92 protein-coding genes and 2 pseudogenes (1 of these 94 cut by a window edge) are annotated in these 108237 nt (G+C 71.5%); 29 read left to right on the top strand and 65 right to left on the bottom strand.

All coding sequences use genetic code 11. The features are described 5' to 3' along the window. Both GIS00_RS27035 and GIS00_RS23375 read right to left on the bottom strand, forming a co-directional pair. Positions 1–905, bottom strand: a pseudogene (locus GIS00_RS27035) (IS110 family RNA-guided transposase); the annotation flags it as partial. 204 nt (positions 906–1109) lie between these two features. Next, positions 1110–1526, bottom strand: coding sequence for a VOC family protein (locus GIS00_RS23375; RefSeq protein ID WP_154770839.1), 417 nt, complete (start codon positions 1524–1526; stop codon positions 1110–1112). Between the two features lie 131 nt (positions 1527–1657). On the opposite strand from GIS00_RS23375, the gene GIS00_RS23370 reads away from it, so the two are divergent. Then, a complete protein-coding gene (locus GIS00_RS23370) occupies positions 1658–2041 on the top strand; it encodes a MarR family winged helix-turn-helix transcriptional regulator (protein WP_322098357.1) in 384 nt (127 codons plus the stop codon). Positions 2042–2181: 140 nt separating this feature from the next. On the opposite strand, the gene GIS00_RS23365 is transcribed toward GIS00_RS23370, so the two are convergent. Next, entirely contained in the window at positions 2182–2667 is a 486-nt protein-coding gene (locus GIS00_RS23365) for a DUF1453 domain-containing protein (protein ID WP_154770837.1), read from the bottom strand. 182 nt (positions 2668–2849) lie between these two features. On the opposite strand from GIS00_RS23365, the gene GIS00_RS23360 reads away from it, so the two are divergent. Then, positions 2850–3407: a dihydrofolate reductase family protein gene (locus GIS00_RS23360; protein WP_154770836.1), complete on the top strand. Its 558-nt coding sequence runs from the start codon at positions 2850–2852 to the stop codon at positions 3405–3407. An 8-nt stretch (positions 3408–3415) separates the two neighbouring features. Here the strand turns inward: GIS00_RS23360 and GIS00_RS23355 are convergent, their stop codons facing one another. Continuing rightward, the gene (locus tag GIS00_RS23355; RefSeq protein ID WP_154770835.1) at positions 3416–3994 is read right to left on the bottom strand and encodes a dihydrofolate reductase family protein; all 579 of its coding nucleotides are present in this window, start codon (positions 3992–3994) and stop codon (positions 3416–3418) included. Between the two features lie 107 nt (positions 3995–4101). On the opposite strand from GIS00_RS23355, the gene GIS00_RS23350 reads away from it, so the two are divergent. Next, positions 4102–4659 carry a dihydrofolate reductase family protein gene (locus tag GIS00_RS23350; RefSeq protein WP_154770834.1) on the top strand — a complete coding sequence of 186 codons (558 nt, stop codon included), beginning with the start codon at positions 4102–4104 and terminating at the stop codon, positions 4657–4659. On the opposite strand, the gene GIS00_RS23345 is transcribed toward GIS00_RS23350, so the two are convergent. After that, positions 4660–5475, bottom strand: a complete 816-nt coding sequence (locus GIS00_RS23345) for an LLM class flavin-dependent oxidoreductase (protein WP_154770833.1) — start codon at positions 5473–5475, stop codon at positions 4660–4662. It lies immediately after the preceding gene. 464 nt (positions 5476–5939) lie between these two features. On the opposite strand from GIS00_RS23345, the gene GIS00_RS23340 reads away from it, so the two are divergent. The 4 genes and pseudogenes from GIS00_RS23340 to GIS00_RS28705 all read left to right on the top strand — a co-directional run. After that, positions 5940–6821, top strand: coding sequence for a patatin-like phospholipase family protein (locus tag GIS00_RS23340; protein WP_154770832.1), 882 nt, complete (start codon positions 5940–5942; stop codon positions 6819–6821). 240 nt (positions 6822–7061) lie between these two features. Continuing rightward, positions 7062–8216 (top strand): glycine-rich domain-containing protein, encoded by a 1155-nt coding sequence (locus tag GIS00_RS29570; protein WP_456094178.1) that lies wholly within the window; start codon positions 7062–7064, stop codon positions 8214–8216. A 174-nt stretch (positions 8217–8390) separates the two neighbouring features. Further along, complete coding sequence (locus GIS00_RS23335; RefSeq protein ID WP_154770831.1) at positions 8391–9950, top strand: alpha/beta hydrolase; 1560 nt, start codon at positions 8391–8393, stop codon at positions 9948–9950. Positions 9951–11239: 1289 nt separating this feature from the next. Then, positions 11240–11431: pseudogene (locus GIS00_RS28705) on the top strand (ATP-binding protein); the annotation flags it as partial. Between the two features lie 44 nt (positions 11432–11475). Here the strand turns inward: GIS00_RS28705 and GIS00_RS23330 are convergent. The 3 genes from GIS00_RS23330 to GIS00_RS23320 are packed head-to-tail and all read right to left on the bottom strand — an operon-like array spanning position 11476 to position 12337. Then, positions 11476–11694 carry a hypothetical protein gene (locus GIS00_RS23330; RefSeq protein WP_154770830.1) on the bottom strand — a complete coding sequence of 73 codons (219 nt, stop codon included), beginning with the start codon at positions 11692–11694 and terminating at the stop codon, positions 11476–11478. Between the two features lie 11 nt (positions 11695–11705). Then, positions 11706–12074: a type II toxin-antitoxin system PemK/MazF family toxin gene (locus tag GIS00_RS23325; RefSeq protein ID WP_154770829.1), complete on the bottom strand. Its 369-nt coding sequence runs from the start codon at positions 12072–12074 to the stop codon at positions 11706–11708. Beyond that, positions 12071–12337, bottom strand: a complete 267-nt coding sequence (locus GIS00_RS23320; protein WP_154770828.1) for an antitoxin — start codon at positions 12335–12337, stop codon at positions 12071–12073. The genes GIS00_RS23325 and GIS00_RS23320 overlap by 4 nt, the downstream gene beginning before the upstream one ends. A 258-nt stretch (positions 12338–12595) precedes the next feature. On the opposite strand from GIS00_RS23320, the gene GIS00_RS23315 reads away from it, so the two are divergent. Further along, the gene (locus tag GIS00_RS23315; RefSeq protein ID WP_154770827.1) at positions 12596–12799 is read left to right on the top strand and encodes a hypothetical protein; all 204 of its coding nucleotides are present in this window, start codon (positions 12596–12598) and stop codon (positions 12797–12799) included. A 28-nt stretch (positions 12800–12827) separates the two neighbouring features. Here GIS00_RS23315 and GIS00_RS23310 read toward each other — a convergent pair whose 3' ends face one another. The 3 genes from GIS00_RS23310 to GIS00_RS23300 all read right to left on the bottom strand — a co-directional run bounded on the left by GIS00_RS23310 (position 12828) and on the right by GIS00_RS23300 (position 16545). Next, entirely contained in the window at positions 12828–15221 is a 2394-nt protein-coding gene (locus tag GIS00_RS23310; RefSeq protein ID WP_154770826.1) for an ATP-binding cassette domain-containing protein, read from the bottom strand. Positions 15222–15682: 461 nt separating this feature from the next. Next, entirely contained in the window at positions 15683–16093 is a 411-nt protein-coding gene (locus GIS00_RS23305) for a VOC family protein (RefSeq protein WP_154770825.1), read from the bottom strand. 5 nt (positions 16094–16098) lie between these two features. Continuing rightward, complete coding sequence (locus GIS00_RS23300) at positions 16099–16545, bottom strand: helix-turn-helix transcriptional regulator (RefSeq protein WP_322098355.1); 447 nt, start codon at positions 16543–16545, stop codon at positions 16099–16101. Positions 16546–17011: 466 nt separating this feature from the next. On the opposite strand from GIS00_RS23300, the gene GIS00_RS23295 reads away from it, so the two are divergent. Beyond that, entirely contained in the window at positions 17012–18532 is a 1521-nt protein-coding gene (locus GIS00_RS23295; RefSeq protein WP_154770823.1) for a VOC family protein, read from the top strand. An 81-nt stretch (positions 18533–18613) separates the two neighbouring features. Here the strand turns inward: GIS00_RS23295 and GIS00_RS23290 are convergent, their stop codons facing one another. From GIS00_RS23290 to GIS00_RS23255, 8 genes are all read right to left on the bottom strand, one after another. After that, positions 18614–19744, bottom strand: a complete 1131-nt coding sequence (locus GIS00_RS23290) for a hypothetical protein (RefSeq protein WP_154770822.1) — start codon at positions 19742–19744, stop codon at positions 18614–18616. Between the two features lie 83 nt (positions 19745–19827). Further along, positions 19828–21042, bottom strand: coding sequence for an alpha/beta hydrolase (locus GIS00_RS23285; RefSeq protein ID WP_154770821.1), 1215 nt, complete (start codon positions 21040–21042; stop codon positions 19828–19830). Positions 21043–21290: 248 nt separating this feature from the next. Continuing rightward, on the bottom strand, positions 21291–22406 hold the full coding sequence (locus tag GIS00_RS28530) for an alpha/beta hydrolase (RefSeq protein ID WP_154770820.1): 1116 nt from the start codon (positions 22404–22406) through the stop codon (positions 21291–21293). Between the two features lie 5 nt (positions 22407–22411). Further along, on the bottom strand, positions 22412–23437 hold the full coding sequence (locus tag GIS00_RS23275; RefSeq protein WP_154770819.1) for an ABC transporter permease: 1026 nt from the start codon (positions 23435–23437) through the stop codon (positions 22412–22414). Then, complete coding sequence (locus GIS00_RS23270) at positions 23434–24216, bottom strand: ATP-binding cassette domain-containing protein (protein ID WP_154770818.1); 783 nt, start codon at positions 24214–24216, stop codon at positions 23434–23436. The genes GIS00_RS23275 and GIS00_RS23270 overlap by 4 nt, the downstream gene beginning before the upstream one ends. Next, positions 24213–25316, bottom strand: coding sequence for a sugar ABC transporter substrate-binding protein (locus GIS00_RS23265; RefSeq protein WP_154770817.1), 1104 nt, complete (start codon positions 25314–25316; stop codon positions 24213–24215). The genes GIS00_RS23270 and GIS00_RS23265 overlap by 4 nt, the downstream gene beginning before the upstream one ends. Before the next feature lie 364 nt (positions 25317–25680). Continuing rightward, complete coding sequence (locus GIS00_RS23260) at positions 25681–26781, bottom strand: helix-turn-helix domain-containing protein (RefSeq protein WP_154770816.1); 1101 nt, start codon at positions 26779–26781, stop codon at positions 25681–25683. Positions 26782–26925: 144 nt separating this feature from the next. Then, positions 26926–27633, bottom strand: a complete 708-nt coding sequence (locus GIS00_RS23255) for an SDR family oxidoreductase (protein WP_154770815.1) — start codon at positions 27631–27633, stop codon at positions 26926–26928. A gap of 629 nt (positions 27634–28262) precedes the next feature. On the opposite strand from GIS00_RS23255, the gene GIS00_RS23250 reads away from it, so the two are divergent. After that, entirely contained in the window at positions 28263–31235 is a 2973-nt protein-coding gene (locus GIS00_RS23250; protein WP_196073417.1) for an AfsR/SARP family transcriptional regulator, read from the top strand. Positions 31236–31896: 661 nt separating this feature from the next. On the opposite strand, the gene GIS00_RS23245 is transcribed toward GIS00_RS23250, so the two are convergent. Then, positions 31897–32082, bottom strand: a complete 186-nt coding sequence (locus GIS00_RS23245) for a CsbD family protein (protein ID WP_154770813.1) — start codon at positions 32080–32082, stop codon at positions 31897–31899. A 278-nt stretch (positions 32083–32360) separates the two neighbouring features. Between GIS00_RS23245 and GIS00_RS23240 the strand changes: the two genes are divergently transcribed. Further along, on the top strand, positions 32361–34220 hold the full coding sequence (locus tag GIS00_RS23240; RefSeq protein ID WP_230314014.1) for a glycoside hydrolase domain-containing protein: 1860 nt from the start codon (positions 32361–32363) through the stop codon (positions 34218–34220). Positions 34221–34277: 57 nt separating this feature from the next. Then, on the top strand, positions 34278–35249 hold the full coding sequence (locus tag GIS00_RS23235) for a ribose-phosphate diphosphokinase (protein WP_322098354.1): 972 nt from the start codon (positions 34278–34280) through the stop codon (positions 35247–35249). A 158-nt stretch (positions 35250–35407) separates the two neighbouring features. Here GIS00_RS23235 and GIS00_RS23230 read toward each other — a convergent pair whose 3' ends face one another. From GIS00_RS23230 to GIS00_RS23220, 3 genes are read right to left on the bottom strand one after another with little or no spacing between them, the layout of a single operon-like run. After that, the gene (locus GIS00_RS23230; protein WP_154770811.1) at positions 35408–38107 is read right to left on the bottom strand and encodes an ATP-binding cassette domain-containing protein; all 2700 of its coding nucleotides are present in this window, start codon (positions 38105–38107) and stop codon (positions 35408–35410) included. After that, the gene (locus tag GIS00_RS23225) at positions 38104–40323 is read right to left on the bottom strand and encodes an NHLP family bacteriocin export ABC transporter peptidase/permease/ATPase subunit (protein ID WP_154770810.1); all 2220 of its coding nucleotides are present in this window, start codon (positions 40321–40323) and stop codon (positions 38104–38106) included. The genes GIS00_RS23230 and GIS00_RS23225 overlap by 4 nt, the downstream gene beginning before the upstream one ends. 4 nt (positions 40324–40327) lie before the next feature. After that, a complete protein-coding gene (locus GIS00_RS23220; protein WP_154770809.1) occupies positions 40328–41182 on the bottom strand; it encodes a hypothetical protein in 855 nt (284 codons plus the stop codon). A 245-nt stretch (positions 41183–41427) separates the two neighbouring features. Here GIS00_RS23220 and GIS00_RS23215 point away from each other — a divergent pair, with 245 nt between their 5' ends. Further along, positions 41428–43962, top strand: a complete 2535-nt coding sequence (locus tag GIS00_RS23215) for a DUF4135 domain-containing protein (RefSeq protein WP_154770808.1) — start codon at positions 41428–41430, stop codon at positions 43960–43962. Between the two features lie 20 nt (positions 43963–43982). Here the strand turns inward: GIS00_RS23215 and GIS00_RS23210 are convergent, their stop codons facing one another. From GIS00_RS23210 to GIS00_RS23155, 12 genes are all read right to left on the bottom strand, one after another. Then, positions 43983–44330 carry a nitrile hydratase subunit alpha gene (locus tag GIS00_RS23210; protein ID WP_154770807.1) on the bottom strand — a complete coding sequence of 116 codons (348 nt, stop codon included), beginning with the start codon at positions 44328–44330 and terminating at the stop codon, positions 43983–43985. Positions 44331–44415: 85 nt separating this feature from the next. Beyond that, on the bottom strand, positions 44416–44775 hold the full coding sequence (locus tag GIS00_RS23205) for a hypothetical protein (RefSeq protein ID WP_154770806.1): 360 nt from the start codon (positions 44773–44775) through the stop codon (positions 44416–44418). A gap of 88 nt (positions 44776–44863) precedes the next feature. Continuing rightward, the gene (locus tag GIS00_RS23200) at positions 44864–45217 is read right to left on the bottom strand and encodes an NHLP leader peptide family RiPP precursor (RefSeq protein ID WP_154770805.1); all 354 of its coding nucleotides are present in this window, start codon (positions 45215–45217) and stop codon (positions 44864–44866) included. A gap of 101 nt (positions 45218–45318) precedes the next feature. Beyond that, on the bottom strand, positions 45319–45498 hold the full coding sequence (locus GIS00_RS23195; RefSeq protein WP_154770804.1) for a hypothetical protein: 180 nt from the start codon (positions 45496–45498) through the stop codon (positions 45319–45321). Between the two features lie 67 nt (positions 45499–45565). Further along, positions 45566–45751: a hypothetical protein gene (locus GIS00_RS23190; RefSeq protein WP_154770803.1), complete on the bottom strand. Its 186-nt coding sequence runs from the start codon at positions 45749–45751 to the stop codon at positions 45566–45568. Beyond that, complete coding sequence (locus GIS00_RS23185; RefSeq protein ID WP_154770802.1) at positions 45748–45951, bottom strand: hypothetical protein; 204 nt, start codon at positions 45949–45951, stop codon at positions 45748–45750. Before GIS00_RS23185 ends, GIS00_RS23190 begins: the two co-directional genes overlap by 4 nt. 41 nt (positions 45952–45992) lie before the next feature. Further along, positions 45993–46193 (bottom strand): hypothetical protein, encoded by a 201-nt coding sequence (locus GIS00_RS23180; RefSeq protein ID WP_154770801.1) that lies wholly within the window; start codon positions 46191–46193, stop codon positions 45993–45995. Beyond that, the gene (locus GIS00_RS23175) at positions 46177–46563 is read right to left on the bottom strand and encodes a hypothetical protein (RefSeq protein ID WP_154770800.1); all 387 of its coding nucleotides are present in this window, start codon (positions 46561–46563) and stop codon (positions 46177–46179) included. Before GIS00_RS23175 ends, GIS00_RS23180 begins: the two co-directional genes overlap by 17 nt. 123 nt (positions 46564–46686) lie before the next feature. Beyond that, a complete protein-coding gene (locus GIS00_RS23170) occupies positions 46687–46926 on the bottom strand; it encodes a hypothetical protein (protein WP_154770799.1) in 240 nt (79 codons plus the stop codon). After that, positions 46923–47333, bottom strand: coding sequence for a hypothetical protein (locus GIS00_RS23165; protein ID WP_154770798.1), 411 nt, complete (start codon positions 47331–47333; stop codon positions 46923–46925). Before GIS00_RS23165 ends, GIS00_RS23170 begins: the two co-directional genes overlap by 4 nt. Before the next feature lie 16 nt (positions 47334–47349). After that, complete coding sequence (locus GIS00_RS23160; protein WP_196073415.1) at positions 47350–47715, bottom strand: NHLP leader peptide family RiPP precursor; 366 nt, start codon at positions 47713–47715, stop codon at positions 47350–47352. 119 nt (positions 47716–47834) lie between these two features. Then, positions 47835–48227 (bottom strand): nitrile hydratase subunit alpha, encoded by a 393-nt coding sequence (locus GIS00_RS23155; protein ID WP_154770797.1) that lies wholly within the window; start codon positions 48225–48227, stop codon positions 47835–47837. Positions 48228–48566: 339 nt separating this feature from the next. Here GIS00_RS23155 and GIS00_RS23150 point away from each other — a divergent pair, with 339 nt between their 5' ends. Together GIS00_RS23150 and GIS00_RS23145 are read left to right on the top strand one after the other, a co-directional pair. Then, a complete protein-coding gene (locus GIS00_RS23150; RefSeq protein ID WP_322098353.1) occupies positions 48567–49706 on the top strand; it encodes a metallophosphoesterase in 1140 nt (379 codons plus the stop codon). Positions 49707–49822: 116 nt separating this feature from the next. Beyond that, entirely contained in the window at positions 49823–50014 is a 192-nt protein-coding gene (locus tag GIS00_RS23145) for a hypothetical protein (RefSeq protein ID WP_154770796.1), read from the top strand. Positions 50015–50194: 180 nt separating this feature from the next. On the opposite strand, the gene GIS00_RS29155 is transcribed toward GIS00_RS23145, so the two are convergent. Together GIS00_RS29155 and GIS00_RS23135 are read right to left on the bottom strand one after the other, a co-directional pair. Then, the gene (locus GIS00_RS29155) at positions 50195–51718 is read right to left on the bottom strand and encodes an ankyrin repeat domain-containing protein (protein WP_322098352.1); all 1524 of its coding nucleotides are present in this window, start codon (positions 51716–51718) and stop codon (positions 50195–50197) included. A gap of 296 nt (positions 51719–52014) precedes the next feature. Continuing rightward, positions 52015–52413: a COMM domain-containing protein gene (locus GIS00_RS23135; protein ID WP_230314013.1), complete on the bottom strand. Its 399-nt coding sequence runs from the start codon at positions 52411–52413 to the stop codon at positions 52015–52017. Positions 52414–52493: 80 nt separating this feature from the next. On the opposite strand from GIS00_RS23135, the gene GIS00_RS23130 reads away from it, so the two are divergent. Continuing rightward, complete coding sequence (locus tag GIS00_RS23130) at positions 52494–53288, top strand: glycerophosphodiester phosphodiesterase family protein (protein WP_322098351.1); 795 nt, start codon at positions 52494–52496, stop codon at positions 53286–53288. A 104-nt stretch (positions 53289–53392) separates the two neighbouring features. Here the strand turns inward: GIS00_RS23130 and GIS00_RS23125 are convergent, their stop codons facing one another. Together GIS00_RS23125 and GIS00_RS23120 are read right to left on the bottom strand one after the other, a co-directional pair. Further along, positions 53393–54199: an alpha/beta hydrolase gene (locus GIS00_RS23125; RefSeq protein WP_154770795.1), complete on the bottom strand. Its 807-nt coding sequence runs from the start codon at positions 54197–54199 to the stop codon at positions 53393–53395. Positions 54200–54353: 154 nt separating this feature from the next. Next, positions 54354–54650: a DUF1905 domain-containing protein gene (locus tag GIS00_RS23120; protein WP_154770794.1), complete on the bottom strand. Its 297-nt coding sequence runs from the start codon at positions 54648–54650 to the stop codon at positions 54354–54356. An 84-nt stretch (positions 54651–54734) separates the two neighbouring features. Here GIS00_RS23120 and GIS00_RS23115 point away from each other — a divergent pair, with 84 nt between their 5' ends. The 4 genes from GIS00_RS23115 to GIS00_RS23100 all read left to right on the top strand — a co-directional run bounded on the left by GIS00_RS23115 (position 54735) and on the right by GIS00_RS23100 (position 58373). Further along, positions 54735–55379 (top strand): TetR/AcrR family transcriptional regulator, encoded by a 645-nt coding sequence (locus GIS00_RS23115; RefSeq protein WP_154770793.1) that lies wholly within the window; start codon positions 54735–54737, stop codon positions 55377–55379. A 562-nt stretch (positions 55380–55941) separates the two neighbouring features. Next, positions 55942–56691: a thymidine kinase gene (locus GIS00_RS23110; protein WP_322098350.1), complete on the top strand. Its 750-nt coding sequence runs from the start codon at positions 55942–55944 to the stop codon at positions 56689–56691. A gap of 176 nt (positions 56692–56867) precedes the next feature. After that, positions 56868–57269 (top strand): DUF2255 family protein, encoded by a 402-nt coding sequence (locus GIS00_RS23105; RefSeq protein WP_154770791.1) that lies wholly within the window; start codon positions 56868–56870, stop codon positions 57267–57269. 156 nt (positions 57270–57425) lie between these two features. Beyond that, positions 57426–58373 (top strand): NAD(P)H-dependent flavin oxidoreductase, encoded by a 948-nt coding sequence (locus GIS00_RS23100; RefSeq protein ID WP_322098349.1) that lies wholly within the window; start codon positions 57426–57428, stop codon positions 58371–58373. Positions 58374–58457: 84 nt separating this feature from the next. On the opposite strand, the gene GIS00_RS23095 is transcribed toward GIS00_RS23100, so the two are convergent. Next, complete coding sequence (locus GIS00_RS23095; protein ID WP_154770790.1) at positions 58458–59090, bottom strand: LysE family translocator; 633 nt, start codon at positions 59088–59090, stop codon at positions 58458–58460. A 393-nt stretch (positions 59091–59483) separates the two neighbouring features. Between GIS00_RS23095 and GIS00_RS23090 the strand changes: the two genes are divergently transcribed. Continuing rightward, positions 59484–59825, top strand: coding sequence for an RNA polymerase-binding protein RbpA (locus GIS00_RS23090; RefSeq protein WP_154770789.1), 342 nt, complete (start codon positions 59484–59486; stop codon positions 59823–59825). A 107-nt stretch (positions 59826–59932) separates the two neighbouring features. On the opposite strand, the gene GIS00_RS23085 is transcribed toward GIS00_RS23090, so the two are convergent. The 3 genes from GIS00_RS23085 to GIS00_RS23075 all read right to left on the bottom strand — a co-directional run bounded on the left by GIS00_RS23085 (position 59933) and on the right by GIS00_RS23075 (position 64401). Then, entirely contained in the window at positions 59933–60661 is a 729-nt protein-coding gene (locus tag GIS00_RS23085) for a polyprenol monophosphomannose synthase (protein WP_407666917.1), read from the bottom strand. A 56-nt stretch (positions 60662–60717) separates the two neighbouring features. Beyond that, positions 60718–62652 (bottom strand): apolipoprotein N-acyltransferase, encoded by a 1935-nt coding sequence (gene lnt, locus GIS00_RS23080; RefSeq protein WP_322098347.1) that lies wholly within the window; start codon positions 62650–62652, stop codon positions 60718–60720. Between the two features lie 135 nt (positions 62653–62787). Further along, on the bottom strand, positions 62788–64401 hold the full coding sequence (locus GIS00_RS23075; protein ID WP_322098346.1) for an amidohydrolase: 1614 nt from the start codon (positions 64399–64401) through the stop codon (positions 62788–62790). 211 nt (positions 64402–64612) lie between these two features. On the opposite strand from GIS00_RS23075, the gene GIS00_RS27025 reads away from it, so the two are divergent. From GIS00_RS27025 to GIS00_RS23060, 3 genes are all read left to right on the top strand, one after another. Next, positions 64613–65098: an RNA polymerase sigma factor gene (locus GIS00_RS27025; protein ID WP_196073414.1), complete on the top strand. Its 486-nt coding sequence runs from the start codon at positions 64613–64615 to the stop codon at positions 65096–65098. Beyond that, complete coding sequence (locus tag GIS00_RS23065) at positions 65098–66411, top strand: hypothetical protein (RefSeq protein WP_154770786.1); 1314 nt, start codon at positions 65098–65100, stop codon at positions 66409–66411. Before GIS00_RS27025 ends, GIS00_RS23065 begins: the two co-directional genes overlap by 1 nt. Positions 66412–66556: 145 nt before the next feature. Then, positions 66557–69022: an HAD-IC family P-type ATPase gene (locus tag GIS00_RS23060; RefSeq protein ID WP_322098345.1), complete on the top strand. Its 2466-nt coding sequence runs from the start codon at positions 66557–66559 to the stop codon at positions 69020–69022. 25 nt (positions 69023–69047) lie between these two features. On the opposite strand, the gene GIS00_RS23055 is transcribed toward GIS00_RS23060, so the two are convergent. Both GIS00_RS23055 and GIS00_RS23050 read right to left on the bottom strand, forming a co-directional pair. Next, positions 69048–69701: a dihydrofolate reductase family protein gene (locus tag GIS00_RS23055; protein ID WP_154770785.1), complete on the bottom strand. Its 654-nt coding sequence runs from the start codon at positions 69699–69701 to the stop codon at positions 69048–69050. 37 nt (positions 69702–69738) lie between these two features. Next, complete coding sequence (locus GIS00_RS23050) at positions 69739–71175, bottom strand: MDR family MFS transporter (protein WP_154770784.1); 1437 nt, start codon at positions 71173–71175, stop codon at positions 69739–69741. A 213-nt stretch (positions 71176–71388) separates the two neighbouring features. Between GIS00_RS23050 and GIS00_RS23045 the strand changes: the two genes are divergently transcribed. From GIS00_RS23045 to GIS00_RS23030, 4 genes are all read left to right on the top strand, one after another. Further along, complete coding sequence (locus GIS00_RS23045; protein WP_154770783.1) at positions 71389–73578, top strand: carboxypeptidase-like regulatory domain-containing protein; 2190 nt, start codon at positions 71389–71391, stop codon at positions 73576–73578. Continuing rightward, complete coding sequence (locus GIS00_RS23040) at positions 73575–74660, top strand: carboxypeptidase regulatory-like domain-containing protein (RefSeq protein ID WP_196073413.1); 1086 nt, start codon at positions 73575–73577, stop codon at positions 74658–74660. Before GIS00_RS23045 ends, GIS00_RS23040 begins: the two co-directional genes overlap by 4 nt. Positions 74661–74798: 138 nt before the next feature. Continuing rightward, a complete protein-coding gene (locus GIS00_RS23035; protein WP_154770781.1) occupies positions 74799–78197 on the top strand; it encodes a carboxypeptidase-like regulatory domain-containing protein in 3399 nt (1132 codons plus the stop codon). Between the two features lie 84 nt (positions 78198–78281). Then, positions 78282–78770 carry a DUF2867 domain-containing protein gene (locus GIS00_RS23030; RefSeq protein ID WP_154770780.1) on the top strand — a complete coding sequence of 163 codons (489 nt, stop codon included), beginning with the start codon at positions 78282–78284 and terminating at the stop codon, positions 78768–78770. Between the two features lie 48 nt (positions 78771–78818). Here GIS00_RS23030 and GIS00_RS23025 read toward each other — a convergent pair whose 3' ends face one another. The 4 genes from GIS00_RS23025 to GIS00_RS23010 all read right to left on the bottom strand — a co-directional run bounded on the left by GIS00_RS23025 (position 78819) and on the right by GIS00_RS23010 (position 83722). Beyond that, entirely contained in the window at positions 78819–80933 is a 2115-nt protein-coding gene (locus tag GIS00_RS23025) for a prolyl oligopeptidase family serine peptidase (protein WP_154770779.1), read from the bottom strand. A 37-nt stretch (positions 80934–80970) separates the two neighbouring features. Further along, a complete protein-coding gene (locus GIS00_RS23020) occupies positions 80971–81876 on the bottom strand; it encodes a hypothetical protein (RefSeq protein WP_154770778.1) in 906 nt (301 codons plus the stop codon). 225 nt (positions 81877–82101) lie between these two features. After that, positions 82102–82578, bottom strand: a complete 477-nt coding sequence (locus tag GIS00_RS29150; RefSeq protein ID WP_322098344.1) for an Lrp/AsnC family transcriptional regulator — start codon at positions 82576–82578, stop codon at positions 82102–82104. A gap of 1 nt (position 82579) precedes the next feature. Continuing rightward, on the bottom strand, positions 82580–83722 hold the full coding sequence (locus GIS00_RS23010) for a M24 family metallopeptidase (RefSeq protein ID WP_154770777.1): 1143 nt from the start codon (positions 83720–83722) through the stop codon (positions 82580–82582). A 99-nt stretch (positions 83723–83821) separates the two neighbouring features. On the opposite strand from GIS00_RS23010, the gene GIS00_RS23005 reads away from it, so the two are divergent. After that, the gene (locus GIS00_RS23005) at positions 83822–84775 is read left to right on the top strand and encodes a 5'-3' exonuclease (protein ID WP_154770776.1); all 954 of its coding nucleotides are present in this window, start codon (positions 83822–83824) and stop codon (positions 84773–84775) included. 313 nt (positions 84776–85088) lie between these two features. Here GIS00_RS23005 and GIS00_RS23000 read toward each other — a convergent pair whose 3' ends face one another. From GIS00_RS23000 to prcB, 16 genes are all read right to left on the bottom strand, one after another. Then, complete coding sequence (locus GIS00_RS23000; RefSeq protein ID WP_154770775.1) at positions 85089–85841, bottom strand: DUF4333 domain-containing protein; 753 nt, start codon at positions 85839–85841, stop codon at positions 85089–85091. A 415-nt stretch (positions 85842–86256) separates the two neighbouring features. After that, positions 86257–89061, bottom strand: a complete 2805-nt coding sequence (locus tag GIS00_RS22995; protein WP_407666916.1) for a DEAD/DEAH box helicase — start codon at positions 89059–89061, stop codon at positions 86257–86259. A gap of 111 nt (positions 89062–89172) precedes the next feature. After that, on the bottom strand, positions 89173–90150 hold the full coding sequence (gene tatC / locus GIS00_RS22990) for a twin-arginine translocase subunit TatC (RefSeq protein WP_230314052.1): 978 nt from the start codon (positions 90148–90150) through the stop codon (positions 89173–89175). A 231-nt stretch (positions 90151–90381) separates the two neighbouring features. Next, positions 90382–91329 (bottom strand): helix-turn-helix transcriptional regulator, encoded by a 948-nt coding sequence (locus tag GIS00_RS22985; RefSeq protein ID WP_154770774.1) that lies wholly within the window; start codon positions 91327–91329, stop codon positions 90382–90384. After that, the gene (locus GIS00_RS22980) at positions 91326–92324 is read right to left on the bottom strand and encodes a helix-turn-helix transcriptional regulator (protein ID WP_322098342.1); all 999 of its coding nucleotides are present in this window, start codon (positions 92322–92324) and stop codon (positions 91326–91328) included. The genes GIS00_RS22985 and GIS00_RS22980 overlap by 4 nt, the downstream gene beginning before the upstream one ends. Positions 92325–92528: 204 nt before the next feature. Next, the gene (gene pafA / locus GIS00_RS22975) at positions 92529–93887 is read right to left on the bottom strand and encodes a Pup--protein ligase (RefSeq protein ID WP_154770772.1); all 1359 of its coding nucleotides are present in this window, start codon (positions 93885–93887) and stop codon (positions 92529–92531) included. A gap of 358 nt (positions 93888–94245) precedes the next feature. Beyond that, entirely contained in the window at positions 94246–95325 is a 1080-nt protein-coding gene (locus GIS00_RS22970; protein WP_154770771.1) for a hemolysin family protein, read from the bottom strand. Continuing rightward, a complete protein-coding gene (locus tag GIS00_RS22965; protein ID WP_230314012.1) occupies positions 95322–96743 on the bottom strand; it encodes a hemolysin family protein in 1422 nt (473 codons plus the stop codon). The genes GIS00_RS22970 and GIS00_RS22965 overlap by 4 nt, the downstream gene beginning before the upstream one ends. A gap of 280 nt (positions 96744–97023) precedes the next feature. Continuing rightward, positions 97024–99747 (bottom strand): CHAT domain-containing protein, encoded by a 2724-nt coding sequence (locus GIS00_RS29145; protein WP_154770769.1) that lies wholly within the window; start codon positions 99745–99747, stop codon positions 97024–97026. A gap of 66 nt (positions 99748–99813) precedes the next feature. Beyond that, complete coding sequence (locus tag GIS00_RS22955; protein ID WP_154770768.1) at positions 99814–102372, bottom strand: CHAT domain-containing protein; 2559 nt, start codon at positions 102370–102372, stop codon at positions 99814–99816. Positions 102373–102382: 10 nt separating this feature from the next. After that, positions 102383–102994: a hypothetical protein gene (locus tag GIS00_RS22950; protein ID WP_154770767.1), complete on the bottom strand. Its 612-nt coding sequence runs from the start codon at positions 102992–102994 to the stop codon at positions 102383–102385. Next, positions 102991–103701, bottom strand: coding sequence for an RNA polymerase sigma factor (locus GIS00_RS22945; protein ID WP_154770766.1), 711 nt, complete (start codon positions 103699–103701; stop codon positions 102991–102993). Before GIS00_RS22945 ends, GIS00_RS22950 begins: the two co-directional genes overlap by 4 nt. Positions 103702–103772: 71 nt before the next feature. After that, positions 103773–105362, bottom strand: coding sequence for a S8 family serine peptidase (locus tag GIS00_RS22940; protein WP_154770765.1), 1590 nt, complete (start codon positions 105360–105362; stop codon positions 103773–103775). Between the two features lie 111 nt (positions 105363–105473). Beyond that, a complete protein-coding gene (locus tag GIS00_RS22935) occupies positions 105474–106916 on the bottom strand; it encodes a S8 family serine peptidase (protein WP_154770764.1) in 1443 nt (480 codons plus the stop codon). Positions 106917–107020: 104 nt separating this feature from the next. After that, a complete protein-coding gene (prcA, locus tag GIS00_RS22930; protein WP_407666910.1) occupies positions 107021–107854 on the bottom strand; it encodes a proteasome subunit alpha in 834 nt (277 codons plus the stop codon). Positions 107855–107924: 70 nt separating this feature from the next. Next, positions 107925–108237 carry the final stretch of a proteasome subunit beta gene (gene prcB, locus GIS00_RS22925; protein ID WP_154770879.1) on the bottom strand. The gene runs 530 nt beyond the window's last position, so 313 of the gene's 843 nt are visible here — the last part of the coding sequence; its start codon lies beyond the right edge, outside the window — the gene reads right to left on this strand; it ends in the stop codon at positions 107925–107927.

The raw sequence follows: 108237 nt of genomic DNA, 5'->3' as shown, positions 1-108237 counted from the left end.
AGAGGGCTTGGTGGTGCCACGCCGCTTCGATGAGAAGTCGACGGGCATGACTGTTCCCGGTCTTGATGATTCCACCCTGGACCCGGGACGTCCCGGACGAGGATTCCGACGGCACCAGACCCAGATAGGCACCGATCGAGGAACCGGTCAACCGGTGCCAGTCACCGATCTCCACGGTCAACGCGAACGCGGTCGTGGTCGCGATCCCACGCAGACATCCCAACCGCCGCGCCACCGCGGAGAACTCCGAATCCACCGCCATAACTGCGATCTCGGTATCGAGACGGTTCCGGCGGGCCAGGGCGTGGGCCACCGCGTCGTAGGCATCGTCGAAGGCGATCAACACGCCACCACCGGTGGGCAGAAGATGTTCTTTACGGACCCGCCGCAACCATGCGTCATGCCGTCCGGTCCAGGCGTCATTGTCGTAGATGTGTCCGTGTCGCAGCAGCAACTTCGACAACCGATGCCGCGCCGCCATCAACACCGTCCGGGTGTCTTCCCTGGCCCGGACCAGATCCCGCGCCGATTCCTGCGCCAGGGTCGGAATCGTGACCGCGACGATGTCGCCGTTGCGGGCCAGCCGGGCCAGCAACAACGCGTCCCTGCGGTCGGTCTTGACCCGGTCCCCGGACGGACGCAGCAACTTTCGACGGCGCCGCGATCTGGTACACGTGCCCCGCCGCTTGCAGCGCCCGTGCCAACCCGTATCCGGTCGGGCCGGCCTCAAAGGTCACCACCACCGGGCCGTGCCCGGCGGCGATCTCGTCCACGAAATCGACCACCCGCTCGGTCAACGGGGACACCACCCGCTCGATCAGCTCACCAGTCAGCGCGTCAATCACCGCCGCCCGCACCGACCGGGCATGAACATCCAGCCCGACACTCGTACGCTGTTCAATCACCGGGGCCTCCTATGCATGTCGGCACCAGCCAGCCACCCTGGCCGGTGATCCACGAATGCTGCATACGCGAGGCCCCGGCCTACACCGCCAAACGGCCCGCGTCCTACATAGGGTCTGAGTCGGCCGGTATTGCCGTCGACCACCCTCGTCCCGGCCGCGCGGACATGGTCCGCGGTCCGGTCAGCCGGACGGATCGCGGTCCGGTCAGGCGGGCGGATCGCGGTCCGGTCGGGCGGACGGGTCGGCGGAGATCATCAGGACGTTGCCGTCAGGGTCATCGACCAGAGCCGAGTAGATTCCGCCGTCCCGCCCCGGGGCCTTGCGTCCGTGATGCCCGGCCCCCGTGAGCGCGAACCACCGCTCGTCGACACCGGTCTCGTCGTCGGCCACGAACTCCAGCAGCATCTGGTAGCTGTTCGTGGTGGGCCGGCGCCACGTCGGATCGTTGGCCGCCGAGAAGTCCTCCAGCAGAACGATGCTGACACCGCTGGCCATCCGGAACAGACAGACCCTGCGGTCCGGGAAGGGATCCGGCAGGTCGAGCCCGAGTCGTCGGTAGAACTCGATCGAGGCGTCCAGGTCGCGGACGTCGAGGACAACCATCCCGAGTTGGATGTTCATGAGTACTCCTTGCCGGTATCAGTGATGTGCTGCCACCTACGATATGCGCCTGCCTACGATCTGTCGAACAGTAGTCTGCGCCCATGTCCGACAGGCCCGACCTCGCTGCGACCGTCGCGCGCCTCGGCCGCGTGCTGATCGCCGCCGAAGGGCCGGTCCTGGAGCGGCATGGTCTGACGATGTGGGCGTATGTGGTGCTGTCGGTGTTGGGCCGGGAGCCGCACACCAGCCAAGGCGCGCTCGCCGACGAGATCCGTGCCGACCGGACACGGATCATCGCCGTGTTGGACGATCTGCAGGAACGTGGTCTGATCACCCGGGAACCAGACCCTGCAGACCGCCGGGTGCGACTGGTCGCGATCACCGCGGCGGGGGAGCGGTCACGGAACGCGGCTCGGCGCGACATCCGGCGGGGGGAGCAGCGCCTCCTCGAATTGCTGCCCACCGAGGAGCGGCAACAGTTCCTCCGCACCGTCGAGTTCCTCGCCGATTCCGCCCCCGACGCCCTCCTCTGAAGGCCACGACGTCCTGTAGCCCGGGAGCTGTTCTTCCGGTTGTTGCAGGACGTCTCCGGGGGTGAAACACGTTGTGCGTCCGTGGAAGTGGTCGCTACTGCGGCCAGTTCCACGGACGCTACGGGCGGCGTCCGAGGATCTCAGAGGCTGTGGGCGAGCTGGCGGGCGTCGGTGTGCAAGGCCTGGGTGCGGGTGAAGACGATCTGGGCCTGGACGGCGATCATGATGGCGATCATGAAGAGGATCTCGCCGAAGCCGGCGCCGTCGTTGATGTGCAGGAAGTAGGCCAGGGTGCCGAGGGCGAACTTGGCGGCGACGAGGGCGAGGAACAGGGCGATGGTCAGGGCGGTGCCCTTGCGCATGGTGCGGCCGTCCTCGGTGATCCAGATTTTGGTGTAGTGGCCGCGAGCCAGTCCGATGACGGCGGAGAGCGCGAAGCCACCGATCAGCAGGGCGGCGGCGCCGGCGGTGTGGGGCATCGCGAAGCCTCCGACTGCGAGGCCGACGGCGGCGTAGATGATGGCCATCTTGAACCGGCCGGAGGCGGTGACCTCGGTGATGACGGTCTGCTTGTAGATGGCCCAGCCGGTGAGGGCGAGCAGGGCGATGAGTTCGATGGGGGACATGGTGTGCTCCTGGTGGGTGTCCGTCCGGGGGCGGTCCCTCGGGCTGTTGACACCTACTTTCCAACGGTTGCGCCTACGCAACATCCGCCAACATACGTAGATCCGGCGATGACTCATCGGCGCCCCTCCCGTCACATGGACGTGACCGGCAGCGGGCCGGAGCAACGACGAGGAGGACGACGATGGCGAAGTTGATCTACTCGATGATCACCTCGCTCGACGGGTACGCCGAGGCGGCGGAGGGCGGGCTGGGCAGGGGAGCGGAGGACGAGGAGGTTCACTCGTTCATCAACGAGGCGTTCCGGGACGTCGGCACGTACCTGTACGGCCGGCGGATGTACGAGACGATGGTGTTCTGGGAGACCGCCGACCAGGACCCGGAGGCACCGGAGTTCGTGAAGGAGTACGCCCGGATCTGGAAAGGCGCCGAGAAGGTCGTGTACTCCACCACTCTCGACACAGTGTCGAGCGGCCGCACCAGGATCGAGCGATCCTTCGATCCCGACGCGGTCGAGCAGCTGAAGGCGGAGTCGGAGCACGACCTCACCGTCGACGGCCCGCACCTTGCGGCCCAGGCGATCCGGGCCGGACTGGTCGATGAGTACCACCTGTTGATGACGACCAGCGTCGTCGGCAGCGGCAAGCGGTTCTTCCCCGACGACGTCCGGCTCGACCTCGAACTGGTCGATCACCGCGCGTTCGGCTCCGGCCTCATCTACACCCGGTACCGCACACCCTGACCGCGTGGTCAGCCGCGCAGGGTCGGGCGGTAGGTGAGCTCGAGGGTGCGGCCGTCGAAGGTGGTCGAGCCGATCAGCTCGAGATCGAAGTCGTCGGCGCCGCCGAAGATCGGAGCCTGCCCGGTGCGGCCGGTGATCACCGGGAACATCGTGACCTGGACGACGTCGACCAGCCCGGCCTTCAGCAACGCCATGTTGAGCTGCAGGCTGCCGTGCGATCGCAGAGGGACGTCCGACTCCTGCTTCATCCGGGTGACGATCTCGACCGCGTCGCCGGAGACGACCTCGGCGTCCGGCCAGTCCAGGGGCGCGCTGAGCGAGCCGGAGATGACGGTGGCGGGCAGCTGCCGCATGCGGGTCACCCACGGATCGAAGACATCGGCGTCGGCGGGCAGCGTGGCGATCATCTCGGCGAACTCGCGGTACGTGGTGGCGCCGAGCACCACGCGCTGATCCGGCGTGTAGAGCCCGAGCCGGTGGTCGAGCAGCTCCGGGCCCTGCTTGCCCCAGTAGCCGCCCCAGTCGCCGCTGGTGGCGCCGAAACCGTCGAGGCTGCTGAAGATGTCGAAGGTGTAGGTCGTGCTCATCGTGGTCTCCTCGTCGATGGTGGGTGTTCATGTCGGTGCTACGAACGGGAACTACCGGATACGACAGCTCCCCGGCGATCGTCTGCCGGTTCCGGCATGATCGGGCAATGGGACGACTGGTGCTTGTTGCAGCGATCACGGCGAACGGGGCTTTCGAGGCTCCGGCGCCGGCTCCGGACGGTTGGCTGGTGCTCGACGACGAGAGCCAACGCGCGTCGCTCGAGATGTGGCGCTCGGCGGCGGCCATGGTGCTCGGGCGGCCCACGTACGAAGGACTGGCGGCCGTCTGGCCCCAGTTGGCCTCCGTGCCCGGGTTCGAGGAGTACGCACACCAGATGAACTCGATGCCCAAGTACGTGGCGTCGCGGACGCTGAGCGCTCCGCTGGACTGGAACGCGACACTGCTGACCGGAGACGCGGTCGCCCGCCTGGCCGAGCTGAAGGCCGAGCACTCCGGCGACCTGATCGTCTCCGGGATGGGTTCCCTAGCAAGGGATCTGCTTACAGCCGGCGTGGTGGACCAGGTCTGGATGAACGTCAATCCGTCGCTCATCGGTGGCGGTCCGCAGGTGTTCGGCACCGGTCCCGACATCCGGATGACCCTGCTCTCGGCGACCACCTACGGCTCCGGCGTCGTCCAGCTGCGCTACCTGGTCGCGCACTGATCAGCTGCCGGCCAGCTGTGCGACCACCGGCGCCAGGGTCCGCGACGAGTTCAACCCGATCACCACGTAGCTGAAGCCGTTCTCGGCCCGCCGGCGCAGGATCTCCTCGGCAGCGGCCGCTGGATCGGACGGCAGGTACGAGAGGGAGTCGGCGGCCCGCAGCGCGGCCGTGTCGATGTCCGGGGGAGCCATGAAGGCGGCCACGGTGTCGCCGACCACGGAGACGTGCAGCGCCAGCTCGACGTCCTTGCCGCGGAACTCCTCCGCCAGGACCGCGACGTCGGCGCGACTGCCGTCCGGACTTCCGGCGAAGGTGACGACGTCGGCGACCTCCGCTGCCAGCGCTCGTGCCTTGGGTCCGCGCACTGCCATCACCACCGGGGTGTGCAGGTCGGTGCCGTCGAGCTCGCGCAGCGTCTTGACCGAGTCGCGCACCTGGGCGACGCGGCCGGTCGCGGCCGCCTCGGGGATACCGAGGGTCCGCAGCTCGTCGATGAGACCCGGACGACCGGTGCCGATGCCCATGTCGAACCTGCCCTCGGTGAGCACCGACAACGAGTGGGACTCCCACGCCAGGTTCCACGGCTGCCGGAACGGCGAGGCGTACACCCAGGTCCCGACCCTGACGTTTGCGATGCTCGCGGCCAGTGCCAGGGTCGGACCCGGGGCCGGCTGCCAACTCGGCACGTCCGGCATCAGGACGGTCGAGTACCCGCTGTCGGCGATCCTGCGCACCTCGTCGCGCCAGGTGTTCACGTCGGTCAGCACCGGGGTGACCACCCCGAATCGCAGGGGCCTGGTTGTCGGATCCGTCATCGTCGTTCCTCTCGCTGTCGATCGGGTCCGGATGGACTCCTGCCTACTCCACGAAGGTGTGGCCCCCGATACGACACCCGGCACGAACAATTTCCGCCCGGTGCGGCGACGGAGGTCCAGGCGCCCGTCCAGCAGTGGGCTCACACGACCTCGCACCTGTCCGGCAGGTATCGACGCCGAGCTGGACATCATCTGAGCCCCGGACGTCGACTCCCTCCCTGCTGTCTGACGATCTGTGTGTCTGACGACCTGGGTCCGACGAGTCGGAACGACGGTTGTACCTCGGAAATGTCCGTTGCGGGGCGTCCTGCCCATGTGCAACCGTGCCGATGACCGTCAACCGACCGAAGGAGGTGACACCCATGTCCGCACCGCCCGTCCTGGGTGCCACCCCGCAGTTGTCGGCCGTCGCCGGCTAGGAAGTCGTGGGTGCGCCCGATCCACAGCTCCGAGAGGCCCCCACCATGACCACTTTGCACTCCAACTCCGGATCAGCCAGCGAGCGCGCGCTCGTCCTGCACGGCGGCGGATCCGCCGGCAACGCCTGGGAGATCGGCGTCGTCGCCGGCTTCCTGGACGCCGGGATGGACGTCACCGCAGCCGATCTCATCGTCGGAACCTCCGCCGGCGCGACGGCGGCCGCGCAGATCACCCATGCACGCCCCGCAGACCTCTTACGCGACATCCTCGATGCGGCGCCGCCGGCGCACCCGCCGACCGGGCGGTCGACGGTCGATCATCTCGACCGCACCAACCGCATCATCGCGGCCTCGAAGGATGCCGCCGACATGCGCCACCGGATCGGCGCCGCTGCTGTCGATCTGGAATCCGCTGATCCCGGCTGGTCCGGTCGCTGGCGCGCGATCGTCGCCGGCAGGTTGCCGGGTGTGGACTGGCCGGACCAGCGGATCCTGATCACTGCCGTGGACGCCCGCAGCGGCGAGATGGTGGCGTTCGACCCGAGCAGCGGTGTCGACCTGGTGGACGCCGTCGCCGCCAGCACCTCGAGTGGCGCGGCCTACCGGATCGGCGACGACCTGTACATCGACGGCGGATACCGCCGGAACGAGAACGCGGACCTGGCCGCCGGATGCCGCCGGGTGCTGATCCTCTCGCCGTTCGGTGGGCGCACCAGGCACCCGCTGGAGTGGGGGATGCAGCTCGACAAGCAGGTTGCAGAACTCCGCGACGCAGGCAGCACCGTGGAGATCGTCGTTCCGGACGAGACGGCGCGAGATGCGTTCGGCAGCAACATGATGGACCCACGGACCCGACCGCCGGCCGCGCGGGCGGGGTATCACCAGGGTCGGGGAGCGGATCCGAAGGTCCAAGAGTTCTGGCGCTGACTGTTCGACGCACGGCCCATCCCCAGCCCGGACATCCGCCGGCCGCATCTGCCCGATCGATCGGATCGGAGGCCCAGCCGATCGGCCAGCGGCACCCCGTTCCCGAGGTCCGGCGGCGAGGACCGGCGACATACCCGGACGAGTGAACTCGGCTCGGACACCAGGAGAGCTGGGCATACCCCGCACTCGCCGTAATCGCTCAGCTACTCTCAGGCAACAGTTGCAGCGATAGGGGCGGTCATGACGGGGCGGTTGTCGGGTATCAGGCGGTCGGGGCGACGTAGCGGCTCGATACTCGCCGTTGCGGGCCTGATCGCGACCGGCCTGTTGGCTCCGGGTACACCGCACCCGGCAGTGGCGGCCGACGTGTGCAACGAGATGAACGCAGTCCGTGCGGTCGTCTTCGACTGTCAGATCCCGGGAAGCACGACAATTCCGGTGCCGGCCGGTTCCACCACGCTGGACATGGAGATAGCCGGCGGCGGTGGCGGAACCGGCCGGGCGGCCGATTGGGGCAAGGTCACCGGGATCGGCGGTCAGTCACGCCGCATTCGTCTCAACCTGCCGATTCCATCCGGCACGACTGCCATCGGCGTGGTCGTCGGTGCGGGTGGCGCAGGTGCCAGCAGGTCGGACATCTACGTCGCCGGTTCCGGGGGCGGGGGATCGGCGGTGGTGGCTCTTGACGCCAACGGCAGCACCCTGATGACACTCGCGGTCGCCGGCGGGGGCGGAGGTGCAGGCACGGGTTATCAGACGAATCCCGCTCTTCGTTCCGGGTCGGGTGACGGCGGCGACGCGGGGGCGGCAAGGGATTCCGGGGCGGACGGCCAGTCGGCCGAAAGCTATTCGACCGACGTCGTGGCGGACGGCGGTAGCGGAGGATCGCAGGGCCGTGGTGGCGTCGGCGGCGGCCCCGACTCGGAGTCGGATATGGCGGCAACTGCCGGCCAAGGGCCGACCAACGGATTCGCAGTAGCGGCCGGAGGCCTCGGTGCCACCCTGCACCAACAAAGAGGTGGCGGCGGAGGTGGCGGGTGGACCGGCGGTGGCGGCGGCGGTGTCGTCTCCCGTGGAGTCGCCGGTGGAGGTGGCGGCTCGTCCTACGCTTCTGACTCAGCGGTGGTGGCGTACGACGTCGCCTACCCGGCCAATGCGCGGGAGCCGTATACCGCCGGACGGGGCGGATATGTCCGCATCGCCTTCGAGTACCGAGCAGCATCTGTGGGTGGCGGCCGGCCGTCGGAGATTCCCTCGGCCACGCCAGGCTCATCAGGTCTCGCGGAGACCGGTTTTCCTGCAGCGACTGTCACCGCGGCCGCACTGCTCGCACTCGCCGGAGGCGGACTGCTGCTCATCGTGCGCCGGCGACACCGGGCACGCCCGACCAGTTGAGAGTTCCGTGCGTCTGCGGCCTCCGCCGGTCGACCCATGGAGCAATTCCGGGCGGGCCGCCGTTCGATGCACAAGCGGCTTGTGGCGACCTGGGTCCATTGTCCGGTTCTGACAGGCGGGGCTAGGTTCGGCCCCACTCGCGGCTGACAGCCTGCGCGCGAGCAGGAGGTCGGAATGCGTCTCGGTGCACATCTGCGTCGGTTCAGCCTTGTCGCGGTTCTCGCCGCATCGGTGACGGCCGGGCTCGGCGGCGTCCCGGCGGCAGCGGCATCCGCCCCGGCGCCGACGATCGTCTGGTCCGAGTGTGACGGCTTCGAGTGCGGCACGGCGGAGGTCCCGCTCGACCATCAGCGGCCGGCAGGGGAGCGGATCTCCCTGGCTCTGATCAAACTGCCCGCCACGGATGCCTCCCACCGCAAGGGATCGCTGTTCCTCAATCCCGGCGGGCCGGGCGGTTCCGGGGTCTCAGCGGTCCGGGACGGAGCTTCGTCATTTCCCGCGGAGCTGCGCAGGGCCTACGACATCATCGGATTCGACCCACGGGGGATCGGGGAGAGCGCCACGTTGCGGTGCTTCACCAACCGCGAGGAGGCCGAAGCAGCGGCACACACGCTGCCGTACCCCCTGACCGCCGTCGAGAAGCAGCAGTGGGTAGCGACGGACGGACTGCTCGCGGACGCCTGTGCTGCGAACGCCGGACCCATCCTGCACCACATGTCGACCGCCGACGTGGCGCGCGACCTCGACCTGCTCCGGATCGCGGTGGGGGACCGGTACCTCAACTACCTGGGCTACTCCTACGGTTCCTACCTGGGCATGACGTACGCCAACTTGTTCCCTGCCACCGTCGGCGCCTTCGTGATCGACGGGGTGCTCGACCCTGTGGCGTGGTCGACCGGCCGTGGCAATCAGGCGCGGACACAGCCGTTCACCGATCGGATCCTGTCCGCTGCGGGTGGTGAGGTGACCCTCGCCGAGTTCTTCCGGCAATGCGACAAGGCGAAGCAGCAGTGTGCCTTCTCCGGGAACGCCCGAGCGCGCTACGAAGCCTTGCTGGTCCGGATGCGCACGAGCCCGGTGGAGTTCCCGGGGATCCCGGGCTTCTTTCTGACCGATCGGAACCTGGTCGCCACCACTTCAGGAGCTCTCTACAATCCGGACTCCTGGAGCGACTTCTCCGAGTTCCTGGCCGATCTCGAAGCCGGCGCGAACGCCGAGGCGGCGGTCGGATACCAGGAACTGGAGGACGAGCTGTCCGATGCAGGAGCCGCAGCGGCCGACTACACCCCGGGCGAGGGCATGCAGGCCGTCACCTGCGCGGACACGGCGAATCCGTCCACAATCACCGCGTGGAGTGTGGCTGCGGACCGATCCGCCCGGCTGGCACCGCATTTCGGCCGACTGTGGACCTGGCAGAGCAGCAGCTGCGCTGACTGGCCGGGCAGCAGCGACTCCCGCTATGCGGGACCCTGGAACCGCCGGACCGCGCATCCTGTGCTCGTCGTCGGCAACCACTTCGACCCCTCGACGCCGTACACCGGAGCGGTGATCGCGTCCTTGCTGATGCCGAACTCCCGGCTGCTGACCTACACCGGATGGGGTCATCTGGCCTACCTCAAGGCCGGCAACAGGTGCATCGACGACAAGGTCACCGCCTACCTGGTGTCCGACACACTGCCGCGGAAGGGAACGGTCTGCCGACCGACCGGGTCGCCTTTCACCGGCACCGGATGAGCCCGACCACCAGCTGCGTTCGCTGCCTCTGTGCCGTTGAGCCGAACTCGCCGCTCCTGACATGTCGTGGCGACGGAACAAGCGACAGCGTCGGCAGCAACGCCGGTGCCGGCGGCATGGACCAACTCGCGACCTCGTCGGCTGCATGAAAGTTCTTGCCGTGCATCAGTCGGTGTCGAGGGCCGCACGGGAAGCAGGGTCGGATGTCGGGGAGCAGAGCCGAGGTCTTAAGAACGTCGGCGGCGCCCCTCGGTGAACTGACATAATGTGCATTATCGGCGATACAGGAAGGAGCTGGTCCGAGGACTGCACCCATGTGGCCGCAAACCCCACTCAGCCCTGATGTCTCCCGCCAACGAGTGGCTGCAGACCTCTGCTGGAGCTGCCGGTCGACCTTCTCGCGCAGGATCGTCGGGCCGCCTCACGTGCGGCGAGCGGCGCGCACCGACGTCGACGGATCCGTCGTCGGCGACAGGTTCACACCGCCGTCCCAGCCGAAGACCTGTGACTCGGCGACAGGTTCACACCGCCGTCCCAGCCGAAGACCTGTGACTCATCTCAGCGGGTCGGACCGTGCATCAGTTCCGGGAAACGTCCCGTCGAGCGTCAGGCGCCGGCGCGGCGGAGCCCCGACATGCTTCCTGTGAGCTGCACAGGACCCACGGCAACGTGATTCGATCCTCCTCACCGCATCCCGGCACCTTGGCCACGATTCGTCACGTGACGTTTCCAACTCGAAGTGCGCCCTCGCGCAGCGCTTCTCGTGCTGTGCGCCAGACACTCTTGTCGTCTCCGACCGGCCCCTCAGCTTCCCGACAGGCTCGGTCGAGCAGTTCGTTCTGTCTGTGGATCCGATGCCGAGACGAGCGTCAGCCGCATCTGTGCCGGAACGCACCCGTTCGGGGCCGTCCGCACACCGCCGGCCTACAGGCCTTGACGGTCGCGAGTGCCGGCGCGAACAGCCTGCTGACAACACCGAATCTCTGCGTCCCACCAGGATGGCCGCGACGAGAGCCGTTGCGGCGCCGGATGAGCCAGCACGTCATCGCCAGTTCCACCATCCGGAACTGATCAACGGACCTCGACCGCCCGAGGCAGTCCCCGGCACCGGACCGCACGACGACTGCCTCCCAAGCGGCCGATTCGTCACGTGACGTTATGCCGCAGGGTCCGCCGACAAGGTCCGGGCCGAAGAACTTCGCCGAAATGTCATCTCACCGCGACCCCACTGCCGGATCACCGCGTATCGCTGCCGCCGTTCGGCCCGGGCGGCGGCAATGAGCGAATGAGGCCAAGTCCTCGGCGACAAAACAGTTGCAGCAGCATTTCTCGACCGGCTGCTGTACAGATCCGTGGTCATCGACATCAACGGCGACTCCTACCGCCTCCGCGACCACCACGCCCGCACCGACCACCTACGCCGCGCCACCAACCCCGGAACAGCTACCATCCGACGGTCACCAAGTGGCCAATTTCGATGAGCGGCCCCGGGGAGATTCGACGAGCGCCATCAATCACAGCTAGGTCAACCACGGCGAGCCGGTGGATGGTGGTTGACCTCCGGCCGCCCGACCCGGGGTCCCGTCTCAGGCCTTGGAGGCACCAGTTCCAGACCTTGCTGATCACTGGCGCCGGTGATGTCGGTCAGCGCGGCGGCGGCGTGCCCGGTCGTGTCGACGACGGTGACGACGGCGGCCTGGTCGCAGACGTCCTCCTCGTCTCGCCACAGTTCGCAGGAGGGCATCGCTCCAACCCTCAGTCGTCGATGTACAGGTCCAGGGCGAGGAGGCCGACGAGGGCCCAGTTCAGCTGGTGCAGCTGCTCACTGGTCAGACTGCCCAGGACGGGCCCCATGCGCTGGATGTCGATCGACCTGATCTGTTCCGGCTGCGTCTTGGACGGCGCGGTCAGACCTGTCTCATCATCTGCGGGCAGCACCGTCTGGTGGAGCAGGACATTGCTGATGTTGCTCGTCAAGGGCACCACGGTGATCATGCCGCGCCCCAGCCGGACGCTGGCTGTGTTGAGGGCGTCATCCGAGACGATGACGACCGGTCGGGTCTTGTTGGCTTCGCTGCCGCGGGTCGGTTCCAGGTCGGCGCGGACGATGTCGCCCCGCCTCATGCCCCGCTGGCCTGCGGTCGCACCGACGACGAACCGTAGACAGGGTCCGCCTCGATGCCGTCGCCGGCGGTGCGATCCCACAGTGCGGCATCGCCACTGTCGATCCACTCGTCGATGGCGATCTCGTAGTCCTGGGCCAGCTGTGCCCGGCGGAACACGGCAATGACGTGGTGGAGGGCGGCGGAGCGGGTCAATCCCTGGTTACGCGCATAGGCGTCGACGGTAGCCAGGTCAAAGCCGGTGAGGCTGACGCTGATCTTCATGCTGGCCAGGGTATACCCTTGTGGTAGCACCATCTGGTCGCACGGTTCTGTTCGTCTGTTCGTCTGTTCGTCTGTTCGTCTGTTCGTCTGTTCGTCTGTTCGTCTGTTCGTCTGGCGCGGTGGCCAGCCGGACTCGACACCTTGGTGCACGGTCGGCGGTCATGCGGTCCGAAGGGACAGCACGGCACACCTACTGTGGTCAGGTCGAAGGCATCTCGGGCACCGTCGACGAGATGATTTCCGCAGGTCAGCGGCCGGTTGACACACTTGATCTCGGCGGGTCGTGCCGCGATCGCCGCGGGCACCGGCACCGTGATCTCCGACCTGACCGCCAACCGCGACCTGACCAAGCTCACCGTCCTGGGCTACCTGCAATCCGTCGGACGCACCCGCGGTACCTACTACACCGCCGGCGGCATCATCACCGAGATCGTTGGTCGGTTGCGTGCCAGGACGACGTGACGATTCCTCCCGGGCCGAGAGGCCACGGTCAGCGCCCCACGTAGGCGGCGAGGTGCTGCCCGGTGAGAGTCTTCTTCTTCGCGACCAGATCCGCCGGCGTGCCCTCGAAGACGACCTTCCCGCCGTCGTGACCGGCGCCCGGACCGATGTCGATGATCCAGTCGGCATGGGCCATGACCGCCTGGTGGTGCTCGATCACGATCACCGACTTCCCGGAATCGACCAGTCGGTCGAGCAGACCGAGCAGTTGCTCGACGTCGGCCAGGTGCAGACCGGTGGTGGGCTCGTCGAGGATGTAGATGCCGCCCTTCTCCCCCATGTGCGTGGCCAGCTTCAGCCGCTGCCGCTCGCCACCGGACAGTGTGGTCAGCGGTTGTCCGATTGTCAGATAGCCGAGCCCGACCTGGGAGAGCCGCTCCAGGATCTTGTGTGCCGCAGGCAGCGCGCCCTTGCCGGCGAAGAACTCCTCCGCCTCGGCCACGGGCATCGCCAGGACCTCGCTGATGTCCTTCCCGCCCAACTTGTAGGTCAGCACCTCGGCCTGGAACCGCTTGCCCTCGCACTCCTCGCACGGGATCGCAACGCCGGCCATGATCCCGAGATCGGTGTAGATGACGCCGTTCCCGTTGCAGACCGGGCACGCCCCCTCGGAATTCGCGCTGAACAGCGCCGGTTTGACGCCGTTCTCCTTGGCGAACGCCTTCCGGATCGGCTCCAGCAACCCGGTGTATGTCGCCGGGTTGCTGCGCCGGGACCCGCGGATCGCCGCCTGGTCGATCGCAACGACACCCTCACGGCCGGCGACCGACCCGTGGATCAGCGAGCTCTTGCCGGATCCAGCCACGCCGGTCACCACCACAAGGACACCTTGCGGGATGTCCACGTCGACGTCCTGCAGGTTGTGGGTCTTCGCGCCGCGGATCTCCAGCACGCCGTCGGCCTCGCGCACCGACTCCTTGAGAGTGGTGCGGTCGTCGAGGTGCCGACCGGTCAGGGTGTCACTCTTCCGCAAACCCTCCACGGTCCCCTCGTACATCACCTGACCGCCGGCGGCGCCCGCGCGAGGACCGAGATCGACCACGTGGTCGGCGATCTGGATGGCCTCTGGCTTGTGCTCGACCACCAGGACGGTGTTGCCCTTGTCCCGCAGCTGCAGCAGCAGCGCGTTCATCCGGTCGATGTCGTGCGGGTGCAGGCCGATGGTCGGCTCGTCGAACACGTAGGTCACGTCGGTCAGCGACGACCCCAGATGCCGGATCATCTTCACCCGCTGCGCCTCACCGCCGGACAGCGTTCCCGACGGACGCTCCAGCGACAGGTAGCCCAGCCCGATCCCGACGAACGAGTCCAGCGTCTGCTGCAGCGATTCCAGCAGCGGCGCCACGCTGCGGTCCTTGACCTTGCGCACCCACTCGGCGAGATCGCTGATCTGCATGGAACACGCATCGGCGATGCTGATGCCCTTGATCTTCGACGACCGGGCACCTTCGCTCAACCGCGTCCCCTGGCACTCCGGACAGGTGGTGAAGGTGACCGCCTTCTCCACGAACGCCCGGATGTGCGGCTGCATCGCGTCGACATCCTTGGACAGGTAGGACTTCTGGATCTGCGGGATCAGACCGAGGTAGGTCAGGTTGATACCGTCGACCTTGATCTTGGTGGCGTCCTTGTACAGGAAGTCGTGCAGCTCCCTCTTGGTGAACTTCTTGATCGGCTTGCTGGTGTCGAAGAACCCGGCACCACGGTAGATGCGGCCGTACCAGCCGTCCATGCTGTAGCCGGGCACGGTGAGAGCACCGTCGTCCAAGGACTTCTCGTCGTCGTACAGGGCGGTGAGATCGATGTCGTTGACCGATCCGCGGCCCTCACAACGCGGGCACATGCCGCCGACAACGTTGAAACTGCGGCGCTCCTTCGTGGTCTGACCGGCCCGCTCGAAGGTCACTGCACCGGCACCGCTGATCGAGGCGACGTTGAACGAGTACGCCTGCGGGCCGCCGATGTGAGGATCGCCGAGCCGGCTGAACAGGATGCGCAGCATGGCGTTCGCGTCTGTTGCGGTGCCGACGGTGGAGCGCGGGTCGGCGCCGATCCGCTCCTGGTCGACGATGATCGCCGTGGTGAGCCCGTCCAGCACGTCGACGTCGGGGCGGGCGAGGGTGGGCATGAATCCCTGGACGAACGCGCTGTAGGTCTCGTTGATCATGCGCTGGGACTCCGCGGCGATGGTCCCGAAGACCAGCGAGCTCTTCCCGGATCCGGACACACCGGTGAACGCGGTGAGGCGGCGCTTCGGCAGCTCGACGCTGACGTCCTTGAGGTTGTTCACCCGGGCACCGGTCACCCGGATCATGTCGTGGGTGTCGGCGACGTGCGAGTCGCCTCCGGCCTTCGCCGACGTGCCGGTCTTCCTGGTGGCCATGCCGTCCCTCTCTCGCACCGATGTCGCCGCCGGAACGGATCCGGGCGGCGACTCGGTGCTGTTCACGTGGTGATGCCTGGTGCTGTCGTCGGACGTTCCTGTAGCCGTGTGCGGTGCTGTGATGCTGCCATTGGTGCCGGTGCCGCGCGCACGGCGGTGCTGTGGCAGGACCTGACCCGGTCCGGTGTTCACCCGAGCCGGCATCCACCCGATCGACCATCTCACCCGCACGCCACCACGGTGAACCGCGCAACGAGACGGAAGGTTCCCCGCTCGCGTCGGACAGAAGGTTCCGACGAGCCACGCGGCTTCCCGTCGTGGCCGGCGGGGTGCATCCGGTGCCGGCCATGTCCGCCGTGGGGCGGCGGTGCCGGTGATGTCCGCCGTGGGACACCTCTGATGATGTGTCTGACGATCAGACATCAATCGGCCACCCCGCGCGGTGCCGGAGCGAAACCGACCTACTTCCGTTCCTGGATCCGCACCATGTTGCCCGAGGGGTCGCGGACGGCGCAGTCGCGCACGCCGTACGGCTGATCGGTCGGCTCCTGGACGATCTCCACGTCCGCGGCCTGCAACTTGTCGAAGGTGGTGTCGAGGTCGGGCGTGGCCAGCAGGATGCTGCCGTAGGTGCCCTTGGCGATCATCTCCGTGATCGTGCGGCGCTCGTCGTCGGTGATGCCGGGGTCGATCGCCGGCGGGTGCAGCACGATCGAGGTCTGCGGCTGGTCGGGCGGACCGACGGTGAGCCACCGCATCCCCTCGTAGCCGACGTCGAGCCGCAGCTCGAAGCCCATGGTGTCCCGCCAGAACGCCAGCGCTGCGTCCGGATCGGTCTGCGGGAGGAAGCTGGAGTAGATGGTGATGTCCATGTCGCTCACGCTAGTTGCGGCTCGGCGACCCGGGCTTCTCGATTCCTGACCGGTCTGGTCACCTTCTTCTCCTCGCACGCCGGCATGCCCTCGGTGATCCCGGCGACCCGGTTGCGGTACACGCTCGGCGGCTCGCCGACGAGCTGGGTGAACCGGCTGCTGAACGTGCCCAGCGAGGAACAGCCGACCGCGAAGCAGACGTCGGTGACGCTCATGTCGCCCCGACGCAGCAGTGCCATGGCCCGCTCGATCCGCCGGGTCATCAGGTACGAGTACGGGGGCTCGCCGTACGCGGCCTTGAACTCGCGGGTCAGGTGACCGGCCGACATGTGCACCCCGCGGGCCAACGCCTCGACATCCAGCGGCTGCGCGTACTCCCGGTCGATCCGGTCGCGGACCCGACGAAGTCGCGCCAGGTCCTGCAGGCGCTGCTGCTCGGGAGTCACGGCCACGGCCCTGATGCTGCCACGCTCCCCTGCGACCGGACCACACCCCTCCCGCGGGCGGACCCCCACCTGGTGCGGGCGATCGTCTGACACCTGGGCAATCCGAGCCCTCTGCTTCCGGGACATTCATGCCACCGCGGGACCGGTCGGTCGTACCACCGGTTGGTCAAGACCCAGGGGTGGCGGATGGTCGTCGATTCGGCCAGAGTGCGGGCATGTATCCGGCAGTGGCACCGACGGTCCCCGTGTCCGACTCATCGGGAATCAGGCAGTCGCATCCAACGGCAGTGGGGCATCCAACGGCAGTGAGGTCTGGAACGGTGTCGACGGATCTGTCGATGCCGCGGCTGCATCCACTGTCGATGCCGCGGCTGCATCCAGGGGGCATCCCATACCCGTCGCTGACAGGACGACCGACGCCGAGCCTCCCGGCCGGCCTCGGTGTCACTCGCGACCTGGAGACCGCCCGGCCATGAGTTTCCTCGAGACCTGGCAGCTGCGTGCGGCTTTCGCGCGGCGGCTGTCCGACCTGTACGGCACCGAGGTGCCCGCCTACGTCACGCTGCTCGAGGTCACCGGCGAGGTGAACCGGGACGTCATGGGCGCCCAGGGTGCTGCGGCCGAGCGCCTGGGCAGCATCGATCGGGTCACCGCGGAACGGCACGGCGCCATCCGGGTCGGTGATCCGCGCGAGCTGCGTCAGGTCGCCACGATCTTCGCCGCCATGGGCATGTACCCGGTCGGCTTCTACGACCTGCGGGAGGCGGCGCCGACCCCGATCCCGGTGGTGTCCACGGCGTTCCGGCCGATTGATGCGGCCGAGCTCGCCCGCAACCCGTTCCGTATGTTCACCTCCATGCTGGTGCCCGAGGACCGGCGGTTCTTCGACGACGACCTGGGCGCCCGCGTCCGCACGTTCGTCGGCGCCCGCCGGCTGTTCCCGGACGAGCTGCTCGACCTGGCCGCCCGGGCCGAGGCGGCCGGTGGACTCGACAACACCGATGCCGACACGTTCCTCGCGTTGGCGACGGGAGCGTTCGCGCTCTCCGGCCAGCCTGTGGACCGGGCCTGGTACGCGGAGTTGACGGCGGTGTCGGCGGTCGCGGCGGACATCGCCGGGGTCGGTTCGACCCACGTCAACCACCTCACGCCCCGGGTCCTCGACATCGACGAGCTCTACCGCCGGATGTCGGACCGTGGCATCACGATGATCGACGAGATCCAGGGGCCGCCGATGTGGGCCGGCCCGGACGTGCTGCTGCGGCAGACGTCCTTCCGCGCGCTCGACGAGTCCCGACGGTTCCTCGAGGCCGACGGCACCACCACCCAGGGACACCTGCGGGTGCGCTTCGGCGAGGTGGAGGCCCGCGGCGTGGCTCCGACCCCGGAGGGCCGGGCACGGTACGAGACGGCCATGCGGCGCACCGCGGAGGCAGCGGCCGACATCGCCGATCGCGCTGCGGTCCTCGCCCGCGAGTGGGCCGCGCTGTTCCCGGACACCGACCTCGGGCTCATCGAGCAGGACCTCGCGTACTTCACGGTGACGGCGACGCCAGGCGCGGCCGCGTCCGACGCTGCAGTTTCTGACGCTGCAGTTTCTGACGCTGCAGTTTGTGACGCTGTGGCTCCCGGCCCTGCGGTTGCCGGCAATACAGGCACCGCCACAACAGGAGCGCACGCCGGGCCGGCGGCACGGGACGGCATGGGTGACCTCGTTGAACTGGTGCGCTCGGGCGTCCTCTCCGTCCGTCCGATCGTCTACGAGGACTTCCTCCTGCAGTCCGCCGCCGGGATCTTCTCCTCGAACCTCACCGGAAAAGGAACCGTGGACGCCGCAGAGGCAGGTGTTCCGCGCGACAGGCAATGGATGGCAGCCGCGATCGACCGTGAGATCCGGGACCCGTTCGAGCTGTACGCCGCGGAGCGTCAGGCGTCCCTGGATGCCGCCGCTACCGTCCTCGGGCTCTCGGGGATCCGACTGCCCGGACGGTGACTGCCCGCGGCTGAGTCCTGAAGCCTCGAGGCCCCCTCATATCTTTCCGACCCGCACCGCTCAGCCCGATGACTCAGTGGATCAGCAGGCCAGGACGGCGTCCGGCCCGTCGGCGGCAGCGATGCCGGCGCACTCGTCCGGGATGTAGATCCGCTCCGGCGCCGCCCCGGGTCCCCACCAGAACACCGAGGACGCACTGCCGTCACCGGTGAACCCGCCGACGATCGGCCGGTAGGTGGCAGGGAGCGGCAGGTTGCCGGTCACGGTGATCGACTGGGTACCGCTCGCGATCTGCCAGACCTCGAGCGAGTCCTCCGGAGCCCAGAGCAGCACGACATCGCGTGGTCCACGCAGGATCAGCTTGTCGGCGATCGGACCGAGGTCGACCGGACGCGAGGCGTGAGCTCCGGCGCTGTCGAAGGTCCACAGGTAGTCGGTCGCGCCGTCGAACAGCACGTCGTCGGCGGCGCCGGCGAACGATCCGGTGGCCACCGCATAGCTGCCGTTGATCCGCTCAGGCTGCATCCGGAACCCGGTACCGCTGCCTGCACCGGTGGTGAACCAGGCGGCGTCGGTCCGGGTGCCGGCACCGTAGAACAGGATGTCGGCGAGCCCGTTGCCGTCGAGATCGCCGACCACCGGTCGAACGTCACCGGTGATCGAGTACGACCGCCCGGTGCGGGTCAGGTCGCCGCCTTGCGGCCAGGTGTAGGTGTCCACGCGGATCGGGTGTGTGGTCCCGCCACCCATGAACATCGAGCGCGACTTGACGTCGGCGGTGGTGCTCGGCAGCGACGCGAAAGTGCTGATGCCGACGGGCACGTCGATCGGCGCGGTCAGGTAGACCCGGCCCGGCTGGTCGAACCGCCACATGGTGGCCCGGCTGCTGCCCGGGGTGACCCAGAGGATCTCGTCGCGGGCATCGCCGACGAAGTCCCCTACCAGCGGTGCGTAGTTGCGCCCGGAGATGCTCAGCGGGAAGGTCACGAAGGTGCCGTCGCCGTTGGCGCGGAACAGCGAACTCTTCCCGCCCTTGTAGGCGTACCAGAGGATGTCGTCGGTCGGGTTGCCGCCGAAGTCGCCCACGATTGGCAGGTAATTGGTGCCGGACACGTTGTTCGTCGGGATGTCGCTGAAGTAGGGCGGTACCGCGGACGCCGGGCCGGCAGCAACCAGTGGCAGCAGGACCGCCGCCATGACCGCCGTTGCCACGGATGTCGCAATTCGCCGGAAAGTCCTCGAACGGTGCATGTTCGCCTCCTGGTCGACCGGGAGGTACCCCGCTGCTTGTCATCTCACACGTGCAGACCCCGGAGCTGCTGCACCGCAGCCACCGCCGAACCGACACTCCGAGCAGGGGCCGCGTCGGGCGGGGTGTCCCCCGGTCGGTCCGCACCGAGGCCGTGGAGGCCCACCCGGCCGTGCACCGCGAGGTCACGCTCGGCGGCGAGCCCGGCTATCACTTGGGTCAGGGCCTCCGACGCGGCCGGCACCCGCGCGAGCTGGTCGGCGAAGCCGTGGGTCAGGGTCGGGAACTCCAGCAGCTGCGTGCGCACGCCGGCTGCGGCGAGCCGCTCCGCGTAGTCGTTGCCCTCGTCGCGCAGTGGATCGAACCCGGCCGTGGCGACCACCGCCGGCGCCAGCCCCCGCAGATCGTCGGCCGACGACGGGGCACAGTAGGGCCGGCGTTCGTGTCCCGCACCGTAGCTGTCCCAGTAGTAGCGCAACGCGGTGCGGGTCAGCAGGTAGCCGTCGGCGAACCGCTGCTGCGACGCGGAGGCCATCGTCGGGTCGAGAGCCGGGTAGATCAGCAGCTGGGCGTCCACGGCCGGTGACCCTGCGTCCCGGGCGGCCATCGCGACCACGGCGGCCAGGTTGCCACCCGCACTGTCGCCGCCCACCGCCAGCCAACGGTGCGGCACGGTGTCGGCGACAGCCTGCACCACTGCGAAACAGTCGTCGAAGGCAGCGGGGAACGGATTCTCCGGGGCGAGCCGGTAGTCGACCGACACGACGGTGGCTCCCAGCCCGGACGCCAGGGCCCGGGCGATCGGATCGGCGGTCGCCGGGCTCCCGACCACCCATCCCCCGCCGTGGATGTACACGACCACGTCGACGTCCGCGCCGTGACCGCCCACGGTCTCGGCAGCAGCCCGATCGACCGCCGTCGGCGCGGTCGCGGCAGGGACCCTCACCGGGGACCGGTCGGCACGGTCGGTGCCGGGCACTCCACCCGGGCCCACTGCGGGCGCCACCGGTCGGTACCACCGCACCGGCACCCTCCCCGAGGAGGTCACCACCTCACCGTCCTCGACCAGCAGATCAGGCGCGGTGCCGGCGGGAACCGGCCCCGGCCGGTCGGAACCGACGTCGTGCAGGTACTCGATCATCGTGTCGAAGTCCGCCCGGATCATGTCAGGGTCCGCGAGACCAGTGACGGTGAGTCGTGTTTCGAGCTCGGTCAGCAACGAACGGACGGCCGGGTCGAGCCCCGGACTCGGCTCGGTCATGGGTGAACCCCCTACAGGGAATGGTGAACGGAGGAGATGGCAGGAGATGGGATGGCGGGAGATGGGATGGCGGGAGATCGAGGCGTCAGGGGGACGGAGCGTCAGGAATGGCGGGAGGTGAGCACTGCAGGTGGGCACAGCCGGTGCCGGACCCGCCGGGATCCGGTGACGAGCACCCGACAACCGGCCCCGGCGGGCAGGTCTCGCTGTGTGCGGGACCGCCGACGATCGGTCCCGTGCGCCGGGACCTAGACGAGGGCCTGACGGAGCGCGCCGGCCTGCAGGTCCAGACACCGGCGGCCCAGCCGGCTGGCGCCGAAGGAGTCGAAGGCGTGGAACCCGCGGGCGAAGTGGACCAGATCCACCGCGACCCCGGCGGACAGCAACCGGCCGGCGTACTCGATCGCCTCGTCCCGCAGCGGATCGAACTGCGCCGCCACCACCAACGCCGGCGGCGCACCGGACAGGTCCTCCACCAGCGCCGGGGACGCCAACGGCGGAAAGGCGCCGGCGAACGGATGGCCGTTGGCACCAGCAGCGACACCAACACCAGCGCCAGCACCGACAGCTGCTCCGTAGACGTTCGCCCTGCCGTCCTCCCCGGTCGCACCGCTGCCCGCCGCGTGCCCACCGGACTCCGACGCACCGGCCGGACCGTCTGATCCACTCCACCCGCCGGCTCCGACGAGCGGGTACAGCTCGCCCAGGTACAGCGGCCACAGCTGCCGCACCGTCCGGGCGATCAGGATCGGGGTGTCCTCGAACTCGGCGACGGACCCGGTCCGGAGCCGGGCATCCAGCACCGGGAACAGCAGCATCTGCAGCAGCAGTGGCGGTCCGGAGGTCCGGGACCGCAACGCGACCCCGGCGGCCAGGCAGCCGCCGGCACTCAGCCCGCCGACGGCCATCCGGTCCGGGTCGACACCCAGGTCACCGGCATGGCCGGCCACCCAGTCCAACGCATCGCAGCAGTCGTCGAACCCGGCCGGGAACGGGTGTTCCGGCGCGAGCCGGTAGTCGACCGCCACCACTGCGCAGCCTGCCTCCCGGGCGTAGAACTCGCACCGGTTGTCCTCGCTGTGCAGACCACCGGTGACGAACGAGCCGCCGTGCAGGAAGACCAGGACCGGCAGGATCCGGCCCTCGTGTCCTTCCGGCCGGTACAGCCGCAGCGACAGCGGCGAACCGTCCCGCCGCGTGGCGGTCACCTGCCGGGTCCGTACCCCGACCGGCTGGTCCCTGGTCTGCTCGGCAAGTGTCGTCTCCAGCACCCGCGCGGCGGCGACGTCGTCGAGGGTGATCCGCGGCGCGAGTACCTGCAGGGCCGCCAGCTCCGGGTCCATCATCCGGTGGCGGTGCGCCACGCCGGTCACCGTGCCCGGTACAGCCGGCGGCGGCGCAGGTGGTCGATGCCGACCGCACCGATGAGGATCGCGCCGATCACGATGTTGTTGTACAGCGGCGGGATCTGGGCGACGATCAACGCGTTGTCGATGGTGGACAACAGGATTGCGCCGACCGCGACACCGGTGATCGTGCCGAGGCCGCCGAACAGGCTCACCCCGCCGATCAGCACCGCGGTGATCACCACCAGTGTCGTCGACGACCCGCCGGCCTGCACCTGCCCGGCGCCGACCCGGGCCGCGTAGACGATGCCGGCCAGCGCCGCGGTGAGCCCGGCGATCACGTACAGCGCGAGATCGAGCCGGACGACCCGGAGGCCGTTGCCGATCGCCGCCTGCCGGTTGCCGCCCAGCGCGCGCACGTTGATGCCGAACCTGGTGCGCTCCAACAGGAACCAGAAGAAGACACCGATGATCAGTGCGTACCAGACGATGTTCGGCAGCCCCAGCGAGGTGCCCTGGCCGAGTACGGTGAACGCGTCCGGCAGCGGCAGCACGTCGACGCCCTCGGAGATCTGGTTGTTCACCCCGAGCAGGATGAAGAACGTGCCCAGCGTGGCGATGATCGGTGGCACGTGCCAGTAGGTGATCACCAGGTGGTTCAGCACCCCGATGGCGGCGCCGACCGCCAGGCCGACGACGGTCGCGATCGGCCACGGCACGTCGCGGACCAGCAGCAGACAGGTGGTCAGCGCTCCGATGGTGAAGATCGCGCCGACCGAGAAGTCCAGCCCGCCACCGATCACCAGAAGGGCCGCACCGCAACCCATCACGAAGTAGATGACGGAGCTGCGCAGGATCTCGGTGATGTTGGTCCAGGTCAGGAAGTCGGGATTGCGGATGGTGGCGACCACCGCGATGAGCACCACGACCAGGATGAGCGTCGTCTCCTGCCGCAGCAGGACCCTGCCCATCGCCGCCCGTAGGCGGCCGGCTTCTGCCGGCTGTTCCTCGGAGATCGTCGTCGTGACAACCGGTTCCGTCATGGTCATGCCGCTCCCACTCCTTCGGCGGCGCGGCCGGGGACCGGGTCCCGCGGGATCGCGCCGGTGATCATGCCGATGATCTCGTCGCGGTCGACGTCCGCCACCCGGCGGGTACCGACGCTGTGACCGAGCCGCAGCACGGTGACCCGGTCCGCGTGCTCGAAGACGAACTCCAGGTCGTGACTGATGCAGATGACCGCCTTGCCGGCGGTGCGCAGCCGGTCCAGGATCCCACCGACCTTCGCCGACTCCTGCACTCCCAGTGCGGCTGTCGGCTCGTCGAGCAGGATGATCGGCTTGTCCATCCGGACCGCCCGGGCGATCGCGATGATCTGTCGTTGCCCGCCGGACAGCAGCCCGACCGGGGTGCGGACGTCGCCGACCCGGACCTTCAGGTCGCGGAGCACGGCGGCCGCGTCACGCTCCATCCGCCGGCGGTCCAGAACGCCCCACTTCGTCGGCAAGTTGCCCAGCGACAGGTTGGCCGCGATGTCCAGGCACTCGACGAGCGCGAGATCCTGGTAGACGACCGCGATCCCGCGGTCCTGGACGTCGGCGGCGTCGTGCCGGAGATCCAGCGGTGCACCCGCGACGAAGATCTCGCCGTCGTCGCCGCGGTGGATGCCGGTGACGATCTTGACCATGGTCGACTTGCCGGCGCCGTTGTCACCGACGATGGCATGGATCTCGCCGGGGTAGGCGGTGAAGTCGACGTGCTCGAGGGCTCGGACGGACCCGAAGTACTTCCTGATGGCGCGTAGTTCCAGCGCCGGTGCGGGACTCATCCCCAGCCCTCCCCGAGCAGCTTCTCCAGGTCGTCGTCGCCGGCCATGATCGTCTGGGTGTCGATCTGCGGCGCCACGGTCTGGTCATTGGCGAGGTCCGCGACCGCATCCAGGGCGTCCTTGCCCTCCTGGCAGAGGCCCTGCAGCAGGATGCGGTAGGCACTGCCGTCGGCGAGGGCCTCCTTGCCGCCGTTGTCCGGTCCGTTGCCGACCAGAACGACCTTGCCGAGCAGTCCCTTGGACTTGATCGCGGCCACCGCACCCGGGGTCACCGTGCCCATGTGGGTGGCGATCACGTTGACGTCGGGATGCGCGGTGAGCAGGGCGTTCGACTGGTCGAGCGCCTTCGCGGCGTCGTCGCCGGTGTAGACCTCGCCGACCACGGTGACGTTGTCAGTCTCCGCCGCGGCTGCCTTGACGCCGTCCATCCAGGCCTTGCCGGTGCCGGTCGGGGCCTGGGCGATCAGGCCGACCTTCTGCGGTCCTTCGCGCTCCGCGATGGCCTCGACGTACATCTTGCCCAGGGCGCCCCAGTCGACGCCGATGTTGACGTCCGCGCCGCTGTCCGCGCCACCGCCGCCGTACATCGTGGCGGTGATGATCCCGGCGGCCTGCGCCTGCTGCAGAACCGGGGCGAACCCGTCGCTGGCCGGGAAGGTGATGACCGCGCCCTTGGCATTCGCAATCGCCTGCTGGACCTGCTGCACCATGACGGTCGCGTCGAGACCCGAACCGCTGGGCCCGCTCTCGGTGAAGTCGATGCCGCGCTCCTCGGCCCGCTGCGCCATGCAGTCACCGATGGTGCGCCAGGCCGGGTACTGCGGCAGCGGGTTGATGAACTGCGCCGAGGTCAGCTTCTCCCCACCCGCCGCGGAGGACTCCCCCGATGCCGAGGAGCCGGCCGAGGACGAACCCGCCGACGACCCGGCCGCGGTGGAGGCGCTGGTCGTCGCCTGTGCCGCTGTGGTGGTCGGCGCGGATGTGGCGGAGGTGGCGTTGGGGTTGGCGGCGCAGGCGCTCACGGCCAGGACTGCTGCGGCAACGGCGGCGAGTCCCGCACCGGAGCGCAACCGGGCCGGTGAACGACGGTGTTCAGGCATGTCAGGGGTCCCTTCTGCGGCACTGGGCCGGCAGGTGAGGTGCGGTGGACCGGACGAACGTAGGACTGGGACGCCTCCGTCCGATACGCACATGCGGCTGAGATCCTCGGCCGTTCTTCCGCCGGATGGCGGACAGATCGCCACGAGGCAGAAGGTTCGACGACCGCGCCACCGGCGTGCATCGCACGCGCACCGCGCGACACCAGGGTCGGCTCCCGGGCGGCCTGGCGTACCAGCCACACCCGACGCATGGCGCGTCCCTGGACCAGGTCTCGGACACTCGTTGCCCGACCTGGTGACGGCCGTGGTGCAGGACCGACGGACCGTCCGCCCGATCGGACGAGCCCGATGACGCCGGGAGCGCTCAGCGGGCGACGTGCAACCGCCAGAGCAGCAGCGCCGTGCGGGCACGGTACCGGGCGGTGGCGGAACCGAGGTCGAAACCCAGGATCTCGCTCATCGCGCGCATCCGGTACGACACGCTGCTGTGGTGCATCGTGGCGAGCGTCGCTGCCTCGCGCACCGACGAGGAGGCGCACACGACGTCGAGCAGCGCGAGGTCCTCGGCGCCGTTGCGGCGGGCGGCGATCGCTCCGATCGCCCGGACGTCGCCCAGGGCCGCGATCCCGTCCTCGTCGCGCCCGTCGAGCGCGATCAGGCACCCGAGATCGGCCGCGTCCAGCCAGTTCGGCCAGCCCAGTGACAGTCCGGCGAAACGCACGCCGCGGCGGGCGATCGCCCACGACCGGGCGGCGTGCTCCACCGGCGCGGCCGGTCCCACGCAGGCACGGATACCGGCCGGCAGCGGTGGCGGGTCGGCCGGCGCATGGGCCAGCAGCAGTGCCGCGGTGGTACCGGTCAATGCGGCGAGGACGGTGTGGCCGGTGCTGCTGCCCAGGGCCGAACGGGTCTCGGCCAGCGCGCCGGCGACCTCGCCTCCTTCGACGGCGACGGCCCGGATCCGCTGCCCCACCGCGAATCCCAGCAGCAGCGCGGCCCTGGCCGCATCCGGTTCGGAGGCCTCCCCGCCCAGCAGGTACTGCACGATCGCCGGGTCGGCCATGCCGGACACCGGCGGGCGTGCCACGGTCCGACGACGGCTGTGCGCCGCGGCGACGGCCATCGACATGCGCTCGACGATCAACTCGTCCCAGTCCTTGCTGTCGGCCGGCACGGCGCGGTGCAGCCAGACCCGGCCGACCGTGCGATCGCCGACCTGGACGTCATGGCAGAGCAAACCGTTGTCGGGCACCTCCGCGTCGGCCCCGGTCGGTGCGATCGCCGCGTGCCGGCCGTGCACATCGTCCTCCGCACCGACGGTGGCCTCGGCGAGCACCGCGGTGGCCCGGGTGATCGCCTCGATGTCGGCACCGTGCACCACGAGCTGGTCGAAGAACTCGATGATCCGCAGGGCGCGCTCGGCCGCGGAATCGATCGACGAGATGCGCCGCAGCAGCCCTTGCACGGGCCGAGGTTACGTCGTGGCAGGGGTTTCCGCTCGCACGGTGTCGGAACGAACGGTGGATCGCGACCGGTCGTCATCCGTCCCGGACCGTGCCGCTTTCGTTCCGGCATCGACCGGTACCGTCGGCCCGCCGGCCACCCGGACTCAGATCGGCAGCGGCGAGTCGTAGAAGGCGGCGGGGTCGTCGGCGAGGCTGCGCTTGACGAACCTGGACCAGTCGTCGACCAGCACCTCGATCTGCCCGGCCTCGATCCCGTCGAGCGCGATCCGCGCCACCTCGGCCGGGTCGACCATCGCACCCTCGTAGCCGGCCATGATGTCGGTGTCCGCGGCCCCGAGGTGCAGCCCGGTGACCAGGGTGCCCTGGTCGGCGAGTTCGAGCCGGATCCCGTTCGTCAACGCCCATTCCGCGGCCTTGGCGGCGGAGTAGGCATTCGCCCCGCGGTAGGAGAACCAGGACAGCGCCGACAACACGTTCAGCATCGCGCCACCTCCGTTGGCGCCCAGGATCGGCGCGAAAGCCCTTGCCATCGAGAGGGTTCCGTAGAAGTGGGTGTCCATTTCCAACCGGATCGCCGCCGGATCACCGGTGAGCAGGTCGGTGCCGGTGGCGATGCCGGCATTGTTGATCAGGATCGTGACATCCCGGGCGGCGAGAGCAGCTGCTGCCACCGATGTCTCGTCGGTGATGTCGAGCCGGAGCACCTCGACCCCGGGCAGGTCGATCGTCTCCGGTCGGCGGGCGGTCGCATAGACCTTGGCCGCGCCTCGGTCGAGCAGCTGTGCGGCGAAGCGCCGGCCGATCCCCCGGTTCGCTCCGGTGACCAGCGCGACGGCGCCTGAGATCTCCATGATGGTCCTGCCTCTGCAACGTCGGGATGTCTCTCGGGTGCGACTCCGCGGAACGGATCCGACGAGGGTCGCGCGCCCGGTTCGGGCGGTACCACCACGCTAGGACCTGACACTGACGTCAGAGGCAAGGAGTTGAGACGGGCGTCACCGACGTGCCGCTCCGGTGGTGGGTCAGGCCTGCGGGGTGCGGGCGTACGGCATGGGGGTCGACCTCCTCGGGTGTCCCCCGGGTGTGTCGACCCGGGGTGCTCTGACGGCTGTTGTCCTGAAGTCCCGGCCGGCCCGCAGCAGCGGTCGACCGGAACATGGAGAAGCCTCGCCCGGGGACCTTGTCGTCCACTTGTCCCCGTCTTGTCCTGTTCGGGGACAAGTGGGCCACCGACCTTGCGATGCCTGGCGTCGGTGGTGTGCGGGCGCCGACAGCGGCGACGATCGATCGGCGGAGGTGCGATTCGGGCGGTACGACCGGCCGGTTCCTGCGATCACTCCGCCGACTCCAGGCTCCTCAAGTCCGGTTCCTGCGGTCCGAAACAGCCGGTATCCGGAGGTTCCGGGCAGGACTTCCTCTACCCTCGGTCGTTCAGGAGCAGGTCCGGGCAGCAGCGCGCGGGGTACCGGCGGACGAGGGGATGCAGCTGGTGGCGACGTTCGGGGTGCTGGGGCCGCTCGACGCCCGGATCGACGGCGCCGCCGTCGACCTCGGCCCACCGCAGCACCGCACGGTGCTGGCCGCACTGCTCGTGGACGCCGGTCGCGTCGTGCCGACCGACGTGATCCTGGAACGGGTGTGGGGCACCGAGGTGTCCGACGTACCGGCGAGTGCACTGCCCGGCCTGCACGCGGTCATCTCCCGACTGCGCGGGCGGCTGGGCAAGGACCTGCTGGTCACCCGGTCGCCCGGCTACCGGCTGGCCGTCGAACCCACGGACGTCGATGCCGGCCGGTTCCGCGCCGATGTCGCCGAGGCCCGGCGGCTCGCTGCACAGGGTGCCACCAGGCAGGCGCGGTCGCTCGTGGTCGGCGCCCTGGAACTCTGGCGCTCGGACCCCTATGCCGACATCACCGCCGACTTCGCCGTCCGCGAGGCGGAGCGCCTCCTCGAGGCCCGGATGTCCGCGGTGGAGTTCGCCGTCGAGCTCGATCTCGCCCTGGGCCTGCACCGTGCCCTGGCCGACCGACTGCCGGAGCTGGTCGATCAGCATCCGCTGCGCGAGGGCCTGCGCGCCTCGCTGATGCTGGCCCTCTACCGCAGCGGCCGTCAGGCAGAGGCGCTCTCCCGGTTCGAGCAGGGACGGGAACTGCTGGCCGAGGAGCTCGGCATCGACCCCGGCCCGGACCTGCGGGCACTGCACGAGGCGATCCTCCGACAGGATCCGGAGCTGACCGCCGCCGACGCCCTCGACGACGCCGGCGCGGCCGCGGACGCTGCGGGGACCGCCACCACCGCCTCCCGGGATGCCGGACCCATTGCGCTGCACAACATTCCGGCCGCTCTCACCCCGCTGATCGGCCGACAGGACGTGCTCCTCGAGCTGGACGCGGCGTTCGCAGCGCATCGACTGGTCACCGTCCTCGGCGCGGGCGGCATGGGCAAGACCACTGTCGCCGTCGAGTACGCGCGGCGCCGGTTGACCGACGGCGTCCCGGGCGATGTTTCCGGCCAGGACCCGGACAGCAACCCCGGCCGCGAGGTGGCCGGCCGGCCATCGACACCGGCGGACACCACGGCGGATACCACAGCAGCGGAGCGGACTCCCACTCCGGGAGCGGCACCGGCAGCACCGGACGGACCGTGGCTGGTCGAACTGGCGGGCGTCCGCACCCACGACATGCTGATCTCCGCCGTCCGGGACGCGATGGGCATCGCCTCGCTGCCCGACATCACCGCGCTGACGGGCGTTCTCGGCAGCAGAGAAACCCTGCTGGTCCTGGACAACTGCGAACAGTTCACCGACGTGGTGGCCGGCGTGAGTCGCGAGTTGCTGACCCGCTGCCCCGGACTGCGCATCCTGGCGACCAGCCGCGAGCGCCTCGGCGTCGCCGGTGAACGCACCGTCGAGCTGGGCCCACTGGACGCCGCCGACGCCCGGTCGCTGTTCCTCGCCCGGGCGGATGCCGCCGGGGTGGATCTGTCCGACGATCCGACCGAGCTGGCGGAGGTCGGCCCGCTCTGCGACCGGCTCGACCGGTTGCCACTGGCCATCGAACTGGCCGCCGCACAGTTGCGCGTCTTCTCGACCGAGGAACTCGCAGGGATGCTCCGCCACCGGTGGGACGTGCTGTCCGGCGGACCGTCGCACAACCTCCGGCACGCCAGCATGGACGCCGCGGTGGCGTGGACCTTCGACCAGCTGTCCGACGACGAACGCACCGCCTACCTGGCGCTGGCGGTGCTGGACGGCCCGTTCGACCTGGAGTCGGCGCGGGCGGTCACCGGCACCGACGGCGCGCATCTGCTGGTCCGTGCCCTCGCCGACAAGTCGGTGATCACCGTGCTGCCCGGCCGGCCACGCCGCTACCGGATGCTCGAGACCCTGCGCACCTTCGCCGGATCACGTCGCTCCGACGAGTTGACCTCGGCCGTCCGGACACGCGTGGTGGCATGGGTTCTCGCACTCGCGGGCGACGCCGACGACGAGCTGCGCGGACCGGACGGACGGTCCTGGATGCAGCTGCTCGGTCGCAACGACGCGGCGATCACCGCCGCGATCGACTGGGCACCGGACGATCTCACCCGCTTGCAGATCGCCACCGGGGTCTTCTGGTACTGGTACCGGGCCGGTCACGCGGCGGCCGGCCTGTCGGCATTCGCCGGCATCGACCCGGAGGCCACCGGCGCCCCGTCGCGCCTGGCCATCCGGTCGGCGGTGGCCGACGCCCTGCTGCACTACCTGGCCGGCGACCTGGCCGCCATCGCCCCGGCGCTCCAGCGGGCGGGCGCACTCACCGCGGTGAGCGACGACCCGGCCGCCCAGGCGTACGCGCTGTGCACCATCTCGTACTTCGAGGCCTCCACCGGTGCCGTCGCCGACGCCCTGGCCCATGCCGGGGTCGCCCAGCAGATCGCGATGGCGATCGGGTCACCGCAGCGCGCTGCCGAGGCACTGCAGTCGATCGGCACCGCACACCTGCGGGCGGGTGACACCGACGCCGCAGCCGCGGCGCTGGACGAGGCGATCGCCCAGGCCGATGCCTGCGGCTACCGGTGGTGCGCGAGTTCGGCGCGCTGGATCCGGGCGAAGGCGGCCATCGCCGCGGGCGACCACGGCCCGGCCACCCGCGCACTGCTGGTCGTTGCGTTGGCCGATTGCATCGCCGACGCCGACTGGACCTCGTGGGTGGTGTGCGCCGTCGCCCTGGCCCGGGTGCTCGACGGGGCCGGCGACGCCACCGGGGCGGCGACCGCGCTCGGCGCGGCACTCCGGCGCGGCGAGCAGATCGGCTACGACCCGGGGGCCATGGACCCGATCGACACCGGTGTCTACCTGGCCGGTCTCGACGGACACGGCGACCCCGATGAGTGGGCGGCCGGTCTGGAGCGCGGCCGGTCCGTGGACCCTGCCCGGCTGGTCGATCTGCTGGACACGTCGTCCATGGCCTGATGCGGCGGGAACCGATGCGGCAGGACCGATGTGACACCGGCGGACACGACACGGGCGTGACGCGGCAGGAACCGTCGCAACGACGGCCGGTGTGACACAGGGTCGGTGTCGACCTGACGCGACAAGGTGCTGACAAGGTCGGCGCGGGACGGTGGTGACAGATCCGGGGAGAACCCTGCCCCGGGGACGACCCCCGATCGGACCATCACCCGAGGAGCGCCGATGACGGACGAGGAACGCCGGCTGCTGCCCGCCCCTGACCGGTTCGCGTACCTGTCAGCCGTGCGGCCCCAGGGGCCCGCGGTGCCGGCCCGGAATCCGCCCGGCGAACCCCGCCACCCGGGGGACGCCCCTGAGGACCCGGCGGGTCATCCCGACGGGACCTCGTCGCCTGCACCCGGGGATGCGGACGGACGCACCGCCGGCTGACCGCGCCCGGGGCAACCCTGGGCCTCCGGCAGCACCCACCCAACCGGGTCACCGGCACCGCCACCCGGTGTCGTGCACGAAGCGCCGCCGGCCGACCGCCGTAAACCCCGGCCGTGCGCCGTGCACCCCGGCCGTGCGCCCGTCCCCGGACATCGTCCCCGGTCAGCGTCCTCGGACATGGCAGTGCCCCGCTCCGCGCGGTGGCGGAGCGGGGCACCAGGAAGTCAGCCGATCAGCGGCCGAGCACGTTGTCCGCGGCGTCCTTGAGCTTGTCGCCGGCCTGCTTGACGTTGGCCTTCGACTGCTCGCCGCGGCCTTCCGCCTCCATGTCCTCGTTGTCGGTGGCGGAACCGAGCTTCTCCTTGACCTTCCCGGCCGCCTCTTCCGCTGCGTGCTGGATCTTGTCGCCGATACCCATGTCGCACCTCCGTGTTGCTGGAACGAGAATTGAGACCGGTACCGACGAGCGTCGCCAGCACCTGCTGGCGGACCGCTGTGACCGGTTCCGGCATCCGGTCGGACCTCTGTGCACCCGATCCGGACACCACGCCTGTGCCCACGGCGCGAATCGGGCAAACCCGTCCCCACACCCTTCACACACTGCCCACACCCGATCGTGATGTGATGGGAACCCGCCGATCGGCGGGCACCGGACCGTGCCGCGCCCGGAGCGCGCCGACGTACCAGGGGTTTTCGTTGCGTTTGTCCCGATCTCTCGCTCCCGCGCTGATCCTCGCCCTGGCCGCGTCGGCCCTGCTGGCCGTCTCCTCGGCCTCCACGGCCGCCGCCTACCCGGTGCCGACCGCAGTGGTCACCACCGTCCCGGCCGGGGCCAAGTCGTTCGACAACATCAGCGCGGACAGTGAGTCGGTGCTGCGCTGCCTGCAGACACACGCCTTCACCCATGACGTCGTCGACGTGAACACCGGCGCCGACGACAAGGTGCGGGCCGGCTGGGAGGACGAGTACTCGACCGCGCTGGGTCTCGGCTACAGCGTGAGTCTGTTCCAGGGCTACCTGACCTCGGCCTGGAAGACCCCGGCCCGCGGCACCACCCGGGCGAACGCGGTGGTCGGTGCGGCGAAGGCGCAGGGCTACCCGGCCGGGGCGACGATCTTCCTCAACGTCGAGGACACGAAGATCGCCGGGCAGACCAGCGTGCAGAACCGGGCGACGATCATCCAGTGGATCCGCAACTGGACCAAGGTGGTCGCGGCGGCCGGCTACAAGCCTGGCCTGTACATCGGCGTGCCGCAGGCGCTCACCGCCGCCGACATCGCCAACGTCGGCGCCCAGGTGTTCTGGCGATCGGCCAGCTCGTCCGCACCGCAGGCCGCCCAGGGCTTCGTGATCCAGCAGAGCGCCGCCCAGTTCGACATCACGCTGTGCGGCACCCGGATCGACGTGGACACCACCTCGACCGACAACCGCGGCAACAACCTCACCGGCGCCGTGCGTCCGCGACCGGGCGTCGCCGGCATGTACGGCGTCATCCCGACCGCCCGGTTCTACGACTCCGGGGTGCAGTTGGCGCCCGGCGCGACCGCCACCGTCAAGGTGCTCGGCCGCGGCACCGTGCCGACCTCCGGCGTGTCCGCCGTCGCCGTCAACACCAGCGCGATCGGCGCCACCTCGACCGGCTACCTGACCGTCTACCCGGCCGGCACCGCCCGGCCGTCGATCTCCAGCATGCAGGTGCCGGCCGGCCGCACCGTGTCGAACCTGTCGATCACCCGGCCCGGATCCGGTGGTGCCGTGAACGTCTACAACGGGACCGGCAGTGCCGTACGGGTGGTGCTCGACGTGCAGGGCTACTACGTGGGCGGCGCGACCGCACATCCCGGCGCGTTCACCCCGATCGCCCCTGGCCGGTTCCTCGACTCCGGGGCGACGGTCGCCCCCGGCACCGCAGTCACCGTGAAGATGGCCGGGCGGGGCGGCATCCCCGCGACCGGCGCCGGGACGGTGGCGATCAACCTGACCGCCGTCTCCCCCGCGAGCTCCGGCTACCTCACCGTCTACCCGACCGGCAGCAACCGGCCGGCCGCCTCCAGCATGCAGTTCGGCGCCGGCCAGTCCCGGTCGGCGCTCTCGCTGGTCCGTACCGGTACCGACGGCTCGATCACCGTCTTCAACGGCTCGGCCGGCGCGGTCCGGATCATCGTCGACGGTCAGGGCTGGTACCGCGCCGGCGCCGGCACCCGGGTCGGGTCGTTCACCCCGATCGCGCCGGTCCGGTTCCTGGACACCGGGACCTCGCTCACCGCCGGCGCCTCGGTCACCGTCAGGATCGCCGGCCGCGGCGGGGTCCCGGCCACCGGCGCCTCGGTGGCCGCGGTCAATGTCACCGCGGTGAATCCCGGTGTCACCGGCTACCTCACGGTCTACCCGGCCGGCACCTCCCGCCCGGCCACCTCGACCATGCAGTTCTGGTCCGGGGCGAGCAGCGCCGGGCAGATCCTGGTCCCGATCGGGGCGAACGGGTCGGTCACGCTGTTCAACGGGTCGGGCGGGACCGTGCGCGTGGTGCTGGACGTGCAGGGCTACAGTCGCTGAGGCACCCGGGACCCCACCGGTTGCGACAGGCCGGCACCCGAAGAGAGAGCCGACATCGTGCGCGACATCGCAGTGTTCAGCGGCAGCGCCCATCCGCAACTGGCCGCCGAGGTCTGCGCCCAGCTCGGGATCCCGCTGCTCCCGGTGCGGACGCAGCGCTTCGCCAACGACTGCCTCGAGGTGCAGCTGCAGGCGAACTGCCGGGAGCGGGACGTCTTCCTGGTGCAGCCGCTGGTCACCCCGGTGCAGGAACACCTGGTCGAGCTGCTGCTGATGGTGGACGCCGCCCGCGGCGCCTCGGCCGGCCGGGTCACCGTCGTCATGCCGCACTACGCCTACGCCCGGTCGGACAAGAAGGACGCGCCCCGCATCTCCATCGGTGGCCGGCTGATGGCCGACCTGATGGTCACCGCCGGCGCCGACCGGGTGCTGGTGATGACCCTGCACTCCCCGCAGATCCACGGGTTCTTCAGTGTGCCGGTGGACCACCTGCACGCGCTGCGTGAGTTGGCCCGGCACTTCGCCGGTGACGACCTGTCGCGGACCACCGTCGTCTCCCCCGACCTCGGCAACGCCAAGGAGGCGGCCTCCTTCGCGCGGCTGCTCGGGGTGCCGGTCGCGGCCGGTGCGAAGCAGCGGTTCGCCGACGACCGGGTGGCGATCACCTCGGTGATCGGCGAGGTGGCCGGCCGCGATGTCATCGTGCTGGACGACGAGATCGCCAAGGGCTCCACCGTCGTCGAGCTGGTCCGGCACCTCAACGACCTCGGCGCCCGGTCCATCCGGGTGGCCTGCACCCACGGGCTGTTCGCCGACGGTGCGGTCAAGCGGATCGCCGCACTGCCGAACGTCCGCGAGATCGTCTGTACCAACACGGTTCCGATCGCCGCCGAGTCGATGATCCCGGAGCTGACGGTGCTCTCGATCGCCCCGGCGCTGGCCGAGGCGATGCGCCGGATCCACGACGGCGAGTCGGTCTCCGCCCTCTTCGACTCGGTGGAGCCGGTGGTCGGCCAGGGCCTGTTCTGAGCCCTGACGGTGCCGGGCCTGCCCCGGGAGCCGTACTCGCGCCGGCGGTGACCGGCCCGGCGGGTACTCCATCGGGCGCGCCCCGAACCGACCCGGACGTGGTCCGCCGCCCGGCGTGCGCCTCCGGCGCAGTCGGGCACCCGACGGCGTCGCAGGGCTCAGACCCCGCCCTCCTCCAGCATCTGCCGGCGGGCGAGATCGGCGAACAGGCCGGGGGTGTCGATCAGCTCGTGGTAGCTGCCGGCCTGCACCACGCGTCCGCCGTCCAGCACCAGGATGCGGTCCGCGTCGCGCACCGTGGAGAGCCGGTGCGCGATCACCACGCGGGTGACGTCGAGCGCGCTCAGCGACTCGGCGACCGCGGCCTGCGTGATGTTGTCCAGCGCCGAGGTGGCCTCGTCCAGGTAGAGCATCGACGGGGCGCCGGCCAGCGCGCGGGCGATGATCAGCCGCTGCCGCTGACCGCCGGACAGCGTGGCCGCGCCCTCCACCACGAAGGTGTGCAGGCCCATCGGCATCCGCCGGATGTCCGCACCCACCTGGGCGGCGTCGGCCGCCTGCCAGATCTCGTCAGAGGTGAGAGGCCGCCCACCCTTGATGTTGTCGGCCAGGCTGCCGGGGAACAGACCGCCGTGCTGGAGCACGGTGCCGATCTGCCGGCGCACCGCGCGGACGTCGAGGCGGTCCAGCGGGGTGCCGTCGTAGCTGACCACACCGGTGCCGGGCTGCTCGAAGCCGAGCAGCAGCCGCAGCAGGGTGGACTTGCCGGAACCGGAGGGCCCGACGATCGCGACGAACTCCCCCGGACGGACGGCGATCGAGACGTCGTCCAGCACCAGCGGGCCGTCCGCCGCGTAGCGGAACGACACCGACGACAGTTCCACCCCACCGCGGAGTTCCGGCACGGCGACGGCGACACCACCGGTGGCACCGGTGGCACCGGCGGTCCCGTCGGGCTCCGGATCCGCGGACTGCTCCGGGATCTCGTCCAGGATCGGCCGCAGCTGGTCCAGCTGCGGCTTGACCAGCATCAGCGACAGGGCCGTCGTGGTCAGCGTTCCCACCCCGGCCAGCACCTGGCCGAGCGCGGTGGTGAGCACGATGTAGCCGGCCGGGTCGGAGCTGTCGCCCAGGGTCAGGCCGACGGTGACGGCGAGCACGCCGATGGTGGACCAGGCGGCGAGCATCGTGGTCAGCACGGTCGACCACCACGCGTCGCGGGCGCCGAGCCGGCTCACCGTCGCGAAGGCACCGGCCACCCGCTCCATCACCCGCTCCTCGGCGGCGAACGCCCGGATCCGGTTGACACCCTTCATGGTCTCCAGGGTCAGACCGGCGAGATCCTGTGAGGCGCGGGCACTCTCCTCCAGCAACGGCCGGCGCTTCCGCACGACCACAGCCACCACCAGCACCTGCACCACGACCAGTCCGAGGGTCAGCAGGCCCGCGGCGGTGCTGTGGGCGAGGATCAGTCCCACGCTGAACAGCGCGGTGACGCCGCCGACCAGGCCGCCGACGAACGAGTCGCCGACGATCTGCCGGAGATGGTCGACCACGCCGGCCCGGGTGAGCAGTTTACCGGCGCCGTGCCGGGCGAAAAAGGTGGCAGGCAGCCGGAGCAGCCGGGCGAAGACGGCATTGCCCGCCGACGCATCGACCCGGGTCCGGATCCGGGTGGCCAGATGCCCCTGGGCGACACCGATCAGCGCGGTGGCGACCAGCACGCCGATCAACGCGGCGACCAGCGCGGCCAGCCGGGTGTGATCGCGGGCCGGGGCGATCGAGGAGAAGATCGCGCCACCGGCCTGGGGCAGCAGCAGGGCCAGCAGTCCGGCGGCCAGCGCCAGGGCGCCGGCGAGCGCCAGGTCCCGGCCGCTGCCGCGGACCGCGAGCCGTCCCAGCTCGCGCAGTCCGGTCCGGCGCGGGAGCTCGACGATCCCGACCAGTCCCTCGGATCCCAGGGCGGGCAGGTCCGCCGATCGCAGCCGGCGGGCGGCGCCGGTGGCCGGATCGACCACCCGTGCGCCGATCCCGGCCGGTACCAGCACCACGAGCCGGCCCGCCAGCAGCGTGGCCGTCGGAGCGGCGAGGTCCTTCCGCGGATCGCCGACCAGCTGGACCCGCCGGACCACCCGGCGGCCACGATCGGCCCGCTGTTCCAGGTCGTCGAGCGGGTCGGGGCCGGGGGCGATGTCCTGCTGTCCGCGCCCGGCTTCGACCGGCACACCGAGCAGCACCAGCGCAGCGGCGATCGGGTCGACGACCGTCCCGGCGCCCGCACGACGCAGCTGCGGGACGGCGTCGGCGAGGACACCGACCGCGGCCCGGTCCGTGTGTCCGGCGGCGCCGCGCACGGCCGCTGCCATCCGCTCCGACCTGGACCGTTCCTCGGATGCGGCAGCCACCGCGACGGCGTCGAGCAGGGTGTCGGTCCGGGAGATCAGGTCGAGCGCGGACAGACTGTCGGCGCCGCCACCGGACGACCCGACCGTGTCCAGGTGCAGTTCGCGATCGGTGTCGGACTCGACCGCGGACCGTCCCGCCTGACCACCGGCCGCATCCGCGAGATGCCCGAACCAGCTGCGCAGTCCGGCGACGGTGTCCGGCTCGCAGAGGGTCTCGAAATCGGCCGGGTCCAGCGGCAGCACCTCCGCGCTGCCGACCGGGTCGAGCAGCAGGGTGTGCCGTCCCGCGGCCACCACCACCTCGCCGGCCTGCAGGACCGCGACCCCGGGAGCACCTGGGTCGTCGACGGGCCGGACCACCACGGCGCCGGACAGCACCCGGTACCAGTCACCGCCCGGCGGCACCGGCAGCGGGGTGGACACCTGCATCGTGCGTACCTCCGCGGCCGTCATGCCGACACCAGCCTCGCGTAGTGACCACCGAGAGCGAGAAGGTCGTCGTGCCGACCTCTCTCGACGATCCGGCCCCGTTCCAGCACGACGATCTCGTCCGCGTCCCGGACGGTGGACAGCCGGTGCGCGACGATCAGGCAGGTGCAGCCCCGCCGGCGCAGGGCCAGGTCGATGTGCCGTTCGGTGACGGCGTCCAGGGCGCTGGTCGCCTCGTCCAGCACCAGCACCCGCGGGTTCCGGACCAGGGCCCGGGCGATCTCCAGTCGTTGCCGCTGGCCGCCGGACAGCCCCCGGCCGCCCTCGCCGATCAGCGAGTCGTACCCACCGGGCCGGGCGGTGACGACCGATTCCAGGCCGGCGTCACGGACCGCGGCGACCACGGCCTCGTCGGGCACGGTCGGATCCCACAGCGTGAGGTTGTCGCGGATGCTGCCGGCGAACAGTGCGACGTCCTGGTCGACGAAGGCCAGGCCGTCGGCGAGCACGGTGCGCCCCAGCTGTTCCCGGGTGCGGCCGTCCAGCAGGATCTCCCCGGCCGACGGCCGCAGCAGTCCGACGACGAGCCGGGCCAGCGTGGACTTCCCGCTGCCGCTGCCGCCGACCACCGCGACCCGGCTGCCCGGGGTGAAGGTGAGATCGATGTCCTGGAGCAGTGGTTCGTCCAGCGGGCTGTAGCCGAAGGCCACCCCGCGCACGTCCACCTGCCCGGTCAGCGGGGCCGTGTGCAGGTCGCCGTCGGCGGGATCCCGGGTCAGCGCGGCGCGGATCTCCGGGTCGACCACCGCGCGCTCGACGTCCTGCAGCCGGTCGACGGTGGCGCTGATCATCTGCACCTGACTGCCCAGGGTCGCGAGTAGCCCGAGCGGGGCCAGCACGGATCCCATCAGCAGCTGGACGGCGAGCATGGCACCGAGCGACATGCTGCCGTCCATCACCATCAGCGCGCCCATGGCCAGGATGGCCAGCGTGGTCAGGCCGGTCAGCGCCGACGGCAGCACCTGCAGGGGCAGCATCGACACCTCCTGCGACTGGCGGACGGCGAGCAACCGGGACCGTGCGGCGGCGATGGACCGCAGCGACTGGTCCTCGCTGCCCTGCGCCTTGATCGTCTCGATCAGGTTGACGGTGGCGGATTCGGTGACGGCGGCGTCGATCTGGTCACGCATGGCCCGGGTGCCGAGATCCCGCTGCTTGCGCCCGGTCTGCCGGAGCAGCAACACGATGACCGCGGCGGCGCCGAGGATCACCAGCGCCAGCGGCCAGCTGATGATCGCGATCACCGCGAGATACACCACGGCGACGGTGGATCCGAGCACGGCGGCGACCAGCGGACCACTGAGCAGGGAGGCCAGCGAGCCGCCGAGGCCGGCCCGGACGGCGACGTCGGAGGCCGCGCGCTGGGAGAAGAAGCGCAGCGCGAGCCGCAGGATGCGTTGCGTCTGCCCGGCGAAGATGCCGGTGGTGACGGCGATCCGCAGCCGGTTGATGACCGACTGCTGGCTCCAGGTGAGCACCAGCTGCAACAGCGCGGCGACGGCCATGCCGCCGAGCACGATCGGCAGACCGGTCTCCCGGCCCGCGACGAGGTAGCCGTCGACGAAGGCCCGGGACAGCGCCGGAACCGCGAGACCCGGCACCAGCAGGGCGAGCCCGGCCAGCACCACGTAGGCCAGCGCGCTGCGGTACGGTCGGAGCCGGGACCAGAGGTGGGCCCACGGCCGTGGCCGCTCGCCGCCGGTGACGAACTCGGGGCCGGGGCTGCATTCCATCGCGATGCCGGAGAAGCTGCGGTCGAACTCGGCGTCGTCGACCTCGCGCGGGCCGGTGGCCGGGTCGTTGAGGTACCAGGTACCTGGCTTCCAGCCCTCGACGACCAGGAAGTGGTTCATCTGCCAGAACACGATGATCGGCAGCTCGAGCTTGCGCAGGCTGGCCGGGGTGCGGCGGAAGGCCCGGACGGTGAGTCCGTAGGCGCGGCCGGCGCGCAGCACCGACCGGGCGTTGCTGCCGTCCCGGCTGACGCCGGTCATCTCGCGCAGCTCCTCCAGCGGGACCCAGCGGCCGAAGTGGGCGAGCACGATGCCCAGCGCAGCGGCACCGCACTCGACGGCCTCCATCTGCAGCACCGTCGGGCAGTGGATGCGGGCGGCCTTCTTCTCCTCCGGCTGCGGTGTGGCAGCGGCGGGTGCGGGCGGTGGTGCAGCGGTGGTGGTCATGTGGTCAGCCCCCCAGCAGGTAGCTGATCGGGCTGCGGCTGCCGATCTGCACCGAGCCGGTCAGCACGGTGGTCGGATCGATCCCGAAGGGCGGACCCTGCGCCGAGGTCCAGGCGAAACCGGAAGGCGTGTCGGCGGTCTGCAGCTCCACCTCGACGCGCAGTGTGCCGAGGCGACCCATCTCGGCGGCGAGGGCCACGTTGCCACCGGCCAGCAGGGTCAGATCGGATTCCGTGGACGGCAGGATCCCGACCGAGCGCACCGTGCCGAGCATCTCGCCGTAGGCGCTGGACGGCGCCGTCGCCGGCGACAGGTGGACCGTCATGCCCGGCGCGATGGCCGGGGCGGCCGAGGGGTCGACGAACAGCAGCGCACTGGAGTCCTGGTCCAGCGGCAACAGCTGGGCGATCGGGGTGCCCGCCACCAGCTGGGTGCCTGCCGCGAGCGGTGCGCGGTTGACCAGCACCGAGTCGGTCGGCGCGCTGATCGACCACTCCTCGCCCTCGATGGTCGACATGGTCAGGAGCACGTCGCCGGCGTCCAGCTGCACCGGCTCGCCCGGCGCGGCGCCGGTGTCCAGCACCGGGACGGAGGTGACGGTGCCGGAGAACGGCGAGGTCATGGACAACAGACCCTCCGGCGGCAGGAACGCCCCGGCCCCGTCGACCGTGACCTGGGTCCGGCCGAAGACCGCCCAGCCGGTGCCGGACAGCACCAGCACCAGTGCAGCCACCAGGACGATCCAGCTGCGCGGCCCGGTGATCCGGAGCCGCTTCTCCAGCTGGCTCCCGGCGTCGAGCTCGGCGATCGCCTCGGGACGGAACAGTCCCGGCGCGGGTGACGGGGCGGGCGCGGTCATGGGGCAACCTCGGGGTGTCGGTGACGACGGACGGGGAGCGGTGGCACTAACTGCACGGACTGCACGAACGAGGAGCGCGGCGTGGTGATGTACCGGGCGGATCGGGCGGACGAGTGACGGTCCCCACCGACCTGCCGTGACCCCGGCTACGCACTGCTCATAGCATAGGCACTGTGAGTGACGGTCTCCAAGCTTCCGGGGCAACTCCGGCCCACCTGCTGGTGCAACCGCGGGTTGACGCCGCTGTGGCCGACTTGTCGCTCCGGCTACGGGATGTCGATCCCGGGCTCGCGGACTCCGTGCTCGCGGACCTCGCTGCCACACTCACGGGTCGGTTGGTCGACCTGTGGACGCCGACCGTGCACGCGGAGTATCTGGCAGCGGTCCGGGTACGCCACCCGTTCGGGGCGACCGAGGGCGAGATCGCCGCGCTCCTGCCGTCCTTCGTGGCACAGCTCACGGCCCGGATGCCGGTCGCCTATCCCGAGGGCGAGCGGATCGGCGGCGTGCTGGTCCGGCACTGGGCGGACGCCGCGGTGGAACTGCTGGGGCGGCTGCGGTCAGCGCGTCGACGCCTGGTGGCCGCCGGGCTGGTTCCGGCCGCGGCGACGCTCACCGGGCTGGCCGGCACCGGCGACCCGCACCACGGCGGTCGCACGGTCACGGTGCTGACCTTCGACGACGGGCGGCAGGTCGTGGCCAAACCCCGTTCGGTGCTGCCCGAGCTGCTGCTCGGCGGACTGTACGGGGTCGTCGCGATTGCCTGCGGTGAGCCCGCCACCGGGTGGCCGACGGTCGTGGATCTCGGCGACCACGGCTTCGTCGGGTTCGTCCGCGCGGACGGGCCCCGACCTCCCGGCTCCCCCGCCTTCGCGCGGCGCGGCGGGATCCTGCTGGCTGTCGCCCGCCATCTCGGAGCCGGGGACCTGCACGTGGAGAACGTGTTCCGGGTCGACGACGGACCGGTGGTGATCGATGCAGAGGTGCTGCTGCCGGGCCGGACCGCCGTCACCGCGCGGCACCCGGATCCGGCGGAGTCGGCCTTCGAGACGTCGGTCTGGGCGACCGCGCTGCTGCCGACCGCAGTGCCGCTCGGACGCTCGCGGATCACCGCAGGGGTGGCCCATCTCGGCGGCCTCGGCGTCGCCGGCACCCTCGACACGGACGCTCTCCTGGACGGCTACCGCGCGGCGACCGAGGTGCTGCTGGGCGGTCACCCGGAGGTCACGTCCGCGGTACAGGCAGCCAGGAGAACGCCGGGTCGACAGATCCTGCGGCACACCAGTACCTACGCCGCGGCGCTGACCGCCTCCACCTCCCCGGCGTCGCTGCGGTCGGCGGACCACCGGCGGACGGTGCTGCTCGGGCGGCTCCCCGACCCGGTGGAACCCCGGCAGCTCGACACGGAGCTGTCCGCGCTGTGGGATCTCGACATCCCGCTGTTCACCGGCATTCCGGAGGAGATCCCGGTCGCGGATCCGCGTGGTCCGTCGATGGCGGCGGCGGCACTCGCGGTGCCCTACCCCGCGGTGACGGACCGGGCGGAAGACCCGGGCCGCCCGTCGGCGGCAAAGGCCGCAGGCGCGTTCCCGGACCCGTCGTCCGCGGTACGCGCCCCCGATCCCGCCGCACCGGACCGTTCCGGCACCGATGCCAGGACGGCGACAAGGACCGGGACCGTTTCCGACGGGCAACCGCAGCCGACCGTCGTGCCCGACCGCGAGACGATCCTCGGCCGGGTCGCCGACCTTGTCGCTCTCGTCGCCACGGCCGCGTACCGCCGCGGCGATGCCGCCGGGTGGCTGGGCGTCCGGCGGGACCCGTTGTCCGGCACCACCTCCACCGGCGCGATCGGCCCCGGACTGCTGACCGGCGCTGCCGGGATCGCGGTGTTCCTGGCCGAGGCGGCGCGGGTGTACGGAGATGCGGACGCTGCCGATCTGGCTCGTTCCGCCATCCGTACGGCGACGCGGATCGATGCGTACCGCGCCGGACAACCCGGCTCCCCCACCGATCCCGGCCTGTCCGCCGGGTCCGGTGGCCTGGTCTGGGCCCTGTCCCGGCTGTCGGTGCTGCTCGACGACACCGATCTCGCGGAGTCGGCGCTGCAACTGGTGACCCGCACCCTCGACCGGCTGGGACGGCGGCCGGTGCGACTCGATCTGGACGGCGGCCTCGCGGGTCTGCTCGTCGGTGTCCGGGCGCTGACCGACATCCGCCACGATGCGGTCGATCTCGTTCCAGCGGTCGTGGAACGGATGATGGTTCCGCCACCCATGTCGTGGGCCGACCTCACCCTGGTGCCCGGGGCGGCCTACGGCGCCATCGGTGTGGCAGCGGCGGCCGGCGGGGATCCACGGGTACTCGACCGCCTCGACCTGACCGGCCCGCTGCACTCCGGCGGTGACGGATGGGAAACCGGATCCACCGGGTTGATGGCAGCCGTACGCCGGTGCCCGGAACTGTCGGTGCTGCAGGCAGGGTCGTTGCAAGCAGAGCCGTCGCAGGCAGGGTCGGCACTTGCGGAGCTACCGGATCCGGGGCCGGCGGGACGGCAGCTGATGGTGCACGGCCTGCGCAGGGGTGTGGCCGGCCGGGTGGTGGTGCTGGGGGGTGAGGATCCCGGGGACCTGCTGCAGCCGCCGGGTCACCTGCGGCTGCTCGGTCCCGGTGTCGAGCCGCAGTGGTGTCCGGAGCTGGGCGACGGCGCCGCCGGGGTCGGGCTGGCACTGCTGGCGGCGCTGGATCCGGCCGTCCGGACCCCGCTGGTGTTCCGCTGACCCTCTCGTCGTTCCCGGGGTCAGACCGACTTCTTGCGTCCGTCCGGCAACGACCACACGGCGCCGAGGGTGCCGGCGACGACGACGCCGACGTACAGGAAGGCCGGGGTGAATCCGCCGGAGGCGCCGGCCAGCGCGTCCTCGTCGAGCTCGGCTTCAGGGTCGATCGCCGGCGGCAGGGCGAGAACGAACTCGTCCGCGGCCGATTCCTCGATCCGGATCGAGATCTGCTCCGGCACCTCGATGCCGGACTTTCGCAACGTGGTTCGCGGGTCGGACATCAGCGCGGACCGGAACTCCGGCTCGACGGCCGCACGCAGCTGGATCTGCTCCAATGGGGACGTTGCCGCGGTGGTGATGTCGCTCATGATCGCTCCGGTTGCTGTGGTTCGTCGGTAGGGACGGCTACTGCTGCGGGATGACCTCGGCCGGTGGACAAGGCCGGAAAACTGCTCATCGCACGGGGATCCGTTGGGCCCGGTTCTTCGGGTCGTCGGTCAGGTTGATCGCTGCCCACAGCCCGACGAATCCGACTCCGAAGACGATTCCGGGGGTGAGGCCGCCGGAGGCGCCCGCGAGGACGTCCTCCTCGAGCTCGCCCCCCGGAGCGATCGCCGGCGGCAGCGTCAGTACGAATTCGTCAGCACCGGATTCCTCGATCCGGATCGAGATCTGTTCCGGCACAGCGATGCCGGACTCGCGCAGGGTGGTCCGCGGATCGGCCAGCAGGGCCGACCGGAACTCCGGCTCCACAGCAGCACGGAGCTGGACCTGTTCGACAACGGACACCTGCGGCGCGACGGACTCGGTCATCTTCTTGTCCTTGCTCGGCCGTGGATCAGGGATCCGGTCTGCGGGTGGTCATCGTACGGGCGGGGGCCGCCACACCGGAGAGGAGATGTCAGTACTTGGTGGCGGTGGGGAACGCGCTGTTCGGACCGCCGAACTTGTAGCCGAGGTAGCCGACCACGGCGAAGCCCGCGAGGAACGGGCTGAGACCGCCGGAGGTCCCGGCGAGCTGGTCCTCGTCGAGCTCGACATCGGCGGACACGTCGATCGCCGGCGGCAGGGTGAGGACGAACTCCTCGGCCGTCGACTCCTCGATGCGCACCGCGACCGAGTCGGGCACCTCGATGCCCGCCTCGCGCAGGGTGGCGTGCGGGTCGCTCAGCAGCGCGGCCCGGAAGGCCGGGTCGGTGGCGGCACGCACCTGGACCTCGGTCATCGGGCTGGTGGTGGGGATGGACGTGGTCATGGGGAATTCCGTTCTTCTGCGGGGCTGTGGCGGATCTTCTGCGGCTGGAGCGAGCACATGGACGCGTGGGGACAACCGACCGCGCCGGTGGACCGAGTGGTTCAGCCGGCGAGGGTGATCCGGGTCGGATTCGACACCGGCCCCTCGGGCGGGAAGGACCACGGCCACCGGTCCTGGTTCTGCACCCGGTAGCCACCGGCCACACCATGGAGGGCGTCGTCGGTGAGCGGGGCTGTCCCGTCGGGCAGGCCGTGCTCCGGCGCAGGGTGACGATCGTCCATGACAGTCCTCCATGTGTTGTGGGGCGGTGACGAGCCGGTGGCTCGGTGCGGGAAGGTGTGGTGGGGCTCAGGTTTCGTCGACGATGTAGTGGATGACCCGGGGACCGGTCCGCTTGATGTGCAGTCCGATGTTCGGGTCCTTGCCACCGCGATCGAACGTGGGCATACCGACGAACCCGCCGGTGACTGCAGCGAGATCGTGCTCCTCCAGTTGGGTGTCGTCCGGCGGGACCGACGACGGAACGGCCGTCATTCGTCCACCGCCGAGGTGCTGCGCACCCGCAGCTCGTACTTCAGCCGATCCATCGCCGTCATACCGTTGATGACGCCGGCGAAGGGGTGCTCGTCCAGGCGGAGTGGGCGATCCCGGGGGATGGTGAACCCGCCGGCGACAGCGCCCAGTTCGTCGTCGGTCAGCTCGACATCAGCTGATGCGAAGTGGTTGTCGTGCACGTTCAGTTCCTTCCGGGAGTTGGCGGCGCCCGCCTGGACGGTCAGGCCGGGTCGGTGGTGTCGAAGTACCGGATCACCGGTGCCGCGCCGGGCGTCGGTGGCCGGAGCCGGCCGCCGAACTCCCAGCCGGGTCCGGTGAGGAACCCGCCGTTGCCCGCACCGGTCACCTCCGCGAACGCCTCGTCGGGCAGTTCGTCGTCCGCGCCGGCCGGATCGTCGGCGCGATCAGCGGAGTGCGGCACCGGTCTCGCTCAGCAGCGCGGTGTTGATGGTGCCGGTGACGCCGCCGGTGTGGCCGGTGACGATGCTCGGCGCGCCGAGCGGAATGCCGAACAGGCCGAGGATCCCGGGCATCGGGAAGGGCATGTAGAGACCGCCGCTGGCACCCTCGAGATCGTCCTCCGACAGCTCCACGTCCGCGGCGGCGCCGGCGAACGGCGGGAGGGTCAGCACCAGCGTCTCGGTGGTGGACGGGTGCACCTCGACGGCAACGCCCTCGGGGATCTCGACGCCCTGCTCGGCGAGCACCGCGGCCGGGTCGGCGATCAGGGCGTCGCGGAAGTCCTTGTCGGTGGCGGAGCGGGTCTGCAGGTCGGTCAGGGTGATGGTCACTGGGTTCTCCTCAGGAGTTGTCCGGATCTGGGGGCGAAACACCTGAGCGCCGGGTTTCGCGGCGGTCAGGAGGGTGGCGTCGTTCGGGGTCAGGGCAGGCGTCCGCCCCACCGCGATCAGTTCTCAGAGCTGGTAGGCACCGGGTGGAACGATCGACGGGAGGTACTTGAAGTCGGGTCCGTCGGACCCTCCCTTGCCCTGGATGACGGCGTAGGCCGGCGGCATCGGCGCGATTCCGCCGGTTGCGCTCTCGAGATCTGCTTCTGCGATCCCGGTGTCGGCACCGACGACGTCGACCTCGGCCTCCGGAGCGGTGCTCCGGATGTGATGGTTGTCGGCGGAGGGGACCTGCGTGATCGTCATCGTGGGCCGATCCCGCCCGGCGGGACGGGCGAGAACGGCAGGAACGAGCCGAGGTGCCCGGCGATGCCGCCCGGGATCTGCCCGACGAGCCCGCCGATCGGCGCACCGATGACCGGGCCGAGCCCGCCGATCAGGTTGCCGAAGAAGCCCGAGGGCACCCATTGGTTGCCGCCGTCGACCCGCCCGAGAGCTGCGTCATCGAGCTCGATGTCGCCGTCGTGTCCGAGGAAGGGTGGCAGGGTCAGCACCAGGGTCTGCGTCGTGGAGGGGTGCACCTCGACGGTGATCCCGTCCGGGACCTCGACCCCGTGCTCCGCGAGAACCTGTGCCGGGTCGGCGATCAGGTTCTCGCGGAAGAGCCGGTCGGTGGCCGACCGCGTCTGCAGTTCGGCAAGGGTGATCGTCATCGGTCGGCCGGGCCGCTCAGCTGACCAGGTTCTTGATGCCCTTGGCGCCGTAGTAGCCGCCGGTCGCACCGACGAGCCCACCACCGACGGCGGCCAGGCCCCAGATGGCCTCGCACATGTACCCGGCGGCCACGAAGGCCAGCGGCAGCATGCCGCCGTTGGCGGATTCCAGGTCGCCCTCGGCGATCTCGGCGTTCTCGTCGACGAAGGGCGGCAGGTCCAGCTTCAGCACGGTCGGGGTGGACTCCTGGACCTCGACGGACATGCCGTCGGGCAGCTCGATGCCGGCCTCACGCAGGGTGGCCTGGGGATCGGCGATCAGTGCGGCGCGGAACTCGGCGTCGTGGGCGGCGCGGAGCTGGATGTCGGACAGGACGGGCACGGGAAACTCCTGGTCTCTTCGGGTGTCGTGGTGCTGGGCGTGGTTGATGTGCTGCAGGGCGCCGGTACCGCCGGATCGTCGGCTTGTCCGACAATCAGCGGCAGCGGCTGTGATCCGACTCAGGACGTGGCGCCGATGATGGCGCCGGTGACAGCACCCATCACCGCGGTGGCACCGACGATGACGCCACCGTTGGCCGCGGTCAGCGCCATGATGCCGGGGATGAAGGCGAACGGGCTCAGACCACCGGAGGTGCCGGCCAGGGCGTCCTCGGACAGCTCCCCGTCGACGTCCACCGCGGCAGGGATCGCCAGCACGAACTCCTCGGCCCCCGACTCGACGGTGCGCACGGCGACGGCCTCCGGGATCTGCACGCCGTACTCGGCGAACACCGCACGCGGATCCGCGAGGACCGCGGCGCGGAACTCCGGCTCCACCGCGGCGCGCAGCTGGATCTGCTCGACGACGGACAGCTCGGGGGCGATGGTCGGCTGGTCGACGGTCTGGGTCATGGGTGAGTTCCTGCTTCCGTGAGCATGTCGGGGCCGGCTGGTCCGGCCCGATCCGGGTGGCACTGCGAAGGGGACGATCCGGGCATTGCGTGATCACGCGGTTTCGCAGAGTCATCACGCTGGTGCTGCACCGGGCTGTGGTTCGAAAGGACCAGTCGATCACCCGATCAGCCCTGTACCAGCATTCCATCACACTGTGATCAGCTGGTCACTCACCGTAGAGAGCGACTTTCGCCCGCAGGTCACGACCGCTGAGTGAGCACCGGACCGCGCGGATCCCGGCTGTGCCGCGATCGTGTGGCAGATCGAGCCGACGCGTTCCGCAGGTACCGTCGAGCCGTGCTACGCAGGCGTCTTCCGGTGCTGCTGATGGTCACGGTGGTGCTCCTGCTGCTCCACGGCGTGCCCTGGTGGCTGCTCGTCCTTGCCCCGACTCCGCCGACCTGGCTGATCGTCGCGGGCACCGTGCTGTTCGGTGGTGCGGTCGTCCTCTTCCCGCTGCTGATGGTGCGCGGCCACGGTCGGCACCACGACGACCGCGCCGCGCGGCTCGCCGACACCTGGCTCGGGTTGCTCTGGCAGCTCTTCAGCTGGAGCGTGATCGGCTCGGTCGTCTCCGCCGTGCTGGCGGTCGCCGGGGTGGGCGACCCTGGCCGGTCCCGCTGGATCGCCGCGATCGTCGCCGGATGGGTCGCCGTACAGGCGTCGTGGGGTGGCTACCAGGCCATGCGGGTCCCGCGGGTGCGGACCACCGAGGTCCGGATCCCGCGACTGCCGGCGGCTCTCGACGGACTGCGGCTGGTCGCGATCGCCGACACCCACTTCGGTCCGATCGACCGCAGCCGTTGGTCGTCCCGGGTGGTCGACGTGGTGAACGGCCTCTCCCCCGACCTTGTCGTCCACGTCGGGGACTTCGCCGACGGGTCGACCGAGGCCCGCGCGTCGCAGTCGGAGCCGCTCGGCAGGGTGTCCGCGCCGCTCGGACGCTTCGCGATCACCGGGAACCACGAGTACATGTCCGGCGCCGTGGCCTGGAGCGAGCGGATGACCGGGCTCGGCTGGACGATGCTGCACAACGCGCACGTCGTCCTCGAGAGCTCCGGCGCCCGGTTGGTGCTGGCCGGTGTCGACGACCGCACCGCGGCCCGCTCGGGGGTGTCCGGCCACGGGGCCGACCATCGGAAGGCCCTGTCCGGCGTCGATCCGGCGTTGCCCGTCGTGCTGCTCGCCCACCAGCCGCGCCAGGTCGCCGACGCCGTGGCGCACGGCGTCGACCTGCAGATCTCCGGGCACACCCACGGCGGCCAGATCTGGCCGTTCCACCTGATCGTCCGCGCCGAGCAGAAGGCGTTGCAAGGGCTGTCCCGGGTCTCCGACCGCACCCAGCTCTACGTGTCGAGGGGTACCGGGTTCTGGGGTCCGCCGTTCCGGGTCTTCGCCCCCAGCGAGATCACCGTGCTGGTGCTGCGCAGCGCCTGATCCCGGGAGCCGTCCTGCCCCGTGGCCGCTGACTCCGGGACCAAAGGCCCTGCCGCAGCGCTCAGCAGAGTGGTAGACCGGCAGCAGAACCCTCGGATCGACGAACGGAGTCCGTCATGTGGATCGACACCTTCGTACTCGCAGGCGCTCTCGTATTGCTGTGCGCGGTCATCCTGCCCGGGCGGCTGCCGGATCCGCGTGGCTCGTCGTCCGTGGCCGTCGCCGGCGCCGTGGTCGGCGTCCTCGTCCTGTCGTTGATCGGTGCCTGGGCGATGAACGTGCTGTCCTCCCAGGCCCAGCCCGGCTGATCCCCGGCATCGCGTCTCGCTGCGGTCGTCGACCGGCGCCCGGGGATGAACGCACTGTCTGCGCAGACCGGGTCCCGGATTGATCGCCGGCGTCGTGGCTGGACCCGGTGCTGTCGGTCGCCGGCGCGGGGCGGTGAACGCGCTGTCCGCCGGACCGGCGCGGGGAGGACGCTCCGGCGCTCAGCGCCCTGAACCCCGCTGCTGCCGGTCCCGCACGGCCTGCTCGAGTGCGGCGGCCAGGTCCGGATGGCCCAGGTGCGCGGCCCAGCCCGCGGGCGTCGCGGAGAACCTGCGGTCCGTGAGGGTCGGATCGGCGCCGAGCGCCAGCAGGTGCCGGGCCAGGTCTGCCTTGCCCTCCCCCGCCGCGTGGTGCAGTGCCGTCTCCCACTTCTCCTCGATCGGCGCGTCCTGGCGCCCGTAGGCGTTCACGTCCCAGCCGAGTCCGACCAGGGCCGTGACGACGTCCGGGCGGTCGTTGACCGCGGCCCGCAGCACCAGCGAGGGATGGGTGCGCCGGAGCCCGGTCACCACCGCGGGATCCAGTGCAGCGATGGCAGTCCCGTCGCCGTCGAGCAGGACGGCGAGTGCTGTCGACACGGGGTCGTCCGAGGCGGGCGCGCCGAGGTCGACCAGCAGTCGCACCATGCCGGGGTCACCGATCCGCGCGGCGAGCTGCACCGGGGTCAGGTTCCCGGCGCCGTACCCACGCCGGAGCGGCCGGTCGATCGGGACGCCGTGCCCGGCCAGCAGCCGCACGCGATCGGGCATCCGGTGGGTGACGGCCCAGGCGAGCTGCACCTCGAGCAGCCCGGCCGGGTCGTCGGTGACCTCCGGCAGCCGCCGGTGCCAGGAGCCGCCGTCGCCGGTGCCGAGCCCGAACTCGAACAGCAGCTGCAGGTGGTCGTCGGACGGCCGGAACATCCTGTTGTACAACACCTGTCCGTCGTTCGGGTCGGCACCGGCGGTCAGCAGCCGGCGCGCCAGGGCGAATGCCGCCGGATGTTCCGGCTGGTTGACCGCGCCCTGCTCGCCCTCGCCGAACAGGCCGGTGAGAGCGGTGAACGGGGTGCCCAGACCCTGCCAGAGGTAGCCGTCGTCCGGGTCCGCACCGGCGTCGAGCAGGGCGTCGAGGGTGCCGGACCAGTCCGCGTCCGGCACTCCGACCCGGGAGTAGCACAGGTGCAGCAGCGGCGAGAGCCGCCAGGGACCGGCCGGCCGGGTGGGATCCGGGTCGACCGCGAGATGCCGCCGGACCGCTGCAGCATCGCCGGTGGCGGCGGCGACGTGCAGCGACCGCCCGGGCAGGTCCGGATGGTGCGCGAGCAGTTCCGCGGCGCGCTGCCGCTGATCGGGGCGGTCGTGCTCGGTGTAGGACAGCAGCGCGAGCCGGAGGAACTGATCGACGGGATCGGCCCGGCCGTCGGTGCCGCGGGTCGGGCCGGGGTCGGGGTCCCGGCGCAGGACGGACACCAGGTCGAGGTGACGGACCAGGCGGGGCCAGCCGGAGAAGCCGTAGGCGCGGGCGAGCGCGAGCTGTGCGAGGTGCAGTGGAACGGCAGAGCCGGGGACGTGGCCGGCGAGCTCGCGCAGCAGCTCCAGCGCATCGACGCTGCCGTCCCGGGCCCGCTGTTGCAGGTCCTTGGCCTGGGCGCGCAGCTTCGACATCGACGGTCGTTCGGGGAGGAAGAAACGAGGGGTCGGCACGGCGACCTCCTTTCCGTAGGAGCCCGGGTCCGCGTCGCAGGGCCGAAAAGGAGTCGGTGGTGCTGAGGTCTTGCTGCTGCTCGATCAGGTGGACTGAGCCCTGCCCGCGGACCGGAGGCGTCCTGCACGCCGGTTCGAGAGTAACCCTGGCGCGACCGGGCGGCGAGACCTCCTTGCGCGGCCAGCGACGAGACCCGCAACCGCAAGAACCAGCAGACGATCCGCCCGGAAAGGTCGGTCCGGTGCAGGCAGCCCCGCGGCGTCGCCGGTCCGGGCTTCGGGCGGCGGGGCGCACGTCAGCGCAGCCGCTCGGCCGCCTTCGCCGCGTCCATCAACGTCTCCACCAGGTCGGCGAGCTCGGCCTTTCCTGCGGACTCCTGCAGGGCCGTGGCGACGTCCTCGGCGGCGCAGCGCACCTGGAAGAGCCGATCGGCGAGGTCGTCCCGCTCCTCCGTCGAGAGCACCACGGCGTCCTCGGGCAGCACCCCGCGCTCGACGGCATTGCGCTGCTCGTAGGCGCGCTGCCGACAGGCCTGGCCGCAGTAGCGGCGACGCCGGCCGACACCCTCCTGCACCGGCAGTTCCCGGCCACACCACTCGCACCGCACGGGAGCACCCCGCCGGCGCGTCCCGGCACGCACCGGGCCGGCCGGCGTGCTCCCGGCGGGAGCGGTCACGGTACGGGCGGGGGCCATGGCCGCACGGTAGCCCCGGGCGGGGCGGGCACGGCCCGGCTGCCGTCCGACGCGCCGGGCGGTTCGGGCAGACTGGCCCGGTGACGGCCTTCCTCGACGGATCCGGACCGCGGGCGTTCGCGCACCGCGGGTGGCACTGCGACGAGCTGGCGGGCTGCGAGAACAGCATGGCCGCATTCCGTCGGGCGGTCGACGAGGGCTTCCGTTATCTGGAGACCGACGTGCACGTCACCGCCGACGGCACCCTCATCGCCTTCCACGACCTGGTGCTGGACCGGGTCACCGACCAGCGCGGGCTCGTCGCGCACACCCCCGACCCGGTGATCGAGCGGGCCCGGATCGGCGGACGGCAGCCGATCCCGCTGTTCGCGGAGGTGCTGGACCTGATGCGGGAGCACCCGCAGGTGCGGGTGAACGTCGATCCGAAGACCGACGCCGCGGTCGGTCCGCTGCTGGACGCCCTGCGCGGTTCCGGTCTGGTCGACCGCATCTGCGTGGGTTCCTTCTCCGATGCCCGGTTGAAGGTGCTACGACAGGCACTGGGACCGGATCTCGCCACCTCCACCGGACCGAGGGAGGTGGCCCGGCTGGTCGGTCGCGCCCGCTGGATGCCGGGCCGGAGTCGGCCGCCCCGGCCGCGGGGGGCGTTCACCCGACCGGTGGCCACCCAGGTCCCGATCCGGTTCGGCAAGGTGCCCGTGCTGGACCGGCGGTTCGTCGAGCGCGCCCACCTGGAGGGTCTCGAGGTGCACGTCTGGACGATCGACGACCCGGCGGAGATGCACCGGCTGCTGGACCTGGGCGTCGACGGCCTGATGACCGACCGGCCGGATGTCCTGCGGGACGTGCTGCGCGCCCGCGGGTCCTGGGACTGACCCGGACGGTCGTCGAGCACCGTCCGGCGACTGCCTGACTCGTCGTGGGTCCGGCGGCCGCCGGACCCGGCCACCCGTCGGAACCAGGTGCGGTGCGCCGGGACTCAGCCCGCGGCGGCCAGGGTGAACGCGGCGAGCCGATCGGCCATCGGCCCGGGCTCCCAGGCGTGCTGTGCGCCGGGCATCTCCTCGACCGACGTGCCGGGGATCGCCGCCGCGATACGTGCGGCGGCGACGGGCATCTCGGGGAAGGTCTCGGTGCCGTACATACTCAGCACCGGGATCCCCAGGGCCGGAAGCGCCCCCTCGCCTGCCATCGCGGCCTCCAGCGCAGCGGTGGCCCAGGCGAGCGACTGCGCATCGGCCCGCTTGGCCACCACCGACGCGGCGATGACACCCCACTCCGGCGACGCCTTCGCCCCGGCCAGCCACTCCGGCGGCATGTCCCGCATGTAGAGCTCGGTGGCACCCTCGAGATCCCCGGCGTCGATGAGGCTCTCGATCCCGTCCGACCAGGAGGCGGTGTCGGCGGCGGAGCCGGCCAACGGCGCCTCCCACAGCGCCAGGCCGTTCACCGGCAGCCAGGCGGCCGCGGCGCGCAGCACGATCGAGCAACCGGAACTGTGTCCGCACAGCACCGCCGGGCCCCCGGCGACGTCGATGACGGCCCGGATCGTGTCGAGTTCACGATCCAGGTCGAGTCTGCCCCCGGCGGGGCTGTCGCCCCGGCCGGTCCGGTCGAAGACCAGCGTGGTCAGTCCGAGACCCGCCGCCTTCTCAGCGGTCTCGGTGGTCCACGGATCCATCGCGCGGAACGGGCCGGCACCGGCGACGAACACCAGGGCCGGACCGCTGCCGCGTAGGTCGTAGCCGATCCGGTCGCCGCGGGCGGTGGTCACGTACTCGGTCATCAGCGTTCTCCTGTCGTGGGTGAGGTGCAGGTGGTGAACAAGATCTCGGCGCGACGGCCGGCAGGGAGGCGGACAGCCGGACAGGCCGTCGGCGATCGACGTCCGGCGGTCCCGCCGCCCCCGCGATCGACAGCGGAGCGGTGCCTCCGGGAACTCAGGCGCGGCGCAGGGCGACCCGGACGTCGGCACCGTCGGACTTGCCGACTGCTCGCCGCAACGCGGCACGCACCGGGAGCATGTGCGTCCCGTCGCCCATCGGCAGCAGGGTCGCCCGGAACTCGTGGCCGTCCAGCGTCCCCCGCACCTTCACCGGCTTCCGGGTGCCGAAGGTCTCGGACGATCCGGCCAGGTACACCACGGTCCAGCCACCCGGGGTGTTGTCGCAGGTCAGCGTAGCGGTGACGGCGAGCTCCGGATCGACGGGAGCGGTGGCGGGCGAAGTGCTGGTCATGACGTCTCCTTAACTGGACTGGTCAGTTCCGACTTCCACAAACTAGACTGCCCAGTACTGAGCCGCAACCCCCGGAGGCGATCGATGACCGAACGGACCGTGTCCCGCCGCCCCGGCGGCCGGACCGCGGAGAAGGAACGCGCGATCCTGGCGGCCGCCGAGGAGGTGTTCCTCCGGGACGGGTACGCCGACGCGTCGATGGACGAGATCGCCTCCCTGGCCGGTGCTTCCAAGCAGACGGTGTACGCCCACTTCGGGAACAAGGAGCTGCTGTTCGTCGAGTTGGTGAGTGCGATGACGAAGGCCGCCGGCGCCGGCCTGCACGACGAGCCCGCCGATCCCACGGATCCGGAGGATCTCGAGGAGTTCCTGGTGGGTTACGGACTCGCCCAACTGCACCGGGTGCTGTCGCCGCGGATCGTCCGGCTGCGCCGCCTGGTCATCGGCGAGGTGGGCCGCTTCCCGGCACTGGCGAAGGTGCTGTGGGACGCAGGGCCCGCGCTGGCGATGGCGGCCATGGCCGAGCGCTTCGGCCGGCTCGACCGGGCCGGGCTGCTGCTCGTGCCGGACCCACCGGCGGCCGCCCGCAGCTTCAACTGGATGGTGATGGGCGAGCCGCTCAACCGGGCGATGCTGCTGGAGGCCCCGCCGCCCACCCGGACCTGGCTGCGGCAGCACGTTGCCGAGTCGGTGCGGGTGTTCCTCGCCGGGTACGCCCGCGGGCACTGACCACCAACGTCTCGCCCTCGGATCCCTTCCACTTCCTCCGCTCCCCCTCCACCACCCCGATCTGCGAGTGCCGCCCGCGGATCCCGATCCAGGTCGCCCACGGCACCAGTCGTCCGCGGCACAGCCCGCGACGACAGTGTTGGCGACGACACTGTTGGCGACGAGCCGTGGGCGTCGGCAATTGGCGGCCGCACCGGGGGGCGTCCCGGCTGCGCGAGCTGGCGCGGCCGATCGGTGCCGTTCGTCCGCGATCTCCGCGGTTGGACGGCACGGATGGGGCGCAGTGGCCGGTGAGGTGATCCGGGAGGGGTGTCTGGCCGGCGGCGGCGACACCGAAGTGCCGGGGCCCGGGATGAGCGGGTGGTGGGCGGCGGTCCTCGATCGGTGCCGTTGGGTCGCGGATTGCGCGGGTGGACGGCGCGGATCGGGCGCAGTCAGCAGACGGACACGGGACATGGTCCTCCCGGACGACTGGCGTGAGCGCCTTCCCCGGCAGCTGGGTGAGCGGGACCGCGATCCGGGGTTCCTGCGCATCCGCCGGGCGCCGATAGAGTGGCCGGTCGTGACGGACGACGGCAGCACCGCGGACCCACGCCGGCCGGACACCCTGTCGACGGTTCCGGCCTCCGGTGACCGGCGGGCGCTGTCGGCCGGTGGCGTGGTCAAGTTCTTCTACGGCCCGATGGACTGCGGGAAGTCGACGCTGGCCCTGCAGCTCGACCACAACCACAGCCGACAGGGCCGGCACGGACTGCTGCTGACGAAGCTGGACCGCTCGCACACCGCCCAGATCACCTCCCGGATGGGCATCGCCCGCCCGGCGGTGGAGGTCGACGACTCGATGGATCTGGCCGACCTGGTCCGCCAATCCTGGGCCCGCGGGCGCCGGGTCGACTACCTGATCGTGGACGAAGCGCAGTTCTTCACCCCCGAGCAGATCGACCAGCTGGCGCTGCTGGCCGACGACACGCAGGTCGACGTGTACGCCTTCGGCATCGCCACCGACTTCCGCGGTCGCATGTTCCCCGGCTCCACCCGGCTCTTCGAGCTCGCCGACGAGGTGCTCCCGCTGCAGGTGGAGGTGCTCTGCTGGTGCGGCCGCCCGGGCCGGTTCAACGCCCGGATCGTCGACGGCACGGTCGTCCGTGAAGGCGCCCAGGTCGTCGTGGCCGATACCGACAACGATGCCACCGCAACAGAATCCGCCGCCTCCGCTCCGGCCGTGCACTACCGCGTGCTGTGCCGGCGGCACCACCGGTCGGGGGATCTCGGCCCGGCCGCCGGGGACGGCACCCTGCCGCTGCAGGGTTGACGCGGAATCGAAAACCGCCACTGCGCAGCACCCTGCGGCCACCGCTGCTGACCGGGCCGTGGTCCCGCTGCCGGAAGTCCGCAACCCTGCCAGACTCGGCAGTACGAGCTGTGCGACGGCTGTACGACGCCGCTGGTCCGGTGGCAGCGGAGGGAACGAGAGCGCTGGGAGGGCCGATGACCCCGTCGAGCGAGGCAGCAGAAGGCTGGGACCCGGAGTTGCTGGCGGCGCTGGCCCGGGCGGTCGAGGTCGACGTCACCACCCGACGGCCCGACGGCACGCTCCGGGCGTGGGTGCCGATCTGGCTGGTCGGGGTCGGGGACCGGCTGTACGCACGCTCGTGGAAGGGCACGCGCGGTGCCTGGTACCGGCACGCGAGCCGGCTGGGCGAGGGCCTGCTGCGGCTGGACGGCACCGAGACGGTGGTGCACTTCCACAACACCGGTGCGGACATCGCCGACCGGTCGGCGATCGACGACGGCTACCGGGCCAAGTACGGCGATCACGGCGCCGCGTACATCGAGGCGATGACCGGCGAGCAGGCCACCGCGACCACGCTGCTGATCTCCCCGGGCTGATCCACCCTGCCGGAATCCACCTGTCCGATCCCCCGTCCGATCGGTACCCGGCACGGACCGACCGGTCCGGCGGACCCGCGGGTGCCCTGTGCGGAGTCACAAACTCCCGCTCCTGCACGGTGTCGGGGTCGGGCCGCCCGGTGGGACCGTCGGCCGGTGATCTTCGACAATCGCGTCACCCGCGACCTCGGTGTCCCGATCCCGATCCTGTCCGCACCGATGGGCTGGGTGGCCCGGGCCGAACTGGTGGCGGCGGTGTCGAACGCGGGCGGCATGGGACTGGTGCCGGGCTCGCTGGCACCGGACATCGTCCGGGAGGAGATCCGCCGCACCCGGGACCTCACCGACCGGCCGTTCGGGGTGAACGTGCCGCTGCTCTTCGCCAAGGATCCGCGCGTCGTGGAGATGATCATCGAGGAGGGCATCCGGTTCGTCACCACCTCGGCCGGATCACCGGCGAAGTTGACACCGGTGTTCAAGGAGGCCGGACTGGTCGTCTACCACGTGGTTCCGTCGCTGACGGCGGCGCTCAAGGCCGTCGCCGCCGGGGTGGACGGCCTGGTGGTGGAGGGCAACGAGGGCGCAGGGTTCAAGAACCCGCGCGAGGTGTCGACCACGGTGCTGGTCCCGCTGGTCGCGTCCCGGGTCGACGTCCCGGTGATCGCCGCCGGCGGCGTCGTCGACGGCCGGTCGCTGGCCTCGGTGTTCGCGCTCGGCGCGGAGGGCGCGCAGATGGGCACCCGGATGCTGGCCTCCGCCGAGTCCGCCGTGCACGACAACCTCAAGGCGGCGGTGGTGGCCGCCACCGAGACCGACACCCTGCTGATCAACCGGGCCGTCGGCCGGCCGATGCGGGTGCTGCGCACGGAGTTGTCCACCCGTCTGGAGACGGCCCTCGCCGGCGAACCCGACTCCGACGTCGCCACCTGGCTGGCCGAGGTGACCACCCTGTACTACGGCGGTGAGATCGAGGCGAGCCTGGCCCAGCTCGGGCAGGTGGCCGGGCGGATCGACGAGATCCTGCCGGTGGCAGAGATCTTCGAGCGCACGCTGACCGAGTTCCGCGACGTCGCCAAAGATCTGGCGTCGCTCGCCGGGTCCTGAGCGGTCAGCGGGTCAGCGGGTCAGCGGGTCGGCGGGTCAGCGGGTCAGCGGGTCAGCGGGTCAGCGGGTCAGCGGGTCAGCGGGTCAGCGGGTCAGTGCGAGTTTCACCCCGAAGCCGACGAGCACCGCTCCTGTCCCGCCATCGATGGTCCGTTGCGCCGACCTGCGGGTGAGCCACCTGCGCACCGAGGACGCGCCGAGGATCACCCCGGTGAACCAGATCATCCCCAGCACGGTGTGCACGAAGGCGAGCAGCAGCCCCATCCACAGGTGCGGCACGTCGGGCGGCAGGAACTGCGGGAGCACCGCGACGTAGAAGGCGCCGACCTTCGGGTTGAGCAGGTTGGTCAACATGCCGCGGCGCCACCCCGTCCAGGCGGAGCGGGCAACGGGTCCCGCGTCGACCGGGGCCGGGTCCGCCGTTCCGCGCACCGCCGCCCACAGCAGGCGGCCGCCCAGGAAGAGCATGTAGGCCGCGCCCACGATCTTGAGGATGGTGAAGGCGACGGTCCAGGCGGTCAGCAGCGCGGACACTCCGACAGCGGCTGCCGCGCCCCAGATCAGTGCGCCGGTACCGACTCCCAGCGCGGTCGCGAAGGCCGGGGCGCGTCCCTGGGTCAGCGCCGACCGCAGCACCAGTGCGGTGTCCAGACCCGGGGTGATGGTGAGCAGGCCCGCCACCACGGCGAAGGACAGGACCGCGTCGAGCAGGGTCATCTGCACCTCCGGTCCGTCGCCGGGGATCCACCCGGCGGCGGGAACACCGTAGCGGGCGCCGACCCGCTCCGGGCATCGAGGGCATCCGGGTTGTTCTCGTCACACCCGGTCGGACCACCTCGCCGCCGGACCGTGCGGTGCGCTAACCTTCTGCGCTGCGTTCCGGCGGGTGAAGGCCCGAGCCGGACGTGACACAGATTCTCCGGGACGTCCCCGGCGAGCCATCCGGTCCCGTGCGGGGAACGAACGCACATCAGATGGCGTTGTCAGGTCTGGGTATCCATCAGGTACCCGAACCCGGACGCCGGAACGATCGTCCGGACCGGTTCGGCGGGATCCGCCTCGAACCACGAGTTGCCGCTTCCGGTTCTCCGGATGCCAGAAAGGACCATCATGGCCGACCGCGTTCTCCGCGGTTCACGGCTCGGCAGCACCAGCTACGAGGCCGACCGCAATCACGACCTGGCACCGCGTCGCACCGCGACCTACCACTGCCCGCGTGACCACGAGTTCACCGTCCCGCTCGCGGACGATGCCGAGGTCCCCGCGGTGTGGGACTGCCGCATGCACGGTGTCGAGTCGACCCTTGTCGACGGTTCCGTCCCCGAGGGCAAGGCGGTCAAGCCGCCGCGCACCCACTGGGACATGCTGCTGGAGCGTCGCTCCATCGCCGAACTCGAGGAGATCCTCAACGAGCGGCTGGCGGAGCTGAAGGCGCGCCGCACCGCCTCCTGAACGGAACCCGCCACGGCGGGATCGCACCAGCGGGACGGGAAGGGCCCCGGAACCATACGGTTCCGGGGCCCTTCTCGCGTTCCTGGTGCGTGCGGCGGACCGACAGATCAGCGTTTGCCGAGCCCGACGAGCGATTTCGCCTGGTCCACCCGGTGCTTCAGTCCCCAGACAGTGACCTTCAGCAGCGCCTCGCGGACGATGTTGCCGCTCATCTTGGAGACGCCGATCTCCCGCTCGGTGAAGGTGATCGGCACCTCCACGACCCGGAAGCCGGCCTGCAGCGAGCGCCAGGCCAGGTCGACCTGGAAGCAGTAACCGTGCGACTCGATGCCGGACAGGTCGATGCCCTTGAGCACCTCGGCCCGGTAGGCCCGGAACCCGGCGGTGATGTCCTTGACCCCCACACCCAGGGCGAGCCGGCAGTACAGGTTGCCGCCGCGGGAGAGCACCTCGCGGCTCTTCGGCCAGTTCACGACGCTGCCGCCCGGGACGTAGCGGGAACCGATGACGAGGTCGGCGCGGTCCAGCGCGTCCAGCAGCCGGGGCAGCTGCTCCGGCGGGTGCGAGCCGTCGGCGTCCATCTCGACCAGCACCTGGTAGCCACGGTCGAGTCCCCAACCGAACCCGGCGATGTACGCGCCGCCCAGGCCGTTCTTCTCCGTGCGGTGCAGGACGTGCAGGCGCTCGTCCTCCGCGGCCCGGGCATCCGCGATGTCGCCGGTGCCGTCGGGCGAGTTGTCGTCGACGACCAGCACGGACACGTCGGGCAGGGTGGCACGCAGCCGGTCCAGGATGCGCGGCAGGTTCTCCCGCTCGTCGTAGGTCGGGATGATCACCAGGACCCGGTCCGTGGCCACGGGGTCGCGCGGTGCGTCAGCCTCGCGGGAGCTCTTCACTGCCGGGTGTCCTCCTGTGGATCCGATGCGGTCGTACTGGTCAGGGCGCTCGACGACCCCGCGTCGGGCGTCGCGGTGGTGCCGGTGGTGCTGCTCGATCCCCCGTCGGCGGTGCGCCGCCGCTGGTGGCGGGCGACAACGGTGACCGCTCCCAGCACCACGATGACGCCGATGGTGAGGGTCCACTCGATCGGCGCTCCGAGCACTGTACCGGGGGTGGTGGCCGTGATCAGCGGAACCGATGGTGTCATCACTCCTGGGGTGAACAGCCCGACCGAGGACTCGACGCTGCCGTCCGGCCGGATGACCGCGGAGACGCCACTGGTCGCGGAGATCAGTACGGAGCGGCCGTGTTCGACGGCGCGGACCCGGCTCATCGCCTGCTGCTGGTAGGTCTCGTTGGTGTAGCCGAAGGTGGCGTTATTTGTCTGCACCACCAGTACCTGCGCGCCGCCGTCGACGACGTCCTTCACCAGGTGGTCGTAGACGACCTCGAAGCAGATGACGTCACCGATGTTGACCCCGGCCATGTCCAGGTTGCCGACGGTGGTGCCCGGAATGAAGTAGCCGGCCGAGTCGACCCAGTGCGTGAACAGCCGGAAGAACGAGCGGTAGGGCATGTACTCGGCGAACGGCACCGGGTGCCGCTTCGTGTACGTCTCCCCCGGGCCGGTCACCGGGTCCCAGACGATGCCCATGTTGTACGTGCCGCGCTCGCCGGGCGGTCCGGACACCACGGCGCCGATCAGCACCGGGACGCCGATGTCCTTCACCGCGGAATCGATGACGTTGTACGCGTCCTGGTTGGTGTACGGGTCGATGTCCGAGGAGTTCTCCGGCCAGATCACCAGGTCGGGCGCGGGCGCCGTCCCGGCCCGCACCTGCTCGGCCAGCAGGTGGGTCTCCTGCGCGTGCATGTCGGTGACCGCGCGGCGGCGGGCGTTGAACTCCAGGCCGGGCTCCGGCACGTTGCCCTGGATCACCGCGATGGTGCGGGTGGGCGCGCCCTCGCCGGACTGCTCGGTGCTCAGCCCGATCAGGCCGACGCCGAACGGCAGCAGCAGCGCGATCACCGGGCCGATGACCAGCGCGGGACGCAGTGCCGACCGCAGCGGGGTCCTGGCCGGCCCGGGCCCGCCGGTCGCGGTGGTGGTGGTCGCTGTCGCGCCCTGCGCGCCGGTGCCGGTCGCAGACGTGGCCGGCGCCGCTGTGCCGGTGGCTCTGATCGTGGCGGCGCCCGCCGGGATCGCCGGCCGCCGGTGCCGGAACACCACCAGGACCAGCGCGGACAGGCCGAAACCGGCCAGGGCGGTGAGGAACCCGAGGCCGGGAGCGCCGATCAGCGAAGCGGCCGGAAGCAGTGGGCCGTCCGGCTGGGAGAACGCGATCGCGCCCCAGGGGAACCCACCGAACGGTGCCCGGGCGCGCAGTGCCTCCCCGGCGATCCAGGCCGCGGCGGCCCAGAACGGCCAGCCGGGCAATCGTCTCGAGGCCGCTGCCATCAGCGCGCCGACCGGCGCCGTGAGCAGGGCCTCTGCGATCGCGAGTGCGGTGGCGATCCCGCCGACGTAGACGGTGGTCCACCAGAGCAACGGCAGGTAGAAGGCCAGCCCGAAGACCAGCGCCAGCCCCATGGCCGGCCACATCCGCCGACCGTGGACACTCACCCCGAGCATCGCCAGGCCGAGGATCGCGGCCCACCACCAGGTGGACGGCGCGAAGGACAACTGCAGGACGTAGCCACCGACTGCGGCACCGAGGATCCGCAGGCCGCCGGCGCCCCGGAGCGACCGCCATCGGTCCGGCCACCTGCTCGCCTTCGGTGCGCGGGAGCCGTTGCGGCGCAGCGACTTCCGGGTGCGTCGCAGCAGGTCGGCGGACGCCGGCTCGCCCGGGTCCACCGTCCCGGCGTCCACCGCAGGCGAGGTCACCGGATCAGCCTAGTGTCCGGCGGGTGAACACCGTGCGTGCCCGGTGCGCCACCTTGGAGGTCCTGCAATCAGTGAGCTATTGCTCACCGGTTGCAGGACCTCCGAGGCCAGGCTGTCCGGTGTGACGGCCTCGGGTCAGCCGGTGAACAGACCGGCGTCGAAGACGGGGCGGCCGGCCACCAGGGTCGCGACGGTCTCCGGCAGGTCGTTGCCCGGTCCGAGGTCGGGCAGTAGCGGCACCCGGGACCGCGGATCGGTCGACCAGCGGGCGACCGCGGCGTCGGCGATCGGTCGGATCAGTTCCCCGGCACGGACGATGGCCAGGTGCGCCGGCGCGCCGACCACGATGCTGCCGATCCCCCGGTCGATCCGGCCGGCGGCGCGGTGACCGCCCCGGGTGTGCGCAGTGAAGGCCGCCCGCGGGGAGATCCCGGCGCCGGCGGTCCGGTGATGAACGGCGGCCCGGACCGCCCGCCATGGGTCGACCGGAGTGACGGGGGCGTCGGATCCGAGGGCCAGTGGGACACCCGCGGAGGCCAGTGCGGCGAACGGGTTCATCGGAGTCCACCGCTCCCCCAGCCGCTCGGCGTACATGCCGTCCGGCCCACCCCACAACTCGTCGAACACCGACTGCACGGATGCAACCGCCCCGGTCGCGGCGAGCGCAGCGATGGCGGCGGCATCGATCATCTCGGCGTGCTCGATCCGAGGCGTGACCGCGGCGAGTGCCACGGTGCCGCCGAGCCGTTCGGCGGCCCGGGTGAGTCCGGCCGCCACCGCGCTCACCGCGTCGTCGCCAATCGCATGGAAGCCCGGCTGGATCCCGGCGCGGGCGCAGGCGACCAGGTGCTCGAGGATCTCCTCGTCCGACAGGTAGCGGGTGCCGTGGATGTGCGCGGCGTCGGTGTACGGCGCGGACAGCGACGCGGTGCGGGACCCGATCGCACCGTCAACGGACAGGTCGCCGCCGAGGGCGTGCGCGCCGGTGGCGGCGAGCAGCGCGGTGGCTTCCGCCGGGTCGGTGACCGCCGCGGCCAGGTACCCGCGGACCGGGATCGGGCCGTCCAGCGCGAGCAGCGCCGCGAGGTCGGCCCGGCCGGTGTCGTCACCGGCCGCGCACTCGTGCACCTCGACGATGCCCTGCGCGGCGGCCTTCTCGAGCAGCGCGAGCTGGGCCGAGCGTCGCTGCTCGGTGGTGAGCAGCTCTTTCGCCCGGTTCCGGACCAGGTGGTGCGCCGCCATGGTGACAGGGAGGTCGGGATGATGACCGGCCGCGTCGTCCAGGCCTCGCGTGTCCGCGCGGAGCACCGAGGATGCGAGGGCGCTGTGCACGTCGCGCCGAGACAGGTAGGCGGCGCGGCGCCCGACTGCGGCGTCGAGTTCGGCGGTGGTCGGCGTGCGCCGCTCGGGCCAGGTGGACTCGTCCCAGCCGTGGCCCCACAGCACGCCGTCGGGATGGGCCGCCGCGAACCGGGATACGGCTGTCAGACAATCTGCGAGCGAGGTAGTGCCGGTGAGGTCGAGTCCGGTGATCGCCAGCCCAGCGTCGGTGGCGTGCACGTGCGCGTCGACGAATCCCGGGACCACGAGCAGCCCGTCGAGGTCGATGACCTGGTCAGCATGGCCCGCGGCGGCGATGCCGTGCTCCCCTCCGATCCAGCTGATCTGGCCGTCGGTGACGGCGATCGCAGTGGCATCGGGATCGGCGGGCGTGTGGACACGTCCGCCGCGCAGCAGCACGGTGGTCACGTCTGTCAGTCAAACACTTCCTGGAGCGGCTCCTTTCCCGGCGGCATTCACCGCTGGCAATTTTCCGGAGCGGCCCCACCCCGCCGGCGCGCGCCGGTGTAGTAGGGGTGTGACGACGGTGTGGGGCACGGGGCGGGAGGACTTCTTGGCGGAGCCGGCAGCGGGTGGCGATCCCGGCACGGCCGTGCCGGCGGCGACTCCGGGTGCGGCCGTGTCCGAGCTGCCCGGCTCCTTCGCCGCCTGGGTCACCCCGCACCTCACGGTGCTCGCCGCACTCGGTCGCCGGGTGGTCGCGGCCGGGGATGCCGAGGACGTGGTGCAGGAGGCGCTGCTCCGGGCATGGCGACGCCGGTCGACCTTCGATCCGGCGCGCGGCAGTGCCCGCGCCTGGCTGGTGGCGATCCTGCTGGACCGGGCACGACGGCACCGGGTCCGGTCGCGCCCCGATCAGCCGTTCGCCGGCGAGGAGTGGACCTCGCCGCACGAGAACATCGCCGCCGGCATGGATGTCGGACGCGCGGTCGACACGCTGCCGCTACGGCAACGCCAGGTCGTCGTCCTCTACTACCTCGTCGACCTGCCCGTCGCCGAGATCGCCGAGGTGCTGGGCATCGGCGAAGGCTCGGTCAAATCCCATCTGCGCGACGCCCGTGCCGGTCTGCGGACCCGGCTCGGCACCCCGGACGGAGAATCCTGATGCCCGAACACGATCCGCTCGACGACAGCCTGCGTCAGTGGGCGCGCGACGAGATCGCCGCGACCCCGGTGCCCGAACTGCCGGCCGAGACCCGCCACGACCGCCGACCCCGCCGGCTCGGGGCCATGCTGGCCGTCGCCGCGGTGGTGGTGCTGCTCGCCGTGGGCATCCCGGTGTGGAACGGCCTCCGCCCAGCTCCGGCCGACGGCACCAACGGCCCGGCGACCGGCTCCGCCCCATCGATCACCACCTCCAGCACGTACAGGGTGCCGACGGTGCCCGGGCTCGATGAGAGCACGCCGAGCGGATCCACCGGTTCCACGCCCAGCACTCCGACATCGAACGACCCGACGCCGACCGGACTGCAGACGATGACGGTCAACGGGCTCAGCGTCCAGGTGCCGTCCGACTGGCCGGTCGGAGCGACCAGGTGCGGTACTCCCACCGAGAACACCGTGACCCGGATGCCCGACGGACTCGCGTGTCTGATGCAGCGCGCGCCAGGCATCAGCTCGGTCATGTTCCACCGGCAGCTGTGGGAGGGCGTCACCGCGCCGATCGCCATCCCGGGCGACACCCCGGTGACGGGGGTGAAGATCGAACAATCAACGGCAGATCTCTACTCGATCTCCGTCGTAGTACCGGCGCTCGACATCGCTGTGCTGATCGAGGCGCCGACGAAGGTCGAAGCTCAGACGATCGCGGCGACACTGCGGCAGACGAACATCGACGAGAACGGCTGCGCGACGACGGATTCCTACGACGAGACCCGCCCGGAGGGCGGCGGTCGGGTGGCCGGATCCGGCACGTCGCTGGCTCCGGGTGCACCGACGGAGATCGTGGCCTGTCGCTACTACCGTGGCCACCTCGGCCAGGGTGCGACTGTGACGGGGACCGACATGACCGACCTGCTGGCAGCGCTGAACTCGCTCCCCGCCGGATTGTCGGTCGCGAATCCTGCCGATTACGCGGTAGGGCTCTGTCCCGAGGACACCCGGCCCGGGAAGCGGATCGTTCGGGATCCGAGCGACGAGTACAGCGACTACTACCGCCTTCGCCTGCGCTACCCCGAAGGCGACGAATTGCTGATCGACGCCCGGCTGGGGATGTGTGGACTCCTCGGCGCGTCCAACGGGTCCGTCACCGGTCAGCGGGACGACGCGCTGCAGAAGGCATTGTGGAGCGTCGTCGGCAGCAGCACCGGGATGCCGGGACGGGTCCTGCCGTACTCCGGCAACGAGCCGAGCGACGCCGGGTCGACCACCACGAGCCGGCCGCCGACCTCCACCAGTTCGCCTTCGACCACCGGCTGAACCGGAGCCCGACCACCGCCGGTACGACGGTCGGGGCGGTATCACCGTCACGCTGCGTCGCTCTTCCACCACGTCCGCCGACCCGACGGGCGAACTTGTCGTGCGAACGGGCCGCTCGGCGGCCCTGGTCTGAGAGAGTGATCCTGTGGCAAACCCCTCCGGCCCGTCCCTGGCACAGGCTCCCGACCCGACCGGTGACCCGCAATTCGTGACCCCCGAGACCGGGCTGACCGCGGCGCAGGTCGCCGAGCGCGTCGCCTCCGGCCGGACGAACGACACCGGCTCGGCGACCTCCCGCTCCGTGTGGGAGATCGTCAAGGCGAACGTCTTCACCCGGTTCAACGCGATCCTGGGCGCCCTGTTCGTCCTCATCCTGGCGACCGGATCACTGGCCGACGGCCTGTTCGGCGTCGTCCTGGTGGTCAACTCCGGGATCGGCATCGTGCAGGAGTACCTGGCCAAGCGGAAGCTGGACCGGCTCGCCCTGCTCAACGCGCCGACCACCCGCGTCGTCCGCGACGGGCAGGTCGTCGAGATCCCGACGATCGAGGTGGTCGCCGACGACCTGATCGAACTCCGCACCGGCGACCAGGTCCCGGCGGACGGCGAACTGCTGGCCGCCACCGGTCTGGAGATCAACGAGTCGAACCTGACCGGCGAGTCGGACTCGATCCCGAAGGCCGCCGGCGACAAGGTCATGTCCGGCACCAGCGTGGTGGCCGGCACCGGCCGCTTCCCCGCCGCCGCGGTCGGCCCGCACGCCTACGCCAACAAGATCGCCGCCGAGGCGAAGAAATTCACCAAGACCCATTCCGAGATCCAGTCCTCGGTCAACACCCTGCTGAAATACATCACCTGGGTGGTGATCATCGCCCTGCCGCTGCAGATCTGGTCGCAGTACCGGGTGATCGGCGACCAGGGCTGGCGCGAGGTGGTCATCCGTTCCACCGGCGGCCTGGTCGGCCTCGTCCCAGAGGGTCTGGTGCTGCTGACCTCGGTCGCCTTCCTGCTGGCCGCGGTGCAGCTGACCCGGCAGCAGGTGCTGGTGCAGGAGTTGCCGGCCGTCGAGGGCCTGGCCCGGGTCGACGTCGTCTGCCTGGACAAGACCGGCACGCTGACCGTCGGCGACATCATCTTCGAGGACCTGCTGCCGCTGGACGCCTACGACGAGAACGATCTGCGGGCCGCGCTCGGCGCGCTGGCCGACGACCCCAACGCCAACGGCACGCTGAAGGCCGTCGCGGACGCCGTGCCGGCCCCGTCCGGCTGGAACCGCCGCACCACCATCGCCTTCAACTCCGCCCGGAAATGGAGCGCGGCGACCTTCGAGGACGCCCGCGGGACCTGGGTGATGGGCGCGCCGGACGTGCTGCTGTCCGACGACGACCCGATCCGCGGCAAGGTGTCCGAGCTGGCCGCGACCGGCCGCCGGGTGCTCCTGCTGTCCAACACGGACGCCGCCCTGTCCGGTCAGGAACTACCGGCCGGGATGGTGCCACGCGCCCTCGTGGTGCTCGCCGAGCAGGTCCGACCGGATGCCAAGGACACCCTCGACTACTTCAAGGAGCAGGGTGTCGCGATCAAGATCATCTCGGGAGACAACCCGACGACGGTCGCCGCGATCGCCCGCCGGGTCGGCCTGGAGTTCGACGACGACGGCTTCGTCGATGCCCGCACCATCGGCGAGGACGCCGAGGAACTGCGCGAGATCGTCGAGAAGACCACCGTTTTCGGCCGGGTGTCACCGGAGCAGAAACGGGCCCTCGTCAACGCGCTGAAGATGAACGGGCACGTCGCGGCGATGACCGGCGACGGCGTGAACGACGCGCTCGCCCTCAAGGACGCCGACATCGGCGTCGCGATGAACAACGGCGCCCAGGCCACCAAGGCGGTCGCCCAGCTGGTCCTGCTGGACGGGAAGTTCTCGCACCTGCCGAGCGTGCTCGCCGAAGGCCGCCGGGTCATCGGCAACGTCGAGCGGGTCGCGAACCTGTTCGTCGCGAAGAACGTCATGAGCCTCATCGCCATCGTCTCGGCGGCAGTCGCGTCGATGCCGTTCCCGTTCCTGCCGCGGCACCTGACCCTGGTGTCCGCGCTGACCATCGGCATCCCTGCGTTCTTCCTGGCGCTGGGCCCGAACAAGCGGCGCTACGTGCCCGGGTTCCTCAAGCGGGTGCTGCGGTTCGCCGTGCCGTCCGGGGTGATCGCCGGTGTGGTGGTGCTCGTCTCCTATCTGCTCGCCAAGAACGAACCCGCGTTGAAGGCCCTCGAGGCGTCCGGCCAGTGCCGGGCACCGGAGGGCGGCACGGCGATCCTCAACACGGTCTGCTGGCACCCGGGCACCGCAGCGACCATCGCCCTGATGACGACGTTCTTCTGGATCCTCATCGTGCTGGCCCGGCCGTTCCGGATGTGGAAGGCCGGCCTGATCGCCGCGTTGATCCTGCTGACGATCCTGGCCTTCTGGCTGCCGATGGCGCGGGAGTTCTTCAACTTCGAGATCTCCTCGACCCTGCTCTGGGAGTCGCTGCTGGTCGGCGCGGTCGGCGCGGTGCTCGTGGAGATCGTCTACCGCACCGCCCCGGCGATGCGGGCCGCGCAGAACGCCTGACCGCCGCTCTCTCCCGCCGCGCGATTCAGTCGCCGCGGCGGGAGAAGGTCAGGTGGATCACGCCGCTCGGCGAGGTGATCGACTCGATCACGAAGCGGTCCTCCATGCCCTCCAGCCCGTCCCACAGCCGTTCGCCCCGGCCGAGCAGGATCGGCGCGACGACGATGTGCAGCTCGTCGATCAGGTCGGCCTGCAGGAACTCCCGGACTGTGGTCGCGCCGCCGCCGATCCGGATGTCCAGGCCGCCGGCCAGCTCGCGGGCCAGTTCCAGCGCTTCGACCGGGGTGGCGTCGACGAAGTGGAAGGTGGTGCCGCCCTCCAGTTCCAGCGGCGGCCGCGGGTGGTGGGTCAGCACGACGACGGGGGTGTGGAACGGCGGGTTCTCGCCCCACCAGCCGCGCCAGTCGTCGGTGAGCGGGCCGCGGGTCGGCGCGAACTTGTTGCGTCCCATGATCTCCGCGCCGATGCCGGTCGCCCACCTGCCCGCGAAGGTCTCGTCGATGCCGGTGGATCCCGTGCCTTCGCCGTGCAGACCCATGTCCATGAACGTGCAGGTCGGGAACGCCCACTGCAGCAGCCGGCTGCCGGCGTGCCCGAACGGCTCCTCCAGCCGTTGCCCCTCGCCGGTGCCGAACCCGTCGAGCGAGACCGTGAAGTTGTGGACGCGGACGCGGGACATGTGACCTCCGGTGTCGGGCGCTGGCGCGCCGGGTGCGTCAGGCGTTCGCGCGCTCGACGGTGTCCGCCCGCTTCGGCAGACCGAAGGCGGACACCAGCATGATCACCGCGAAGATCGCGACCAGCAACAGCACCGTCCAGGTGGCGTCGGCGACCGCGGGCCCGTCCGTGCGTCCGTCCAGCACCGAGTTCGCGGCCGCCCCGAAGATCGCCACGCCGATCGCCGAACCCAGCGAGCGGGCGAACATGTTGGTACCCGTGACGACGCCGCGGTCCGACCAGCCGACGCTGTTCTGCGCGGAGATCAGCGTCGGGTTGGCGACCCAGCCGAGGCCGAGACCGATGACGAAGCAGAAGGCGGCGATGTGCCAGAGCGACGCGTCGATGTCCAGGGTCAGCGTCAGCCCGGTGCCGATCACCGCGATGGTGGCGCCGATCAGCGCGGTCACCCGGAACCCGAGCCGCAGGTACATCCGGCCGGCAAGGGATGCGGCGATCGGCCAACCGATGGTCAGGGTCGCCAGCGCGAACCCGGCGGCCAGCGGCCCGGCGCCGAGCGAGGTCTGGGCGAAGGTCGGGATGTAGGAGGAGAAGCCGAGGGTGACCGCGCCCAGCACCAGCGAGGTCATGCCGGCGCTGACCAGCAGCGGCCGCCGGATCACCCAGAGCGGCAGTACCGGGTCCGCGGCATGCCGCTCGACGATCCCGAACACGACCAGCAGCACCGCCCCGACGACGAAGACGCCGATCCCGACCGGGGATCCCCAGGCCCAGGACTGCCCGCCCTCGAGCAGGCCGAGCACGATCAGTCCGCAGCCGATGGTCAGCAGGAACGCCCCGCCCAGGTCGACGGGTTTGCGGTCACGCGGCTGCACCTTCTCGTGCAACCGGGCCCAGAGCATCCACCCGGCGAGCAGGCAGAGCGGGATGTTGATCAGGAAGATCCAGCGCCAGGACACCCACTCGGAGAAGACGCCGCCGAGGGCCGGCCCGACGACCGCCGACATGCCCCAGACACTGGCCAGGTAGCCCTGCACCTTCGCGCGCTCGCGCAAGGTGTAGAGGTCGCCGACGATCGTCATGCTCATCGGCTGGACCGCACCGGCGCCGAGTCCCTGGACCGCGCGGAAGACGATCAGCGCGGTCATGTCCCAGGCCACACCGGCACCGATCGAGCCGATCAGGAACAGAGCAATGCCGGTGAGCACGATCGGTTTGCGGCCGATGACATCTGCGTACTTGCCGTAGATCGGGATCGAGATCGCCTGCGCCAGCAGGTACGCCGAGAACAGCCACGGGAACTGGGACAGCCCGCCGAGGCTGGCGACGACCGACGGCACCGCGGTGGCGATGATCGTCGAGTCGAGTGCGACCACCGACATCGCAACCATCAACGAGAGCAGGACGGGGCCCCGCTCGGAGCGCAGTCCGACTGACGCCCGGTCCACCGGCACGGCCTTCGACGGCGCTGACATCCTCGACGGTCCCTCTCCCTGATCCACTTTTCCTTCGACAGCCTAACGGTGGTTGCCGACAGCCCCGCTGTCACACCCCCGATGACCGGCTCGAACCGGACATATCGCTGTTTTCGTCCGGCTGGCCGATTGTCGGCTGTCGGTGGCCTGGTGCAGGGTGTCGTCATCGGCGGACGGGGCGCCGGTGTGTGCCAACTTTCGAGGGGGATGTCGATGGTGACGAGGTTCCGGCGGTCCGGATCCGCACTGGTGGCGCTGCTCATGCTGGTCCCGGTCCTGGTCGGGCTGCCGACCGGTTCGGCGGGAGCCGATCCACTGCCCATCGACCCCGGATCCCCTCCCCCTGCGACCGCAATCGTGACGCCCTTCTCGCCATCCGAGTCGGGAACGGACGACACGGACTCCGCCGACGACGACCTGACGCCATGGCTCACGGCGCACGACCCCGAGGCCGTGCCCTCGGAATCCGGTCGGGTCGCTGCCGCGCCGGCAGCGGTGCCCGGCGGGTTCGTCCCGGTGACTGCCACCCGTATCGGCGACACCCGGACCGGGGTCGGCCTGACCCGGGCGCGGGTCGGCGGGTACGGCACGGTCGTGCTGACCGTGGCCGGGCGTGGCGGACTTCCTGCGGCATCGGCGATCTCGGCCGTCTCGCTGACCGTGACGGCGGTCGATCCGACCGGCGCCGGCAATGTGGTGGTCTACGCGGACGGAACTTCCCGGCCGGCCACCACCAACCTCAGCTTTGATCGCGCCTCATCAGGCAACACCGTGATCACAGCGCTGGGTACCGGTGGTCGGGTCCGGCTGACGAACCTGTCCGCCGGCAGCACGCACCTGGTGGTGGAGGTGACCGGTTTCTATGTCGCCGGCACCCCGGTGGCCGGCGGCACGCTGCAGCCGCTGATTCCGGTGCGGACCCTTGACACCCGCACCGGTCTCGGTGCACCGAGAGCCGCGGTGGCAGCGGGTTCGTCGGTCGCATTGCAGGTCAGCGCCCGAGGTGGCGTGCCGACGGTGTCGAAGGTCGCCGCCGTGGTGCTGAACGTGACCGCACTGTCCGCGACGGCGACCGGCAGCGTGCGGGTGACGGCGGATGGCGGTGCGCCCTCCGGCGAACCGGACGTCAGCTTCGTCCCGGGCCGAACCGTGGCAAACCTGGTGATCGTGAAGGTCGGGGCGAACGGCAAGGTGCGGCTGACCAACTCCTCCGCCGGGTCCGTGCAACTGATCGCCGAGGTCTCCGGCTACCTGCTGGCCGGGTCCACCGCATCTGTCGGAGCCATCACCGTGCTCGCGCCCGGGCGGATCCTGGACAGCCGGGTCGGCAACGGGATCTCGGCCGGGGTTCTGGTCGCTGGCGAGTCGGTGCCGGTGCAGGTCAGTACCCGCGGCGGTGCACCGACGGTGGGTGCGGTCTCGGCGGTCGTGCTCGAGGTCAGCGTGCTGTCTGCCGCGAGATCCGGCGCGCTGACGGTGTTCCCGGACAGCACCTCGCTACCTGCAGTGGCATCGGTGTCGGTGGCCGCCGGCCGGACTGTGACCACCAGGGTCGTCGTACCGATCGGCCCGAACGGGAAGGTGCAGTTCGCCAACCTCACCGGCGGCAGCCTGCACGTGGTCGCCGCCGTGACCGGGTGGGTGCGCGCAGGGACCGGTGCCACCGGCATCTCCGGGACCGTCACCGACACCTCCGGCCGGCCGTTGACGGGGGTGGCGGTGTCGTTGATGGACGACGAGTTCTTGGAGATCGGAGTCGCCGCAACCTCTTCCACCGGCACCTACTCCTTCGCCGGGTTGGGTGCGGGCCTCTACCGGATCTGTTTCCACGACGATGGTGACATCACGGGCGGCACCTCGGACGGAGGGTATGTCGCCGACTGCTGGAACGGTCGAACCCAGGACGACACCACCTTCGCCCGCCCTGATCGAGTGGCTGTGGTGAACGGGCGGACGACTGCCGGCGTCAACGGCCGTCTGCAGCCCGGCGGGGCGGTCGAAGGTGTCGTTCGGACCACCAGCGGCACTTTGGTTCCCGGTGCGGTCGTCGATCTGAACACCAACGAGCGGTACCGAACGGTCACAGACGCTGCCGGTCGGTACCGATTGGCAGGTCTCCTGGCCCGCCAACGAAACCTCTGCGTATCCATGGCAACCTCACCACCGGCGGGAACCCCGTCGACGGGACTCGTTCCCAACTGCTTCTCCGACGACGCGGAGGAGGTCGTTGTCACGCCGCTCGCAGGCGCGACCACCCGGTTGGACCTCGAGGTCGAGATCGGTGCTGCGATCAGCGGTGTCGTGGTCGATCCAGCAGGGCAGGGGATCCCGGGAGTCAACGTCCACGCGGGGGGTTCGTCGGCGACCACCGGCCCAACAGGCGCCTATCGATTGTTGGAGTGATTCCAGGACTGGTCACTCCGTGCACGGGCACGTGGTACAACATCAGCGCAATTCCCAGTGCGACCGGCTTCGTGCCCGGGTGCGGGCAGGAAGTCCAGGCCACGTCCGGTCGCACGACCACCGCTGCTCGCATCCGGCTGGAGGTGGGCGGCTCGATCACCGGCACGATTCGGGACACCCGAGGACAGCCCTTGGCGGGCATCCAGGTGTTCGCCGAGTCCGATTCCGACTTTAGAACGGGACGCACGGCGGCTGATGGGACCTATGCGCTCCGCGGACTTCTCGGCGGCACGTACACGGTCTGCGCCCGCAACGACGGGAATGCGACAGGCGGGCGGTCGGCGGCTGGTTGGGTCGAACGCTGCCGTGCCACGGAACCCGGCACAGATCCCGCCCGGGACAAGGTCGTGGTCGAGCGAGGCACAGTCACGGCCGGAGCTGATCTGTCACTTCCCTTCGGCGCAGCCATCGAAGGTCGCGTGACCAACGACAGAGGGCTTGGACTTGGCTTGGTCGACGTCCAAGTCATCGGCTTCGGAAGTTCTGGCACGGTCCTGACCTTCGTCACCACCGATCAGGACGGCCGATACCGGATCGACAATCTCCCTGCCGGCCAATTGGCCGTCTGCTTCGACAACGACCGGCGGCGCGAGGAGCTGGACCTTCGTGATTCGGGAGCGTTGGACGCCTGCTGGAAGAACGTGAACGGCGAGTTCGTCGAGGGAACGGTGACGCCGGTGACCACCGTCGCCGGCCGCACGACGAGCGGCATCAGCCCTGTGCTGAGGACCGGAGGTGCGGTCGCCGGGAAGGTGACAACACCTGGCGGTGACCCGATGGGCCTCGTCGGAGTACTCGCGACTGACGTGACCGGCAAACAGGTCCATTCGCTCACAGGACCCGATGGCAGATACCAGTTCATTGGCCTCACCCCAGGAGCCGCCACCATCTGCTTCGACCCACCCGGGATCTCCGGCAGTAAATGCTGGAAGGACGTCGAAGTCGACGGCACCCCGACGCCGGTCACCGTCACCGCCGGGGTGGTGACCCGGAACATCAGTGCCGTCCTGGACGCCGACTGACGGTTCGGCGGTGGGCCGATCGGGCAAACACCCTGGGTTCACCTACGGCCGGTTGTGCGAATGCGCCCCGATCGGTCACAGTGTCACCACAGGATCCCGGGCGGCCGGGTGGGGGAAGAGAGTCGGACACAGATGTCGATGCGTCGTACCTTGACGGCCCTGCTGATCCCGGTGCTCGCCGCCGGCACGCTCACCGCGGCGACCAGCGCCTCCGCAGCTCCTGCCCGGACACCCGCAACGGTGACCAGCGGGGTAGTCCCCCCGGCTCCGGCGACGACGTCCTCGGCGCCCACGACCTCGGCCGCACCCGCCGTTCCGGCGGCCGGCGGGTTCGTCCCGGTCACCGCGGCGCGGGTCGCCGACACCCGGGTCGGCATCGGCACTCCCCGCACCCGGATCCCGGCGGGCGGCGCCATCACCGTGCAGATGTCCACCCGCGGCGGCCTGCCCACCATCGGCAACATCTCCGCCGTCCTCGTCTCGATCACAGCACTCACCCCGGCCGCGACCGGCAGCATCGTCGCCTACCCGTCCGGCACCGGCCGCCCCGGTGTCTCCCACCTCAGCTTCACCGCCGGCAGCGGCGCGACCACCACCAGCGCGGTGGCCCGGATCGGCGCCGACGGCAAGATCACCTTCGCCAACAACTCCCCCGCCACCACGGATCTCGCCGTCGACGTCGCCGGCTACTGGAGGTCCGGCGCCGCCACCGCAGCCGGCGCATTCACCCCGGTCCCGGCCATCCGCACCCTCGACACCCGCACCGGGCTGGGAGCCCCGAAGACCGCGGTCCCGGCCAACGGTTCCATCGAGCTGCAGGTCAGCGGCCGTGGCGGTGTACCCACCATCTCGAGGGTCGGTGCAATCGCGCTGACCATCACCGCCGTCGGGCCCACCGCCGCCGGCAACCTCCAGGTCCGTCCCGACGGCGGCGCCCGCACCGGCGACCCGGACATCAGCTACATCCCGGGCCGCAACACGGCCAACCTGGTCATCGTCAAGCCCGGTGCCAACGGAAAGATCCGGCTGTTCAACACCTCCGGCGGCACCGTCCACCTGGTCGCCGATGTCGCCGGCTACTACCTCGCCGGCACCGCGACCGCGCCCGGCACCTCCACGACCCTGATCCCGAGCCGTGTTCTCGACTCCCGTGCCGGCAAGGGCATCACCGCCGGTCCGGTCACAGCCGGCGAGTCGGTCGCACTCCAGGTGAGCGCCAACGGCGGCGTTCCGCCGCTGACCTCGGTCGGAGCGGTGGTCCTCGAAGTGAGCGTCGTCGGTGCCTCCCGCAGTGGCACCGTTCAGGTGTTCCCGGACATGTCGTCGGAGCCGGCCACGACGGCCGTGAGCGTCGCTGCCGGCACCACCACGTCGACCCGGGTGGTCGTCGCGCCGGGCCCGAACGGCAAGGTGCGGTTCACCAATTCCACCGGAGCCAACGTGCAGTTGGTGGCCGCCGTGACCGGGTGGAGCCGGATCGTCCCCGCTGCACCGGGGATCACCGGCAAGGTCACTGCACCGTCCGGGGGTGGTATCGGCGGCCTGCTGGTCACGGTCACCCCCTACGACCCTGGTTCGACCAGCATCATCATCGAGCCGTCGACCTCCGCGGAGCGGGCGGCCACCACGCCCGACGATCCGCGGCGGTACGCGGCCGGACCCGACGGGCAACTCCGGACGATCGCCCCGGGAAGCCGACCGGCGGCGACCGCCGACATGATCGAAGGCATCCGGCGTGTCCGGACCGCTGCGGACGGCACCTACCGCGTCACCGGTCTGTCGACCGGGGCCTATGAAGTGTGCTTCTCGGACACCCGCTCCGTGACGTACGGGTACGCCTCCGCCTGCTGGAACGGCAAGTCGGGCACTTCGCTCTGGAACCGCGCCGACCAGGTGCGGGTCAACGCCGATCGGGTGTCATCCGGGATCGACGCTTCGCTCGTGCCCACCGGCCGGATCACCGGGACCGTCACCACGCCGGCAGGCGTCCCGGCCGGTGGCATCGTGGTCATGCCCAGCCGCATGGACTTCATGTCCTTCTACAACACGGTGACGACCGAGAGCGACGGAAGCTTCGTCATCGAGGGTCTGGCACCGGGCTCCTACGGGCTGTGCGCGGGCAACCCCTTCTTCTCGGGCGAGACCCTGCCCACCGGGACAGGCGTCGCAGAGCAGTGCCTCGACGGGGTCAATCCGGCCCTGCAACCGGCAGCCCCCGAGGTCGTGCCGGTGCGCAGCGGCACCACGACCTCCGGTGTCGACTTCGTGCTCGGGGCGGGCGGACAGATCTCCGGCCGGGTCGTCACCTACTCGAGCGGCGCGGCGCTGGGCGGGATCAACGTGACGGTACAGACCGTGGACGGTGTCGCCCGGGGCTACACGACGACGGCCTCCGACGGGCGCTACCACGTCCCGAACCTGCCCGCCGCCGACTACGTCGTCTGCTTCGCCCAGTACGAGCCCCCGGCAGCCGGGACCGGCTACCTCCCGAGCTGCGAGATCAACGAGGAGATCGAGGTGACCGTCGCGGCGGGCGCATCGGTCACGGCCCCGCAGTACCGGATGGCGACCGCGTCGGGCATCACCGGAACCGTCCGCGGGAGCGACGGGCGCCCGTTGGCGAACGTCGAGGTGGTCGCCACCGAGCTCGTCTCCGGCGATGTGATGCCGCAACCGCGGGTCCACTACGGCATCACCGGGAGCAACGGCGTCTACAAGATCAACAGGATCACCAATCGCAGTGTGCGCGTGTGCTTCTACCCGGAGGGACCCACGGGACCGACCTTCGGGTCGGCCGGGGAGTGCTACCGGGACGCGCCGGTCGGCAGCGGCAGCGCCCTCCAGGTCTACATCCCGGCGGAGGGCTACGCGAAGAACATCGACGCGACCCTCGGCGTCGGCGGCGCTGCGACCGGGCGGATCACCGACGCTGCCGGACGCGGCGTCCCGGACGTCACGGTGCTCGCGATGACCGGACGCGGCACCGGGACCGTCGTCGGATCCGCCTCCACCGATGCGAGTGGTGGCTACCGGATGGGTGGGCTGCCCGCCGGGTCGTTCGTATTCTGCAGTTATCCGATCGACACAGAGGTCAATGCGACACCGGCGACCGGCTTCACCTTCTCGTGCAGGCCCGCGCCGTCGAGCACCACGCCGGTGGTGATCCGCAACGGCCAGGTGACCGCCGGTGTCGACATCGCCATGGGCACCGGCGGCGCGATCGCCGGCCGGATCACCGACAGCTCCGGCAGACCTGTCGAGGGGGCGTGGGTGACGATCGCCGAGGCCGATGCACCGATGCCCGAGTACGGCATGGTCCCGACCGGCAGCGACGGCCGTTATCTCCTCACCGGCCTGCAGGCCGGGATCTGGAAGGTCTGCGTCCTGGCCGATCCGTTCGACCAGCGGGCACCGAGCCAGTCCTACGCCGACCGGTGCTACACCCAGGCCGCCACCCCGTCGGCAGGCACCGGTGTCGGGGTACGGACCGGGACGATCACGCGCAACATCGACGTGGAGTTGCCGCCCCTGACCTGACAGACCGGGACCGGATTGACCCTGACCAGACAGACCCTGACCGGACAAACCCGACCGGACATCGACCTGCTGGGATCATGAGGCATGGACACCCTCGCCACCCCCGCCCTCCGGTCCGCAGCCCTGGACGCGATCCCGGCCCCGGACTTCGCGGACGTCGCGATCCGGGTGCTGCCGGAGGGCGCGCCGGCGGACCCGGAGCTGTGGGCGCGCACCGTCTTCGGCCGGCCCGGGGTGCCGGTCTGGGTGGGCGCCGCGCTGGCGCTGCGGCAGCTGGTGGTCCCGCTGATCGGGGTGAACCGGGCGCCGCGCAACGTCTTCGACGTCGAGCGGGTGGTCGGTGAGGAGGCGCTGATCCTTGCGCGGGACACCCATCTCGACTTCGCCTGCGCCATCGGCGTCGACACCGAGCAACGGTTGGTGCGGGTCACCACGGCGGTCCGGCTGCACGGGATGCGCGGGCGGATCTACTTCGCGCCGGTCCGCCTCGCGCACCCGATTGTCGTGCAGTCGATGCTGGCCAAGGCAGCTCGCCACCTGGCCGGCACCGTGGATCCGGCGGTCACCGGCTGATCACCCGCCTTGCTGCGACCGGGCGCCAGTTCCGCAGCAACCCACGAGTCAGCTGACGACCAGTCCTGTGTGGTGCGCGGCGAACGCGAGCTGGTCCGCGTACTCCAGGGCCAGCGCCCGGGCCGGCTTCCCCATGCCGTGCCCGGCGCGGGTGTCGACGCGCAACAGCACCGGGGCCTCACTTGCCTGGCAGAACTGCAGCTGCGCACCGAACTTCAGCGAATGCGCCGGCACCACGCGGTCGTCGTGGTCGCCGGTGCAGATCAGCGTCGGCGGGTAGCTGGTGCCCGGCATCAGCCGGTGCAGCGGTGAGTAGTCCAGCAGCACCCGGAACATCGCCTCGTCGTCGGGTGAGCCGTACTCGGTGGTCCACGCCCAGCCGATGGTGAAGAGGTGGAAGCGCAGCATGTCCAGCACACCGACCGTCGGCAGTGCCGCCGCCCACAGCTCGGGCCGCTGGGTCATCGCCGCGCCGACCAGCAGGCCGCCGTTGGACCGGCCGTGCACCGCCAACTGCCCGGTGGTGGTCCACCCCTGCGCCACCAGATGCTCGGCGCAGCCGTACAGGTCGTCGAAGACCCGCTGCTTGTGCTCCAGCATCCCCGCCTCGTGCCAGGCCTGGCCGAACTCACCGCCGCCGCGCAGGTTGGCCACCGCCAGCACCCCGCCGGCCGCGACCCAGGACGCGAACATCGCCGAGAACGACGGCAGCACCGGCACGTCGAACCCGCCGTAGCCGTAGAGCAGGGTCGGGTGCGGGCCGGGTCCGAGGTCTGCCCGGTGCACCACGGACATCGGCACCTGGGTGCCGTCGGCCGAGGTCGCACGCAGCCGGAGTGCGGTGACGGCCGCCTGGTCCGATTGCCCGTCAGGTGCCGGCAGCTCGTCGACGGCGCCGGACGTGGTCAACCGGAACACCCGGTGCCGGAAGGCGAAAGAGGTGAGCCCGACGAAGATCTCGTCGGACGTGGGCCGGGACTGCCAGGCCGTCACCGACGCCGGACCGGGCAGCTCGGGTGCGCGGGCCGCCCCGCCGGACCGGTCGGTGATCACCACCCGGTGGGCCGCATCCACCGACCACAGGACGAGCAGCGAATCGGCCGCCATCCGCACCCCGGCCAGCACCCGCTCGTCGTCACCGGCCAGCAGGGTGACCCAGTCGGCGGCCGGGTCGGCCAGGTCGACGGTCACCAGCCGACCGGTCGGCGCGTCCCGCTCGGTGCGCAGGAACAGCAGGTCGCCATCACTGCCCACCACCGACTGCGCGTCGGCCAGCTCGCCGACAACGGTGATCACCTCGGACCCGACCACGCTCCGGCCGTCGGCGTCGGTCGACAGCCGGCGTGCCTCGACGGTGGACCGGCTGTCGGTGCCCGGTTCGGCGGTCAGCACCAGCCATCGACCGTCGTCGCTCACCCACGGGTCGGCCATCCATTCCTTGTCCTCCGGGCGCGACCACACCAACTCGTCCTGGTCCTGCGGTGTGCCCAGCCGGTGCAGCACCAGCTCGCCCGCGCCCATGGCGGCGGTGTCCTCGGCGGACACCGGTGCGGGGTAGCGCCAGTAGAGGAAGGACCGGCCGTCCGGCAGCCACGTCGGATCGACCCACTTGGTCCAGATCAGGTGCTCGTCCAGCACCTCCCCGGTCGCGGTGTCGAGGACGCCGATGGTGCGCCAGTCGGACCCGGCGTCCGCACGGGCCCAGGCCAGCAGACCCGACGCCTTGCTGATGGACAGCCCGGTGAGGGCGGCGGTCCCATCTGCGGACCAGTCGTTGGGGTCGAGCAGCAGCCGGCCGCCGGCCAACAGGTCGTCCAGGGTGTCGGCGACGAAGAGCTGGTCCTGGTCCTTCTCCCCCGGGTTCGCGATGACGAAGTACCGCCCGCCGCGCTCCCACGGCACGCCCCGGCGCGGCGCGGTGAGCAGCGACGTCGTCATCGCCAGGAGCGTCTCGCGTGCTGGCAGCCCGTCGAGATACGGTGTGGTGACTGCATTCTGGGCGTCGACGAAGGCCCGGGTCCGGTCGGCGTCGGGGTCCTCCAGGTACCGGTAGGGGTCGATGACCTGCACACCGTGCAGGGTGTCCACCACGTCGTCGCGCTCGACCACCGGGTACCGGACCGGGGCACGCCCCGGGTTGTCACTGCCCGCCACTGGTTCCATCCCCCGATCCCACCACGCCGTCGCCGGTCCGCTCGACTCAGCCCCGTGGCGCGATGCCGGGGTACTCCAGGATGCGCAGGGTCTCCAGGTTGTACGGGTTGGGTCCGTCGGTCGGGACGGTGGTGATCACCGCCGCGCCCTCCACCGTGGTGGCCGCGCCGGGGAAGAAGCGCTCGTCGCGGTCGGGATCGGACCAGACCTGCGAGATCACCGCGGCTGCTTGCTCCGCGGCAGCGTCGTCGGCGTACACCGTGACGAAGGTGGTGATCCCGTCCGTGCCTTGCAGCGTAGGCGCCCACCCGACGCCGGCGAACCGTGGTCGTGGCAGCGTGGTGCCGCTGCGCTGCTCCGCAGCGGTGATCAACTCGGCGGCGCGATCCCCGGCGGGGCCGTAGGGTGGCCGGTCGATGACCAGGAAGGTGCCCATGGTCACCGTCGCCGCGGTGCCCAGTTGGTCGAGAACCGTTGCCACATCCGGGTCATCGGCCAGCGATGCGGTCACCGGTGCACCACCGACCAACCCCTCGGCCAGGGAATCCGGGGCCTCGTCACCGATGGCGAACAGGTGGCGGTCGGACTCCCGGTACCCGAACCAGGTGCCGCTGTCCTCGACGCCGCTGACACCCTGGATGGTCGAGGAGGACCCGCTCTCCGGCTCGAACTCCGGGTTCTTCTCGTACGGGCCGACGCAGACGCCGAGCGAGGGCCCGGGCGAGAAGGATTCCGCCGTCTGCACGTTCACCAAGAAGTCCAGCGAGCCGGTCCGTGCCCACTGCCCGGCACGCAGCGACATCTCCGGTGTGACACAGGCCGCCATGGTCAGCGCGTAGCGCGACCACGCCATCTCCGAGATCGGGCGGATGCCGGGCGGGGCCGTCGGATTGGTGGTCGGCAGCAGCGACTGCTCACGGGCGTTGAGCGCGTTCAGCGGTGCGACCGACACCAGGTCGATCTAGCTGCGGGTCCCGGCGGTGGCCGGGATCGACTGGAGCACCTGGTACAGGGGTGTCGACGACCATCCGCCGACAACAGCGGTGGAAACGGATATTTCGGACGAGCAACCGCCGATCAGCAGTCCCGCCAGTGCGAGTGCACCAGCCCGTGCCACCAGTCTCCGCACCGCACCAGCTTGGCAGGTCGCAGAGCACCGCACCGCCGAATCGGAGGATCAGTCCTGGTCGAGGATCGCCGCCGGTGCGATCGGCGGTGTCACCGGGCGGTCCTCGTAGGGCGTCGACAGCACGACGGTGGTCCGGGTCGAGACGTTCGCGGTGGCCCGGATCTGCGCGAGCAGCGCTTCCAGCTGCGACGGCGAGGCGACGCGCACCTTCACGATGTACGACTCCACGCCGGCCACCGAGTAGCACGCCTCGATCTGGCTCAGGCCCTTGAGCCGCTCCGGGTAGTCGTCCGGTTCGGCCGGGTCGATCGGGGTGAGCGAGACGAAGGCGGTGAGCGGCAGGCCGAGCTGCTCGACGTCGATCCGCGCGGAGTAGCCGCGGATCACCCCGCGCTGCTCCAGCCGGCGCACGCGCTGGTGCACCGCCGACACCGACAGGCCGACCTTCTCGGCGAGATCCGTGTAACTGCAACGTCCGTCGTCGGCCAGCACGGCCGCGATGCGCGCGTCGATGTCCTCGAGCACGTCAGCCCACCACCTTCAGCATCCGATCGGCCCGGTTCATCAGCACCGGCCCGTCCTCCCCGACCACCACGATGTCCTCGATCCGGATGCCGAACCGACCCTCCAGGTAGATGCCCGGCTCGACCGAGAACGCCATCCCGGGTTCGAGGACACGGTCGTTCCCCTCGACCATGTACGGGTGCTCGTGCACCTCGAGGCCGATCCCGTGCCCGGTGCGGGTGAGGAAGCGATCGCCGTACCCGGCCTCGGCGATGATCGCCCGCGCGGTGCGGTCCACGGTCTCCGCGGTGATGCCCGGACGGACCACCTGGACCGCGGCCTGCTGGGCGCGACGAACGATCTCGTAGACCTCGGCGAAACCGTCGGGGGCGGTCCCGGCCACCTGGTAGGTGCGGGTGCAGTCCGAGAAGTAGCCGGTGGATTCGGGTCCGCCGATGTCGATCACCACCGGGTCACCGGGCTGGATCACCCGGTCTGAGGCCTCGTGGTGCGGACTGGCACCGTTCGGGCCGGAGGCGACGATCACGAAATCCGCGCGGGTGTGGCCCTCCTCGATCAGCGCCGCGGCGATGTCCGCCGCCACCTCGCGCTCGGTGCGGCCGGCCAGCAACCACTCGCCGATCCGGCCCTGTACCCGGTCGATCGCCGCACCGACCCGGGCGAGATGCGCGATCTCCTCGGATCCCTTGCGCATCCGGAGTTCTCCGATGATCGCGCCGGCAACGGTGAGGTCGGAGCCGGGGACGGCGTCGCGGATGCCGAGCGCGTGCACCGCCGGCAGGTGGTCGTCGACCGCGATCACCCTGGTGCCGGTCGGGAACAGCGCGACAGCGGCGTCGTACGGGTCCTCGCCGTCGAGCCAGGTGCTGATCGGGGTGCCCAGCACTTCGATCGGGCTGTCGTTCCAGCCCGGGCGCTCCAGAGCCGGGACCAACATCGCCGGGGCGCCGTCGGCCGGGACGACCAGCAGGGTGAGTCGTTCGTGGGAGGGCACCGAATGACCGGCCAGGTACTGCAGATCGGCGCCCGGCCCGACCAGGATCACGTCCACGCCCCGGGCGGCGGCCTGGGCAGCCAGTGCGGTGAGGCGGTCCGCGACCGCAGCAGTCGCGGCGCTCGTGGCGGCACCCGGGTCGTCGGTCATGGCACGGAACTCTATCCGGACCACTCGCCCCGCCCCGCGCGAGCCGCGAGGGCGCGCCGCGTGAGCGGGCCCCAACCTCGAAACGGTAGCGTCCGGCACATGCTGCAGCTCCTGGACCTCGCGGGGATCTACTTCCGGTCGTTCCACGCCCTGCCGTCGTCGATGACGGCACCGGACGGGCGCCCGGTGAACGCGATCCGCGGCACGATCGACATCATCCGGCGGGTGATGATCGACGCGAAGCCGACCCGGGTGATCGCCTGCCTGGACCTGGACTGGCGCCCGGCGTGGCGGGTGGAGCTGCTGCCGTCGTACAAGGCGCACCGGGTCATCGAGGAAGGCGGCGGTGCCACCGGTACCGGGGTCCCGGGCGGCGCCGACGTCGAGGAGGTGCCCGACGAGCTGTCCCCGCAGGTGCCGCTGCTGCTGGAGGTGCTCGAGGCGTTCGGCATCGCCATCGCCGGCGCCGAGGGGTTCGAGGCCGACGACGTGATCGGCACCCTCGCCGCCCGCGAGACCGTTGACCCGGTCGAGGTCGTCACCGGTGACCGGGATCTGCTGCAGCTCGCCCGGGAGACTCCGACGCCCGTGCGGGTTCGCTACGTCGGCGCCGGGATGAGCAAGGTGCAGGTGCTGGACCAGGCCGGGGTCGCCGAGAAGTACGGCATCCCGGCCTCCCGGTACGCCGACTTCGCGGCGCTGCGCGGAGACCCGTCGGACGGGCTGCCCGGGGTCGCCGGGATCGGCGAGAAGACCGCTGCCCAGCTGGTCGGCACCTTCGGCACCATCGAGGACATCGTGGTGGCGGCGAACGACCGGAACTCGGGCATGCCGCAGGCCTCCCGCAAGAAGCTGCTGGCCGCGGCCGACTACCTGGCGGTGGCGCCGAAGGTGGTCCGGGTCGCCGAGGACGCCCCGGTGTCGGTGCATCCCGCCGGTGATGGCGCCCTGCCGTCCTCCCCCACCGACCCGGCGCGCCTCGCCGCCCTGGTCAAGGAGTTGGGGATCGGCCAGTCGGTCAAGCGCCTGCTGGACACGATGCTCACCCGCTGACCGAATCCCCCATCCCTCGCCGAGGGCACTGTTTCTGCCCCCGCGCGTAGGAAAGCGGTGACTCCGGCACCACGCGTCCCAACGGCGGCAACTTCACACGCGTCGCGGACTTTGATCCTCGCGCCAGCCCAGGTGCAGCGTCCGAGGGCATCGGGAACGCCCCCGCGCGCAGGAAAGTGGCGACTCCTGCCACACCCGTCCCAACGGCGGCAACTTCACACGCGTCGACGACTTTGATCCTCGCGCCAACCGGGGACGCAGCAACGGCCCGCAACCGGTGTGTGGTTGCGGGCCGTTGCGAAGAGCTGCCGGGTCAGGCTGGGATGCCGACCTCGTAGAGGCCGTTGTCGTCCTTGACCGTGACGGTGACGTTCTTGGTCGCGCCGTCCTGGGTGACGGAGCAGACGAAGGAGGTGCCGGCCTTGACCTCCTGGTCGGCCGGGCAGTTCACCGCCGAGATGCCGGAGAGCGCGTAGCCGGCGGGGGCCGGGTCGGTCAGAATTTTCTGCACGTCGGTCTGCACCGCGGCCTGGTCGAAGACCTTCTTGTTGAGGAACCCGGGCCACAGGAACAGCAGCACCGCAGCGACGGCGAGCACCACGACGAGCGCGCTGACGCCGATCAGCAGGCCCTTGTTCGACTTCGGGGCACCGGCGGCACCCTGCCCGGGCTGGCCGTAGCCCTGCTGGCCGTAACCGGCCTGGCCGTACTGCTGGGCACCGTAGGCACCCTGCTGCCCGTAGCCCTGCTGCCCGTAGGCGGACTGGTCCGGCTGGCCGTAGGTCGGCTGGGCACCCGAGCCGTAGCCCTGCTGGCCGTACCCCTGCTGGCCGTAGCCCTGCTGCTCCGGCGCACCGTAGGTCGGCTGCGCTCCGGTGCCGTAACCCTGCTGGCCGTAGCCGCCGGTCTGCGGCTGCTGGCCGTACCCGGGCTGCTGTCCGTAACCCTGCTGGCCATAACCCTGCTGGCCGTAGCCCGACTGGTCCGGCGCGGCGGGCTGGCCGTAACCGCCCTGCTGGCCCTGGCTCCAGTCCGGGTTCCCACCCTGACCGTACGGGGTACTCATCGTCGTCCTCCTCGATATCCGGCCACGGCCGGCACGCTGCTGGTCATCCAATCACGCCGCTTCGGCGCGACCGCGGACCGACCCGCAACCGGACCGGCGGTCCGGCATGCCTTTCCGGGGGAACGGTACGCACCGCTGAGAGCTTTGTCAGTGTCTTGTTGATACCTGATCAGTTGATCGTTCTGCACGGATCGCCCCGACGATGCCCCGATCCGCCCGGGGCACGGATGGGCAGGGAACCCGCACTGAACTCGACCAGAATCTCGACCGGCACCCGCACAGCACTCAACCAGGATCTCGACCAGCACCCGCACAGCACCCGACCAGCATCCGACCGGCCCCGAAGCGGGTCCCGGACCGCGGCGGAAGGTGCCACGGACGGCGACGGATCACGGCGACGGATCACGGCGACGGATCAGACCGCGCCCATCGCGACCACGCCCCGGCGGAGCGCCGCGACACCCTCCGCCGCGGTCCCCGCCATCGCCGGCGGGGCGACGATCCGGATCTGGTCCAGCAGGTCGATCACCTGCCGGCACCAGCGGACGAAGTCGCCGGCGGACAGGTCGTCGCCGCCGGCGGCCGCGGCCAGCAGCGCGTCGGAGAGCATGCCACCCTCGGCCCAGACCGCCACGGCCGCAGCGAATCCCGCATCCGGCTGCCGGGTCACCGGCACCCCCGCCTCCGCCTCGTCGGCCGCGACCTCGGTCCACACCCGCCGGGTGGCGACCACCGCGTCACCCATCGCACCGATGGGCAGCCGCGCCGCGGCCGCGTTGTCCCGCCGGGACTCGTAGACCAGCGTCGACACGGCACCGGCGAGCTCGTGCGCGGCCAGCCCGTCCCAGGTCCCGCCGCGCAGGCACTCGGCGACGACCAGGTCGCTCTCCGACCAGATCCGGGTGAGCATCCTCCCGGCGTCGGTCAACCGGTCGTGCTGCACGAACCCGCGCCGGGTGAGCAGTCCGAGGATCTTGTCCAGCGCGGTGCCGAGCGAGCCCCGGGCGCCGTCGACCTTCGCGGTCAGCGCCGCGTTCTCGTCGGTCAGCCGCCGCCAGCGGCGGGCCCACTGCAGATGCGTCTCCCGGTCCGAGCAGCCGTGCACCGGGTGCGACCGCACCTCCCGGCGCAGCTGCGACAGCCGGGCCTCGTCCGGGCCGGCGGTGGTGTCGCCCCGCGCGCCGACCGACGCCGGCCGCTCCAGCCGCCCCTCGTGCTGCGCGGCGATGATCGAGGACGCCACGTCCTTGCGCACCTGGGCGGAGCGGTGGTCGACGAACTTCGCCAGCCGCAGCCGGCCGAGGGCCGGGACCGGGCCGCGGAAGTCGGCCGCGGACAGCCGACCGGACCAGCGGGAGGCGGTGATCACCAGCGGCCGGACTGTCCCGTCGGCCTCCAGCCCGGGGTCCAGCACCACGGCGAGGCCGGCGCGCCGACCGCTCGGCACGGAGATCACGTCCCCGCGGTGCAGCGCCTCCAGGTCCGCAGCGGTCGCCTCCCGGCGCCGGGCGGCACCGGAGCGGGCGGTCTGTTTCTCCAGGCCGGCCAGCGTCTGCAACAGGTCCAGGTACTCACCGGTGTCACCGAGGTGGCACTCCATCGCGGACGCGTGCGAGGCGATCGCCTGGGTGTTGCGACGCACCTGCCGGACCAGACCGACCACCGACGAGTCCGCCTGGAACTGCGCGAACGACTGCTCCAACAGCTCCTTGGAGGCGGTACGGCCCAATCGTCCGAGCAGGTTGACGGCCATGTTGTAGGACGGTCGGAACGAGGACCGCAGCGGGTAGGTGCGTTTCGAGGCGAGCCCGGCGACGGTGCGCGGGTCCGTGCCCGGCGCCCAGACGACAACCGCGTGCCCTTCGATGTCGATGCCGCGGCGCCCGGCCCGCCCGGTCAGCTGGGTGTACTCGCCCGGCGTCAGGTCGACGTGCCCCTCGCCGTTGTACTTGATCAGCTTCTCCAGCACGACGGTGCGGGCCGGCATGTTGATGCCCAGTGCCAGCGTCTCGGTCGCGAACACCGCCTTGACCAGCCCGGCGACGAACAGCTCCTCCACCGTCTCCTTGAACGTCGGCAGCATGCCGGCGTGGTGGGCGGCGATCCCGCGCTCCAGCGCCTCCCGCCAGTCCCAGTAGCCGAGTACGCCCAGGTCCGCCTCCGGCAGGTCGGCGGTGCGCCGGTCGATGACCGCCCGGATCTGCTCGCGTTCGGACTCGGTGGTCAGCCGCATCCCGGCGCGCACGCACTGGCCCACCGCCGCGTCGCAGCCGGCCCTGGAGAAGATGAAGGTGATCGCCGGCAGCAGGCCGTTACCGTCCAACCGCTCGATGACGTCGACCCGGGCCGGCGGCCGGAACCGCGGCCGGTTGTCCCAGGACCGACCACGCCCGCCCCCGCCCCCGGATCCGCCCCCGGGCCGCCCGTTGCCCCGCCCGCCACGGTGGGCGAACCGGTCGGCCATGCTCTCGGCGTCGGCGATGGCCCGGGTGAGCGAGGGGTCGACCTTCACCGCGCCGGGCGAGTCGCCGTCGGTGGAGGTGGTGAACAGGTCGAACATGCGGCGGCCGACCATCATGTGCTGCCAGAGTGGCACCGGCCGGATCTCGTCGACGACGACGGTGGTGTGCCCGCGGACCGCCTGCAGCCAGGCACCGAACTCCTCGGCGTTGGACACCGTCGCCGACAGCCCGACGACCTGTACCTCCTCCGGCAGCTGCAGGATCACCTCCTCCCACACCGCGCCGCGGAACTTGTCCGCCAGGTAGTGGATCTCGTCCATCACCACGGCGGTCAGCCCGTGCAGGTCCGGGGACCCGGCGTAGAGCATGTTGCGCAATACCTCGGTGGTCATCACGACGACGTCGGCGTGCGAGTTGATCGAGGTGTCGCCGGTGAGCAGGCCGACCGTGTCGGCGCCGTACTCGGCGATCAGGTCCTGGAACTTCTGGTTGGACAGCGCCTTGATCGGGGTGGTGTAGAAGCACTTCCCGCCGGTGCGCAGCGCCCGGTGCACCGCGAACTCGCCGACCACCGTCTTGCCGGCCCCGGTCGGCGCGCACACCAGCACACCCTGCCCGGACTCCAGCGCGGTGCAGGCCTGCAGCTGGAAGTCGTCGAGGCGGAACGGCCGGGTCGCGACGAACTCGGTGAGGTGCGGGGTGGCGGCACGCTCCCGGGACCGCGCGTAGCGCTCGGCCGGGGAGAGTTCCTCCTCCACCTGATCGGGACCGACCGGATCAGGATCGACGGAGAGGTCCCGCCCGAACGTGCTCACCCCTCCAGGGTTCCACACGTAGGCCGGCACCCCGCCGCACCGGGGTGCGACGGGTCAGGTGGCGTCGCCGTCGTCCAGTCGGTGGTCGGCCCGCAGCGGTGTCGCCGTCGGGGTTGGGGAGGCACCGGTCACCGACGCGGCCGAGCTCGCCTCGGGGGCACCGGCGGCGATCGGCGAGGGCGAGGCCTCGTCGTCCGACAGCTCCCCGAAGCCCTCGACCGCCAGCCGCTTGGCCTTGCGCTTGTCGTGGAACTTCGAGACCTGCACGGCGAGCTCGTAGAGGATGCACAGCGAGATCGCCAGCGCCAGCATGGTGATCGGGTCGTTGCCGGGGACGACCAGCCCGGCAAGCACGACCATCCCGAAGAATGCGTACCGCCGCGCCTGCGCCAGCTTCGCGCCCTTGAGCACACCGGCGAAGTTCAGCATCACCAGCAGCAGCGGCACCTCGAACGACAGCCCGAAGATGATCAGCATGGCGATCAGGAACGAGAAGTAGCTGTCCGGGGTGAGCTGCGCGACGCCGTCCTCACCAGCGAAGCTGAGCAGCACCTTCAGGCCCTCGCCGATGACGACGTAGGCCAGGGCGGAGCCGGCGAAGAACAGGAAGCCGCCCATCGAGACGAAGCTGACGGCGAACTTGCGCTCCTTGGAGTACAGCGCGGGCGTGACGAACGCCCACAGCTGGTAGAGCCAGATCGGCGAGGAGATGATCGAACCGACCAGCAGCGCGGCCTTCAGCCGGACCTGCAGGAAGCTGAACGGGGTGATCGCCACCAGCTGGCAGGAGGTGCCGTCGCCGGTGACGTTCCGGTACTCCGCCGGGACCGCGCAGTACGGGTGGATCATGATGTCGCCGAGGCTGGGGATGCCCAACGCCGGGATCTTGACCGTGTACCAGATGAACCCGACCACGGTGCCCAGGAAGAGCCCGAGGACCGCGAAGAACAGCCGGCGGCGGAGCTCGTACAGGTGCTCCATCAGCGACATCGACCCGTCGGCCGAGCGCTCTCCCTTGCGGCGGAACGGCATCTTCACCGAGCCCGCTCCCTTCCGACCGCTGTTCCCGACACCAGGTGCGGCACCGGGTCCGACCCCCGCGCCGCCTCGATCGTACTGACCGACCCGGCGCATCCCTCACTGTCCGTTCGGACCTCACAGCCCCGGGGACCGGTCCGCACGGGAATTCCTCGGGTCCCCCGCCGCCACACGGGCCCGCGATTGTCCGACAGCCCGGCGTCGGCGGTGGTGGGCGACCGCGGCTCAGCGATAGGCGGCAAGGGCCTCTTCCGCACGCCGGTGGATGGTCTCGACCAGGTCCGGCCGGTCCACGATCCGGGCGCCGTCGCCGAGGGACATCACCAGCCGGATGATCCAGTCGTCGCCGCCGGCCCGCAGCCGCACCCGGGTCCAGGTCGGGTCGTCGAGCTCCTGCACGTCCTCGACCTGGTAGTACTCGGCGACCCAGCGGGCGGCCGGACCGAGGTCCAGGGTCACCGTGGGCTGTGACGGGTGCGGATGGAACATCTGCTCGGGCACGTCGGAGTCGACCCAGAGCTGGGCCTGCGCCGGCTCGTCCAGCACCCGGACCTCGTCGATCCGGTCCACCCGGAAGTGCCGGACCGCCCCGGCCAGGTGGCACCAGCCCTCCAGGTACACCTGCCCGTCGGTGACCAGCAGCCGCATCGGGTCGACCGTGCGCTCGCTGACCGCGTCCCGGGAGGCGGTGTAGTAGCGGATCCACAGCTGCCGGCTCTCGTCGACGGCCCGCCGGACCTCGGCCAGCGCCGGGGCGGGCGAGGCCGCGGCAACCCGCAGGTTCTCCCCCGCGACGGCGCCCAGCCGCTCCAGCTTGGCCAGCGCGGAGCGGACGGCGTCGTCGTCGACCAGCCCGGGCAGGTCGGCGAGCGCCTGCAGGGCCACGGTGAGCGCGACGGCCTCGTCGGCGGAGAACCGGACCGGGCGCTCGATCCCGGCGTCGAAGGTGATCGACACGGTGCCGCCGTCCTCGTCCAGCACGACGTCGATCAGGTCGTCCGGGTAGTAGCCGGGCAGGCCGCAGACCATCAGCAGGTCCAGGTCGGCCTCGATCTGCCGTTGCGGCACACCGAACTCCGCGGCCAGCTCGGAGAGCGTGACACCGGGCCGGCGGGAGATGTACGGCACCATCGCCAGCACCCGGGTCAGCCGGGCCGATGCGGTCTCGCTCATCCGGCGGTCCTCCCAGCGACGTCGGTGAGCACCCGCACCACCGCGTCCCGCAGGTCCGGCGGCTCCTCGACCCGGACGTCCGGGCCGTGGCCGGCAACCATGCGGGCGGTGTCCCAGAGGTGCCGGACCGGCACCTGCACCCGGTCCCAGCCCTCCGGCGCGTCCGGCAGCGGGTTGCCGTCGCGCCGCAGCCCGGCCGCCCGGCCGGGCCGGACCAACAGCGTGGCGGTGCGCCGCACCGGCGCCTCGACGTTCCGCGCGACGGTGGCCAGCAGGTCGACGTTCTCGGGGATCCGGACCGCGCCGGCCCGGCCAACGGTGCTCACCTGGCCGGCGATCCGGGACAGCCGGAAGGTGCGCTGCCCGCCGCGGCCGGTGTCGAACCCGACCAGGTACCAGCGGCCGCGGAAGGACACCAGCCCCCACGGCTGCACCGCCCGCGCCTCTGCCGGCTCGCCGGGCTGCTTGCGGTAGTCGAAGGCGACGGCGCGGCGGGCCTTGACCGCGTCGAACAGCGGGGTGAACGACGGGTCGCTGGTGCGCACCCGCGGCTGCAGCAGGCCGGCGGCGGACCGGGCGGCGGTGTCGACCGCCTCCGCCGCCTCCTGGTCGGCGGGGACGGCGTCGCGGATCTTCCGGAGTGCCCCGGAACCGGCCGAGGACAGCGCCGTGGTCTCCCACAGCCGGGACGCCAGACCGAGTGCCGCCGTCTCGGCGGGGGTGAAACCCATGGGTGGGAGGGCGAACTCGCCCGGTGGGATCCGGTAGCCGACGGTGCCGTCGGCGTCGGCGCCCTCGCCGGAGGTCTGCAGCGGGATGCCCATGTCGCGGAGTTCGGTCTTGTCCCGCTCGAAGGTGCGGAAGAACGCCTCCTCGGTGGGTGCGTCGGCATACCCGGCCACCCGCTCCCGGATCCAGGCAGCCGAGCGGAAGCGCGGCGCGTTCACCAATGCGATGACCAGGTTCAGCAGTCGTTCCGCCTTCGCCGTCGCCACGCCGTCCAGCTTTTCACAGGCCGGTCGCCGGGCGTCGCACATCTGTCCGCTTCCGGTGAACGCGCCGCGCCCGGGTCCCCGCGAGGATCAAGATCCACGGCGCGTGTGAAGTTGTCGACTCCTGTCCCACCCGTCCCAAAGACTGCACCTTCACACGCGTCGAGGATCTTGATCCTCGCGCGGGGCGGGGTGGGGTGCAGTCGGTCAGAGGGTGTCGAGGAGTTTGGCGACGCGCTCGTCCTCGGCCTTGAACGGGTCCTTGAGCAGCACGGTGCGCTGGGCCTGGTCGTTGAGCTTGAGGTGCACCCAGTCGACGGTGTAGTCGCGGCCGGCGTCCTGCGCCTTCGCCACGAACTCGCCGCGCAGCTTCGCCCGGGTGGTCTGCGGCGGGAGGGTGGTGGCCTCCTGGATCTGCTCGTCGGACACCACCGTGGCCGCGCGGCCACGGTTGACCAGCAGCGAGTGCAGCCCGCGGCCGGGCCGGACGTCGTGGTAGGTCAGGTCGATCTGCGCGATCCGCGGGTCGGCCAGCTCCAGCCCGTGCTTGGCGCTGTACGAGTCGATCAGTTTCTTCTTGATGACCCAGTCGATCTCGGTGTCCACCGCCGACAGGTCGTCGGACTCGACCCCCTTGAGCGTGCGCGCCCACAGATCGAGCACCTGCTCGGACACCGGGTCGGTACCGCGCCGGGCGACGTAGTCGGCGGCCTTGGAGTAGTACTCCATCTGCGCGTCCAGCGCGGAGATCTCGCCGCCGCCGGCCAGCCGGACCGGGCGCCGGCCGGTGATGTCGTGGCTGATCTCCCGGATCGCCCGGATCGGGTTGTCGAAGGTCAGGTCGCGCAGCTGCACCCCGGCCTCGATCATCTCCAGCACCAGCGCGGCGCTGCCGACCTTGAGCAGCGTCGTGGTCTGGCTCATGTTCGAGTCGCCGACGATCACGTGCAGCCGGCGGTACCGCTCGGCGTCCGCGTGCGGCTCGTCCCGGGTGTTGATGATCGGCCGGGACCGGGTGGTGGCGCTGGAGACGCCCTCCCAGATGTGATCCGCCCGCTGCGACAGGCAGTAGGACGCGCCGCGCGGGGACTGCAGCACCTTGCCGGCGCCGGCGATCAGCTGCCGGGTCACCAGGAACGGGATCAGCCCGTCGGCGATCCGGGAGAACTCCCCCGCCCGGGCGATCAGGAAGTTCTCGTGGCAGCCGTACGAGTTGCCGGCCGAGTCGGTGTTGTTCTTGAACAGGTAGATGTCGCCGCCGATGCCCTCCTCGGCCAGCCGCGCCTCGGCGTCGACGACCAGATCCTGCAGGATCCGCTCCCCCGCCTTGTCGTGCGCGATCAGCGTCAGCAGGTCGTCGCACTCCGCGGTGGCATACTCCGGGTGCGATCCGACGTCGAGGTAGAGCCGGGATCCGTTGCGCAGGAAGACGTTCGACGACCTTCCCCAGGACACCACGCGCCGGAACAGGTAGCGCGCCACCTCGTCCGGGGACAGCCTGCGCTGCCCGTGGAAGGTGCACGTGATGCCGAACTCGGTCTCCAGACCCAGGATCCGCCGCTGCATACCGCCGACTGTAGGCCCCGACCCCCGCGCTCCGGGTGAAGGCCCCGGCACGCGCCCGACGTCCGGGCCGGCGTCCGGCACCCGGCGGTCGGACGACACCCGGCGATCGGACGGCACCCGGCGATCGGACGACACCAGCGGAACGACCGCCCGCGGGACCGCCGCCCCGAACAGGCCGATGCCCGTGAGGGCGTGTCTCTCAATCCCGGATCGTCGCGAGCGACGTCCTGTCGGGCCGTCGGCAAGGCGGTCGAGGAGCTGGGAATCCTGGTCGGCTTTCCGACCTGGCAAACATCTGTCAACGCATCCGACTGTTTTCAGGGCGTTGTGCAGCAGATTCGGGGTTGGGAGACACGCCCTAGCCCCGGCGCCGGGTGGCGTCGCGGACCTCGCCGATGAGCTCCTCGATGACGTCCTCGAGCATGACCAGACCGGCCCGCTCGCCGGGTGCCGGCGCCGCCGCACCGGGATCGACCGCCCCGCCGCCCGGCCGCACCTGGGCGAGATGGGCGCCGCGGCGCCGCATCCGCTCCAGCGCCACCCGGAGTTCGCTCTCTGCGGTGACCACCGGCAGCTGCCGGATCCGGTCGGCCGGCACCGGGTCGTCCCGTCGGTCGGCGGGGATGCCGACGACGTCGCGGATGTGCAGGTAGCCGACGTACCGGCCGTCGGCGTCGCGCACCGGGAACCGGGAGAACCCGGTGCGGGCGCAGGTGCGCTCCACCTCGGCGGCGCTCACGCCGGCCGGCAGCGAAACCACGTCGGCATCGGCCAGCAGCACCTGCACGACCTTCGCGGTGCCGAACTCCAGGGCCGAGGTGATCAGCTGGTGCTCCTGGCCGCCGAGCAGCCCCTCCGCCCGGGACTCGGCGACCAGACCGGCCACCTCGTCGCTGGTGTAGGCCGAGGTGACCTCGTCCTTCGGCTCGTGCCCGGTCAGCCGGACCACCAGGTTGGCCAGGTGGTTCAGCCCACGGACGATCGGCCCGAGCATGGTGGCGATGGCCCGGAGCGGCGGGGCCAGCATCACCGCGACCCGCTCGGGTCCGGCCAGCGCGATGTTCTTCGGCACCATCTCGCCGAGCGAGACGTGCGCGGAGACCACCAGCAGCAGCGCGACGGTCAGCGCGACCGGGTGCAGCCAGGCCTCCGGGATCCCCCAGCTGTGGAAGACCGGCTCCAGCAGGCTGGCCACCGCCGGCTCGCCGAGCGCGCCGAGCAGCACACCGCACAGCGTGATCCCCAGCTGCGCGGTCGCCATCATCACCGACACGTCCTCCATGGCATGGAGGGTGGTGCGGGCGCGGCGGCTGCTCACCGCCATCGGCTCGATCACCGTGCGGCGCGCCGAGATCAGCGAGAACTCGGCGGCGACGAAGAACGCCGACAGCCCGAGCAGCACCACCACCAGGCCGGTCAGCAGCCAGGCGCCGGTCATCGGGACTCCTCCGGCCAGTCCGCCTCGTCCAGCACCCCGACCGCGGACAGCAGCACGGTGTCCACCCGCCGCCGGTCCATCTGCAGCACGGTGAGCCGCACCATGGCGGCCCGCGGCAGGTCCTCGTCCGGATCGGCGGGTACCGGCCCGTCCTCCGGGTGCCCGGGGGCGACACCGAGCTGGGCCACCGACTCGACGGTGGCCATCACCGCGACGGAGTCGCCGGGCGACGGGATCCGGCCGAGCTCGTCGATCAGCAGGCCGGCGACGGTCTCGTAGTTGCCGTCCTCCGGCAGCCGCACCCCGGTGACCTCGGCGACCTCGTCCGGCCGCAGGGTTCCGGGCAGCGCCCACGTGCCGTCGGGCAGCAGGTCACCGATCCGGGTGCGCGGGTCGTGCTCGTCGACGATCTCGCCGACCAGCTCCTCCACCACGTCCTCGAGGGTGAGGATGCCGGCGGTGCCGCCGTACTCGTCGGCGACGACGGCCATCTGCAGGCCCTGGCTGCGCAGCTCCTCGAGCAGGTCCTCCAGCCGCTGGGTCTCCGGGACCACCAGCACCTCGGTCATCAGCTGCTCGATCCGTACGCCGGCCCGCTCGTCCGGCGGGATGGCGACGGCCCGCTTGAGGTGCACCAGGCCGACCACGTCGTCGGAGTCCTCGCCGCTGACCGGGAACCGGGAGTGGCCGGTCTCCACCGATGCGGTGATCACGGCCTCGGCACTGTCCGCGGCGCGCACGAAGCGCACCTGCGGCCGCGGGGTCAGCACGTCGTCGGCGGTGCGGTTGGCGAAGGAGATGGACCGGGCCAGCAGGTTCGCGCTGGGCTGGTCGAGGGTGCCCTGGGCGGCGGACCGCCGGACCAGCGACTCGAGCTCCTCCGGCGACCGGGCCGACCGCAGTTCCTCCTGCGGCTCGATGCCGAACAGCCGCAGCACCCCGTTGGCGGTCCCGTTCAGCGCCCAGATCAACGGCTTGAACAGCACCGCGGCGGCCCGGTTGGGGCGCACCACGGCCTTGGCGGTGGCCAGCGGCGCGGAGATCGCGATGTTCTTCGGCACCAGTTCGCCGAACACCATGGACAACACGGTGGCGACGATCAGTGCGATCAGCACGGAGATCGAGTCGGCCGCGGTCTCCGAGATCCCGAGGCCGGTCAGCAGCGGCGAGATCAGCGACGCCAGCGAGGGTTCCATCACGAAGCCGAGCGCCAGCGTGGTGACGGTGATGCCCACCTGGGCGGCGGACAGCTGGGTGGACAGCGTGCGCAGGCCGGCCAGCAGCGACTGCGACCGGCGGTCGCCCGCCGCCGCGTCCCGGGTCACGGTGGCGCGGTCGACGGTGACCAGACTGAACTCGGCCGCGACGAAGACGTAGGTGCCGGCGATCAGCACCAGGCCGACGACCAGCAGGATCAACTCGGTGATCAGAACGTGGCTCCGGGTCGGGATTCGGCGGGCGCCCGGGCGGCGCTCGCGACAGGCGGTGCGCGTCGGTGAGCAGCAGTGGGCGGTGGAAGGTTAACCCACGATCACCGTCATACCCGGTGCGCGTCCGTTCCATTCCGGCGCCCGGCCCGGACCTCCCGGGGAGGCCGGGTTCTCCGCAGGTGTGGGTCCGGGACGACCGACCCTCAGGGTGGCTGTCGGTCCGGGACCGTCCCCCCGGGGAACCCGGGCCGCCACCCGACCCGGCCGTTCAGACCCCGGCGCCGAAACAGCTGAACGGTGCGGGCCGGTCGACGGTGCCGACCGCACCGGCCAACGCGAAGGCCGGCCGGTCACCGGCGGCCAGCCGCCGGTGGTACTCGGTCATCACCTCGGCCGCCACCTCGTCGCCGATCCGGCTGACCCCGGCGATCACGGTGGACACGCCGCTGCGCAGCAGCGCCGCGGCCAGGCCCAGCGGTTCGCCGATCCGCACGTCGTTGCGGCCCACCTCGCAGCTGGAGAGCACCACCTGGCGGGGCAGGTCCGGGTTCGGCGCGATGTCGTAGCCGTACAGCGGCCCGTCGGCCAGCAGCACCGAGGAGAACAGCGGGCTCTCCGCCTCGTGCCGGCCGTGCGCGGCGATGTGCAGCAGCCCGCCGTCCGGCACCTCGCGCAGCACCGCCGACCCGGTCGCGTCGCCGTCCACCAGCACGGCCGACCCGGGATGCACGGCCGCCACCTGCTCCACCTCCAGGCCGCCGAGCGGAACGCCCGGCCCGGCCACCGACAGCACCCCGGCCACCTGCGCGGGCCGGCCCAGTTCGGTCATCGACGCGGTCACCGAGGAGTTCACCGTGATCGGCCGGCCATGCAGCCCCGGCAGCATCGACCACGGCACGGTCGCCAGCACGCCCAGGCCGGAGATCAGCAGCGGGCCGGGCCGCAGCCACCCGGCGATCGGCGCGACCAGCGTCGCGGACAGCGCGGACAGCCCCTGCTCGAGGGACCGCCCGGCCACCGCGCGCACGGCGGCCGGCACCCGCCCGGAGGCCAGCAGGTCCAGGTCCGCGTCCAGCCGGCGGACCCGCTCCTGCAGGTCGGCGAAGGCGCCGAGCACTGCGAACGACGCACCCTCCGGCCCGATCACCAGGGCGTGCACCACGCCACCGCCGCGGATGTAGGCGACCACCGTCGGGGCGTCGGGGTCGGCGGCCAACCGGCGCTGCACGTCCGTCAGGCTCGGCGGCCGGGTGACCGCGCCGTTGCCGCGGGCCTCCCAGGCCCGGGCCCGGACGGCCCGGCGCAGTTCACGGACCCTGGTCTCCAGCGCCGGGCTGCGGCGTCCGGAGAGAACCGCCTGCCGGGCCTGTTCGTAGCTGACCCGCAGCGCGCCGAGTTCCTCCGCCAGCACCGGGTCGGCCGGCGGCCGCACCTGCGGCAGCCGGGTGCTCACGCCGCGGGCCCGCTCCAGCCACTGGAAGATGGTCGCCGGCGACCCGCTGCGCACCGCGGTGCGCAGGCCGAGTGCTGCCAGGTCCGCGCCGTGCACCGCCGACGCCGACTGCAGGTCCTGGGAGCCGAAGCGGGCCTGGAACCGGGCGAGTTCGTCGAGGCCGCGCCGGATGTGGCCGAACCCGGCCCGCCGGTCGTCGTGCGCGAGCGCGATCCGGGCGTCCACGTACCGGTGGTGCAACCGGGCCGCCAGCTGCGGCATCGCGCTGCTTTGCCGGACCTGCGCCGCGACCCCGGCGGCCTCGTGCACGCGGCCTGCGTCCAGCAGCGCCTCCGCCTGCAGCAGCAGCGCGGCGCCACGGTCGTCGGGCATGCCGGCCGCGGCGAGCTCGTCGGCGAGTGCACCGGCGGACCGGGCATCGCGGGAGGCTGCCGGGTCGATGCCGGCCGTCCCGGTAACACTTGCCGCCTCGGCATCCCCGGTTGGTCCGGCACACCCGGCCCTTCCTGCAGCTCCTGCCGGTCCTGGTGCCCGGCCGGGCAGCGCGACCGTCCCGTCCTCGGCGGCGAGCGCGCGCAGCGCCCGCCGGGCACGCTGCTGCAGCACCCGGGAGGCCAGTGCGGCGTTGTCGTTGCCACGCCGGGCGGCGATCGTCGCCGCCTTCCGGGCGTGGTCCAGCGCGGCGGCCGGCTCCCCGGCCATCAGGTCCAGCTCGGCCCGCACCGCGTAGGCCTCGACGAGGTCGGCGGTGGCGCGGTTGCGGCGGAACGCCGCGAGGGCGTGGTCGACGAACTCCCCGGCCTCGACGACCATCCCCGCGGCGGTGAGCGCCCGCGCCCGGTCCAGGTGGGAGACACCGTCCGCGGCCCCTTCCGCGGAGGCGGCCGCGGCCGACTCCATCGCGGACAGCGCGCCGGGCAGGTCGCCACCGAGATACCGTACGTAGCCGAGGTTGTGGTCGGCCATGAAGATCAGGTCGGGGTCGCGCAGGCGGCGCCCGATCGCGCCGGCCTCGGCGGTGTCGGCGGCCGCGTCGGACAACCGGCCCGCCGACATGTGCATCAGCCCGCGGTTGATCAGCGCCCCGGCCAGGTCCTCCTGCTCACGTGCCGACTCGGCCCCGCGCTGCTCGGCGATCGCCCGGTCGAAGTCCTCGATCGCCAGGTCGGGCCGTCCGGTCCGGACGTGCAGCAGGCCGCGGGCGACCCGGACGGCGGGCAGGATCTGCGTCCCGGCCGAGGCGGCCTGGTCCAGCAGTGCCCTGGCCACCCGGGTCCGGCCGAGCTCGGACTCGTTGTAGGCCAACGCGATCAGGATCCGGACGCGCAGGGTGGGATCGCCGCCCGGCACCGCCTCCCAGGCGGCCAGGGCGCGGCGGGCGAACCGGCGGCTGACGTCCCAGTGGCCGCGGTCGCTGGCCTGCCTGGAGGCGGTCCAGAGTTCCTCGGCCGACGCGGCCGATGTGGCCCGTGGGCGCCGGACCTGCTGACCGCGCTGCTCACCGCCCGCCCCCGCGGGTCGCGGAATGTCCGACGCCACGCCCCCAGCATCACAGAACGCGCACAGCCTGACCAGCCCGTTCCGGGGCGGATGCCCACGGTCGGCCTACCAGCGGACCGGTCCACCCAGGCCGAAACAACTGAACGGAGCGATCTCCTCACCCATGGTGTCCACCGCTCGGGCCAGCGCGGCCGCCGGGCCGGCGCCGCCGATCAGCGCCTCGTGGAACCGCACCATGGTCTCGGCGGCCACGTCGTCCGCGACGCGGCTGACCCCGGCGACGACGGTGCGCACGCCGGAACGGAGCAGCGCCACCGCCAACCCCAGCGGCTCGCCGCCGGGCCGCAGCGCCGAGCGGCCGACATCGCAGCTGGAGAGCACCACCTCCGCCGGCAGCCGCCGCACCGGGGCGATGTCGTAGCCGAAGAGCGGTCCGTCGGCAAGCAGCACGTGGGAGAACAGCGGGCTCTCCACCTCGTGGTGCCCGTGCGCCGCGACGTGCAGCACACCACCGTCGGGCATCCCCGCCAGCACGGCGGCGCCGGTCGCCGCCGCGCCGGTCAGCAGGCCGGCCCCGGGGTACCGGGCCGCCACCTCCTGCACCTCCTTCTCGCCGGACGGCACATCCGGTCCACCGACCGCCAGCACGCCCCGCCGGAACGCCGGGCCGGTTGTTCCCACGACGGCCGCACCGTTCAGGGCCGCGGTCACCGACGAGTGGACCGCGACCGGGCGCCCCCGCATCGACGGCAACAGGGTCCACGGCACGGTCGCCGCCTCACCCACCGCCACCACCAGCACCGGCCCGCCGGCGGGCAGGTCCCGCAGCGGCGCGAGCAGGGTCCGGTCCAGATCGGCCAGCTCCGCCTGCAGCGAGGTCCGGGCAACCGCGCGGAGCGGCGCGGGAATCCTTGGTGCGGCGAGCATGTCGAGGTCGGCGGCACGACGCCGGTGCCGCTCCGCGGAGTCCACCCAGGCGCCGAGCGGTACGAACGAGGCGGTGTCGGCGGTGATCACCAGCGCCCGGATCCCACCCCGGCCGGTGATGTAGGCCAGCACGGCCGGACGGTCCGGGTCCGCGGCCAGCGCGCGCTGGACGGCGGCCAGCGGGATCGGTCGCTGCACCTGTCCGGCGCCGGCCGTGGTCCAGGACCGGTGCCGGATCGACCGGCGCAGCTCGGCGACCTTGCGGCGCAGCGCCGGGTCCGGGGTCCCGGCGATCGCGGCCTGCCGTTCCTGGCCGGCGGACAGCCGCAGCTCGGCGAGCAGCCCGGCCAGCTCGCTGTCGTCGGGCGGCCCGATCGCCGGGAGCCGGGTGGTGACCGCGCGGGAGCGCTCGAGCCAGTGCAGGATGCCGGCCGGTGACCCGGATCCGACGGCGGTGCGCAGCCCGAGCCGGGCCAGCCGCTGGCCGAGGACCGCTGCCCCGGCCTGCATGTCCTGGGAGCCGAACCGGGCCTGGAAGTCGGCCAGCCGGTCCAGTCCGCGGCGCAGCTCGGACAGGCCCGGACCCGTGCGGCCGGCGGCGATGTCGAGCCGGGCGTGCAGGTAGGCCTGTTCCAGCACGTGCGCGGTGTACACCCGGTCGCGTGGCACCGTGCCGGCCAGGATCTCGGTCGCCCGCCGCGCGTCACCCCCGTCCAGCACGCCCTCCACCTGCACGAAGGTCGCCGACATGGCGTCGTCGGTGAGCCCGGCGGCGGCCAGCTCGCCGGCCAGCACCTCCGCCTCCGCCGCCTCCTGCCGGGCCTGCCGGACCGTGCGCGGCGGCGGGTCGAGCCCGAGGAACGGCGCCCGCAGTTCGGCCAGCCGGGCCAGTCGGGCGGTGATCCGGTCGCCGCGCCGGGTGGCCAGCCGGCGCGCCTCCCGCGCCGACCGGCGGCCGTCTTCCCAGCGGCCGGCGGCGGCGTCGATCTCCGACGCCAGCAGCAGGCCCTGCACCAGGTCGGCGGTGGAGGAGTTCGCCCGGAAGTCGGCCAGCGCGAGGTCGAGGAACTCGCGGGCCTCGGTGGTCAGCCCGGCGGCGCGCAGCACCTGCGCCCGGTCCAGGGCGGGGATGCCGACCGCGTCCTCCGGGGCCAGCTCGGCGGCGGCGGCCATCTCGGCCAGCGCGCCGGGCAGGTCACCGCCCAGGTAGCGGAGGTAGCCGAGGTTGTGCCGGCCCATGAAGGCCGTGCCGAGGTCACCGACCCGTTCCGCCTCGGTGACGGCGCGCGCCGTGTCCCGCCGGGCCTCGGCCAACCGGCCCAGTGCCATCAGCGCCAGTCCGCGGTTGATGAGTGCGCCGACCAGGATCCGGTCCTCCGCCACCGCGGCGGCGGCGTCGAGTTCGGCGACGGCCTCCTCCAGGCGGCCGGTGCGGGCCAGCACCAGTCCGCGGGCGGTGCGGACCAGGGCCCGGTGCGCCGGGTCCCCGGCCAGCGCCTGCTCGAAGAGCTCGGCGGCTCCGGTGGTGTCGCCGGACTCGGCGAGGGCGGTGGCCAGGTTGACCCGCACCCGGACGGCGAAGGACTCGTGATCGGGATCGCCCGGGACCAACCGGGTCAGCGTCCGCCGGCAGAGCACGACGGTGTCGCGGGTCCGGCCGGCGTTGGCCAGGTCCTGGATCCGGGCGAGCAGCAGCGGCAGTTCGGCGGCGGTCAGCGGGCGGGCGGCGGGGGCCACCCACCCATCCTCACAGCTGGATCGCGGGGGTGACCACCGGCATCCGGATCGCCGCGTCGCAGCCGGGGGCGGGGTGCAGCACGATCTGCGCCGGGCCCGGCGGCACCGACTCGAAGACGAACCGGCCGGACTCGTCGCAGTCGGTGGTGAAAGTGCTGGCGCCGGAGCGCAACTCGACCTTCAGCGAGCCCCCCGGGGCGGCCCAGCCGTCGAGTCGCACGGTGTCGCCGGGCTGCGGCTCGACGGCGACCATGACGGTGAGGTGCTCGCTGGAGAAGGTCACCCTGCGGGCGTGCTCGACCTGGGCGGCGCCACGGGTGCCGACCAGGCCGGACTCCGACTCGACCAGCCGGGCCATCTCGCCGTCCAGGTCGGTGGCGCCCAGGGCGAAGAGCACGACGTCGGGCAGCATCTCGGGCATCGGGTCCAGCGCGTCGTAGATGCCGACGATGTCGCTGAGCAGGTCCAGGTCGTACTGATCCATCGGGTCCGGTCCGTGTCCGTTCTCGTCCGTGCTGAGGTCGTTCATCAGGTCGTCGTTCGTGTCCTGCGGGGCGTGCTCGGCGAGCTCCGGTCCGGCGGCGTTCGCCACGTCGTTCCTCGGCGGGTTCTTCTCGGTCATGACCACTCCTCCCCCTTCAGGCGCAGGCGCAACTTCTCCAGGCACCGGCCCCGGGTGGGGCCGATGGATCCGACCGGCATGTTCATGTCCTTCGCGATCGCCGCGTAGTCGGGACGCGGGGCGAACGCGATCACCGCGAGCAGCCGGCGGCACCGGTCGGGCAGCGCGTGCACGTGTGCCCACAGCCGCTGCTGCTCGTCGGTCAGCACCGCGGCCGCCTCGGCCGACGGCTCGCGCGGCAGGTCGTCGTCGGTGGGTTCGGCATCGGTCCGGGTCCGCGCCGCGGCCCGGTCCCGCCACGCCTGCCGGCGCAGCGTGACGGTCAGCCAGCGCACGACGGCCATCGGATCGGTGATCCCGGCCCCGCGCCGCACCAGCGCCAGGAATGTCTGCTGCACCGCGTCCTCGGCCTCCGCCGCGGAGAGTCCGCACTGCCGCGCCGTGTGCCACAGCAGCGGGCTGACCAGCCGGACCAGCCGGTCGATCCCGCCGGACACGCCGTCCCGGTAGTCCTGGAACGCCTGCGCCGCCTGGGTGACCAGGTCGCCGACGTCGCCGCCGGCGCGCGGGACCCGGGTCGGGCCGGTCACCCGGGTCGGGCCGCTCACCCGGTGCGCGGTCGCCGGGTCGGTGGTCGGTGCGGGGGCGGTCCCGGGCCCGTCGGGCAGGTGCCCGCGATCCCGGATCGGACTGGTGTCGACCGTCATCGATGTCCTGTCTGTGCCGTCGGCGTCTGTACTATCGGTGCTCCCGGTGCTGCTGGTACTTCCGGTGCTGCTCATCGCGGGCCTTGCTGTCCTGCTGTTCTGCCCAGAGGAACCAGCGCGGCCAGGTCTGATACCACCGGCGGCGAATTCTTTTGCGCGGTCCGGGCGGCCAGTGCGGCGAGGTAGCGGCCGGCCAGGACCGGGGCGGCAAAACTGGTGCCGCTCCAGGTCGCGAAGCCGCTGGAGTAGTCGTCCGGATCGATGGTGCCGCGGCGCCGCCCGTCCTCGTCGACCATGCCGACCGACTCCCCGGCCGAGCCCTCGGCGTCGGTCGGCGCGGTGGACACGACGTTGGCGCCGGGCGCCTGCCCGGTCACCCAGTCCCCGTCGTTGGAGAACAGCGCCACCGAGGTGTCCGGGTTGAGGGCCGCGACGGCGACCACCCGCGGCAGCCCGGCCGGCCAGTCGTGGACCGAGAACGCGGCCGGGTAGCTGGGCTGGGTGGTGGCGTCGTTCCCCGCGGCGGCGACGGTGACCACTCCGCGCCCGGCCAGGTCCTGCAGCTGGGATTCCAGGCCGGCGGTGTACGGGCCGTCGCCGACCTCGGCGTGGTAGCCGAGCGCCAGCACCACGGCGGCGATCGACCGCGGGGCGGCCGCCTGCACCAGGCCCAGCCCGGTGAGTGCGTCGGTCAGCCGGTGCTCGGGCACCACCCCGTCGGAGTCCATGATCCGCAGCGCCACGATGTCCGCCGCCGGGCAGGTCTGCCGCAGCAGCCCGCAGATGAAGGTGCCGTGGCCGGCGTGCGAGGCGAGCCGGCCGGTCATCGGGTCCGGTGCGGCGCCGGCCCCGTCCGGGGCGGTGGCGATCGCCACCGGGTCCTTCGGGTCCACGCCGATCGGGTCGCCGGACGGGGTGGACAACGCATCGCTCACCGGGTCGGCGGTGAACCACGGGTGACGGCCGACCCCGGTGTCCAGCACCACGACCCGCGGACGCGGTCCGTCCGCCGGCGGGACGGGCGGGTCGATCAGCACCGACACCGGGCCGCGACCACCGGACCCGGCATAGGCGTAGGACGGGTCGCCGCCGGCCAGCCCACGCACGCCGAACGGATTCCCGTTCACCGATGCCAGGCCGCGCACCCCGAAGGGATCACCGCTGATCGAGGCGAGACCCCGCACGCCGAAAGGGTTCCCGCTGATGCTCGCGGCGGCGAACATCAGGTGGTCCAGCTCGACTGTGCCGGGCGGGAGCGTGCCGTCGGCCCGGATGGCCTGGACCAGCGGCCAGACGTCGACCGGTGCGGTGGGACCGGTGGCGTCGGTCGGCACCAGCACCACCGGGACCACCAGCGGCAGCCCGGCCGTCACCGCGTCCCGGTACAGCCGGGGTCCACCGTCGGCGAGCGGGTCGGCCGCGATCCGCAGACCGAGGTCGGCCGCGCGCTCGCCGAGGACCCGCATCGCCTCCTGCACCCGGTCCTCCGACCCGCCGGACACCAGCACGGTGTCGCCGACGTAGGCGGTGATCGACGGGATCGGCACGCCGGGCAGCCGGACCGCGGTCGCCGGGTCGAGGATCCGCCCGTCGAACCGCACGAACGGGCTGTCCGGGCCGGGGGTCGACGCGGGCTCGGGGACGGGCGGCGGTGCGGTCATCGGTGCCTTCCGGTCGGTCGTGCTGCGGTGCCGTTCACGTGCGGCGCGGTGTGGAGCTGGTTCAGGAGCTCACGCCGGATGCGGTGATACCTGCTGCCGGTCGGCGCACGGTCACGGTGCTGCCGCGTCACTTGATACCGCAGCGGCGGAGCGCGTGCGACCGATGGGCACGTGCTCGCGGCGGGCGGCGGCACCGGCCGGGTAGCCGGCGGCCCGCAGAGCGGTCAGGTACTGCCCGGCCAGGGCCGGTGCGGCGAAAGAGGTCCCGCTCCAGGAAGCGAACCCGGAGACGAAGTCATCCGGGTCGGCGGCCGACCGGGTGTGGCCGCGGACGCCGCGGGCGGTGACCGCCGCCCGCCCGGATCCGTCGGCGGTCACCGGCACGGTGGAGGCCATGTTGACCCCGCGGGCCTCGGCGTTGACCCAGGGGCCGTCGTTCGAGAAGGCCGCCACCGAGCCGTCCGGGTTGAGCGCCGCCACCGCCATCAGCGGGACGACGTCGTCCGCGGCGAACGCCGGGTCGGCGGCGAAGGCAGCGGGGAACGACGGCCGGGTGGAGGCGTCGTTGCCGGCCGCGCAGAAGGTGGCGATCCCGCACCGCCCGATCTCCAGCAGCAGGTCCCGCAGGTGCGAGGTGTAGGTGAGGTCGTCGCCGGTCTCCGCGTAGTAGCCCAGCGACAGCACCACGGCATCGGCCCAGCCGGGCTGTTCGGTCTGTTTGCGCAGCACCGCTTCCAGCGCGTCGACCAGGGTCGACTCCGGCACCACCCCGTCGGCCCCCATCACCGCCGGAGCCACGACGATCGCCTCCGGGCAGGCCTGTCGGATCAGGCCGCTGATGAAGGTGCCGTGCCCGGCGTGGGTGCCGAGCGCGCCGAGCATCGGGGTCGGTGCGAGGTCGTCCGCACCGGGAAGGTCGTCCGGGTCCACCACCGGGCCGACCGTCGACCCGTCGGCGAAGGTGATGACGTGCTCGACGGTGTCATCGCCCAGCCAGGGGTGCGTACCGACGGCCGTGTCCAGCACGACCACCCGCGGGCGCCGGCCGGTCCCGACGGCCGGTGGTGCCAGCACCACGCTGATCGGACCGCGCCCGGCGTAGCCGGCGGCGCCGTACCGGTCCAGTCCGGGGCGGCCGTGGTCCAGGGCGAACGGGTTGCCGCCGACCTGTTCCGCGGTGGTCAGCAGGTGGTCGAGACCGGCCCGGGCGCCAGGGGTCCCGGCCAGGCGCTCGCGGTACTCGCGCAGCACCGTCCAGGCGTCCGGGCCGCCGGGCGGTCCGGCGGGCACCTCGAACTCGACGACGGAGGTCCGGCGCCCGGCGTCCCGTGCTGCTGTCACGGGGGTGATGGTGAGACCGTGCCGCCGGGCGAGGGCGTCCAGCCGCTCCCGGGCCCGTGCCTCGGCCTCCGGGTCGTCGGCGGCGAGCACCAGGCCGCACCGGCGGTAGGCGGTGACCCCGCGGACGGCTCCGGCCCCGGCTGCCGGTTCCCGCTGCGGATCGAGCAGGCCGCCGCGCCAGTGGTCCAGCAGTCGCCACGGTCCGGCTGTCATCCGACCTCCGTCATGAGGATCCGGCCGCCGTCACGTCGCCCGGCCGCTGCATCAGAGCCTGTCACCCGACTTCGATGTCGCGACCCGCTGGTGCGCCCGTCCGGTCAGCCCTGGTCGGTGCCGTCCGGACCCGACTCCCCGGGTGCCGGGTCCGTCGACTCCCCGGTCCCCGCAACGACTTCCGGCTCCCCTGCGGGCGGCTCGGCCGCGTCGGCGGGCGGCTCCAGCAGTGCGGCGAGGGCGGCCCCGGTGATCCGGCGGAAGGTGCGGACCGGCAGGGCACGGTCCAACACCGCGACCTCCAGCTGTCCCGGGCCGATCTCGCGCACCGTGCCGTCGGCGGAGGCACCGAGGGCCGGCACTGCGGCACGCAGCGCCGCGGACAGGTCCCAACCGGCCTCGAACGACTTCTCCAGGGAGGCGGTCACCGGCTCGACCAGACCGCCCATCACCACGAAGCGGGCCTCGTAGACGATCGACCCGTCGTAGGAGATCCGGTACAGCTGGTCCCGCAGGTCAGGGCTTTCCGCGGTCGGCCCGGCGCCGGGGCCCTTGGCCACCTCGGCGACGCAGATCTCCACCTCGTACGGCTTCTGGTGCTCGGAGAAGATCGACCCGAGCGTCTGCGCGTAGGCGTTCGCCAACCACCGGCCCGAGACGTCGCGCCGGTCGTAGGAGTAGCCGCGGACGTCGGCCAGCCGGATGCCGGCGGTCCGCAGGTTCTCGAACTCGTTGTACCGGCCGACCCCGGCGAAGCCGATCCGGTCGTAGATCTCGCTCACCTTGTGCAGGGTGGGCGAACGGCTCTCGGCGACGAACAGCACGCCGCCGTCGTAGGTGGTGACCACGACACTGCTGCCCCGGCCGATGCCCTTGCGGGCGTACTCGGACCGGTCCCGCATGAACTGCTCGGGAGAGGCGTAGATCGGCATCGTCACGGCCGGGTGACTCCTGTTCTGCTGCAGAAGATCTCGAAAAGCAGGTGCGCTGCGGGCAACGTCTCGGGCGTCAGCCGCCGGGGTTCAGCATGCGGCCGGCGATCACGGCCTCGGACACCTCGGCGACGGCCTCCTCGGACCACTTCACCGCGCCGGCCGCGGTCACCGCGACCACCACCGGGAAGATCCGCCGGGTGAGATCCGGTCCGCCGGTGGCGGAGTCGTCGTCGGCCGCGTCGTAGAGCGACTCCACCGCGGCACGCACGGCGGTGTCCAGGTCGGCGTCCCGTCGGTAGCGCTTCTTCAGCGCGGACCGGGCGAACATCGATCCGGACCCGACGGCGTAGTAGTCGCGCTCCTCGTACCGGCCGCCGGTGACGTCG

It is taken from the genome of Nakamurella alba (assembly GCF_009707545.1).
Classification (GTDB): Bacteria; Actinomycetota; Actinomycetes; order Mycobacteriales; family Nakamurellaceae; genus Nakamurella; species Nakamurella alba.
The sequence above is the reverse complement of the archived record's forward strand: the minus strand, read 5'-3'. Positions and strand labels throughout refer to the sequence as shown.

Excerpts from the sequence above, each read along its gene's own strand:
- GIS00_RS23270 (WP_154770818.1), bottom strand. The coding sequence starts at position 24,216 with ATGAGTCCCGCACCGGCGCTGGAACTACGCGCCATCAGGAAGTACTTC.
- GIS00_RS23095 (WP_154770790.1), bottom strand. The coding sequence starts at position 59,090 with ATGACCCTGCTCGACGCGGTCCTGTCCTTCGCCGTGGTGGCGGGCCTG.
- GIS00_RS23230 (WP_154770811.1), bottom strand. The coding sequence starts at position 38,107 with ATGACGGCCGCGGAGGTACGCACGATGCAGGTGTCCACCCCGCTGCCG.
- GIS00_RS23155 (WP_154770797.1), bottom strand. The coding sequence starts at position 48,227 with ATGACCCAGACCGTCGACCAGCCGACCATCGCCCCCGAGCTGTCCGTC.
- GIS00_RS23200 (WP_154770805.1), bottom strand. The coding sequence starts at position 45,217 with ATGACCACGTCCATCCCCACCACCAGCCCGATGACCGAGGTCCAGGTG.
- GIS00_RS23210 (WP_154770807.1), bottom strand. The coding sequence starts at position 44,330 with ATGAGCGACATCACCACCGCGGCAACGTCCCCATTGGAGCAGATCCAG.
- GIS00_RS22945 (WP_154770766.1), bottom strand. The coding sequence starts at position 103,701 with ATGACGGTCGACACCAGTCCGATCCGGGATCGCGGGCACCTGCCCGAC.
- GIS00_RS23310 (WP_154770826.1), bottom strand. The coding sequence starts at position 15,221 with ATGGCCACCAGGAAGACCGGCACGTCGGCGAAGGCCGGAGGCGACTCG.
- GIS00_RS23105 (WP_154770791.1), top strand. The coding sequence starts at position 56,868 with ATGACCCCGTCGAGCGAGGCAGCAGAAGGCTGGGACCCGGAGTTGCTG.
- GIS00_RS23115 (WP_154770793.1), top strand. The coding sequence starts at position 54,735 with ATGACCGAACGGACCGTGTCCCGCCGCCCCGGCGGCCGGACCGCGGAG.
- GIS00_RS23205 (WP_154770806.1), bottom strand. The coding sequence starts at position 44,775 with ATGACCGAGTCCGTCGCGCCGCAGGTGTCCGTTGTCGAACAGGTCCAG.
- GIS00_RS23375 (WP_154770839.1), bottom strand. The coding sequence starts at position 1,526 with ATGAACATCCAACTCGGGATGGTTGTCCTCGACGTCCGCGACCTGGAC.
- GIS00_RS23025 (WP_154770779.1), bottom strand. The coding sequence starts at position 80,933 with ATGGAACCAGTGGCGGGCAGTGACAACCCGGGGCGTGCCCCGGTCCGG.
- GIS00_RS23345 (WP_154770833.1), bottom strand. The coding sequence starts at position 5,475 with ATGACGGATCCGACAACCAGGCCCCTGCGATTCGGGGTGGTCACCCCG.
- GIS00_RS23005 (WP_154770776.1), top strand. The coding sequence starts at position 83,822 with ATGCTGCAGCTCCTGGACCTCGCGGGGATCTACTTCCGGTCGTTCCAC.
- GIS00_RS29570 (WP_456094178.1), top strand. The coding sequence starts at position 7,062 with ATGACGGGGCGGTTGTCGGGTATCAGGCGGTCGGGGCGACGTAGCGGC.
- GIS00_RS23030 (WP_154770780.1), top strand. The coding sequence starts at position 78,282 with ATGGACACCCTCGCCACCCCCGCCCTCCGGTCCGCAGCCCTGGACGCG.
- GIS00_RS23050 (WP_154770784.1), bottom strand. The coding sequence starts at position 71,175 with ATGTCAGCGCCGTCGAAGGCCGTGCCGGTGGACCGGGCGTCAGTCGGA.
- GIS00_RS23135 (WP_230314013.1), bottom strand. The coding sequence starts at position 52,413 with ATGGCCCCCGCCCGTACCGTGACCGCTCCCGCCGGGAGCACGCCGGCC.
- GIS00_RS23120 (WP_154770794.1), bottom strand. The coding sequence starts at position 54,650 with ATGACCAGCACTTCGCCCGCCACCGCTCCCGTCGATCCGGAGCTCGCC.
- GIS00_RS23035 (WP_154770781.1), top strand. The coding sequence starts at position 74,799 with ATGCGTCGTACCTTGACGGCCCTGCTGATCCCGGTGCTCGCCGCCGGC.
- GIS00_RS22985 (WP_154770774.1), bottom strand. The coding sequence starts at position 91,329 with ATGAGCGAGACCGCATCGGCCCGGCTGACCCGGGTGCTGGCGATGGTG.
- GIS00_RS23255 (WP_154770815.1), bottom strand. The coding sequence starts at position 27,633 with ATGGAGATCTCAGGCGCCGTCGCGCTGGTCACCGGAGCGAACCGGGGG.
- GIS00_RS23275 (WP_154770819.1), bottom strand. The coding sequence starts at position 23,437 with ATGACCATGACGGAACCGGTTGTCACGACGACGATCTCCGAGGAACAG.
- GIS00_RS23220 (WP_154770809.1), bottom strand. The coding sequence starts at position 41,182 with ATGACCGCGCCCGCCCCGTCACCCGCGCCGGGACTGTTCCGTCCCGAG.
- tatC (WP_230314052.1), bottom strand. The coding sequence starts at position 90,150 with ATGCCGTTCCGCCGCAAGGGAGAGCGCTCGGCCGACGGGTCGATGTCG.
- GIS00_RS23265 (WP_154770817.1), bottom strand. The coding sequence starts at position 25,316 with ATGCCTGAACACCGTCGTTCACCGGCCCGGTTGCGCTCCGGTGCGGGA.
- GIS00_RS23055 (WP_154770785.1), bottom strand. The coding sequence starts at position 69,701 with ATGTCCCGCGTCCGCGTCCACAACTTCACGGTCTCGCTCGACGGGTTC.
- GIS00_RS22940 (WP_154770765.1), bottom strand. The coding sequence starts at position 105,362 with ATGACCGCACCGCCGCCCGTCCCCGAGCCCGCGTCGACCCCCGGCCCG.
- GIS00_RS23325 (WP_154770829.1), bottom strand. The coding sequence starts at position 12,074 with ATGAGGCGGGGCGACATCGTCCGCGCCGACCTGGAACCGACCCGCGGC.
- GIS00_RS23330 (WP_154770830.1), bottom strand. The coding sequence starts at position 11,694 with ATGCCCTCCTGCGAACTGTGGCGAGACGAGGAGGACGTCTGCGACCAG.
- GIS00_RS23065 (WP_154770786.1), top strand. The coding sequence starts at position 65,098 with ATGCCCGAACACGATCCGCTCGACGACAGCCTGCGTCAGTGGGCGCGC.
- GIS00_RS22970 (WP_154770771.1), bottom strand. The coding sequence starts at position 95,325 with ATGACCGGCGCCTGGCTGCTGACCGGCCTGGTGGTGGTGCTGCTCGGG.
- GIS00_RS23195 (WP_154770804.1), bottom strand. The coding sequence starts at position 45,498 with ATGGACGATCGTCACCCTGCGCCGGAGCACGGCCTGCCCGACGGGACA.
- GIS00_RS23335 (WP_154770831.1), top strand. The coding sequence starts at position 8,391 with ATGCGTCTCGGTGCACATCTGCGTCGGTTCAGCCTTGTCGCGGTTCTC.
- GIS00_RS23165 (WP_154770798.1), bottom strand. The coding sequence starts at position 47,333 with ATGACGATCACCCTTGCCGAACTGCAGACGCGGTCGGCCACCGACCGG.
- GIS00_RS23355 (WP_154770835.1), bottom strand. The coding sequence starts at position 3,994 with ATGAGCACGACCTACACCTTCGACATCTTCAGCAGCCTCGACGGTTTC.
- GIS00_RS23365 (WP_154770837.1), bottom strand. The coding sequence starts at position 2,667 with ATGTCCCCCATCGAACTCATCGCCCTGCTCGCCCTCACCGGCTGGGCC.
- GIS00_RS23170 (WP_154770799.1), bottom strand. The coding sequence starts at position 46,926 with ATGACGATCACGCAGGTCCCCTCCGCCGACAACCATCACATCCGGAGC.
- GIS00_RS23125 (WP_154770795.1), bottom strand. The coding sequence starts at position 54,199 with ATGACCGAGTACGTGACCACCGCCCGCGGCGACCGGATCGGCTACGAC.
- GIS00_RS23190 (WP_154770803.1), bottom strand. The coding sequence starts at position 45,751 with ATGACGGCCGTTCCGTCGTCGGTCCCGCCGGACGACACCCAACTGGAG.
- GIS00_RS23350 (WP_154770834.1), top strand. The coding sequence starts at position 4,102 with ATGGGACGACTGGTGCTTGTTGCAGCGATCACGGCGAACGGGGCTTTC.
- GIS00_RS23090 (WP_154770789.1), top strand. The coding sequence starts at position 59,484 with ATGGCCGACCGCGTTCTCCGCGGTTCACGGCTCGGCAGCACCAGCTAC.
- GIS00_RS22950 (WP_154770767.1), bottom strand. The coding sequence starts at position 102,994 with ATGACCGAGAAGAACCCGCCGAGGAACGACGTGGCGAACGCCGCCGGA.
- GIS00_RS23360 (WP_154770836.1), top strand. The coding sequence starts at position 2,850 with ATGGCGAAGTTGATCTACTCGATGATCACCTCGCTCGACGGGTACGCC.
- GIS00_RS23295 (WP_154770823.1), top strand. The coding sequence starts at position 17,012 with ATGAGTTTCCTCGAGACCTGGCAGCTGCGTGCGGCTTTCGCGCGGCGG.
- pafA (WP_154770772.1), bottom strand. The coding sequence starts at position 93,887 with ATGCAGCGGCGGATCCTGGGTCTGGAGACCGAGTTCGGCATCACGTGC.
- GIS00_RS23045 (WP_154770783.1), top strand. The coding sequence starts at position 71,389 with ATGGTGACGAGGTTCCGGCGGTCCGGATCCGCACTGGTGGCGCTGCTC.
- GIS00_RS23010 (WP_154770777.1), bottom strand. The coding sequence starts at position 83,722 with ATGACCGACGACCCGGGTGCCGCCACGAGCGCCGCGACTGCTGCGGTC.
- GIS00_RS23285 (WP_154770821.1), bottom strand. The coding sequence starts at position 21,042 with ATGACCGAGCCGAGTCCGGGGCTCGACCCGGCCGTCCGTTCGTTGCTG.
- GIS00_RS23225 (WP_154770810.1), bottom strand. The coding sequence starts at position 40,323 with ATGACCACCACCGCTGCACCACCGCCCGCACCCGCCGCTGCCACACCG.
- GIS00_RS23250 (WP_196073417.1), top strand. The coding sequence starts at position 28,263 with ATGCAGCTGGTGGCGACGTTCGGGGTGCTGGGGCCGCTCGACGCCCGG.
- GIS00_RS22935 (WP_154770764.1), bottom strand. The coding sequence starts at position 106,916 with ATGACAGCCGGACCGTGGCGACTGCTGGACCACTGGCGCGGCGGCCTG.
- GIS00_RS23340 (WP_154770832.1), top strand. The coding sequence starts at position 5,940 with ATGACCACTTTGCACTCCAACTCCGGATCAGCCAGCGAGCGCGCGCTC.
- GIS00_RS23000 (WP_154770775.1), bottom strand. The coding sequence starts at position 85,841 with ATGAGTACCCCGTACGGTCAGGGTGGGAACCCGGACTGGAGCCAGGGC.
- GIS00_RS23145 (WP_154770796.1), top strand. The coding sequence starts at position 49,823 with ATGTGGATCGACACCTTCGTACTCGCAGGCGCTCTCGTATTGCTGTGC.
- GIS00_RS23305 (WP_154770825.1), bottom strand. The coding sequence starts at position 16,093 with ATGGACATCACCATCTACTCCAGCTTCCTCCCGCAGACCGATCCGGAC.
- GIS00_RS23245 (WP_154770813.1), bottom strand. The coding sequence starts at position 32,082 with ATGGGTATCGGCGACAAGATCCAGCACGCAGCGGAAGAGGCGGCCGGG.
- GIS00_RS23320 (WP_154770828.1), bottom strand. The coding sequence starts at position 12,337 with ATGAAGATCAGCGTCAGCCTCACCGGCTTTGACCTGGCTACCGTCGAC.